This window comes from Nocardioides sp. GY 10127 (assembly GCF_004919085.1).
Classification (GTDB): Bacteria; Actinomycetota; Actinomycetes; order Propionibacteriales; family Nocardioidaceae; genus Nocardioides.
In genome coordinates, this window is the sequence record NZ_STGL01000009.1 from 112,399 (window position 1) to 227,741 (window position 115,343).

Consider the following 115,343-nt stretch of genomic DNA (forward strand, 5'->3'; position numbering starts at 1 on the left):
CGACGCCGGCGACCCGGTCCGAGGCGTCGGCGACCGCGAGCAGGTGGTCGGTCTCGTCCTCGCTGTCCTCGGCCTGCACCAGGACCACGGCGTCGATGCCGAGCGCGTCGAGGTCGGCCTCGACCTCCCCGACCACGTGGGTGCGGTGGAGCGGGCCGAGGTCGGGCGTCAGCCAGGGGTAGCCGTCGCGCGCCAGGTCCCACACGTGCAGGTGGGCGTCGACGACGGGGACGCCGGCGGCGGTGCTCACGGGAGGTGCAGGCCCAGCGCGCGCAGGTCGTCCCACAGGGCTTGCGGGACGGGGGTGTCGAGCCGGTCGAGGTTCTCGCTCACCTGCGCGCCGGTGGCGCCGGCGACGACCACGGCCGCCACCAGCGGCTCGGTGAGCGGGTAGTGCAGCGCGGCGGTGGGCAGTGGCACGCCGTGGCGCCGGCAGACCTCGCGCAGGGTCGCCACCCGCTCGCGCACGGCGGCGGGGGCAGGGGCGTAGTCGAAGAGCCCGTCGCCGTCCTCCCGCGCCAGGACGCCGGAGTTGAAGACCGAGGCCGCGAGCACCTGGGTGCCGTGGCGACGGCACTCGGCCAGGGTCTCGGGCACGACCGACTGGTCGAGCAGGGAGAAGCGGCCGGCGGCCATCATGAGGTCCAGGGCCCCGGTGCGCGCGCAGGCGAGCAGGGCCTCGGCGTCCATGGAGCCGACGCCCACGGCGCTCACCAGGCCCTCCTCGCGCAGGGCGACGAGGGCGGGGAGCGCCTCGCGGACGCCCTGCTCCAGGTCGTGCCGCTCGGGGTCGTGCAGGAGCGCGACGTCGATCCGGTCGAGCCCGAGGCGCTCGAGGGAGTCCTCGACGCTGCGGCGGATGCCGTCGGCGCTCAGGTCCCACACCCGGCGGTGGTCGGCGGGGACGTGGAAGTCGTTCGCGAGGTCGAGGCCCTCGCCCTCCGGGTCGGGCACGAGGAGCCGGCCCACCTTGGTGGAGACGGTGAAGGCCTCGCGGGGACGGTCGGCGAGGAACGCGCCGAGGCGCCGCTCGGACAGGCCGAGGCCGTAGTGGGGCGCGGTGTCGAAGGCGCGCACCCCGCCGTCCCAGGCGGCCTGGAGGAGACTGTGGGCGGTCGCGTCGTCCATCGGCGCCATCAGGTTGCCGAGGTTCGCGCAGCCGAGGGCCACCCGGCCGGGGAACAGGGAATCCGTGGCTGTGAGCGAACGGACGAGGGACTCCTCAGGCACCTTATTGCTCCGATGTTTGTTCGTGTCGTGACTCACATAACGCTAGCATCACCCCCGGTGGCTCCGAAATGGGCCGCCTGGCAGGCTTGAAGTAATCGGATGTTTGGGAGGAATCATGAAGTTCGCTCGCATCGGCGCCCTCGGTGCCGAGGTGCCTGCGGTGCAGGTCGCGGAGGCCCAGGGCTGGCTCGACCTGCGCCCGCTGACCGCCGACGTCGACGGCGCCTTCCTCGGCTCGGATCCGGTCGCCCGGGTGCAGGCCGCGGTGGCTGCCGGTGACCTGCCGCCGCTCGAGGTGGCCCAGGACGGCGAGCGCTTCGGTGCGCCGGTCACCAAGCCGGGCGCGATCGTGTGCATCGGGATGAACTACGCCGCGCACGCCCGCGAGTCGGGCGCGGAGCCGCCGGAGCGTCCCGTCATCTTCCTCAAGCACGCCAACACCCTCGCAGGCCCGTTCGACGACGTCGTGGTCCCGCCCACCTCGCGGAAGCTCGACTGGGAGGTCGAGCTCGCCGTGGTCATCGGCACCCGCGCGTCCTACCTCGCCGACCCCTCCGAGTCGCTGTCCCACGTGGCCGGCTTCGCCGTGGCCAACGACCTCTCCGAGCGCGAGTGGCAGCTGGAGCTCTCCGGCGGCCAGTGGTGCAAGGGCAAGAGCGTCCCCGGCTCCACCCCGCTGGGCCCATGGCTGGTCACCCCCGACGAGGTCGACCACGCCGCGCTCGGCCTGCGCACGAAGGTCAACGGCGTGACCTGCCAGGACTCCTCCACCTCCGACCTGATCTTCTCCGTCGAGCAGATCGTGTGGCAGCTCAGCCAGTACATGGTGCTCGACCCCGGCGACGTCGTCCTCACGGGCACGCCGGAGGGCGTCGCCCTCTCGGGCCGGTTCCCGTACCTGGTCCCCGGGGACCGGATGGAGCTCGAGGTCGACGGCCTCGGCAGCCAGGCGCAGGTGTGCGTCGCCCACGGCGCGGGTCAGGGGGCCTGACATGGGTGACCTGGTGAGCAACGAGCTGGACGGCGTCCGCGCCGTCGTCACCGGTGGCGCCTCGGGCATCGGCGCGGCGGTCATCGCCTCGCTGCAGGCGCGGGGCGCGCGGGCGGTCGCCCTCGACGTCAACGAGCCGACGGCCGAGGGCGTGACCGGGTTCCGCTGCGACGTCACCGACGACGCGAGCGTCGTCGCGGCGGTGGCCGACGCCGTCGCCCTGCTCGGTGGGCTGGACGTCGTCGTCAACAACGCCGGCATCGGTGCCCAGGGCACCGTCGCCGACAACGAGGACGCCGAGTGGGCCCGGGTCCTCGACCTCAACGTGACCGGCATGGCCCGCGTGAGCCGGGCGTGCCTGCCGCACCTGCGGGCGTCCGACCGGGCGGCCATCGTCAACGTCTCCTCCATCGCGGCGACGGCCGGCCTGCCCCAGCGGGCGCTGTACAGCGCCAGCAAGGGGGCCGTCCTCTCGCTCACGCTCGCCATGGCGGCCGACCACGTCCGCGAAGGCATCCGGGTCAACGCGGTCGCCCCGGGCACCGTCGGCACCCCCTGGGTGCAGCGGCTGCTGTCGTCGGCGCCGGACCCCGCGGCCGAGCTGGCCGCGCTGGAGGCCCGCCAGCCGCACGGCCGCCTCGTGGCCCCCGAGGAGATCGGGGACGCCGTGGCGTTCCTCGTCGGCCCCAGCAGCGGCTCCACCGCCGGCACCGTCCTGCACGTGGACGGCGGCATGCAGGGCCTGCGGCTGCGGCCCGCCTGACGCCCGCGTCGGGACACCTCACCTGCCGGGCCCGACCCGCCCCGCCCCGGCCCGGCCCGGCCCGCCCTCAGGCGGCGCCGGAGCCGGGCACGTCCGGGAGCCCCAGGGAGTCGGCTCCGAACGCGTCGTCCAGCCGGGAGCGCAGGCGGCCCAGCACCTGGTTGAGCCGGCGGGAGACCTGGACCTGGGACACGCCCAGCGCCACGCCGATCTGGGCCTGCGTCCGCTCCTCGACGAAGCGCATCACGAGCAGGTCCTGGTCGTCGGTGCCCAGCCGGCCGACCTCTGTCTCCAGCGCGAGGCGGTCGACGAGGTCGGCCGTCTCGTCGCGGGTGCCCGCCAGGTCGCGGCCGGTGCCCTCGGCGGGTCCGTCCTCGGCCGCCCCCCGCGGCGCCGGGGCGTCGAGCGAGTCGGCGTGGAACGCGCTGCCGGCCGTCATCGCGTCGGTGACGGTGCCCTCGCTCACGTCGAGCGCGTGCGCGGCGTCCTCGACCTCGAGGCTCGTCACGCGGTCGAACGAGAGGCCGCTGCGCATCAGCCGCCACCGGGCGTCCTGCACCGCGCGCGGCGGCCGGATCGTCCAGCTGTTGTCGCGGAAGTGCCGGCGCAGCTCGCCGCGGATCGTGGGCACGGCGAACGCCACGAAGGGCACGCCGGTGCGGACGTCGAAGCGGTCGACGGAGTGGACCAAGGCGAGGTAGGCGACCTGCTCGAGGTCGTCGGTCGCGACGCCGCGGCCGCCGTAGTGGCGGGCCAGGCTGCGCGCGAGGGGCATGTGCAGGTGCACGACCTCGGCGCGGGTCTCCCGCCCGTCGGGCGTGTCGTGGTCGTCGGTGAGGCCGTGCCACTCGGCGAGGAGCAGCGCGGTGCGCTCCGCCCGGTCGGGCGGTGCCCCGCCGGGGGCAGGGCCGCAGGAGTCGTCCATGAGGTGCTCGCATCCTTGCGGGGGGGGGAAAAGAAGAGGTGCTCGGGAGCCGGTCGCGGCCCGTGTGTGGTCGGGTGTGGTCCCTGGGGAGCGCGCACCTGCCACTCTGCCCCGCACGGCCCCGAAGCACACGCACCTCACCCCTGTGGTGCCTGATCCGGCCTGACGCGGGCCGGGAGCCTCAGGAGTGGTGGACGGCGGACGTGAGCTGCGAGAGCGGGAGGCCGGTGCCGCCCCAGCGACGGGCGACGATCTCGGCCGCGATGCTGATCGCCGTCTCCTCGGGCGTGCGGCCGCCGAGGTCCAGGCCGACGGGCCCGGACAGGGCGGCGAGCTCGGTGTCGGTGAGTCCGCGCTCGCGCAGCCGCTCGCGGCGGTCGGTGTCGGTGCGCCGCGACCCCATCGCCCCCACGTACGCCGGCGGCACCGGCAGCCGCAGCGCGACCTCGAGGAGCGGCACGTCGAACTTCGGGTCGTGGGTGAGCAGCACCAGCACGGTGCGCCCGTCGAGCCGTCCGGCGTCCCGCTCGGCGGCGAGGTAGCGGAACGGCTGGTCCACGACGACCTCGTCGGCGTGCGGGAAGCGTGCGGCGGTGGCGAAGAGCGGCCGCGCGTCGCAGACGGTGACGCGGTAGCCCAGGAAGGCCCCCGCCCGGCTCATCGCGGCGGCGAAGTCGATCGCCCCGAAGACGATCATCCGCGGCGGCGGGGCGAACGAGTGCACGAACACCTCGCAGCCCTCCCCGCGGCGCTCGCCCTCCACCCCGTAGACCAGGACGCCGGTCGCGCCGGCCGCCAGCATGCCGGCCGCGTCGTCGGCGACCGCCGCGTCGAGCCGTGCGCTGCCGAGCGAGCCGCCGCTCACCTCGCCCACGAGCAGCCGCCGCCCCACCCGGTCGGGGTCGGGGTGCGCGACCACGGTGGCCGTGGCCACGGGGCGCTCGGCTGCGACGGCCTCGACGAGCGCGCCGAGCTCGGGGAACGTGTGCCGCGAGACCGGCTCGACCGCGACGTCCAGCACGCCGCCGCAGGTGAGGCCGACCGCGAAGGCGTCGTCGTCGCTCACGCCGTAGCGCTCGACCCGCCCGCGACCGGTGGCGACGACCTCGCGCGCGGCCTCGTAGACCGCGCCCTCCACGCACCCGCCGGAGACGGACCCGACGACGCTGCCGTCGGGGCCGACCAGCATCGAGGCGCCGGGCGGTCGGGGCGCGGAGCGGAAGGTGTGGACGACGGTGGCGAGGCCGACGGTCGCGCCCTCGTCCCACCACGCCCGCAGCGCGGGCAGCACCTCTCTCACGCGCCTACCTTCACACGCCCGGCCTCACACGCCCGGCCTGGACCGCCTGGCCCCACCCGGGCGCTCCCGCCCGCGTGGCTCAGGCCTGCGCGGCGGGCACCAGGGACCGCAGGGCCGGGGCGACCTCGCTGCCGAACTCGGTGAGGAACGTGCGCTGGTCGCCGCCGGGGGCGTGGAACACGAGGTGGTTGAACCCGGCGTCCGTGTACTGCTTCACCTGCTCCACGACCTCCTCGGGCGTCGTCGCCACGATCCAGCGCTTGGCGACCTGCTCGATCGGCAGCTCGTCGGCGACGCGGGCCATCTCGACGGGGTTGGTGATGGAGTGCTTCTGCTCCGGGGTGAGCGAGAGCGGGCCCCAGAAGCGGCAGTTCTCCAGCGCGGCCTCGCGGGTGTGGGCGTAGCTGAGCTTGATCTCGATGGTGAGGTCCTGCTCCTGGCCGGCGTAGGGGCCGAGCGCGCGGCCCTCGGTGCGGGCGGGCAGGAGCTGCTCGGTGTAGAGGTCCATGCCCTTGCCCGACGTGCAGATGAACCCGTCCCCCATCCGCCCGGCGTACTTGGCGACAGTGGGGCCGCCCGCGGCCACGTAGACCGGTACCTCGACCTCGGGGTGGTCGTACACGGTGGCGTCGACGGTGGAGTAGTACTCGCCCTCGAACGTCACCCGCTCCTCGCGCCACAGCGTGCGGATGAGGCGGACGGCCTCCCGCAGCCGACCGAAGCGCTCCTTGAACTCGGGCCACTCGAAGTCGCCGAGCACCGCCTTCTCGTTGAGCGCCTCGCCGGTGCCCACGCCGAGGATCACGCGGCCCGGGTAGAGGCAGCCGAGCGTGCCGAACGCCTGCGCGATGAGCGCCGGGGGGTAGCGGAAGGTGGGGGTGAGGACGCTGGTGCCGAGCTGGACCCGCTCGGTGCGCTCGCCCACGGCCGCCAGCCAGGACAGCGAGAACGGCGCGTGCCCGTCGACGTGGCGCCACGGCTGGTAGTGGTCGGAGACCCACACGGAGTCGAGCCCGACCTCCTCGGCGGTGACGCCGAGCTCCACGAGCTCGCGCGGGGCGAACTGCTCTGCGGAGGCCTTGTAGCCGAGCTTCAGGTCCACGGGTGCACTCCTTCTCGCGGGCCGCTGCGTCGGGGCCGCGCTGTGGTCGACGTCGTCAACCTAGCGGGCGCGTCACACCGCGGGGGTGACGCAGCCCACGCGTGGGGTGCTGGACGCCGGGTCGCCGCCCTCCGGCGGGGCGGCACCGAGCCGGGTGAAGGCGGAGGGGTCGAAGTGCCCGTTGCGCCGGCGGAACTCCTCGGCGCGCTCGGGCCAGACCAGCGTGAGGCGTCCGGACCGTTCGTCGAGGTACCAGGAGCGACAACCGCCCTGGGTCCACACGGTCCGGGCGGCCAGGGTGTCGATGAGGTCGGTGTAGGCGGCCTCGGCCTCGGCCCGCACCTCCAGCGGCCCGCGGCCGTCGCGCAGCTGCTCGAGCGCGCCGACGACGAGCCCGGCCTGCGCCTCGACCACCTCGAAGGCCGAGTGGTGCCCCAGCGTCCCGTTGGGGCCGTTGAGCACGAAGAGGTTGGGGAAGCCGTGCACCACGGTGGAGGCGTGGCTGGTCATCCCATCGGCCCAGTGCTCGTCCAGGCTCACGCCGCCGCGCCCGCGCACCAGCGGCGCGTACGGCTGCCGGGTGGTGGCGTAGCCCGTCGCGAGCACGAGGACGTCGAGCGGGTGCCGCGCGCCCGAGGCGGCGACAGCCACGGAGCCGGTGCCCGGCCCGTCGTCCACGCCGTCCCCCGTGGGCTCCACCCGGGCCAGCGCGGAGGTCTCGACCGTGACGTCCGGGCGCTGGAGGGCCGGGTACCAGGAGTCGGAGAAGAGGGCGCGCTTGCAGCCGATCTCGTAGTCGGGCGTGAGCGCGTCGCGCAGGGGGCCCGGCGGCACCTGGGCCTCGAGGTGGTCCAGCGCCAGGCGGCGCAGCGCGGCCGCCGCGTCCGAGCCGGCGAGCCGGGCCTCGAAGAGCCGGTCGGCCGTGGCCGAGAGCGCGGCGCGGCTGGCGTCCGCCGGGGCCGCCACGGCCGGGTCGGGCTGGGGCAGCACCCACGGCGGTGTCCGCTGGAAGAGCACGGTGCTCGCCGCCTCGCGGGCGACGTGCGGGAGGAGCTGCACGGCGCTGGCCCCGGAGCCGACGACGCCGACGCGCAGCCCGGCCAGCGGTCGCGGGTCCCAGGAGGAGGAGTGGAAGACCCGGCCGGCGAACGAGGCGAGGCCGGGCACGTCCGGCAGGCGCGGCTGGGTGAGGCGTCCCGCTGCGAGCACGAGGACGTCGGCCAGCAGCTCCTCGGGGCCGTCGGGGCCGACCAGCGAGAGCCGCCAGCCCCCGTCAGCCCAGCCCCCGTCAGCCCGGTCCCCGTCAGCCCGGGCCGCGTCCGTCCAGTCCGCGTCCGTCCAGTCCGCGTCCGTCCAGTCCGCGCCGACCAGCGCGGTGGCGGTGCGCAGGTGCGGGCGCAGGCCCTCCTCGTCCGCGGTGCGCACGAGGTAGTCCTGGATGCTCGCGCCCGGCGCGAAGGCCTCGTCCCAGCGGTCGGGGCGGAAGGAGTAGGAGTAGAGCCGGGCGGGGATGTCGCAGGCGACGCCCGGGTAGACGTGGTCGCGCCAGACGCCGCCGACCTCGTCGGCCCGCTCGAGGAGGACGAGGTCGGACGCGTCGCGGGCGAGCCCGGCGCGACGCAGCCGGGCGGCCAGGCCCAGCCCGGCGATCCCGGCGCCGACGACGGCCACGCGGGTCCTGCGGGCCCGGGCGGTCACGCGGCCGGTCACCCGGGCACCGGGTCGTAGAGCGTCGTGCGCTGCACCGGGGTGCGGCCGAGGCGCTCGGCGATCCGGCGCAGGTCGCGGGGGAGCAGCTGGCGACCGGCCTCGGCCCCGACACCGGGGTCCAGGACGCCGTCCAGCAGCGCCCCGCCGAGGTCGTCCGCGCCGCCGGCGAGCACCCGCTCCGCGCCGCGGACCCCGAGCTTCGGCCAGGCGGCCTGCACGTGGTCGATGCGGCCGTCGAGCAGCAGCCGGGCGACGGCGTGCACCGCGCGCGTCTCCCGCAGGCTCGGCCCGGGGCGCGCGCCCGGGCGGGAGGTGTCGACCGGGAACGGGTGCTCGGCGGGCACGAACGGCATGGCGATGAGCTCGGTGAAGCCGCCGGTCCGGTCCTGCACGCCCGCCAGCGTGCGCAGGTGCGCGACCTGCTGGGCGGGCGTCTCGAGGTGGCCGTAGACGATCGTCGCGGTCGAGCGCAGCCCGGCCGCGTGGGCCGTCTCGATCGAGTCCAGCCAGGCGGCCACCGCGACGTCGGTGCCCGCGGTGAGCGCGGCGCGCACCTCGTCGTCCAGGATGCGGGCAGCGGTGCCCGGCACGGTGCCCAGGCCGGCCGCGCGCAGCTCGCGCAGCCACGCCGGCACGGTGAGGCCGGCGCGGGCGGCGCCGTCGATCACCTCGGCGGGGCGGAAGGCGTGCAGGTGCAGCGGGCCGCCGTGCGGGCCGGTGACGGACGTGACTGCCCGGACGATCGCCAGGTACCCCTCGGCGCCCGAGCCCGCCGGGGCCGGCCCCTGGACGCAGACCTCGGTGGCGCCCAGGTCGGCCGCCTCCCGGGCCAGGGCGCGCAGCCGCTCGGGGTCGAGGCCGGGGTCGAGGTTGCGGTTGACGACGTAGGTGGCGACGTCGCCGAGGCGGTCGCGGCGCACCTCGTCGGCCAGCGCCGCGAGCCGCTCGAGGTCCGCGCCGTCGGCGGCCAGGAGGCGGGCGTAGGCGGCGTCGTCGAGCCCGGACGGCTCGGCCTCCGCGGCGCGGAGCAGGCCCGCGACCTCGGAGGTGAGGACGGCGGGCGCGGCGGTGCGCGGCGGCCCGGACGGCCCCGCGGGCGACCGGCCGGCCACCGCGTCGTCCAGGGCCAGGCCGTCGGCGTCCGCGAGGGCCAGGACGTGGGGCAGCAGCCGGTCGTCCACCCAGTCCGCCCCCGCGCGGCCGGAGCCGTCCGCGGCCTCGCGGGCCGCGCGCAGGTAGGAGGGGTGGGTGGTGAGCCGCTCGCGCAGCGCGAAGCCGAGGTCGGCGCAGCGGGCGGCCAGCGACTCGACCTCGGGCCAGGGCCGCTCGGGGTTGACGTGGTCGGGGGTGAGGGGGCTGATGCCGCCCCAGTCGTCGATCCCGGCGCGCACGAGCAGGGCGAGCTCGTCGGGGTCGGCCAGGTTCGGCGGCGCCTGCACCCGCATGCCCGGGCCCAGCACGAGCCGGGTGACCGCCACGGCCGCCGCGTGCTCCTGGGCGTCCAGGTCGTCGCGGTGACGCATCGCCGTGCTCGTCTTCGCCCGGAAGTTCTGCACGATCACCTCCTGGAGGTGACCGTGCCGGTCGTGGACGTCGCGCAGCGCCAGCATCGCCTCGACCCGCTCGGCCGGCGTCTCGCCGAGCCCGAGCAGGACGCCGGTGGTGAACGGGACGCGGGCCAGGCCGGCGTCCTCGAGCACCCGCAGCCGGACCGCGGGCTCCTTGTCCGGGGACAGGTGGTGCGGCTGCCCGGGCTCCGCCCACAGGCGCGTCGACGTGGTCTCGAGCATCATCCCCATCGAGGGGGCCGCGTCCTTGAGCATCTGGAGCTCGCCCCACGTCATCACCCCCGGGTTGAGGTGGGGGAGGAGGCCGGTCTCGCGCCGCACCAGCCGCGCCATGTCGCCGACGTAGTCGAGCGTCGAGGCGTACCCGTGCTCGTCGAGCCAGGCGCGGGCCTCGGGCCAGCGGTCCTCGGGGCGGTCGCCGAGCGTCAGCAGCGCCTCCTTGCAGCCCAGGGCCGCGCCGCCGCGCGCCACCTCGAGCACGTCCTCGGCGCTCATGTAGGGCGCGAGGCCCTGGGCGCGCAGCCGGGCCGGCGACTGCACGAACACGCAGTAGTGGCAGCGGTCGCGGCACAGGTGGGTGAGCGGGAGGAAGACCTTGCGGGAGTAGGTGAGGACGCCGGGGCGCCCCGCGGCCTCCAGGCCGGCGTCGCGCACGGAGCCGGCCAGCGCCAGCAGCCGGTCCAGGTCGTCGCCGCGGGCGCCGAGCAGGGACTCGGCCGCCGCGGGGTCGTCCAGCCGGTCGGCCGCGGCCCAGGACTCCTCCGCGGCCGCGAGCGCCCGCCCGACGTCCGGCAGCGAGGGGTCGAGGACGACGGGGAGGGAGGCGGGCACGGGCCCAGCATGCCCCGCCGCCCCCGGGCGGGGCGAACACCCCTCCCGCGCGCGGCCCGGCGGGCGCGGCGGGCCCGGCGGGCCGCCGCCCGGTCAGGCCGCCGGCCCGCTCCGGTGCTCGAGGGCGTCGGTCCTCGCCGCCGGCCCGTCCTGAGACTGGGCGGCCGGGAGGTCCAGGACGAACCGGGAGCCGGGCCCGCCGGTGCCGCCCACCGACCGTGCGGCCCGGCAGCTGATGCTGCCGCCGTGCCGCTCGACGATGGTGCGGCACAGGGAGAGCCCCAGCCCGGTGCCGGTGTAGTGCGGGTCGTCGGCGTGCGCGCGGGTGAAGCGGGTGAAGATCGCCTCCCGGTAGGCCTCGGGGACGCCGATGCCGTTGTCCTCCAGCTCGAGGACGACGCGGTCGCCGATCCGGCGTCCGGAGATCCGGATCACCGGCATGACGCCCGGGGAGACGTACTTGATCGCGTTGCCGACGAGGTTGCGCAGGAGCTGGGAGAGCAGCGCGGCGTCCGCCTCGACGTCGGGGACGCGACCCACGTGGATCTCCGCCTGCAGCGAGACCTCGTCGAGCAGGTCGGCCAGCGGCCCCTCCTCGTCGGAGACCGGCACGACGACGGGCTGGAGGGAGCCGGACTCGGCGACCGCCTGCTGGAGCAGGTCCGTGACGAGGTCGCCCATGCGGTCCAGGCCCGAGCGGGTCTGCGCGGTGGCCTCCTCGACGAGCCGGATGGCCTCGTCGATCGCCTCGTCGCGGCCCCCGGCACGGGCGGCGACCAGGGCGAGGTCGCCCGAGGCCAGCTCGGTCCAGCCGCGGGCGGTGGCCAGCGGGGAGCGCAGGTCGTGGGCGGCCACCGAGGCGAACTCCGCGAGCCGGCGGCTGCGGTCGCGGTCGTCGGTCACGTCCGACATCACCAGCAGGGCGCGGTCGCTGCCGCCCCAGGTGCGCGCGACGTCCAGGCGGGTGCTGGTCACCGACACGACGCGCTCGCGCCCCGCCGCGTCGTGGACGAGCAGGTCGTGGGCCGGGACGGAGCCGTGGAGGAGGGCCCGGACCGACGGGCGCTCGTGGTCCTCGAGGAGCGTGCCGTCGGGGTGTCGCAGGCGCACCCCCGAGAAGTCGGAGTCCAGGACCGTGCGGCCGGGGCCCAGGAACGTGCGGGCGGCGGCGTTGGCCAGGACGACGCGCCGCTCGGCGTCCAGGACGAGCACGGGCTCGCCCATGGACTCGGTGAGCTGGCCGAGCAGCTCCAGGCGCTCGGCGCGCTCGCGGTCACGGCGGACGAGGGCGTCGAGGAGGCGACGGCGGTCCTCGGTGATGGCGCTGGTCACCAGCGTCACCGTGAGCATGGTGAGGAGGAAGAGCTGGAGGTCGACCACCAGGTCGACGGCGGTGTCGGCGTCGGTGAAGGCCGTCTGCCCCAGCGCCGTCATCACCGTGACGAAGCCCGCGTAGACCAGGGCGTTGAGGAGGGCCAGGACCGCCGAGAACCGCGCGGCGGTCCACAGCACGGGCAACAGGGCCAGGAAGAGCAGCGCGTGCCGTCCGCCGACCGTGAGCAGGTACGCGCCCGCGGTGAGCGCGCTGACCACGGCCAGCTCGCCCGCGGCGCGGGTCCGCAGGTCGTGGAGCTCGCCGCGGACCGTGCGGCCGTGGGTGCGCTGCACCCGCAGCAGCAGCACCAGACCGGCGACCACGAGGAGTCCGGTGACCTGCCGGGCCCACCCCGTCACCGTCGCCACGAGCGCGGTGTCCGGGGCGGTGAGGAGGTAGCCCGCGCCGGCGACGAGGGCGCCGGCGAGGCTCGCGACGAGCAGCGCCGCGCCGACGCGGAGCACGACGCGCAGCGAGGACGAGGGGGTGTCCGGCTGTGCCGCGCGGGCCTCGCCGCGCACCAGCCGCAGGGCCTCGGAGCGGTCGAGCAGCGCGGTGGCGACGAGCGTCTGCACGAGGCCGGCGACGAGGGTGACCGCCGCCGTGCGCCAGGAGATCGCGGCGTGGCCCGTGACCGCACCGAGGGCGAGCAGCGTCGCGACCGAGGCGAGGATGCCGAGGACGACGGCCGCCCGACCACGCGGGGTGCGCTGGCCGAGCATCCACAGGACCGCGGCGCCGGCCGCCGGCCAGATCGCGGAGAGCTCCGCGCCGTCCGGGACCGTGAGTCGGCCGAGCACGAAGAGCGTGACGTAGAGGAGCCCGTGGGCCGCGAAGTCGCGGCGCTGGGCGCGCACGCCCAGCGCCGCCGGGGCGGCGTCGGGGTCGTTCTCCCGGGCGTCCGCGGGACGGCCTGACGACGGGTCCGCCGGGGGTGCGGGGTCGTGGGCGGGGGACGGGGCCTGGTGCGGGTCAAGGACGCGCTGGGTGGGCACGCCGGCGAGGGTGCGTGCGGCGGTGGACTCCGCCAGGAGGTCGGAGAGCGGTCGCCGCGGGGCGAGGAGCCGGGTGGTCGCGGGGTCCGGGGGCAGCGACGCGGGTGAGAGGGGGGTGGGAGGGAACGGGGTCTGCGTCGTGCCGGGGGCGGACGGCGAGGTGCGGGAGCGGGGGGTCTGCTCCGTCTTCGCGGCCGACCCGAACAGGATGCTCGGGCGCTGCAACACGTCCATGGTCCTTTCGAGGGGGCGTCAGGACCTGTTCCAGGGGGAGGACCGGGCAGGGTGCGGGGGGAGCGGTGACACTGCGCGGTGGGGTTCCGGCGCTGGGGTTGCCGGGGACCAGGGTCCAACGTCCCGATCTTCGTCAGGTCCTCGTGAAGCCGGGGTGAGGGCGAGCCCGACGGGGATGGGGATCTTGTGAAGGTACGCCGAACGGAGCGGCGTGGCTACGGGTCGGGGATCGTTAACCGTTTACGTCGTCACGGATCGTGATCGGCCCTAGGGTGCGAGGCGTGCAGGAGACGGGGGACCCCGCGGGGTGGGTGGGTTGGGTGGTCGCGATCTGGGCCGTGCTGTGGCTCGGGATCGAGACGGGGCTGCGGGTGTGGGCGGTCGGGACCGTCCCCCGGGACCGGCGGCCGGGCTCGGCGACCGCGTGGCTGATGCTCATCTTCTGGCTGCCCCTGGTCGGGCTGCCGCTCTTCTGGATCATCGGCAGTCCGTGGGTGCGCGGGAAGCGTGAGACCGAGCAGCAGGCGGCCACGGCCGTCCTGGCCGAGAAGACGGTCGCCTTCCCCGTGCTGCCCGAGGGTGCGGTGGTCGACGAGCACCTGACCTCGGTCGTCCGGATGAACCGGGCCCTGACCGGGCTGCCGTGCGTCACGGGCAGCGTGGTCGACGTCCACCCGGACACCGAGCAGGCATTCGCCGCCATGGCCGCGGCCGTCGACTCCGCCCGGCACTTCGTGCACGTCGAGTTCTACATCGCGGCCTGGGACGCCACCACCGCCCCGGTGTTCGAGGCGCTGTGCCGCGCGGCCCGGCGCGGCGTCGAGGTCCGGTTCCTCATGGACCACCTGGGCTCGCGGGCCTACCCGGGCTTCGCCGAGCTCGGCCCGCGGCTGGCCGAGGCCGGGATCGAGTGGCACCTGATGATGCCGATCAGCCTGCGCCGTCGGCAGTGGCGCCGCCCCGACCTGCGCAACCACCGCAAGCTGCTCGTCGTGGACGGCGAGCGCGGCTTCGTCGGCTCCCACAACCTCATCGAGCCCGCCTACGGCAGCGAGAAGAACCGGCGCTCGGGCCGGGCCTGGCTCGACCTGACCGTCGAGGTCTCCGGCGACGTCGTGACGGAGGTGGCGGCCGTGTTCGCCACCGACTGGTACCTCGAGACCGGCACGGTGCTCCACCCGGAGACGTACTTCCCCGACCAGCCCGACCTGGTGCCCGGCGGCGACGCCCACGCGTTCCAGCTGGTGCCGTCGGGGCCGGGCTTCCGCACCGAGCCCAACCTGCGGATGTTCACGACGCTCATCCACCAGGCCACGCAGTCGGTGACCGTCACCAGCCCCTACTTCGTCCCGGACGAGGCGCTCCTGTCGGCCATGACGTCGGCGGTGCACCGCGGCGTCCGCGTGGAGCTCTTCGTCGGCGAGGAGGCGGACCAGTTCCTCGTCGGGCACGCGCAGCGCTCGTACTACGGCCAGCTGCTCGAGGCGGGCGTGCAGATCCACCTCTATCCGCCGCCGACGGTGCTGCACAGCAAGTACCTCACCGTCGACGGACGGATCGGGGTGCTCGGCTCGTCCAACATGGACTTCCGCAGCTACGCGCTGAACAGCGAGATCATGCTGCTGGCCTTCGGCGGCGACCTCGTGGCCAGGCTCGGGGAGGTGGACGAGTCCTACCGGTCCGTCTCGCGGGTGCTCACGGCCGAGGAGTGGGCGCGCCAGCCGCGCCGCAAGCGCTGGCTGGACAACGCCTGCCGGCTCACCGCCGCGCTGATGTGACGCGCCGGTTCTCGGTCCGGTGCTGGGTCCGGGGCTCGGTCCGGGCTCCGGGCCGCGGACCCGACCGGTTCAGACCAGCGCCTCGAGGAGCTCGTCCATCCGGGCCACGTAGGCCTCGGGGCTGAGCGAGCCCGCGGTGAGCCCGCGGCGGGCGGCGAGCAGCTGGAGGTGGACCGGGGCGGTGACCTCGGGCCGGGTGCGCTCGGCGGCGGCGAGCTCGCGCGTGAGTCGGCGGGTGAGACGGGCGCCCTCGGCGAGGACGGTCTCGTTGCCGGCGTCCTGCGCGGGCGTGGCGGGGGACGGGGAGTCGGGTGAGGTCAGGGGCACGTCACGGCGGTGCCCCGGGTCGAGGGTGTTCATGCGCTCTTCCGGGTGGTGCGAACGAAGGCCGGCGGCCGAGGGAGAACCTCGGCGGCCGGCCTTCGGGGACGCGCTGGGGTGCGTCAGGCGAGGACCTCGTCGAGGGAGACAGCATCGTACCCGGTGGCCTCGGCCACGGGCGCGTTCGTGATCTTCCCGGCGAAGGTGTTCAGGCCCTTGGCGAGGCCGGCGTTGCCGCGCATGGCGTCCTTCCAGCCCTTGTTCGCGAGCGCCACGGCGTAGGGCAGCGTCGCGTTGGTGAGGGCGTAGGTGGACGTGACCGGGACGGCGCCCGGCATGTTCGCCACGCAGTAGAACGTGGAGTTGTGGACCTCGAAGGTGGGGTCGTCGTGCGTGGTGGCACGGGTGTCCTCGAAGCAGCCGCCCTGGTCGACCGCGATGTCGACGAGCACGGAGCCCGGCTTCATGTTCGCGACGAGCTCGTTGGTGACCAGCTTGGGGGCCGCGGCGCCCGGGATGAGGACGGCACCGATGACCAGGTCGGCGGTGGTGACGTGCTGCTCGATGGCGAGCTTCGAGGAGGCCAGGCCGTGGACCCGGTTGTCGTAGCGCCAGAACGACATGCGCAGCTTGTCGAGGTCGGTGTCGAGCAGGGTGACGTCCGCGCCCATGCCGAGGGCGATGTTGGCGGCGTTCTGGCCGGAGACACCGGCGCCGATGACGACGACCTTGGCGTTGGCGACGCCGCCGATGCCGCCGAGCAGGACGCCGCGTCCGCCCTGGGCCTTCATCAGCGAGTGCGCGCCGACCTGCGGGGCCAGGCAGCCCGCGACCTCGGACATCGGGTAGAGCAGCGGCAGCGCGCCGGAGGCGAGCTGGACGGTCTCGTAGGCGACGCCGGTGGTGCCGCGCTTGACGAGCTCGTCGGTGAGGCCCTGGTCGGCCGCGAGGTGGAGGTAGGTGAAGAGGGTCAGGTCGTCGCGGAGGCGGTGGTACTCCTCGGCGACGGGCTCCTTGACCTTCATGACCATCTCGGCGTCGCCCCACGTGGTGTCGGCGTCGGGGGTGATGGTCGCGCCGGCGGCGACGTAGTCGGCGTCGGAGATCTGCGAGCCCAGGCCGGCGCCGGCCTGGACGAGCACCTCGTGGCCGTGGGCGGTGAGCTCGGCGACGCCGAGCGGGGTGATGCCCACGCGGTACTCGCGGTTCTTGACCTCGGTGGGGACGCCGATCTTCACTTTCGACTCCATTCGTGGGAGGGGTTCGGTGGGAGGCGTGCCGCGGCCGTGGACCAGCGCCGCACGGGTCGCCTCGTGCAGCCCCACTGTGGTCCTCTTCGGCGGCCGAGCGCCAGTGGCCGCGTGGGTGATTCGGTCAGGGCGTCGATCTTCCGACTATTCTTCGATCCGAGCCACCGGGGCCGCCTGGTCGGCTGAAGATCCTTCGAGGAGGCCGCACGAATGGACGCCCAGCCCACCACCGTGACCGCCCCGTCCGCCCCGTCCGCCCCGTCCGCCCCGCCCGTCCTGGACGACGTCGACGCCGCGATCCTCGAGGTCCTCGCGGTCGACGGGCGGATCGCCAACAACGCGCTCGCCGAGCGGGTGGGCGTCGCGCCGTCCACGTGCCTGGCGCGGGTGCGGGCGCTGCGCGAGCGCGGGGTGATCCGGGGGTTCGCCGCCGACATCGACCCCGCCGCCCTCGGCCACCCCATCCAGGCGATCATCGCCGTCGAGATGGCCTCCCACGCCCGGGACCGGCTCATGGCCTTCATGGACGAGGCACGGACCATGCGCGAGGTGCTCAACGTCTACCTGCTCGGTGGCGAGGCCGACTTCTTCCTCCATGTCGCCGCCCGCTCCGTCGAGGAGCTGCACGAGGTCGTCATCGGCCGGCTCTCCGGCAACCCCGACGTCGCCTCCACCCGCACGAGCCTGGTGTTCAAGTACGCGCGCTCCGGCCGCGTGCCGCTGTCGTCCGGTCGCTGACCGCCGTGGTGGCGCCCTGGTCTGGAAGTGAGCCATGAGGTGTCCACAGGGCTGGCGTGATGGGGTTGTTTCCACAGTTCAGCGGGGGTTGTCCACCGGTTCCGTCCCGGGAAGACGGGTGTGGTGGGACCGGTCCCGTTCCCGGGGCTTGTCAGGGTCTGACTGTCGGTGCCGGGTGGTTGCGTGGTGGTCGTGAAGCGACGCGGGGACGACGAGTGCGGTGGGCCCGGTGGGTGGGCGGTGCCGGGGGAGCCGGTGCCGCATCCGTTGCTGCGCGCGTTGGCTGAGGTGGACGTGACGGTGGGGCGTGCGTTGGGGGTGTCGTCGGCGGGTCTGGGTGAGGTCGAGGCGGGGGAGGCGCTGTTGGGGGTGACCGCGTTGGAGGCGCGGGTGGCTGCGTTGCGGTCGGTGGTGACGGCGCGGGCCGAGGCGGTGGGGGTGGGGTCGGCGTCGGGTGCGCCGAGTGCGGCGGCGTGGTTGGCGAACCGGTCTGGTGTCTCGGGTGCGCAGGCGCGGCGGCGGTCGCGGTTGGCGCGGGCGGTGGAGGGGTTCTCGCGGCTGGCGGGGGTCTTCGCGCGGGGTCTGGTCACCGAGGCGCAGGTCGAGGTGGTGGTGGTGGCCTTGGCTGATCTGCCGGCGGGGTTGGAGGGGTGGGTGTACGCGGCGGCGGAGGAGCTGATGGTGGAGGCCGCGGTGGACACCAGTGCGTTGCGGGGTGGGCAGATGGCGTTGGACCCGGTGCGGTTGAAGCGGCTGGGGAGCGAGCTGCTGACCCGGGTGGCCCCGGAGGTCGGGGAGGCGCGTGAGGCGAAGGTGCTGGCTGATCAGGAGCGGGTGGCGTGGGAGAACGCGGACCTGCGGTTGCGGCACGACGGGCAGGGGTTCACGTGGGGCACGTTCCGGATCCCGGTGGCGCAGGGGGAGCAGCTGGAGCGGGTGCTGCAGGCCTTGGCGTCCCCGGAGCACCACCGCACCACCGGCCGGGCCGGGGGGATCGAGCCTGGCGCGGGCGAGGGGTCTGGCGAGGGTGGCGGTGAGGCGTCTGGTGAGGCCGGGCGGGGGCGGGGCTGGTGGGTGCGGCCGTACCGGTTGCGCCTGGGGCAGGCGTTCGCGGAGTGGATCGATCGGTTCCCGGCGGAGCGGTTGCCGTCCTCGGGTGGGGTGGCGGCGCGGGTGGTGGTGACGATGACGCTGGCGGACCTGGTGGGCACGGCGCGGTCGGTCACGTTGGACACCGGGACGCGGGTCAGTGCGGGTCAGGCGCGGCGGTGGGTGTGTGAGGCGGGTCTGGTGCCGGCGGTGCTGGGCGGCAAGGGCGAGGTGCTGGACCTGGGCAGGGCGCAGCGGTTCCACACCCCCGCGCAGCGGTTGGCGTTGGGGCTGCGGGACCGGGGGTGCACGGTCGAGGGGTGCGGGGCGCCGCCGGCGTACTGCCACGCCCATCACGAGACACCGTGGTCGCAGGGCGGGGCCACGAGCGTGGAGGGTGCGCGGCTGTTGTGTCCGCACCACCATCGGCGGGTCCATGACCCCGGCTACCGGGTCGAGCCCGCGTCCGCGGGACGTATCCGCCTGCACCGGCGGACGTGAGCGGCGCCCGCGCTCCCGCGACCCCCCCGCACCATCACGACCTCCGGCCCGCCGGCACGGAGGCCACCGGCGCGCACCCAGAGCGCAGAGGCCCGGGAGCCCTGGCCGAGGCCCCGCACTCCGGAACACCGCGCCCGGCCAAGGCGTTGCAGGCGGCATGGAGAGGCGCGGGTACCACGACCGATACACCTGGGCGCAGTCGCTCTTCGGCATGAAGGACTTCCGGGGTGCCGTGAAGGAGCTGGAGTCGCTGCTGGCGGAGCTGGCGGTCGACGAGGACGCCGGCCGGGCCGGCGTGACCGACGCCCGGCTGCTGCTGGCGCGCGCCTACTACCACTCGGCCAGCCTCGGGCGGGCGGAGGAGACGGCCCGTGCCGTCCTCGCGGAGGACCCCACCGACGCCTACGCCTGCCTGCTGCTCAGCCGGACCCTGGAGCGCCAGTCCCGACCCGAGGAGGCGCAGATGCTGCTGCGTCGCGCGGCCGTCCTGGGCGCGCCCGGCACCAGCCTCGACGACCTGGACGGCTGAGCCGCCGCCAGCCTCAGGAGTCGAAGCCCAGCCCGACGGAGTCGAGCGCCCGGAGGAAGACGTTGCGCTCGCCGCGGCGGTGGTCGGCGCGGTCCAGGGACCACCGGGTCAGGTTGATGCCGGTGCTGGCGAAGGGCTCCGGCGGGAACGGCAGCGGCCGCTTGCGCACCATCGCGAGCTCGGTGCGCTCGGTCCGCTCCCCGGCGAGCCGGTCCAGCATCACCTCGGCGGCGAACCGCGTGGCGCCGACGCCGAGGCCGGTGAACCCGGCCGAGTAGGCGACGCGTCCACCCCGGGCGAGGCCGTGGAAGGCCGCGAACTGCGTGCAGGTGTCGATCGCGCCGGCCCAGCGGTGGCTGAACCGCACGTCCTCGAGCTGCGGGAACGTGGCGAGGAAGTGCGAGGCCAGCTTGGCGAAGGTCTCGGGGCGCTCCTCGTGGGCGACGTCCACGGACCCGCCGAGCGGGTAGATGGCGTCGTAGCCGCCCCAGAGGATGCGGCCGTCGGCGGTCGGGCGGGAGTAGTGGAACTGGTTGGCCATGTCGGCCAGGCCCTGCCGGTGCGACCACCCGATCGCGGCCTGCTGCTCGCTGGTCAGCGGCTCGGTCATGAGCACGTAGTCGTAGACCGGCACCGTCATGAGGCGGTTCCGCTTGAGCAGCGAGGGGAAGACGTTGGTGGCGAGCGCGACGCGGGTGGCGGTGACGGTCGCCCGCGCGGTGCGGACGCCGACCGGGCCGCTGCCCGAGGAGTCGAGCCCGACCACCGGGGAGCCCTCGTGGATCTCGACGCCGAGCTCCTCGGCGACGCGGGCCAGCTCCCGGGCCAGCCGGGCGGGGTGCACGAGCGCGGTGTCGTCCCGGCTCCACTGACCACCGAGGAAGAGCGGCGAGTCGATCTCGGCCCGCACGCCCTCGGCGTCCAGCACCCCCTCGCCCTCGAGCCACTCGAGCTGGTGCTCCTCGACGGCCACGGTCAGGTTGCCGGTGCGCTCGAGCTGGCAGTCGAGGCCGAGCTCGACCACGTCGGCGGCGAAGGCGTCCAGGTTGGCCTGGCCCAGCTTCTCCAGGGTGTCGTACTCGTCGGGCCAGCGGCTGCGGCCGTTCTCCTCGCCGTGGGTGAGGCTGGCCTCGCAGAAGCCGCCGTTGCGCCCGGAGGCGGCCCACCCGATGCTCTGCGCCTCCAGCAGGACGACGCGGGCGGCCGGGTCGCGGCGCTTGGCGAGCACCGCGGTCCACAGGCCGCAGTAGCCGCCGCCGACGACCACGAGGTCCGCGGTCGTCGAGGCGGTCAGCGGCGGCCGGACCGGTGCCTCGCCGGCGTCCTCCAGCCAGAACACGCTCGCGCGGCTCCCCTCCAGGGAGCGCTCGACGAGCTTGCGGGACGGGGCGTGCCGCTCGTACGCGGTCGGCTGGGCAGTCGCCATGCCCCCATCCTGCCTCGCGCGTGGGCGCCCGCGGGGCGGCGGAGTGTCTCGTCCGCGTGGCCTCACCCGACAGTCTGTCGGGTGCTGGTCGGAGCTCGGGGGAGGGGCGGGGGACGCCTACGAGCCGCTGTCGCGGACCTGCTCGGCCAGCAGCGCGACGTGCAGGGAGACCCGCACCTCGGGGTCGTCGAGCCGCGCGCCGAGCACCCGCTCGGCCCGCTCCAGCCGCGCGTAGAACGCCGCCCGGGAGAGGTGCAGCGCCGCGGCCGCGTCCGACTTGCTCGTCGGGTGCTCCAGCAGCGCCCGCACCGCGGCCACCAGGTCGGTGCCGTGCTCAGCGTCGTGCCGGCGCAGCGGCGTGAGCTCGCGCTCGGCGAAGAGGCGCAGCCGGTCGTCGTCGCCCAGCAGCGCCAGGAGGCCGCGCAGGTGGACGTCCTCCAGCCGGTGCACCGTCCGGGACCGGCCGGCGCCGGCCGAGGAGACCGCGTCGGCCACCTGGCCGGCCTCGCGCAGCGTCCGGTCGACGTCCTCGAGGAGGCCGACCGCGCGCCCGGCCGCGACGAGCAGGCGGGTGCGGCCCGGGGTGCCGGCCCAGCGCTCGCGGACGCGCGCCGCGAGCCGGTCCTCGGCGGGGTGCGCCCCGGGCGTGCCGGCCGCGGGCGTCGGCAGCGACAGGAGCACGACGACCTCGCGGGACTCCTCCACGACCAGGGCGGGCAGCCCGCTGGAGTCGGCGGCGTGCAGCACGGTGGTGAGCAGCTCGGGGGCGGTCCGGTCGCGCCCGGGCACCCGGACGGAGAGCCCGACGAAGACGCGGCGGCGGGTGGGGAAGCCCGCGAGGTCGAGGCGGCGCCGGACGTCGGTGCTGCCGGGCTCGCGCAGCAGCGCCGCGAGCAGGTCGGCGTGGGTGCGTCGCAGCAGGTGGCCGCGGTCGCGGTCGTGCAGCCGGTGCATCGCCAGGGCGGCGGCGGCCCGCTCGGCGACGGCGACGAGCCGGGCGGTCGGGGGAGCGTCCGCGCCGATGACCAGGCGCCCCCAGTCCTGGTCGCGCCGCCCGAGACGGGTCACCAGCCAGCCGTTGCGCTCGTCCCACCCGGTCCGCGCGCCCGGCCGCACCCGCGTCGACCGCGTCGACCAGTCCCGCAGGAACTCGCCGGGGTCCCCGCCCCCGACGCGGTAGTCGAGCACCCGGTGGTCGCCGTCCTCCAGCACCACCGGGCTGCCCGCGAGGCGCTGCACCGCCTCCAGCACCTCCTCGGGCCCGGCGCCGTTGAAGCCGAGCTCGGTGAAGGTGTCGTGCACCCGCTCGCTCTCGCGCAGCTCCGCCAGCTGGGCGTCCACGATCCGCTCCCCGACGGCCTGCGTGAGCGCGGCGAACCGCAGCTCGTGGTGGAGCGCGACGAGCGGCAGGTCGGTGGCGGCGCACGCCTGCACGAGCGCCGCGGGAAGGGCGTCGCGCCAGCGGCGGCCGAGCTCGACGACGAGGCCGGCGCACTCGGACTCGGCGAGGCTCGCGGCGAAGGCGGCCAGCGCGACGGGGTCGTCGGCCCCCTCCAGGCCCACGCCGGTGGTGAGCAGCAGGTCGCCGGGGCGCAGCAGCGGCGCGATGTCGCTCAGCTCGGTGGCGTGCACCCAGCGGATCGGCCGGTCCAGGGCGGACGCCCCGGCCACCACCTCCGGGTCCGCCTCGCGGACCAGCGGCATCGCCAGGACGTCGGCCAGCGTCACGTGCGCGTCCACCGACCGCCTCCTCGTCCTCCGGCACTGGTCCACCGGTCCTGGGCCCTCCGGCGTCGCCTGCGGACGCCCCCCGACGATCTGTCGGCCCGGCGTCCCGGATCCTACGGTCTGTCAGGTCGCCGGTGCGTGCCCGCCCGCGAGGATGGCCGCATGACGAACGAGATCGTGCACTGGGTCGGCGAGGAGCTGCGGGGCTCCTCCGACCGCTGGGCGGACGTGACCAACCCCGCCTCCGGGAAGGTGACCGGCAAGGTCGCCCTGGCCGACGAGGCCGACGCGCAGACCGTGATCGCGGCGGCCGCCGCGGCCGCCCCCGGCTGGGCCGGCACCTCGCTGGCGCGCCGCACGCAGGTCGTCTTCGCGTTCCGCGAGCTGCTCGCGGCCCGCAAGGACGAGCTCGCCGCCCTCATCACCGCCGAGCACGGCAAGGTGCACTCCGACGCGCTCGGCGAGATCGCCCGCGGCCTCGAGGTCGTGGAGTTCGCCTGCGGCATGTCGCACCTGCTCAAGGGCGGCTACACCGAGGGCGCCTCGACCGGCGTCGACGTCCACTCCAAGCGGGTGCCGCTCGGCGTCGTGGGCATCATCAGCCCCTTCAACTTCCCCGCGATGGTCCCGATGTGGTTCTTCCCCGTCGCCATCGCCGCCGGCAACGCGGTCGTGCTCAAGCCGTCCGAGAAGGACCCCTCCTCCGCCCTCTGGATGGCGCGCCTGTGGAAGGAGGCCGGTCTGCCCGACGGCGTCTTCACCGTGCTGCAGGGCGACAAGACGGCCGTGGACGCGGTGCTCACCAGCCCCGAGGTCGCCTCGATCAGCTTCGTCGGCTCCACCCCGATCGCCCAGTACGTCTACGAGACGGCCAGCAAGCACGGCAAGCGCGTGCAGGCCCTCGGCGGCGCCAAGAACCACATGCTCGTCCTGCCGGACGCGGACCTCGACCTGGTCGCCGACTCGGCCGTCAACGCGGGCTTCGGCAGCGCCGGCGAGCGCTGCATGGCCATCAGCGTCGTCGTCGCCGTCGACCCGGTGGGCGACGACCTGGTCGCCCGGATCGCCGAGCGTGCCCGCACCATCCGCGTCGGTGACGGCGCCCGGGGCGCCCACGACACCGAGGTCGACATGGGCCCGCTGGTCACCCGCGCGCACCGCGACAAGGTCGCCTCGTTCGTCGAGTCCGGCGAGAAGGCCGGCGCCAAGGTCGTCCTGGACGGCCGCGACGTCGCCGCCGAGGGCGGTCAGGACGGGTTCTGGCTCGGCCCGACCCTCTTCGACCACGTCACCCCGGACATGGAGGTCTACACCGAGGAGATCTTCGGCCCGGTCCTCTCCGTCGTCCGCGTGGCCTCCTACGAGGAGGGCCTCGCCCTCATCAACGCCAACCGCTACGGCAACGGCACCGCGATCTTCACCAACGACGGCGGCGCCGCCCGCCGGTTCGAGGCGGACGTCGAGGTCGGCATGATCGGCGTCAACGTGCCGATCCCGGTGCCGGTGGCCTACTACTCCTTCGGCGGGTGGAAGCAGTCGCTCTTCGGCGACAGCCACGCCCACGGCACCGAGGGCGTGCACTTCTTCACCCGCGGGAAGGTCGTCACCTCCCGCTGGATCGACCCGGCCAACCGCCCCGCGGGTGGCCTCGAGCTGGGGTTCCCGCGCAATGACTGACACCACCGCCCGCACCGGCCAGGGCAGCGACCTGGCCGACACCCACGACGCCCAGCGCGCCTACGAGCTCGACCGCGCGCACGTCTTCCACTCCTGGTCCGCCCAGGCCGAGCTCAGCCCGACGGTGCTGACCAAGGCCGAGGGCAGCCACGTGTGGGACGGCGACGGCAAGCGCTTCCTCGACCTCACCTCGCAGCTGGTCTTCACCAACCTCGGGCACCAGCACCCGCGCGTGGTGGCGGCGATCCAGGAGCAGGCGGCGACGCTGTGCACCGTGGCGCCGGCCTTCGCCAACGGCACCCGCTCGGAGGCCGCCCGGCTGATCGCCTCGCACACGCCCGGCGACCTCGACCACGTCTTCTTCACCAACGGTGGCGCGGACGCCAACGAGCACGCCGTCCGGATGGCGCGGCTGCACACCGGGCGCACCAAGGTGCTCTCGACCTACCGCAGCTACCACGGCGGCACCGACCTGGCGATCAACGTCACCGGCGACCCCCGCCGCTGGCCGAACGACCGCGGCGCGGCCGGGACCGTCCACTTCTTCGGGCCGTTCCTCTACCGCAGCCCCTTCCACTCCACCACGGAGGAGGAGGAGTGCGAGCGGGCGCTGGCCCACCTCGAGCAGGTCGTCGCCCTCGAGGGCCCGTCGACCATCGCCGCGGTCATCCTGGAGGCCATTCCCGGCACCGCCGGGATCATGATGCCGCCGGAGGGCTACATGGCCGGCGTCCGCGAGCTCTGCGACCGGCACGGGATCATGATGATCGCCGACGAGGTCATGACGGGCTTCGGCCGTACCGGCCGCTGGTTCGCGATCGAGCACGCCTCGCACGCCGACGGCAGCCCCGTCGTCCCCGACCTGCTCACCTTCGCCAAGGGCGTGAACTCGGGCTACGTGCCCCTGGGCGGCGTGGCGATCTCCGAGGCCATCCACCAGACCTTCGCGCACCGGGCCTACCCCGGCGGGCTCACGTACTCGGGGCACCCGCTGGCGTGCGCCGCCGCCGTCGCCACCATCCGCGCGATGGAGGACGAGGACGTCGTGGCGCGGGCCGAGCGGCTCGGCACCGAGCTCCTCGGGCCCGGCCTGCGGGCCCTGGCCGCCAAGCACCCCGTCATCGGCGAGGTGCGCGGCACGGGTGCGTTCTGGGCGCTCGAGCTCGTCGCGGACCCCGCGACCCGCGAGCCCCTGGCGCCCTACGGCGGCAGCAGCCCCGCGATGAACGCGGTCGTGGCGGCCTGCAAGGAGGGCGGCATCCTGCCGTTCGTGAACTTCAACCGCATCCACGTCGTCCCGCCGCTGGTCATCAGCGACGACGAGGTGGCCGAGGGCCTGGCCGTCCTCGACGCGGCGCTCGAGACGGTCCGCGACCAGGTCGGCTGACGCCGGCCGCCGGCCGCGAGGCTCCCGCCTCACGCAGCACAGCACGGCGCCCCGTGACCCGAGGAGGGTCACGGGGCGCCGTGCTGCGGTGTCGGTGCTGCGGTGTCGGTGCGGCACCCGGCTGGTCGCCGGGGCGGGTGGAGCGCGTCGGAGGCGGGGAGCGTCGTGGCGCGGGATGGTCGGAACGGTCGTCCTGGTGGTGGGGTGCGGGTAGTGCGTGGGTGCTGCGCGGGTGCTGCTGCTCAGCCGGCCTCGCGCTGCCGCGCGTCGCGGTCGGCCAGCAGCCGGGCGAGCACGGAGAACACGAGCACCAGCGCGAGGGTGCGCTGGGTGAACGTCTGCCGCAGGACGGGCGCGAGGATCTCCGCCCACTCCTCGTCCTTCGAGGCGACCTCGGACAGCAGCTGCTGCGCGAGCGCGTCGCCCGAGCCGCCGGCCAGCATGAACGTGACGTCCAGGTGCGTGGCCCGCGGGTGGACCCCGACGCGCAGGAGGTCGTCGTCGGTCACCGCGACGGCCGCGGCCGCCAGGGTGGCCATCAGCCGTTCCTCGCCAGGACGCGCCGGCGGCGTCGGCCACAGCGCGAACGCGTTGCGGGCGAACTGCCGGCCCAGCCTCAGGCACTCGTCGGGCTGCGGCTCCCAGACCTCGATCTCCGGGTCGTGGGCGCCGTCGGCGCCGGTCACGCCGTCCCAGGGCCCCGGTGGGGGGTCGGGCACGGCGTGCAGGGGGGTGAAGATGGGCGGGGTCGCCTCGTCGGCGTCCCTCTTCCAGGGCTTCTTCGGTCGTGGGCCGGGTGGCCCCGTGGGTCGGTCCCACTCGTCCGACGGCGGGTGCAGGGGGCCGCGGGGGCGCTCCTGGCCGAGTGCCTTCCGTGGCACTCTCCGCCGACGTCCGAGGGCCCACCACGGGCGCCCGGCATCGTCGCGACGGGTCATCTGATCACGCCTCCGTGCGTGCTGTCGGAATCCTTCCGAGGCTCCCATCGGCACCGCTGTGCGCGGCCTGAGGGGCGCCCGACCCGGAGTCGTCAGGCGCCGGTGGACGACCCCCGGTGGAACGTGAGGACCACGTCGGCCACGTCCGCCTCGCCGCGCAGGAGCGCGCCGGCGAGGACGTCGCCCAGGGCCGCGCCGACGGACTCGGCGTCCGGCACCGGCAGGCTGAGGCCGAGGTGCGGCAGCTCGACGGCCCAGCCGTCCTCGGTGCGGCGCACGCGAGTGACGAGGGCCTCCGGGACGCCCGGCCCGTCGGCCTCGACGTCGGCGTGTGCGTCGGCCGGGACCGGGGCAGGCGTGGCGGCCGCCGGGGCCGCCGGAGGAGCCGCCGGGGGGACGGGCTTCTTCGCGGCGCGGGGCCGGCGCAGGTGCGAGGTGCCGATCATGAGGGACCTTCCGAGACTCTCGTCAGGATTTCCCGACGAGGCACGAGGATCGCACGGAGCGGGCCGGCATGGGAGCGTTCGCCCGTCCTGCCCGCATCTCGGTCACGACCCTCGCCCCGGCGGGTGGCTCCCGGCCCGGTCCGGTTCCCGTCCGGACCTGCCGGTGCCCGTCCGGGCGGTTCAGGCAGTCGGGTCAGGCAGTCGGTTCAGGCAGGCGGGTCAGGCCGGTGAGCCCAGGTCGAGGTGCACCTCGACGACGTCCCCGAGGGCGATGCCCTCGGCCCGGCGCACGGCCACCTTGAGCGGCACCAGCCAGGTGCCCTCGCGCGGCATCAGCGAGGTGGTGAAGGACGTGTCCCCGACCCGGCCCGTGACCGGGATGCAGCCCCACCCGTAGGTGAGGCCGGCGGCGACCTCGCGGAGGAGGTCGGCGTCGTCCTCGTCGAGGGGGACGAAGTGGTGCGGTGCGGGCCCCCGCCACTCGATCACCGGGCCCTGGATGGTCAGCTCCACGGGGCTCGCCTCCTCCGGCTACCCGGACGCGGTGGGTCCGCATCGGCGCCCGCCCACCCTAGTCAGCGGGCCCGCCCGGAGGTGCCCGGGAGAGCGCTAGCCCAGCGGTTTCCCACCCGATGAGGCGGTGGATCGATCCAATCGGGGAAACGTGACCGAGGACACGTCCGTGGGCGTGAATCTGCTGGTGGACTGCTCCCGCCGGGCCGGTCCAGCGGGCTACGGTTCGTGACCACCCGGCGGCCCCGAGCCGCCCGGGTGGGGCCCGACGTCCGACCCCGGACGGGGCTCGGCCAGAGCTGGGACGGGCCCGGGGCGACACCCACGGACCGACGGCGAACGAGCGGCACGACGAGCAGGAGGGTGCGCGTGGTCATCCAGCATCCCGGCGAGGTCGGACGCTCCGGCACGAGCGCGAGCACGGGCAGCACCGGCTGCGCCGTCCTGGACGTCGTGCGCCGTGCCGTGGCCGAGGAGAGCACCCCGGTCCTCTTCCTCTCGGACTCCACGGGCATCAGCGCGGAGACGATGGGCAACGCCCTGCTCATCCAGTTCCCCGACGTGCACTTCGAGCGCGCCACCATCCCGTTCATCGACTCGCCCGCCGCGGCCCTCGAGGTCGTCGCCGAGCTGGACGCCGCGATGGACGAGGGCGTCACGCCCCTGGTGTTCTGCACCGCCGCGGACACCGGCGTGCGCACCGCGCTGCTGACGTCCAAGGCCCCGGTCATCGACCTGTTCGACCAGCACATGCAGAAGGTCGAGAGCATCCTCGGCCGCACCGGCGAGCGGGAGGCCATGCGCCTGCACGGCGTCGGCGACATCAAGCGCTACAACGCCCGGATGGCGGCGGTGGAGTTCACCATCGAGCACGACGACGGCCAGAGCCTGCGGGCCCTCGACAAGGCGGACGTCATCCTGCTCGCCCCCTCGCGCTGCGGGAAGACGCCCACGTCGATGTACCTGGCCCTCCAGCACGGGTTCTTCGTGGCGAACTACCCCCTGGTCGACGAGGACCTGGAGCTGGACAAGCTGCCGCGGCCGGTGCAGGAGCACCAGGAGCGCTGCTTCGGTCTCACGACCACCGTGGAGCGGCTCAGCCGGGTCCGCAGCGAGCGGCGCCGGGGCTCGCGCTACGCCTCCACCGAGCAGTGCCGCTGGGAGCTGCGCCGCGCGGCCACGATCTACGAGCGCCACCGCATCCCGGTCATCGACTCCTCCGAGAAGTCGGTGGAGGAGATGGCGACCCTCATCCTCCAGCAACGCGTCGCGCAGGTGCGCGCGCAGGGCCGCGACCCCCGCTGAGCACGCCGCCGCCGCGAGCCGCGGCGCCGCCCCACGCCGGAGCACCCCAGCCGCCGGCCCCGACCTCTCCCCGTCCACGTCAGTACGACCCACGGTGCACCACGACGAGAAGGAGCCATCCATGAGCGAGCCCACCCACCCCGGCAACGTCCGGTGGTTCTCCGAGCTGGGGCTCGGCGACCTCGAGCAGGTGGGAGGCAAGAACGCCTCCCTGGGCGAGATGGTCAGCCACCTCACCGACCTCGGCGTCCGCGTGCCCAACGGCTTCGCCACGACGGCGGACGCGTTCCACCGGTTCATCGGCGACACCGGCCTGGCCGAGCGCATCTCCGGCATCCTGGCCGGCCTCGACATCGAGGACACCCGCGCGCTGGCCGCCGCGGGCAAGGAGATCCGCGACACCGTGGTGGCCCAGCCGTTCCCGGCCGACCTGGAGGCCGACGTCCGCGCCGCCTACGAGCAGCTCGTGGCGGAGTCCGGCGGCGAGCCGTCCTTCGCGGTGCGCTCCTCGGCCACGGCCGAGGACCTCCCCGACGCCTCCTTCGCCGGCCAGCAGGAGACCTTCCTCAACGTCCGCGGGATCGACGCGATCCTCACCGCGATCCGCGAGGTCTACGCCTCGCTCTACAACGACCGCGCGATCGCCTACCGGGTGCACCACTCGTTCGCCCACGACGCCGTCGGCATCTCCGCGGGCGTGCAGAAGATGGTCCGCTCCGACATCGGCTCCTCCGGCGTCATGTTCACGATGGACACCGAGTCGGGCTTCACCGACGCGGTCTTCGTGACCTCGGCCTACGGCCTGGGCGAGGGCGTCGTGCAGGGCGCGGTGAACCCCGACGAGTTCTACGTCTACAAGCCGGCCCTGCGCGCCGGTCGCCCCGCCGTCCTCAAGCGCGGCGTCGGCGCCAAGGCCACCAAGATGGTCTACACGGACGACGCGACCGTCGGCCGCACGACGGAGTTCGTGGAGGTCGACCCCGCCGTCTCCCGCACGCTCTCCCTCACGGACGCCGAGGTGACCGAGCTGGCCGCGCACGCGCTCGTCATCGAGGAGCACTACGGCCGCCCCATGGACATCGAGTGGGGCAAGGACGGCGTGGACGGGAAGCTCTACATCCTCCAGGCCCGTCCGGAGACGGTGCAGTCGCGCAAGTCCGGCGCCCTCGAGCGCTTCGCGATCGACAAGGCGGCGACGAAGGTCGCGGACGTGCTCGTCGAGGGTCGCGCGATCGGCCAGAAGATCGGCGCCGGCTCGGTCCGGGTCCTCTCCTCGCTGGAGGACATGCACTCCTTCAACGCCGGCGAGGTGCTCGTCGCCGACATGACCGACCCCGACTGGGAGCCGATCATGAAGCGCGCGTCCGCCATCGTCACCAACCGCGGCGGCCGCACCTGCCACGCGGCGATCATCGCCCGCGAGCTCGGCATCCCGGCCGTCGTCGGCACGGGGGACGCCACGAAGACCCTCTCCGACGGCACCGCCGTCACCGTCTCCTGCGCGGAGGGCGACACGGGCCTCGTCTACGCCGGCGCGATCGACTTCTCCGTCGAGCGCACCGAGCTCGACACGATGCCCGACGTACCGGTGAAGATCATGATGAACGTGGGCACCCCCGAGCAGGCGTTCGCCTTCTCGCGGCTCCCGCACTCGGGCGTCGGCCTGGCCCGCCTGGAGTTCATCATCAACCGCCAGATCGGCATCCACCCCAAGGCGCTGCTCGACCTCGAGGCGGACGCCGAGGCGCTGCCGGTCGACCTGCGCACCGAGATCAACGAGATCATCGCCGCCTACGACAGCCCGCGCGACTTCTTCGTCAAGCGCGTGGCCGAGGGCGTGGCCACCATCGGCGCCGCGTTCGCGCCGGAGAAGGTCATCGTCCGGATGAGCGACTTCAAGTCCAACGAGTACGCCAACCTCGTCGGCGGCGAGCTGTACGAGCCGCACGAGGAGAACCCGATGATCGGCTACCGCGGCGCGTCGCGGTACCTGTCGAAGGACTTCGCGGAGTGCTTCGCGATGGAGTGCGAGGCGCTGCGCTACGTGCGTGACGAGATGGGCCTCACCAACGTCCGGATCATGATCCCGTTCGTCCGCACCCTCGCGGAGGCCAAGGGCGTCATCGACCTGCTCGCCGAGCACGGCCTGCGCCGCGGCGAGAACGGCCTGGAGGTCGTGATGATGTGCGAGGTGCCCTCGAACGCGGTGATCGCGCCGCAGTTCCTGGAGTACTTCGACGGCTTCTCGATCGGCTCCAACGACATGACCCAGCTGACCCTGGGCCTGGACCGCGACTCCGGCCTCGTGGCCGAGTCCTTCGACGAGCGCGACCCGGCGGTCAAGCACATGCTCAGCCTGGCCATCCAGGCCTGCAAGGACGCCGGCAAGTACGTCGGCATCTGCGGCCAGGGCCCCTCCGACCACGCGGACCTCGCGGAGTGGCTGCTCGAGCAGGGCATCGAGTCGATGTCGCTCAACCCGGACACGGTCGTCGACACCTGGCTGCGCCTGGCGGGCCAGAAGGCCTGACGCCCCACCCGTGCTGCGGGGCCCGCGAGGGCCCGAGAACGCCGAACGGCCCCGAGGCAGTGCCTCGGGGCCGTTCGGCGCAGAGAGGGTGGCCGCGGTGCGGCCGGCGGGTCACACCGCGACGGCGGCGTCCTCGTCGACGAGGCCGTTCGCCATGCCCCAGGCGACGGCCTGGGTGCGACGCTCGACGTCGATCTTGCGGTAGGCCTGGCGGATGTAGGTCTTGATCGAGTTGATCGAGAGGCCCAGCTGCTCGCCGATCTCGCCGTTGGTGAGGCCGGCGGTGATGAGCGTGAGGATCTCCAGCTCGCGGGGGGTCAGGCGGCTGCCCGCGGGGCCGGACGGCTGCGTCGGGGTGCGCAGCTGGGCGGGCTCGGGGGCGGGCGCCTCGACCGGCGCGGGGGTGTGCTGCGGCGGCGCGGGGACGCCGCGGCCGGAGACGATGTCCTCCATGGCGACCACGAGCTGGGCCGCGGTCATCGCCTTGGACAGGTACGGGGTGGCGGCGGTGGTGGGAAGCTGGTCGCCGGGCGCCCAGCTGAACACGACGGCCTGGGCCTCGGCGGCGGCCTGCAGGTTGCGCAGCATGGAGGCGCTGAAGGCCGACTGGCCCATCGGCTCGTACAGGACGACGTCCACCTCGTCGGGGTGGGCCAGCGCGGTGCGGACGTCGACCAGCCGCACGCGGGAGTCGTAGTTCTTCAGCAGGCACTCGAGGCCGGCGACGGCCAGGTCGTGGTCGTCCACCAGGGTCACGGTCACGGGGGAGTTGCTCATCGGGTTCACCTCTGCGTCTCGAAGTCGGGGGCGTCACCGCCCACACACCCTCTGTATCCGCTTCGGAGACGGTTCAATCACCCTCACCCCTTCGGATGTTCCGGTGGGGTGGATCACACCCGGGAGGGTGAGGGGCGCTCAGGCCCCGGGTGCCTCGTCCTCGGCGACGGGTCCACCCCGGCGCACCAGCAGCTGGGCCGCGGAGATGGGGTCGCCGGACAGCAGCTCCCCGCCCCAGGACGCGGCCAGGTCGTCGTCCGCGCCGGCTCCCGCGAGGAGCAGCCGGGCGGAGCCGGCGATGCGGCGGACGATCTCGACGGCGTGGTCGGGGAGCTCGAACACGGCGCGCGCGGTGCCGGCCAGGACCACGACGTCCGGGTTCACCACCTCGACCGCGACCTCCACGCTCGCGAGCGGGGTGTGCGGACCGAGGTAGCGGGTGCGCCAACCCGCGCGCTGGAGGACGACCTCGAACGCCTTGAGGGCGATGTCGTGGGACTCCTTGGGCGGGCAGGCGAGCAGGACGAGGGGGCCGGTGCGCGAGCCGGGACCCGCCGCCAGGGCGGCCAGGCGGCCGCGCACCACGTCGGAGGCGAAGTGCTCGTCGGCCACGTCGAAGTCGCCCATCTGCCAGCCCGCGCCCACGGAGACCAGGAACGGCAGCAGGACCTCGCGGATGGTGGTCTCGACGGAGAGAGCGGCGAACGCGCGGTCGATCGTGTCGTGCATGGAGCCCGTGTCGAAGGCGGTCATGGCCGTCTCGAGCTCGGCGCGGAGGCGGGCGACCTCCTCCGACGAGGTGGGCGGGCGGGGCCCCGGGCCCGTGGGGGCCTGCGCCCGGTCGTCGGCCAGGATGCGGGCGGCGGCGTCGGCCGCCGGCACGCCCTCGGCGCGGGCCTCAGCCATGGCGCGGGCCCGGCGCTCGTCCTCGGGGCCGTACATCCGGTACCCGCCCGTGGTGCGGACCGGGGTGAGGAGGCCGTAACGCAGCTCCCAGGCGCGCAGCAGCGTCTCGGACACGCCGACGCGCTTGGCGAGCGCGCCGATGCGGAAGCGTCCTGGCGGCGTCGTGACCACCGGGCGACTCCTTTCCTGCGGCCCTCGGGGGCCTCCCTCGCGGCCCGTGGCGCTCGGGGCCCGCCGAAGGTGCAACTCTAGACGAACCTTCTACGTCTCACCTCGCCCGCGCGGGCTTCGCCCACCCTCTCCGGAGGGTCGGGAACGGGGACGCTCGAGCCGGGGATCATTTCACGAGCGGTCCTCGCACGCGTGCGCGGCACGCGGGACCTGCGGCAGGCTTCACCCGGGCGGACCTTAGACGAACCTTCGACCGTGTGCTTTGATGACTGAGTACGACCGGCAGCGACCGGCCTGAGTCCGCGACAACGCCGCACGAGAGGTATGTGCCATGTCCGAGCGACAGCCGCTGGGGCGGCTGGTCGACTCCCTGGGGGTCGAGCACCGACCGCAGGACGGGGAGCTCGTGCTGGGCGCCGTCGTCCTGCTCAAGGTCATGGAGCCGGACGGCGAGGTCTCGATGCGGGCCGCCTGGTCCCCCGGGTTGAGCTGGATGGAGCGGGTCGGCATGCACCAAGCCGCCGCGGCCGCCGACATGCCCGAGCGTCCGGCGGACGTGTGGGGCGCCGACGAGGTGGTCGAGCGCGACGTCGACGAGGACGACGAGCTGCGCTGACCTCGCGCGCCGCCCGTCGGCACGGCGCGGCGGCCGCTCCGCGTCATGCCGCAGCCACGTCGCCGATGGCGCTGCGCAGCTGGAGGAGCACCCGCTGCAGGGTTCGGGAGACCTGGACCTGGGTCATGCCGAGGCGGTCGGCGATGGCCTGCTGCGAGAGCTGCTGGCCGAAGCGGAGGTCGAGGACCCGGCGCTCGGTCAGCGAGACCTGGCGCAGCACCCGGTCGAGCAGCGCGCGGGTCTCGGCCCGCTCGAGACCGTCGTCGTCGGACGCCGGCTCTCGCACCTGCTCGCCGACGACCCGGTCGAGCGACGGTGGCGTGAACAGGTGCCGCGCGGTCAGGGCCTCGCGCACGGTGTCCACCTCGGCGTCCACCTGGGCGGCGAGGGTGGCGAGACCGGCGTCGTCGAGCCGGTCGCGCTCGCCGCCGGCGCGCACCAGGCGGGTGCAGGTCTCCTGGACGCGGCGGGGCGGGCGGATGGTCCAGCTGTGGTCCCGGAAGTGGCGCCGGATCTCACCGGTCATGCTCGGGACGGCGAACGACAGGAGGTCGACCTCGCGGGAGGGCTCGAAGGTCCGCACGGCGCGGACCAGGGCGAGGTAGGCGACCTGTCGCAGGTCCTCGAGCGCCACCCCGCGGTTGCTGTAGCGCCGGGCGACCGCCTCGGCGACCCGCATGTTGACCTCGACGACGGCGTCGAGGCAAGCGCGGCGCTCCGTCTCGTCCCCCGTCGCGGCGGCGCGCAGCAGCAGCGTCCTCGTGATCTGTGCACGCTCGTCGTCCGAGAGTCGGGAGGCGCCGACGACCCGGGGGGCGTCCTGAGGGCTGTCCTGCAGCACGCGGTGCTCGGGCCCCCGCCCCTGCCGCTCGCTGCGCTGGTGCGTGGGCGCGTCGCCGCGGCGGCCCGGACGGGCCTGCCGCCGGTGGTCGTCGCGTCGGGCCTCGTCGGCCGGTCCAGCGCTCATGCGTGCTCCTTCGTCCCGCTCCGGGTGCCACCTCTGCCCGGGGGTGCCGAGGTGGCGCATGCACAGAGTAGTCAGCCATCCACAAACCTTCTACAGACTCACCCCTTAGGACCCATGCCGTGAAGGAAGCGTGAAGGCCGGCGCGTCCAGCGCGGCGTCGATCCGCGCCTCCGTGCGCGAGTGGGCGACCTCGAGGTGGGGCGGGGTCCGCGGGCTCGACCGGGCGGGCCCGACCGCGCGGTCGCGGCGGGTCGGGGCCGGTCGCGGTGGAGGCCGACGCCAGGGCGGGCAGGGGATGTGAGTCGAGCTGTGGGAGGGCAGAGTCGGGGCCCTCAGGGTTCGGGTCAAGACTCCTCCCGAGCCGCTCGCGTGGGGGCGACGACAGCCCCGCCTGACGGTGTCGAGAATTCACCTCGCGGTGGCACAGGATTTGGACAGGTGGCGCCCAAGGTTTCTGCTGCACCGCGCTGACCTGCGGTTTAACACACCATCTGGGGTATCTGCCCCGCGGATCCGCCTGTCGGGCGCGGCCCCGCTGGACGCTGCTGGCACGACGTCAGGGGCCCGATCGGGAGCCCCGGCGACGTCTGCCCTCGGAGGCGAACCGGACCATCGCACCCACGCAGATAGGCGCAACCCCATGCCCCACCCCCACGACCCGGCGGCGGCCCCCGCGCCGGAGGCCCAGTCCCACCACGGCGGACGTCCCGCCCCGCTCGAACCGTCGTCCGACCTCGCGTCGGACCGGCGCTCCGGCCGTCCGCTCGACCTCCTGCACGAGGTCGCCCAGGCGTCCCGTCCTGCGGCTGCGGCCGAGGCCGGCGCGCCGACCTCGGCCGTCACCCTTCCGGGTGGGCACCTCCCGGTGTCCGCGCACCCGGGCGGAGTCCACGGCGGCCACGTCGCCCACGCCCGGCAGACGGGGCCGCTGACCCTCCACCAGGCCGCCCATCGGGAGGCGCACGTGGCGGCGGCCGAGCGGGAGGCACCCGTCGTGCGGTCGACGCCGGCTCGCGCCACCGTCACCGTCGTGGTGCCGGCGCGCAACGAGGAGCGCAACATCGCCCACGTCCTGGGCCGGCTGCCCGACGGGATCGACCAGGTCGTGCTCGTCGACGGCAGCTCCACGGACGACACCGTGAGGGTGGCGCTGGAGACGCGCCCCGACGTCGAGGTGGTGCACCAGGCGCGCCGCGGCAAGGGCAACGCCCTGGCGGCGGGCTTCGAGGCCGCGCGCGGTGACTACATCGTGATGATCGACGCGGACGGGTCGATGGACCCCGCCGAGATCAGGCGCTTCCTGGCGGCGCTCGACGAGGGCGCCGACTACGCCAAGGGAACCCGCTTCACCGACGGCGGCGGCAGCGACGACATCACGTGGGTGCGCCGGACCGGCAACCGTGCGCTCAACCTCGCGGCGAACGGGCTGTTCGGCACCCGCTACTCCGACCTCTGCTACGGCTACAACGCCTTCCGCCGCGAGTGCCTGGCCGCGTTCGACCTGCCCGACGGCCACGATATCGCCGCGGAGAAGCGGTGGGGGGACGGCTTCGAGATCGAGACCCTCCTCAACGTCCGCGTGGCGAAGGCCGGGCTGCGCATCAGCGAGGTCGGGTCGTTCGAGTCCGAGCGGCTGACCGGGGACAGCAACCTGAGGACCTTCCGGGACGGCACGCGCGTGCTCGCCACCATCCTGCGCGAGCGGGCGCACGGGCGCCCCGTCCCGCGGGCGGCGCGCCAGGCCGGGGCGTCGGCGGGCAGGACCGTCCCGGTGGCCGGGCCGCTCGCGGCGCCCGTCGCCGCCGTGGGGAGCCCGACGTGAACCCGCACGACCCGTCCGTGGCCGTCGTGGTCTGCACCTACACCGAGGACCGCACCGACGACGCCGTCGCCGCGGTCTCCTCGCTGCTCGACCAGGACCAGCCACCCGACGAGGTGGTCGTCGTGGTGGACCACCACCGCGGGCTGCGAGACCGGCTCAGCTGCCTGCTGCCCGCCGAGGTCCGGGTCGTCGAGAGCGATGGGCCGAGGGGCCTCTCCGGCGCCCGCAACACGGGGATCGCCACCACGACCGCCGACGTCGTCCTCTTCCTCGACGACGACGCCGTCGCCCGGCCCGACTGGGTCCGCGCCATGAGCGCACCGTTCGGGGACCCGCGGGTGGTGGGCGTGGCCGGCTGGGTCGAGCCCGCCTGGGCGGAGCCGGGGCGGCCGCGCTGGTTCCCGTCCGCCTTCCTCTGGGTCGTCGGCTGCAGCTACGACGGGCTGCCCGCCGACGGGGCCCGCGTGCGCAACCCCATCGGTGCCGCGATGGGGTTCCGTCGCGACGCCCTGGCCGTCGTCGGTGGCTTCGCCGGGGCGGTGGGACGGGTGGGGGACCTGCCCGTGGGCTGCGAGGAGACCGAGCTCGCGATACGCGTGGCCGAGCGCCTGCCCGAGGGTCGCGTCCTGCTCGCCCGGGACGCGCGGGTGCGCCACCGGGTCGGCTCCGCCCGCCTCGAGCCCCGCTACTTCGTCCGGCGGTGCTACTGGGAGGGGGTCTCCAAGGCGGTCGTGTCCGGTCGGGTCGGTGCCGGCGCGGCCCTGGAGACCGAGCGCTCCTACGTGGTCCGGACGCTGCCCGCGGCGGTCGGGGCCGGTCTGGGCGAGGCCGCCCGTGGCGACCTGACCGGGCTGGGACGCTCCGGCGCCGTGGCCGTCGGCCTCCTGGCCACCGGCGCGGGCTACCTGCGGGGCCGCCTGGCCCGTCGGACCGCGGTCGCGCCGACGTCCGCCGCGTGGGCTCCCACCACCCGGGAGGCGGCATGAGCGCCGTCACCTGGTGCACGGAGCTCGAGCTGGCGGGCCGGCAACGCCCGCTGTCCCCGCCCGCCGACCCGCCGGCCGACCGGGCGCGCGTCCTCCTGCGGCTGCACGGCCGCGTGCTCGGCATGGTGGACGTCCCGGCCCACCCCTCGCGGCTCGCCCCCGAGGTGCTCCTGGCCGGACTCGGCCCGCTCGGGTCGGCCCGGCTGGCCGACGAGCTCGTGGCCTGCGTGCAGGAGGGCTGCGTCGACGAGGTGACCGTGCCGCTGCACGAGCACCCCCGGCGCCGCACCGTCCCGCTCGAGGGCGCGCCCGTCGAGGACGTCCCGCTCGTCAGCGTCGTCGTCTGCACCCGCGAGCGGCCGCACCACCTCGTGGGCTGCCTGGCCGCCCTGAGTCGCCAGGACCACCCCGCCCTCGAGGTGGTCGTCGTCGACAACGCGCCCTCGAGCGACGCCACCCGCGCGGCCTTCGCGGCCACGGTGGGTGACGACCCCCGCTTCCGCTACGTCCGTGAGGACGTCCCGGGCGTCTCGGCGGCGCGCAACCGCGGGCTCGCCGAGGCGCGGGGCGACCTCGTGGCGTACACCGACGACGACGTCCTCGCCGATCCCGCGTGGGTGTCGGCGACCGTGCGCGCCTTCGACGAGCACCCGGACGCCGCGTGCGTCACCTCGCTGGTCTGCGCCCGCTCCCTGAGCACCCCCGCGGAGCGGTTCTTCGACGCCCGGGTCTCGTGGTCGCGTGCCTGCCAGCCGCGCACCTTCCGTCCGCGGGAGGACGACCAGCCGCTCCACCCGTTCGCGGCCGGGGCGTTCGGCACCGGTGCGGGGATGGCGTTCCGGGCGAGCGTGCTGCGCGGCCTCGGGGGCTTCGACGAGGTGCTGGGCGCCGGGACGCGGACCCGTGGCGGAGAGGACCTGGACGTCTTCGCGCGCGTGCTGCTCGCCGGGCACGCGCTCCACTACGAGCCCTCGGCGGTGCTCTGGCACTCCCACCGCTCGGACCTCCCCGCGCTGCGCCGCCAGATGGTGGGCTACGGCTCCGGCCTGTCCGCCTACCTGACCAAGCACCTCCTCGACGGCCGGTCGCGCCGCCTCATGCTGGCCCGGCTGCCCCAGGGCCTCGCGCACTACGCGCGCGGCGCGCGGCGGACCGTCGGGGCGGACCCCGTGGCCGAACAGCCCCTGACGCCCCCGAGCGAGCCCGTGGGCGCCGCACTCCCCACCGGGGGCCTGCTGGCCCGCGAGCTGGCCGGGCTCGCGGCCGGGCCCCTCTGGTACCTCGGCGCCGCGCGGCGGCACCGGGTCGCTCCGTCCCCGGCGGCACCGCGGCCGTCCACCCGACCGAGCACGCACCCCACCCCGGAGGTGGCCTGATGCACGTCCTCGTCAACGTCAACGCCCTGGGCCCCGTGGGCGGGGTCGAGCTCAGCACCCTCCAGGTGTCCCGCGGCCTCGTGGAGCGCGGCCACCGCGTGAGCGTCCTCTACCGCCGTGGGGGCGAGCACACGGAGGAGTGGCGCGAGGTCGCCACGCACCTCCAGCAGGTCCCCTCGTTCGACTGCGCCGGGCTGAGCGCCCCGCTCGACGTGTGGCGCCTCGCCCCGGCGGTCCGGGCCGCCGCGCGCTGGCGCCCGGACGTCGTCTGGCTCAACCGCGCCGAGCAGCTCGTCTGGGGGCTCGGGGCCTCGCGCGCCGCGGGCTGCCCGCTCGTCGTCCACGTGCGCACCCACCTCCCGGTACCGGGCCTGCGCTTCGTGGCGCGGCGGCCGCAGCACTACCTGGCCGTGTCGGACTTCGTCCGCGAGCGCTGGGTCGACGCGGGCGTGCCCGCCGGGCGGATCACGACCCTGCACAACGGCATCGACCCGGCGGCCTACCCGTGGGGCGGGCTGCCGGAGCGGGCGGCGGCCCGTCAGGTCCTGGGCCTGCCGGAGCAGGGGAGGGTCGTGCTCTCCTACGGCCGCGTCGACCCCGCCAAGGGCGTCGACCTGCTGGTGGAGGCCTGGCGGACGCTGCCCGGCCGGCGTCCCGAGGACCGCCTGGTCCTGGTCGGCGACGCCGGACCGCGGCACGCCGACTACGTCCGGGCACTGCGCGTCAGCGCCCCGGACGGCGTCCTGTGGCTGCCCGGGCGGGCCGACGTGGTCGGCCTCCTCCACGCGGCCGACGTCGTCGCGCTCCCGGCGCGGTGGCAGGAGGCGTTCGGACGCGTCGTGGTCGAGGCCATGGCGTCGGGGCGACCCGTGGTCGCGGCCGCGGTCGGCGGCATCCCGGAGATCCTCACCGGCGAGCACGCCGCGGGGCTGTGCCTGCCGGGGGACCGGGCCTCCCTCGCCGCCACCCTGGCGCGGACCTGGGACTGGCGCACCGTCGACCCGGGGCGGGGCGCCCGCGCCCGGGCGCACGTGGAGGGGCACTTCACCCTCGACCGGGTGGTCGACGGGCTCGAGGCGACCCTCGAGCAGGCCTGCACGGAGTCGAGCCTGAGGGCGGTGTCGGCGTGAGCGCGGGCCTGCCGGGCCCGGCCGACTCGCTGGCGCGCTGGGTGCTGCGGGACTGGGCCGCCAACGCCGGCTACCCGGACTCACGGGCCTGCCTGCTGGTCTTCCGGTTCTCGCAGTGGGCCACGGCCCGGTGGGGCCGGCCAGGACGCCTGGTGGCGCTCGTGTGCCAGACGCTCAACTCGCTCGCGCTCGGGGTCGAGCTGCCGGCCGTCTGCCCGGTGGGGCCGAGGCTGCGCCTGTTCCACCCGCACACCGTCGTGGTCAACCCCGGGGTCGTCATCGGGGCCGACTGCGTGCTGCGGCACGGCACCACCCTCGGCAACGTCGTGGAGGCCGACGGTCGCGAGCGCGGCAACCCGGTCATCGGCGACCGGGTGGAGCTGGGCGCTACCTGCGCCGTCCTCGGACCCGTGCACGTCGGGGACGACGCCCGGGTGGGTGCCCTCGCCGTCGTCACCCGGGACGTGGCACCGGGACAGGTGGTGGTGGGCGCGCCCGCCCGGCCGGTCGCGCGACCGGCCGCCGTCGAGGAAGCGGGCCGTGGGCCGGGCGACGACGACGTCGCCCCGGCCGCGTCCCTCCTGCAGGTTCCCAGAGAGGTCTGAGCCATGAGCACCGACGAGTCCATCCGCCTGCTCACCGCGGGCCCCGGTGACGAGGGTCCCGGCACCGGCGCCCCGCTGCCCTTCGCGCTCCCCGACCGTGGGGTCGCCTCGCGGCCGCTGCTGCTGCTCACGGCGGTCCTGGCGGTCCTGGTCCCCGTCCTCACGGTGACCGACCCGCCGCTGCCCCTGCGGCCCCTGCTGGTGCTGGCCTTCGTGCTGCTGGTGCCCGGGCTTCCCGTCGTCGGCCTCCTGCGGCTGCGGGACCCCTGGGCACGAGCGGTGACCGTCGGGCTGGTCAGCGTGGGGGCGCAGACCGTCCTCTCGACCGCGCTGGTGGTCGCCGGCGTCCTGTCGGCCGCCGCGGTCACGACGGTCGTCGGGGCCTGCGGCCTGGTGCTGGTGGGGCTGGCCTGGCGCTCGACCGACCCGCCGCGCCGGGCCCGGCCCTCGGCGGGTGGGGACGCGGGTCGCGCCGTGCCCGTGCTGCTGCCCGTCCTGCTTCCCGTGCTCCTCCCGCTCGCCGTCGTGCTCGGGGTCTGGGGTCTCGGGGTCGCCGCCGCGGTCGACGCGGGGATGGACGGCTACGGCCTGGCGTCCGCCCTGAGCCCGGCCATCTGGCTGGCGGTCGCCGGCCTCGCCGCGCTGTGCGCCCTCGAGCTGCGCCGCCCCTCGCCCCGCCCGGTCGCCGCCGGGGCGCTGGTGGTGGCCGTGGTCCTCGTCCTCCAGGGCACCCCGATCCTGGTCGAGGGCGTGGGCGGGGTCCCCGTGGGGTGGCTGCACCTGGCGTTCGCCGACTCCATGACCGACTCCGGCGGCCTGCTGGCCGCGACCGACGCCCGGTTCAGCTGGCCCGGCTTCTTCGCACTCCTCGGCGTCGCGGTCTCCGCCTCCGGGCTGACCGAGGGCATCGCCCTGCTTCGGTGGGCGCCACTGGTCAACGGCCTGGTCGTGCTCCCCGTCCTCGTCCTCCTGGCCCGCTCCGTCTCCCGCTCGCCGCGGGTCGTGGTGCTGGTGCCGCTGCTCTACGCCGGCTTCAACTGGTACCTCCAGGACTACCTGGCGCCCCAGGCCATGGCGCTCACGCTCCTGGTGGGCGTGCTGGCGCTGCTCCTGCACCTGGGGCGGGGCTCCGCGCACGAGCCGTGGGCCTCCCAGCCCGGCGTGCTCGTCACGCTGCTCCTGCCCCTGCTGGCGATCGCCGTGAGCCACCAGCTGACCCCGGTCGTGGCCGTCGGCACCCTCCTGGTGCTGGCCCTCGCCCGCCGGGTCCCCTTCCGTGGCCTCTGGCTGGTCATGCTGCTGGCCACGGTCCTGTGGGACGCGTTCGGCGCGACCGACTTCTGGGTCGGCCACCTCGACCAGATCTTCGGCACCATGGGGCAGCTCGGCGGCAACATGGCCGCCGGCGTGGCCGACCGCGTCGTGGGGTCCGACGACCACGTCAGGATGCTCGCGCTGCGGATGGCGCTCTCGGCGGTGCTGCTGGTGCTGGCCGCGCTGGGTTGGTTCCGCCTGTGGCGGGCCCGCGAGGGCTCGGCGCTGCTGCTCGCCTGCCTCGGGCTGCTGCCCTTCGGCCTGGTCGCCCTCCAGAGCTACGGGGGCGAGGTCGTCATCCGCTCCTTCGTCTTCGCGCTGCCCTTCCTCAGCGTCCTCGCGGCCACGGCGCTGGCCTGGCCGCTGGACGCCGCGGCGCGGGTGGAGGCCGGACGCCGGCACGACCGGCCCAGCGCCGTCGTCGCCCCGCTCGTCGTGGGCCTGGCCCTCGCGGGCCTCTTCTCCGCCCAGCTGGCCGCCCGCAACGCCAACGCGCCGTTCGAGGAGACCAGCACCAGCCAGCTCGAGGCCACCCGGCTCCTGTTGTCCCTGCGCCAGGACGACGACGTGGTGCTCAGCTTCGGGTGGCAGAACCCGCTCGGGCTGCTGAACCCCTCGCAGCCCCGCAACGAGGAGGTCTCCGCGGAGAGCTGCGGCTCCCTCGGCCTGACCACCGCGTGCGTCGACCACTGGAACGGCGACTTCGTCTACGCCTCCACCACCGACGACGCCTTCTGGGAGCTCACCACGGGCACGCCCGGCGGGGGCATGGCCCTGGCCGAGGAACTCGCGGCCGAGGGCGGGTGGACGGTCCTCTACCGGGCGGACGACGTGGTCCTGCTCGCCGCCGAGGACGGGAGCTGAGACGTGGGGTGGATCGTGGCAGCCGTCGGGCTCGTGCTCGGCGTCGCCGCGCTGGTCGCCGCCGTGGGGTGGCAGGTCGGCGCTGTGGCACCGGAGGAGACCAGGGACGGGCGGGCGCTCCGGCTCGCCGCCCGGTGCTGGCTGCCGCTCACCCTGGCGTTCGCCTGCGCCATGGCCCTGCGCCTGGTGGTCCGGTGACGGCGCGGTCGGGAGGGCCGGCTCGGTCAGGAGGAGCGGGGCGGCCCGGAGGAGCGGCGTGGTCCGGGTGGTCCGGGAGGTCGGCGTCCGTCCTGGGCCCCGCGACCTCCCTCATGGCCGCCACCGCCGTCACCTCCGTGCTCGGCCTCGTCTTCTGGGCCGTCGCTGCCCGGTCCTACGACACCGCGGAGGTGGGACGCTCCTCGGCGGTGATCTCGGCGGCCACCCTGCTGGCGACGCTGGCCCAGCTCAACCTGGGCAACGTCTTCGGCCGGTTCCTCCCCGCCGCGCTCGACCGCCAGCGGCGGATGGTCGCCACCGGCACCGGGGCGGTGCTGCTGATGGCGGTCCTCCTGGGCTCCGGCTACGCGCTCATGCCGGCCTCGGCGCCGCTCCTGGAGGGACGGGCCGAGCGCCTGGCCCTGCCGCTGGTGGTGGCGGTGCTGGCGGTGTTCGCGCTCCAGGACCTCGTGCTCGTGGCGGTCGGCCGCGCGGTCTGGGTGCCGGTCGAGGGCCTGCTCTTCGCGACGGCCAAGCTCGGGCTGCTCCTCGCGGTGGCCCCGCTGTGGCCGCGGGGCGGCATCCTCGTCGCCTGGGTGCTCCCGGCGACCGTCGCGGTCGGGGTGGTCTCGGCGCTGCTCCTGCCGCTGAGGGTGCTCGGCCGGCCCGGAGACGGCCCGCCGCGGGGTCGTCTGCCCGGTCGCAGGACGCTGCGCGAGTCGGTCGCGGCGGAGTACGCGACGGGGCTCGTCTCCACCGCCGTCCCGTTCGTGCTGCCGCTGCTCGTGGTGCACCGGCTCGGGCTGGAGGCCAACGCCTGGTTCTCCCTGCCGTGGATGGCGGCGACCGCCCTCAACCTGCTGCTGTGGAACATCGCCTCCGCGATGCTGGTCCGGGGTGCGTCGCGGCCCGGGGAGCCGGCGTCGACGTCGCCGGCGCGGTCCTCGCTCACCCTCGCCCTGGCCGTCGGGACCGCCGGGGCGGTGACGCTCTGGCTCGGTGGGGACCTGCTCCTCTCGCTGGTGGGGGCGGAGTACGCCGAGCAGAGCCGCTGGATGCTGCGGCTGGCCGCGAGCGCCGCGCCCGCGACGGCCGTCGTGGTGGTGTGGACGACGCTGGCGCGCCTGGGCCACCGCCTCGTTCCGCTCGTGGTCGCCCAGACCCTGCTGGGCGTGGGGACGATCGCCGGTGCGGCGTGGCTGCTCGGCCCGCTGGGCATCACCGGCGTCGGCCTGGCCTACCTGGTGACGCAGGTGGTCGGCGGGGCGTGCATGCTGCCCGGCGTCCTGCGGGCGTGCCGGGAGACCCCCGCGGCGGGGGAGCCGGACGCCGAGCCCGCACGGGCCGGGAGCGCCGCATGAGCGCCGCGCCCACCCCGCCGTTCCTGCCCGGCGCGCCGGCGCGGGAGGCGGCCTCAGCCGGTCCAGCGGTAGACCGACACCCAGTCGATCCGGACCCGCCCGTCGCTCGTGGACGGCGGCGTGCCGCCGTCGCTCTCGGTCTGGAGCACCCAGTGCAGGTCGGTCGTCGGCACGGCGTCCGTGGTGCGCAGCCGGCGCCGTCCGTCCAGGTAGAGGTCCACGTGGGCCGGGGTCCACTCGATGGTCGCCACGTGCCAGCGCGTGTAGCGCCGGGAGGTGTGCGCCCACCCGCAGTTCTGCGTGGGGTCGCCCAGGCAGTGGACGTAGCCGGAGAGCGTGCCGTCCAGGGGGCCCTCCGGCCAGTCGATCTCGCCCTCGTTCCAGTCGTTGCTGTCCGGCCACAGCAGCCAGGCGGTCTTCCACCCGTCGAGCGGGTCGCTGCGGAACCGGACGCTCCAGCGCCCGTGGGTCTGGCCCGACCAGGCGCGTCCTCCGATCACCGGCGCCGGCGCGGACGCACGCGCCACGCCGTCCTTCGTGCCCAGGTGGAGGCGCAGCGCGCCGCCCCGCACCGAGAGCCGCGAGGCGTCGTACCGGGCGCCGCCGGAGGTGTCGGTGAAGCCGTCGTAGGCGCTCCAGCGGTCGTAGCGCCGCAGGAAGCTCCCCTCGTGGGCGGTCCGGCGGAAGTCGTCGGTGAAGACCTGACGCCAGTGCCGCAGGTCGCCGACGGGGGCCGCGTTGCCGTGGTCGCGTGCCGCGCGTCCGCCCACCGCACCGACGGTGAGGGCGACCCGCTCGCCCACGCGGCGCAGCCGCCCGCCGCGTCCCACGCAGGCCCACGCGGTGTACCGCCCGTCCGCGAGCGCCCGCGAGGCTCGCACGCGCACCCCCTGGGGATCGGGCCGGCGCAGGGCCGTGGGCAGGTCGACCCGGCCGCCGCCGACGCGGCGGGCGCAGACGCCCACCCGGCGCAGCGAGAGACGCTCCGAGGCCCGCACCCGCACGGTGGCGTGCACCCGCCCCCCGCGCTCGACCAGCCGCAGGACGGGCGCCGAGAGCCGGGCGGACGCGGCGGACGCCGGGGCCGTGGTCGCCCCCGACAGCAGGCCCACGAGCAGGGCGAGGGCGAGGGCGGGCAGCAGGCCCAGGACCGGCCTCGGGAACGGCCCCGGGAGGGGGCCCGGCGACGCGTCGGCGGGCCTCACCGGGCAGGGGCGCGCACAGGTGCTCACGAGGTCTCCTCGAACGGGGATCGACGACGGGGCCCGACGGCAGGAACCGGACCAGGCCCGTCCACGGGCCCGACGACCGGCTCGACCACCAGGTGTGACGACGCGGTGCGACGCGTCGTCGTGAGGAAGGAACGTACATGAGGCTCACAGGTTGGGCGAGGGTCGTCACCGTCCTCGCCGCATCGCTGGGAACGGCGCTCGTCGCCGCCTCCGGCACCGTGCTCACGTCGGCACCGGCGGCCCCGGCGAGCTCGCCGCTGCTGGTCGACTTCGCCGCCGCGTCGGCCACCGTGCCGTCCGGCAACGTCCTCGACCACGGTGAGGCCTACGGGGTGAGGACGGGCGCGCAGCAGGGCACCGGGCTCACCTACGGCTGGGTGACCGAGGCCGGCAGCACGCCGCTGAACCTCGACGGCCGGGGGCGCATCCGCACCGGCACGGGGCTCACCGACGTCCGCAAGACCACGTTCATGCACATGGCGGCCGCCGACGGCACGCGCGGCGCGTGGGAGGTGGAGGTCGCGGACGGCTGGTACTCGGTGACCGTCGGGCTGGGCGACGCGGCAGCCAACTACGACAGCGTCCACACCGTGGCCGCCGAGGGCCGCACCGTCGTGACCGCGTGGACGCCGACGTCCGCCGACCGGCTCCGCCAGGCGACCCTCGAGGTGCCGGTCGACGACGGCCGGCTGACGCTGGACGGGATCGGCGGCACCAACGTGAAGATCGACTACGTGGAGATCACCCAGGTCGCCACCTCGCTGGACACGGCGGACCTTCCCTTCTCGGTGGACTTCGGGACGGCGGGCAGCGACCCGGCCGCGGGCAGCGTCCGCGACTTCGGCGAGGCGTACGGGCAGCACGCCGCGGGGGTCTACGGCTGGCTGGTGCAGGGCACGTCCACGCCGCTGAGCCTGGTGGGCAACGGCCGCCTGCGCACGGCGACGTCGCTGGCGGACCCGAGGCAGGCGAGCTTCCTGCACATGCAGGCCGGCGCCGGCAGCGGGGTCACGACCCCGGGCGACTTCGGCATCGCCGTGCCGGACGGCACCTACCGGGTGACCGTGGGCACCGGCGACGCCGGCAACAACTACGACTCCAGCCACCGGGTGGTGGTGGAGGGCAGCGTCGCGATCGCGGCCTACACGCCGACCTGGTCCACCAAGTTCCGCACCGGCGTCGTGGACGTCGAGGTCACCGACGGCGTCCTGACGATCTCCGCCACCGGCGGCACCAACACCAAGCTCGACTTCGTCGACGTGGTGGCCTGGGACGACCCGGAGGAGGCCGCGCTGCCGCTGGCCGTCGACTTCGGCGCGACGTCCAGCACCGCCCCCTCGGGGTACGTGCTCGACAGCGGGTCCGCATTCGGGGCCCGGACCGGGGGGTACTCCTACGGCTGGGTGGCGGAGGGGACGGACACGCCCCTCGACGTCACGCTCAACGGGCGGCAGCGCTCGAGCACCGCGACCACGGACCCGCGCCTGCTCAGCCTGATCCACATGGACTTCAGCGGCTCCGCGTCCAACGGGGTCGCCCAGCCGGCCGCCTGGGAGCTCGCCGTGCCCAACGGGACGTACCGGGTGGAGGTGGCGGTGGGTGACGCGGCCGCGGTCTACGACAGCGTCCACGCCCTCGACGTGGAGGGCGTCACGGCGGTCGGCGGGTTCACACCGACGAGCGCGAACCGCTTCGCCGTCCGGACGGTCACCGTGGCGGTGACCGACGGCCGCCTCACCATCGACGCCTCGCAGGGCACGAACACGAAGATCGACTACGCGATCATCGACTGGATCGACCCGTCCCGCCCGCGCGTGGCCAGCGTGACGCCCACCTCCGGGGCCACCGACGTCTACCGGGACACCTCGGTCACCACCGAGCTCACGCTGCCCGGCGGGGCCATCGACTACAACACCGTCACCGCGAGCACGGTGCAGCTCCTCGAGGTCGACACGGGCGCCGTGGTCCCGTCCTCGGCGAACACCAGCGGTGGCGGCGACGTCCTGGTGCTGACGCCGACGCAGCACCTCGCGGCGAGCACGGAGTACGAGTTCGTGGTCACCGACGGGGTGAAGGACATCGTCGGCAACGACTTCCTGCCGTTCAGCTCGACGTTCACCACGGGCACCCTGCTCTCGGGCACCGGCATCGACGGCGTCGCCTTCGACCAGGAGACGGTGGGCGGGAGCCACCTGTTCACGTCCGTCACCTTCGGTCCGGACGGCCGGCTCTACGCGGCCACGCTCAACGGCTTCATCTTCCGCTACGACGTGGCGGCGGACGGCACCCTGAGCAACGAGTACCAGATCAACACCGTCTACGACCTCAACGACGGCGAGTACCGCACGATCGTCGGGCTCACGTTCGACCCGGACTCCACGGCGGCCGCCCCGATCCTGTGGGTGACCGACAACTACATGTACATCGGCACCGACGACGTGCCCGACTGGTCGAGCAAGGTCGACCGGCTCACCGGGGCGAACCTGCAGAACGGGGAGACGGTCATCGTCGACCTGCCCCGCTCGGCGCACGACCACGAGGCGAACTCGCTGGCGTTCGGGCCCGACGGCGCGATGTACCTCGCCATGGGGTCGAACACCGGCATGGGCTACCCGGACGCCGCGTGGGCCAACCGGGCCGAGGTGGAGCTGTCGGGGGCGATCCTGCGGATCGACACCGACGCGCTGCCGTCCTCGCTGCCGCTGGACGTGAAGACGGTGGACGGCGGTGGCACCTACGACCCGTACGCGCCGGGTGCGCCGGTGACGCTGTACGCGACCGGCGTCCGCAACGCCTTCGACCTGGTGTGGACCGACGACGGTCAGCTGTACGCGCCGACCAACGGCTCCGCGGCCGGGGCGAACATCCCGTCGGTGCCGACCACGCTCCCGGCGAGCTGCTCCTCGCGCATCGACTCCGGCACGGCCGGGGCCTGGACCTACTCCGGGCCCACGTTCGCGACCATCCTGGGCAACCCGACGGCGCAGACGGACTTCATCCACCACATCGTGGAGGGCGGCTACTACGGGCACCCGAACCCGTCCCGGTGCGAGTTCATCTCCTACGGGGGCAACCCGACCTCCGGCACCGACGCCTGGGAGGAGACGCAGTACCCGGTGGGCGTCGAGGCCGACCGGAACTTCCGCTCCGAGGACGTCTTCGACGCGAGCATGCACGCCTCCGCCGACGGCGCGATCCAGTACTCCAGCGACGTCTTCGGAGACAAGCTCCAGGGCAAGCTGCTCGTGGTCCGCTACAGCGCGGGCAAGGACGTGATGGTGGTGTCGCGCAACGCCGCGGGCGACGTCACGGGCCTCACCACGGGGGTCACCGGCTTCACCGGGTTCTCGGAGCCCCTGGACCTCACCGAGGACCCGGACGGGTCGGGCATCCTCTACGTCACCGAGCTGGGCGCCAGCAGGATCACCCTCCTGCGTCCGGTCGTCGACTGAGGCCCCGAGGAAGGCTGCACAGCACGCCGCCGCCCCCGGCCGAGAGGTCCGGGGGCGGCGGTGCGTGCTGGTGCCTGCTGGTGCGTGGCGGTGACTGGTGGCGCCGAGGCGTGGTGACGGGGTCAGCCCGCGAGGTCGTCGCGGCGGTGGCGTCCGGCGTAGCGACGGCCGGTGGGGACGACCGCGGGCACGCCCCAGCTGCGGCCGGCGCGGCGGCGGGCGGGCCGGGCGCGGCGGACGGCGTCGATCTGGGCCAGGCGCTCGGCGTCCGTGGCCCGGTCCCCGGAGTCGAGCATGAGGTCGAGGGCCAGCAGGCCGGTCTCGTCCGCGCGCTGGGCCAGGTCGTCGACGTCGACGACGGGGGCGCTCAGCAGGGAGACCGGCGAGGCCACCTGGCGCAGCCCGGAGGAGGCCAGGTCGCGCAGGATCGCGGCGGCCTCGGCGGCGCTGGGCCGCTGGGTGGGCTCGCGGCGGGTCATCCGGTGCAGCAGCGCGGACCAGCCGGCGGGCAGCGAGGTCGGGATGAGGGGGCTGCGGTCGAGGCGCGCGTAGGCGGCGTCGTCGTCCTTGCCGGGGTAGGCGCGGCGGCCCGTGAGGGCCTCGAGCAGGACGAGGCCGAGGGCGTAGACGTCCGCGCGGTCGGTGACCTCCTCCTGGCTCACCTGCTCCGGGGCGAGGAACGCGACGGTGCCGACGGTGTGCCCGGGGAGGTCGCGGGTGCGGCGACCGGACCACTGGGCGATGCCGAAGTCGGCCAGGTGGACGCGGTCGGCGCCGACGAGCAGGTTGCCGGGCTTCACGTCACGGTGGACGACGCCGAGGGCGTGGACGGAGGACAGCGCGGTCGCGACGTCCGCGCCGATCTGCGCGACCCGGTGCGGGGTGAGCGGGCCGGTGGCCAGCACGCGGGCCAGGTCGGGGCCGTCGACGAGCTCCATGACGAGGTGGGAGGGGCGGTCGCCGGCGTCCAGGAGACGCGGGACGCCGGGGATGCTGACGTGGGCCAGGAGCCGGGCCTCGTCGGCGAGCCGCTCGCGGTTGATCTCGGTGTCCGCGTCGCTGCGCAGCACCTTGAGGGCGACCTCGCGGCCCAGGTGGACGTCGAGGGCCCGGTGGACGACGGCGGTGCCGCCCGTGCCGAGGGCGCCGAGGACGCGGTAGCGGCCGGCCACGAGAGGCATGTGGACGGGCTGCTCGACGCTGAGCCGGCTGGGCTTCGTGCCCTCCGGTCGTGCCGCGGGCAGCAAGTCGATGACGCTCATGATGTGGTCCCTGATCCTCCCCGGGGCGCCTGTGCGCCGCCTGGGAGTTGTTTCCCGAATGGCTGGGAGCCCAATCTCCCCCTCAAGGGTGGGCACGCTCACTTCCAGGCGACCCCGCCCGTTCCGGGTGAGTACACCTGTGCGGCCCGTGCCGGGCCGAGGGCGGGCTCAGAACCGTTCCCGGGTCTCCAGCAGGGACGGCCCGTACCAGGTCAGGAGCCTGCCGGGCACGAGCTCGACCGGCGTCCGGGAGAAGGCCTCGGGCCCGTCGTCGGGGGTGAAGAGGTAGGGCTCGTCCGGCAGGACGGCGACGTCGGCACCGGACTGGTCCATCCACGAACTCTCGACACGGGGGTAGCGCGCCGGGTCCTGCGGTGCGACGACCTCCCACCCCAGCCGGCGGCACAGGTCGGCGGTGAAGGTGCGCGGGCCGACGACCATCCACGGGTCCCGCCAGATCGGCACCACGACCCGCCTGGTGACGGACGGGAGGGCGGTCGGCCAGGCGTCCGCCACCTCGCGGAGCCACCGGGGCTCGCCCCAGCCGAGCTCGTCGACCAGGAGCCGGCGCAGCTCGGAGACGGCCTGCGGGACGCTCTCGATGTCGGTGACGACGACCCGCACCCCGGCCTCGCGCAGGCGGCGGACGTCGAGCTCGCGGTTCTCCTCGCGGTTGGCGACGACGACGTCCGGGTCCAGCGCCTGCACCGCCGCCAGGTCGGGGTTCTTCGTGCCGCGCACGCGGGTCACGTCGAGCGCCGCCGGGTGGGTGCACCAGTCGGTCGCGCCCACGAGCGCCTCCGGACGGGTGGCGGCCAGGGACTCGGTGAGGGAGGGCACGAGGCTGACGACGCGCCGGGCCGCGGGCGGGGTGCTCACCGGGCCACCGTAGGCGCAGCGTCCGAGGGCCTTTCGTCACCCGTGCGTGCTGATCCCGTGAAGCCGGCCGCGTCGGGCTCGATGCGGCGTCCCAGCGGCCGATCAGGCACCCTGGCCGCGCCGCCCCCGCCCTCGGAGACCGCACACGATGACCACCCGCACGAGCCGGTCCACGAGCCCGTCCACGACCCCGTTCACGACCCCGCTGTCTGCCGTGACCGGCCGCCTCGACTGGGTCGACGTCGCGAAGGGCGCCTGCATCCTCCTCGTGGTGCTCCACCACGCCTCCACGAAGAACCTGCTCGTCCAGCTCCCGGCCGACCTGGCCTGGGTGGCCGACGGCTGGTTCGAGCTGTCGACGGCGCTCAAGCCGATCCGGATGCCGCTGTTCTTCGTGCTCAGCGGGCTGGTCGCCGCGCCCGCCGTGCACCGGCCCTGGCGCGTCGCGCGGCGCCGCGTCCTGGGCCCCGCGTGGCTGCACCTGGTGTGGCTGCCGGTCCTGGTGCTCGTCCTCGCCGTGGAGCCGACGCTCCCGGCCAACCGCCTCACCGGGCCCGGAGCGGTGGCGCTCGACCTGCTCTGGGCCTCGACCAGCCTCTGGTTCCTCTACGCCCTGGCCGCCTACTTCGTGCTGGTCAAGCTGGTCGCCGGGCTCCCGCGGGTGCCGGTGCTGCTGGTCCTGACCGCGGTCGCGGCCACCGCGTCCTACGTGCCCACCGAGCACTGGAACCGCTTCTCGGTGGTCTTCCACGTCGTCTTCTTCGCCGTCGGCGCCCTCGCGCCGGACCTCGTCCACGCCCTCGTCCGGTGGGTGTCGCGCGTGCCGCTGCCGGTGGCGGTCGGTGCCTACGTCCTCACCTGGTGGGCGCTGGACGCCGTCCTCCCGGCCGAGCCGGTGAGCGTGCTGCTCCTGCTGGCCGCCGTGGTCGGGGTCCCGATGGGCCTGCGGGCGGCGCTGGCCGTCCGCGGCCGGCCGGCGCGGGGGCTGGCCTGGCTGGGCCGACGCACCCTGCCCGTCTACGTCCTGCACCTCCCGCTGCTCGCGGTGGCGGTGCACCTGCCGCTGGCCGCGGCCCTGGCCGCCGTGGCCGACGCGCCCGACCTCGGCGGGCCGCTGGTCGCCGCCGTGGCCGCCTGGCTGGCCCCCGTCGTCCTCGCGGCGGCGGTGGTGCCGCTGACGCTGCTCGCGCACCGGGCGCTGCTCCGCGCCGGGGCGACCTGGCTGTTCGCCGCCCCGGCGTGGCTGGAGCCGGCCCTGGACCGGCTCGCGGGCCTGGTCACGGGCCTGCCGGCGTCCCTCGCTCAGACCGAGCGCCGGTACGCGCCCCCGACCTCGAAGAACGCGTCCGTCACCTGACCCAGGCTGCACACCTGGACCGCGTCCATGAGGGCGGCGAAGACGTTGCCGTCGCCGGCCGCGACCTCCTTGAGGCGGGCGAGCGCGGCCGGGGCCTCCTCGGCGTGCCGGGCGTGGAAGGCGCGGAGGCCGTCGAGCTGTCCCCGCTTCTCGGCCTCGGTGGCCCGGGCGAGCTCGACCGTCTGCGGCGTCCCGCCCCCGTCGTCGGCGCGCCGGAACGTGTTGACCCCGACGATCGGCAGCGAGCCGTCGTGCTTGCGCTGCTCGTAGAGCATCGACTCGTCCTGGATGCGGCCGCGCTGGTAGCCGGTCTCCATCGCGCCGAGCACGCCGCCGCGCTCGGTGAGCCGCTCGAACTCCGCGAGCACGGCCTCCTCCACGAGGTCGGTGAGCTCGTCCACCACGAAGGCGCCCTGGAGCGGGTTCTCCGTCATCGCCGGGCCCCACTCGCGGTTGATGATGAGCTGGATCGCCAGGGCGCGGCGCACCGACTCCTCGCTCGGGGTCGTGACGGCCTCGTCGTAGGCGTTGGTGTGCAGGCTGCTGGCGTTGTCGTAGATGGCGGCCAGCGCCTGGAGCGTGGTGCGGATGTCGTTGAAGTCCATCTCCTGCGCGTGCAGGGAGCGGCCCGAGGTCTGCACGTGGTACTTCAGCTTCTGGCTGCGCTCGTTCGCGCCGTAGCGGTCCCGCATCGCCACGGCCCAGATCCGCCGGGCCACCCGGCCGAGCACCGTGTACTCCGGGTCCATCCCGTGGGAGAAGAAGAAGGACAGGTTCGGGGCGAAGTCGTCGATCGCCATCCCGCGCGCGAGGTAGGCCTCCACGTAGGTGAACCCGTTGGCGAGCGTGAACGCGAGCTGGCTCAGGGGGTTCGCCCCGGCCTCCGCGATGTGGTAGCCGGAGATGCTGACCGAGTAGAAGTTGCGCACCCCCTTCTCGATGAACCACTCCTGCACGTCCGCCATGCAGCGCAGGCTGAACTCGGTGGAGAACAGACAGGTGTTCTGCCCCTGGTCCTCCTTGAGGATGTCGGCCTGGACCGTGCCGCGGACCGTCGCCAGCGCCGTGGCCTCGTCGATCCCGCGGTCGCGGGCCTGCTCCAGCACGGTGGAGAGGAAGAGGGCGAGGACGGTCGGGGCCGGGCCGTTGATCGTCATCGACACGCTCGTGGTGGGGCTGAGCAGGTCGAAGCCGTCGTAGAGCCGGCGCATGTCCTCCAGCGTCGCCACGCTCACGCCGGACGTCCCGACCTTGCCGTACACGTCGGGGCGCTCGTCGGGGTCGCGGCCGTAGAGGGTCACCGAGTCGAAGGCCGTCGAGAGCCGCGTGGCCGGCTGGCCCTGCGAGAGCACCTTGAAGCGGCGGTTGGTGCGGGCGGGGTCGCCCTCGCCGGCGAACATGCGGGCCGGGTCCTCGTTGTCGCGCTTGAAGGGGAAGACCCCGGCGGTGAAGGGGAAGGAGCCCGGGAGGTTCTCCCGCCGCCAGAACGAGACGAGGTCCCCGGCGTCGGTGGTGCGCGGCAGCGCCACTCTCGGCACGCGGGTGCCCGAGAGCGACTCGCGGCTCAGCCGGGTGACGATCTCGCGTCCGCGCACCGTCACGACCTGCTCGTCGCCGGCGTAGGAGGCGACCACGTCGTCCCAGCCCTCGAGGGCGGCGAGGACGTCGCCGGGCAGCGCGGCCCGGGTCTCCTCGACGAGCGCGGGGACCCCGCCGGGCTCCGCGCCCGAGGCGGCGAGCGCGGCGGCGACCTCGGTGGCCGACTGCCACCGGCGGGCGGCGGCGGCGAGGCGGCGGGTCTCGGCGTGGTAGTCGCGGACGACGGTCGCGATGTCGGCCAGGTAGCGGCCCCGCTCGGGCGGGACGATCGCCCCGAACCGGGTGGAGTGGCGGACGCCGACCGGGGCCAGCGAGCCCTCCCCGACGGCCAGCCCGTGCTCGGCCAGCAGCCCGCGCAGGTGCTGGTAGAGGGCGGTGACGCCGTCGTCCCCGAACGTGGCGGCCGAGGTGCCGAAGACCGGCATGTCCTCGGGTCGGGCGCCGAACGCCTCCCGGTTGCGGACGAGCTGGCGGGCCACGTCGCGCAGCGCGTCCGCGGCGCCCCGACGCTCGAACTTGTTGATCGCGACGACGTCGGCGAAGTCGAGCATGTCGATCTTCTCCAGCTGGCTGGCCGCGCCGAACTCGGGCGTCATGACGTAGAGCGAGACGTCGACGAACGGCACGATCGCGGCGTCCCCCTGCCCGATGCCCGGCGTCTCGACGACCACGAGGTCGAAGCCGCCGGCCCGCAGGACGGTGAGGACGTCGTCCAGGTGCTCGGGGACCTCGCGGGCGCCGCGGGTGGCGAGGCTGCGGAAGTAGACGCGGTCGCGGTCCATCCCGGCGAGGTCGAGGCTGTTCATGCGGATGCGGTCGCCCAGCAGCGCGCCGCCGCCGCGCCGGCGCGTGGGGTCGACGGCCAGGACGGCCACGCGCAGCTTGTCCTCCTGGTCGACGCGCAGGCGGCGCAGCAGCTCGTCGGTGAGGGAGGACTTGCCGGAGCCGCCGGTGCCGGTGAGGCCCAGCACGGGGACGGCGCGGGCGGCCGCGGCCTGACGCAGCCGCGCGAGCGTCGACCCGTCCAGGCGTCCCGTCTCCGCGCCGGTGACCGCCCGGGCGACCGCGGCGCGCTCCCCGCTGAGCACGGCGTCGACGTCGAGGGCGGCCTGCTGGGTGGGCTGGTCGGCCGGCTGGTCGGTGGCGTCGGCGGCGTCGGCGCGGCGGGTCCACGGGTCGACGTCGCACGCGCGGACGACCTGGTTGACCATGCCCGCCAGGCCCAGCCGCTGGCCGTCCTCGGGGGAGAAGATGACGACGCCGCTGCGACGCAGCCGCTCGATCTCGTCCGCGACGATGACGCCGCCCCCGCCGCCCACGACCTTGACGTGCCCCGCGCCCCGCTCGGCGAGGAGCTGCACGAGGTACTCGAAGTACTCCACGTGGCCGCCCTGGTAGCTGGAGACGGCGACGCCCTGGACGTCCTCCTCGATCGCGGCCTCGACGATCTCCGCGACCGAGCGGTTGTGCCCGAGGTGGATGACCTCGCAGCCCTGAGACTGGAAGATCCGCCGCATGATGTTGATCGAGGCGTCGTGACCGTCGAAGAGGCTCGACGCCGTCACCAGCCGGACCGGGTGCTGCGGCCGGTGCAGCGTCGGGGGCTGGGTCGGCTGGGCGGGCTGGGCGGGCTGGGCGGTCGGCTGGACGGTGGGCTGGGCGGGCGCGCTCATGGTGCTGTCTCCCTCACGCAGGACCCCGCGGTGGCGGGGCGGAACGTAGATACTTGGACGTCCAAGTAATGCGAGGGTACGGCCTCGGGACGCGTCAGTCCACGGCGTCCCCGGAGCCCCGGCGCAGCCGGGTGAGCAGGGTGGTGAGGTCGGCGACGTCCTCGGGGGCGACGCCGGGGGAGCGGAAGACCTCGTTCAGGTCGGCGGTGGCCGCGGAGGCGGCCGCCCGGCCGGCGTCCCGCAGGACGGCGAGCACCACGCGGCGGTCCTCGGCCCCGCGCTCGCGCTCGACGAGTCCCTGGCGCTCGAGCCGGTCGACGGCGTTGGTGACCGACGCGGGGTGCACCTGGAGCAGGGAGCCGAGCCGGGTCATCGGCATGCGCCCGGCGCTGGAGAACGAGAGCACCTGGAGCACCTCGTAGCGGGCGAAGGTGAGGTCGTGCGGGCGCAGCGCCGCGTCGATCCGCTCCATCAGCAGCTGCTGGGCGCGGACCAGGCTCGTGACCATAGCCATGCCGTCCGCGGCGTCCGCCCAGCCGTGCGCCACCCACTGGCGGCGGGCCTCGGCGATCGGGTCGCCCTCCGACGCGGCGACCGGGACGCCCGCCGGGGCGTGGGTGTCACCGGTGTCGTCGGTGTCGGACGGGGTGTCGGGAGCCACCTGCTCATCCTGTCCCACCGGGCGGGGCGAGTGTGGCCGGCGGCCCCGTCGCGGACGCGGCCATCCCCCACGGATGCCCCGTCCACCCCCCTTCGTGCTCGGGGCCGCCGACCGGAGGGAACTCTGCCCCACCCGGAATGGGTGAAACCGGCGAACGGTGAATAGTTGACTTGTGCACGGGTGTGTTCTGGACCGCTCTTGACGTGAACGGGCGCGTGGTGTCTACCCGCCGGCTCCCGCGGGTCGGGTGCCGAGGACGGCGCAGCCGCCCGGCCCGGCGTCCTCGTCCTCCCAGGCTGCCTCGCCCTGCTGCCTCTTCTCCGACACGACGCGTGCCTGGAGGCCCGCCGCGCGCAGGAGCGCCGCCGAGACGGGGGCCTGCTCCACGCTGGCCTCGAGGAGGACGAGTCCGCCGGGGCGGAGCCAGTCCGCGGCCTCGGCGGCGACCCTTCGGTGCAGGTCGAGGCCGTCGGGGCCGCCGTCGAGCGCGAACAGCGGCTCGTGGTCGCGCGCCTCCGGGGGCATCGAGGCGACGGCGTCGGAGGGGACGTAGGGGGCGTTCACGAGCAGCACGTCCACCCTGCCCCGCAGGGTCGGCGGCAGGGGCTCGAACAGGTCGCCGGTGTGCACCGAGGCGTCGGGGAGGTTCTGCGCGGCGCAGGCGGTGGCGGCGGGGTCGAGGTCGGCGGCGTGCACCTCCACCCGCGCCGCACCTCCCTGGGCGGCGAGCAGTGAGAGCGTCACCAGTCCCAGCGCGCCCGTGCCGCAGCAGAGGTCGATGAGCACCGGGTGGGCTGCGTCAGCGGGCTGGGTGTCGCGGGGGAGCGGAGTCGACAGCCCGGCCAGGTGCTCGGCGGCGAGACGGGCGAGGAGCATCGAGCGCTGACGCGGCACGAACACCCCGGCCGCCGTCCTGACCCGGACCCCGCCCAGCTCCGCGTGCCCCAGGACGACCTCCAGCGGCTCGCCGCGCTCCCGGCGGACCACCAGCCGCTCCAGCTGTTCGGCGTCCAGCCCCACCTCGGCCGCCTCGCCGAGGAGTGCCGCGGCCTCCTGCTCGGCGAACACGCAGCCGGCCGCCCGCAGCCGTGCCACCAAGCGGTCGGCCCCCTCCTGCTCCACCCGGTCATTCTGCGCCGCGCTCTGCCGCGTCCCTCTGCGCCCCGCTGCTCACCCCCGGGCCTGCTGCGACCGTTCGGTCCTCGTGGCCACGAGGACCGAACGGCCGCAGAGTCGCCGCCCCTCGCGTGTTGCTGCAGGTCAGCGTGGTGTGCCGCGGCCGGCCGATGCGTTGGGTCCTCGTGGCCACGAGGACCCAACTGCTCAGCCGCCCCGCAGCCGGCGGCTGGTGGCCGGGGAGCAGTTGTCGACGGGGCGAATGTCCGCGAATCGTCCGCCAGGAGGACCGAACGGCGCCCGCGTCCGGCTGGCTCCAACAATTCCGCAGGTCAGGGCGATGTACGGCGCGCGGTCGGTGCGTTCGGTCCTCGTGGCTACGAGGACCGAACGCCTCACGGCTGCCCGGTGCCGCCACCGCCCCCGGGGCAGCACCAGCCGGCCGCAGCCGAGCTGTTCAGGGCGCACTCCGCCGCGGGGCGTTCGCCAGCAGGACCGAACCGCCCCGGCGTCCGACTGTCGCCAGCATCTCCGCAGGTCAGAGCGGTGTGGGGCTGGCTGCTGCCGGGTTCGGTCCTCGTGTGCACGAGGACCGAACGCCCACAGCCGCCCGGCAGCAGCAGCCGGAGACACATCAGCCCCAGACGCATCAGCCGCAGCAGCAGCCGGAGACACATCAGCCCCAGACGCATCAGCCGGAGCAGCGACAGCAGCCGCAGCCGCAGCAAGCCCGCGACTCAGGCCAGCGTGAACCGCACGGAGTCGGAGGAGCCAGAGCTGGTGCGCACGGCGTCCCCACGAGCGACGAGCAGCTCGAGGTGCGCCTTGGTCTCCATGGCGGCCAGGCCGGCGGAGAACGGGTCGAGGTCGGAGTAGGCGGTCTCGCGGCGGGTCCAGCCGAGGGTGCCGGCGACGTCGTGGCCGGTGAGTCCCGCGGAGCCGGCCGGGCCCAGCGCGGCGAGGCAGCGGGCGAGGCGGTCCTCGTGGTGGGCGAGGAGCTCGGCGCAGCGGGCGTGGCTCGACATGCCGACGGGTCCGTGCGCGGGGAGCACGGCCAGGTCCGGCAGCGCCCGCACCCGCGTCAGCGAGGCCATGAAGTGGCCCAGCGGCTGGTCGTCGGGGGGCACGGTGAACCCGATGGACGGGGTGATGGTCGGCAGCACGTGGTCGCCGGCGAGCAGCAGCCCGGCGGCCTCGTCGGCGAAGACGTAGTGCCCGGGCGTGTGGCCGGGGGTGTGGACGGCGTCGAGCCTCCGGCCCCCGACGCTCAGCGACACGTCGCCCTCGAGCCACGTGTCGGGCATCGCCCAGAAGTGCTCCTCGCCGGGCTTCTCGTCCCGCTCGATCATCGCCCAGAGGTCGGCGAGGTCGTGTGCCCCGGCGCTGCGGAGCAGCGCCGCCAGCACCGGCTCGGCCCCCTCGAGGCGGTCCGCCGGCGGCTCGTCGCCGTGCAGCGCGGCCAGGTAGTCGAGCGCGGGCCGCTCGCCGCTGCCCAGCGTCACGTCGACCCCGAGCTCCGTCCCCAGCACCCGCGCCAGCGTGTAGTGGTCGCGGTGCACGTGCGTCACGAGGAACCGCCGCACGTCCCCGAACCCCGACCCGATCGAGCGCAGCGCCGAGTCGAGCAGGTCGCGCGCCTCGGGGATCGCCCACCCGCCGTCCACCAGCGTCAGCCCGTCGTCGGACTCGAGGGCGTACACGTTGACCGCCTTGAGCCCGTCCTCCGGCAGCGGCAGGGGGATGCGGTGGACGCCGGGGGCGGCCGGCCAGGCGCCGGGGTCGGCCCAGTGCCGGCCGGAGTCGGGGCTCACCGCGTGGGCGGTGTCGGTGGGGACGGTCGGGGGAGCCGAGGCGGGGGTGTCCTGCGTCACGCAGGCGAGGCTACTGCGCCGGCTACCGATCGGTAACCCGTGATCGGGCGCGGGTCAGCGGCGCAGGCGCATCGGCAGGTGGGGGATGTGGCCGTCCAGGAACTCCTCGCCCTCGACCACTAACCCGAACCCGCCGTAGAACCCCGCGAGCGGCGACTGCGCCGCCAGCACCACGTCCAGCGCCGTGCCCGCCTCCGCGTCCAGCTCCGCGCACGCCCGCAGCGCGCCCTCCATCAGCGGCGCGGACAGCCCGCGCCCGCGCGCCTCCCGCGCCAGGACGACCCGGCCGATGCGCCGCACGTCCCCGTCGTCGAGCACCCGGGCCACGCCGAGCACCCGGCCGCCGTCACCCTCCGGTCCGGAGCCGGCGCCCAGCAGCACCACGTGCCGCGTCCCCGGCTCGGCGTCCCGCCCGTCGAGGTCGTCGTAGGGGTCGCCCTGCTCGACGACGAAGACGTCCTGACGCAGCCGCCACATCTCGTAGGACGTGCGGACGTCGAGGTCGTCGAAGGCCAGGACGCGGGTCTCGAAGGTGGGGGACGTGTCGCTCACCGTCCCATTGTCACGTGCTGGGTCGGGGGGTGGGCGGCGGCCGGGCTAGAGTCGCGCTCGTCCAGACAGGGGAGCACCCGGGCGGCCACGGCCGGGGGGTGCTGAGAGTGCGGTGCGGCCGCAGACCCTACGAACCTGATCCGGTTAGCACCGGCGAAGGGAGTGCTGATGAGCTCACGCGCGCATCGCCCCACCACGTCCATCCCCTCGACGACCAGCCCGTCGAAGGCCCGCCCCTCGACGCCCCGCACCCTGCGCGGCCTCGCCCTCGCCTCCACGCTGGCGCTGCTCGCCTCGGGCTGCTCGCTGCTCGGCTCGAGCGACGACTCGGAGTCCGACTCCGCCTCGGCCGACCCCGGAGCCGGCTCCGGGGGCACCGTCACCCTCGTCACCCACGACAGCTTCTACCTGCCCAAGAAGCTCATCAAGCAGTTCGAGACCGAGACCGGCTACACGCTCAAGGTCCGCTCGGTCGGCGACGGCGGCACCCTGACCAGCCAGCTCGTGCTGAGCCAGGACGACCCGATCGGCGACGTCGCGTTCGGCGTCGACAACACCTTCGGCTCCCGCGCGCTCGACGCCGACGTCTTCGCGCCGAACGACCTCGACCTCCCGGACGGCGTGGCCGACCACGCCCTGGACGGCGACGACGACGCGACGATGGACGCGGTCGACACCGCCAGCGTCTGCGTCAACGTCGACGACGACTGGTTCGCCCAGCACGACATCGACCCGCCGACGTCCCTCGACGACCTCACCGACCCGACGTACAAGAACCTGTTCGTCACCTCCGGTGCCACGACGTCCTCGCCCGGCTTCGCCTTCCTGCTCACGACCATCGCGGCGTACGGGGACGACTGGAAGTCCTACTGGCAGGACCTGCTCGACAACGGCATGAAGGTCGACCGGGGCTGGGAGGACGCCTACGAGGTCGACTTCACCGCGGGCGGCGGCAACGGCAGCCGGCCGATCGTGCTGAGCTACGACTCCTCGCCGGCCTTCACCACGGACGGCAACGGCGGCACGACGACCTCGGCGCTGCTCGACACCTGCTTCCAGCAGACCGAGTACGCCGGCGTCCTCACGAACGCGGACAACCCCGAGGGCGGCACGGCCGTGGTGCAGTGGCTGCTGAGCGACGAGGTCCAGGCCGCGCTGCCGGAGTCGATGTACGTCTTCCCGACGGTCGACGGCACCGCGCTGCCCAAGGCCTGGGCGAAGTTCGCCGTCCAGCCCACCGACCCGTGGACGGTCTCCCCGGCCGAGATCGCGAAGAACCGCAACACCTGGCTGACCGACTGGCAGGACCTGGTCAGCGGATGACCCCGCTCCGGCGGGTGGCGGCGCTGGTCGTCCTCGCGGCCCTGCCGACCGCCGTCCTGGTGGTCTTCTTCGTCGTGCCCGTGGCCGGGATGCTCGGCCGCGGTCTCGTCGTCGACGGCCACCTGGACGTCGGCGGGGTCCTCGAGGTGCTGGCCCGCGACCGCACCCGCCGGGTGCTGTGGTTCACCGTCTGGTCCTCGACCGTCGGCACCGCCCTCTCCGTCCTGCTCGGCCTGCCCGCCGCGTACACGCTGCACCGCCTGCGCGTGCCCGGCGTGCGGGTGGTGCGGGCGGCGGTGATGGTGCCGTTCGTGCTGCCCACGGTGGTGGTGGGCGTGGCCTTCCTGGAGCTGCTGGGGGAGTCCGGGCCGGTGGTCCGCTGGACGGGCCTGGAGCTGGAGGGGACGTCGGTGGCGATCCTCCTCGGCATGGTCTTCTTCAACGTCGCGGTGGTCGTCCGCGTCGTCGGCGCCGCGTGGGAGTCGCTGGACCCGCGCCCGGCGGAGGCCGCGGCCACCCTGGGCGCCTCGCCTGCCCGCGTGCTGCTCACCGTGACGTGGCCGCAGCTGCGCCCGGCGGTCGTCTCGGCCGCCTCCGTCGTCTTCCTCTTCTGCGCGACGGCCTTCGGCGTCGTCCTCACCCTCGGCGGGCTGCGCTACTCCTCGGTGGAGACCGAGATCTACCTGCTCACCACCGACCTGCTCGACCTCCAGGGCGCCGCCGCGCTCTCGATCGTCCAGCTCCTGGCCGTGGCCGCGCTCATGGTGCTGGCCGGCCGCCTGCGCCCCCGCGAGGACGTGCGGGTCGCGCGCGTCCGGGCCCGCCCGCGGCGTCCTCGCCGGGGCGACCTCCCGGCCCTGGCCGCCACCACCCTCGTCCTCCTCTTCCTCGCCGCGCCCATGGCCGCGCTGGTGCTCGGCTCGCTGCGGGTCGACGGCGGCTGGTCGCTGGCGCACTACCGGGCGGTGGCCTCGGCGCACGAGGACACCTACACGGGCAGCTCGGCCGGCCAGGCGCTGCTGGTCTCCCTGCGCACGAGCGTGGACGCCACCTGGATGTCCCTGCTGCTCGGCGGGCTCGTGGCGATCGTCGGCTCGCGCCGCTCCCGCAGCCGGGCCGAGCGGCGCGTGCGGCGGGTGCTGGACGGCTTCTTCATGCTGCCCCTCGGCGTCTCGGCCGTCACCCTCGGCTTCGGGATGCTCCTCACCCTCGACTCCGACTTCCTCGACCTGCGCGACTCGCCCCTGCTCGTCCCGCTCGCCCAGGCGCTCGTGGCGCTGCCGCTGGTGGTGCGGACGCTGCTGCCGGTGCTCGGCGGCATCGACGACCGCCAGCGCCAGGCCGCGGCCTCGTTGGGCGCGGGCCCGTGGCGCACGTTCCTCACCGTGGACGTCCCGGTCGCCTGGCGGCCGCTGCTGGCCTGCGCCGGGTTCGCGTTCGCGGTCTCCCTCGGCGAGTTCGGCGCGACGTCCTTCCTGGCCCGCCCGGACGACCCGACGCTCCCCGTCGTCATCTACCGGCTGCTCTCCCGCCCGGGCACGGCCACCTACGGCACCGCCCTGGCGGCCTCGGTCGTGCTGGCCGCGGTGACCGCCGCCGTCATGCTGGCGGTGGAGCGCCTCCGGGTGCGGACGTGGGGTGCCTGGTGAGCAGCCGTCCGACCCGACCCCGCGACCGACGCCGAGACCCCCAGGAGCAGCCGTGCTGAGCATCGAGGGCGTGAGCGTGGCCTACGACGGCCACGACGTGGTCTCCGGGGTGGACCTCCGGGTCGAGGACGGCGAGGTGCTCGCCGTCCTCGGACCCTCGGGCTGCGGCAAGTCGACGCTGCTGCGTGCGGTGGCGGGGCTGGAGCCGTGCCGCGGTCGCCTCGGCTGGGACGGCCGCGACCTGGCCCGCGTCCCCACCCACCGGCGCGGGTTCGCGCTGATGTTCCAGGACGGGCAGCTGTTCGACCACCTCACCGTCGCCCGCAACGTGGCCTACGGGCTGCGGGTCCAGCGGGTCCGCGGCCGCGAGGCGGCCGCCCGGACCGAGGAGCTGCTCGAGCTCGTCGGCCTGGCCGGGTACGGCGACCGGATGCCCGCCACCCTCTCCGGCGGCGAGCGCCAGCGCGTGGCCCTGGCCCGCTCGCTCGCCCCCCGCCCGCGGCTGCTCCTGCTCGACGAGCCGCTCTCGGCGCTCGACGCCGGGCTGCGCGAGCGGCTGGCCGGCGACCTCCGCGACATCCTGCGCGGCGCCGGCACGACCGCCCTCCTCGTCACCCACGACCACGAGGAGGCCTTCACGGTGGCCGACCGGATGGCGGTCATGCGCGAGGGCCGGGTGGTCCAGGCGGGGGCGCTCTCGGACGTGTGGCGGGAGCCGGCGGACGCCTGGACGGCGCTCTTCCTCGGCTACGCCCGGGTCCTCGAGGGCCCGGCCGCGGCCGCGCTGGCTGCGGCGGGCGGGCTGGCGGACCCGGGCGGTCGCGCGGTCGCCGTCCGGCGTTCGGCGCTCGTGGTGGACGAGGCCGGGCGGCTGTCCGGGCGGGTGCGCTCCGTGCGCGCGACGCCGGTGCAGACGCGCCTGGTGGTGGACGCCTCGACCGGCCACGACGGGCTCCCCGGCGTGGGCGAGGTGGACGCCGTGGCGCCGCTGGAGGCCCGCGTGCGGCCCGGTGACGAGGTCCGCCTGCGCGTCGAGCCGGGCCGCGTCGCGGTGCTCGGCTGAGACGCCGTCGGCGGCTCCCCCGAGCGGGGGAGGAGGACGCCTCGTCTGGGAGCGTCCTGGGAGGTGTCCCTAGAATCCGAGCCGTGTACCGCCGCGCCTACGTCCTGATGATCGGCATCGCGGCCGCGATGGGGGTGTGGGCGCTGACCGAGGCGCTCGTGCTCGGCCGGCCGCTCGTCGACCCCGAGGGAAGCTTCCTCGGCCCGTCCTGGCTGCGACTTCCGCTGCTGCTCGGCGGCGCCGTGCTGATCGACCTGGTCCCGAGGACGCTGTGGAAGTCCCGCATGCGCCCGTCCGAGATGAAGCCGGTCCTGCGCGATCGACTGCGCACCCACTGGACGCGCGAGCGGCTCGTCCTGGTGTTCCTGGGCATCGCGTGCTTCTACGTGACCTACGTCTGCTACCGGAACCTGAAGTCGTACCTGCCGTTCATGAACGACACGCTCTACGACCGCGAGCTCCACCTGCTCGACCGGGCGCTGCTCTTCGGCCACGACCCGGCGATCCTGCTGCACAACCTGCTGGGCACCACCGTGGCCGCGTGGGGGCTCTCGTACGTCTACCTCTGGTTCCTGCCGCTGGTGCCGATCGCGGTGACGATCTGGGTGGTCTGGTCGCGCAACCTCTCCTACGGCTACTGGTTCGTGACCGCCCAGTGCATCGCCTGGACGCTGGGCACGGTGTCCTACTACGCCCTGCCGACCCTCGGCCCGGGCCTGGAGTACGTCTCGGTCTACGCCGACCTCACGCCGACGCCGACGAGCTCGCTCATGGAGTCGTTGGTGAACTCGCGGCAGGGCGTGCTGCTGGGCGGGATCACCGGCCAGGTCCAGTCCGTCGCCGGGTTCGCCTCCCTGCACTGCGGCATCACGCTGCTGGTGGCGCTGATGGTGCAGTACACGGTCAACAGCCGCCCGCTGCGCATCTTCTTCTGGTGCAACTTCGCCGTGACCGTCGTGGCGACCCTCTACTTCGGCTGGCACTACATCGCCGACGACGTCGCGGGCATGACGCTCGCGCTCGTCTCCTTCTACGTCGCCGGCCTCGCGACCGGCCAGCGCTTCGACCACGGCGGGCTCACCTCCCACCCGACGACCACCACGTCGAAGATCCCCGTCGACCACGACTGACTCCCGGCGCTCGACGTCAGGTGCCCCCGGCGTGTCCGGGGGCTTCCTGTGTTTTCCGTGAGAATTACAACGTTGTAGTCGTCAAGGCGACACGCCGGGGTTTCGCAAAAAATCTGTGCCAGATGTTCCTTGTGTGACAAAAGTTCTCTACCGTGACGGTCGTGATCGAGACGGAGAGCCGCCCTGTACGCCTCGGACGACGCCCCCAGCCGCGTCCGAGCGGCGTCTCGCGCGCCCTGTCCTCCCACGCCCGCAGCACCCGGGCCGTCGCGGGGAGCCTCGCCCTGGCCGCCGTGCTCGGCGTGGGCATGGCCGCGCCGGCCGACGCGCGCGACGGCGGGGAATACCCCTCCAAGTCGGACGTGAAGAAGGCTCGCGAGGCGGTCACGCAGGGAGAGGCGGACGTCGCCTCGGTGCGCGCCGAGCTCGCTCTCGCCGCCCAGCGGCTCGAGGCGGCGCAGATCGAGGCCGCCAAGGCGGCCGAGAAGTACAACGGTGCCCTCTACCGCGCCCAGCAGGCCCGCAAGGACGCCAAGGCGGCCCAGAAGGCGGCCGACGACGCCGCCGACGAGCTCGAGGCCCGCCGCGCGAGCTACGTCGACGTGGTCACCGCCAGCTACCAGATGGCCCCCGAGCTCTCCACGCTCGGCGCGCTGGCCGACGCGGGCCAGTCGTCCGCCGACACGAGCAGCACGGACGACGCCACCAGCACCGGCATCGACGACTCCTCGCTGCTCACCGGCTCCAGCACCGGCGACAGCGGCCTCGACACGCTGCTGAGCACGATGGCCACCGTCCAGAGCACCCGCGAGGCGATGGACCGCAAGGTCCAGGAGATCACCGCGACCTCGACGGTCGCCAAGGTGACGGCCCGCCAGGCCACTCGGGCCGCCGAGCGGGCCGCCCGGCTCGCCGCGAAGGCCCGCACCGCCCGCGACGCCGCGCAGGCCGCGCAGGACTCGGCGGCCGCGGAGGCGAGCTCGGTGGCGCAGCGCCGCGACGCGCTCATCGCCCGCCTCGCCGTCCTGCAGAAGACCAGCGTTCGCGTGGCTCGCGAGCGGCAGGAGGCCCTCGAGGCCGAGGCCCGCCGCGAGGCCCGCCAGGCCGCTCGTCAGGCCGCCCGGGAGGCCGCGCGCAAGGCGGCCCGCCAGGCCGCACGGCAGAAGGCGGCCGCGCAGGCCGCGGCCCAGGCCGCCCAGTCGTCGAGCTCGTCGTCCTCGTCGAGCGGCTCGTCGAGCTCCAGCAGCTCCTCGAGCGGCTCCAGCAGCAGCTCCTCCAGCTCCAGCGGCAGCTCCTCGAGCTCCTCGTCCGGCGGCTCCTCGACGTCCGCCTCGGGCGTGGCGGCCGTGCTCGCGTTCGCCCGCGCCCAGATCGGCGAGCCGTACGTCTGGGCCGCCGCCGGCCCGGACTCGTGGGACTGCTCGGGCCTGACGATGATGGCCTGGGCCCAGGCGGGGGTCTCGCTGGCCCACTACACGGTGGCCCAGTACGAGGAGACCACCCACATCTCGATGAGCCAGCTGCAGCCGGGCGACCTGCTGTTCTGGGGCACGAGCTCGGACCCGTCCTCGATCTACCACGTGGCGATCTACGCCGGGAACGGGATGATGATCCACGCGCCGCACACCGGTGACGTGGTCAAGGAGGTCTCCATGTACGAGTGGACGCTCCCGAACTTCTTCGGCCGCCCCTGAGCGTCCCCCCTGAGCGTCCCCCCCTGGTCCTCGCAGAGCCCTCGCCGGGCCTCGCGGACGTGCCGAACCAGGCGTCCTGGATGTGGGTGGACGCCCGTGCACAGGGTGGTGACAGGTCTTGCTACTCGGGAGTAGCCTCACTGGATGGCGACCCACGTGGAGACCCCCGGCCCGACCGGGGTGACGGACGACGACGCCCGCCGCCCCGCAGAACCCGCTGACGCCGCGCGCTTCGACGTGGCCGCGATGACCGACGTCCTGGACGGCCGCTGGGCCGAGGTGCGGCGGCACGTGCGCGAGCAGCTGCCCCTCGAGGCCGGCCTGCTCGAGGCCGCGGACGACCTGCCGCGCGCGGAGTACCGCGACCGCGTGCGGGACGTCCTGGTCGAGCTCGCCGGGACGGGTCAGACCGGCCTCGGCTTCCCCACCGACCACGGCGGCGGGGGAGACGTGGGCGCGTCCATCGCCGCCTTCGAGACCCTCGGCATGGGCGACCTCTCGCTCATGGTCAAGGCCGGCGTGCAGTTCGGCCTCTTCGGCGGGGCCGTCCTCCAGCTCGGCACCCGGGCCCACCACGAGGCCTACCTGCGCGACATCGTCGCCGGCCGCCTGCTCGGCTGCTTCGCCATGACCGAGACCGGCCACGGCTCCAACGTCCAGCAGATCGGCACGACCGCCACCTACGACCCGGCCACCGACGAGCTCGTCGTGCACACCCCGGAGCCGTCGGCCACGAAGGACTACATCGGCAACGCCGCCGCCCACGGGACGATGGCGGCCGTCTTCGCCCAGCTCGTCGTCGACGGCGAGGAGCACGGCGTGCACGCCGTCCTGGTCCCGATCCGCGTGGACGGCCACCCGGCACCGGGCGTCACGATCACCGACGACGGCCCCAAGCTCGGGCTCAACGGGGTCGACAACGGCCGCCTGGCCTTCGACCACGTCCGGGTGCCGCGTGCGAACCTGCTCGACCGCTTCGCCCAGATCACCGAGGACGGCCGCTACACCAGCGCCCTGGCCAACCCGAACCGCCGGTTCTTCACCATGCTCGGCACGCTCGTCCAGGGCCGCGTGAGCGTGGGCGGGGCGGGCCTGAGCGCCGCCAAGGTCGCGCTCACCGTCGCCGTCCGCTACGGCGACCGCCGGCGCCAGTTCTCCACGGGCGGGAAGGACGGGGACGCCGAGCAGGTGCTGCTCGACTACGGCATGCACCAGCGGCGGCTGCTGCCGCGGCTGGCCCGCACGTATGCGCTGACCTGTGCCCAGGGCGTGCTGGTCGAGCGGCTGCACGAGGTCGCGTCCGTGCGGGCGGAGGCTGGGGAGGTCGACGACCACGCCCAGCGCGAGCTGGAGTCGCGGGCCGCCGGCACCAAGGCGCTCGCGACCTGGCTGGCCACCGACGTCATCCAGGAGTGCCGCGAGGCGTGCGGCGGGGCCGGCTACCTCGCCGAGAACCGGTTCGCGGCGCTCAAGGCCGACACCGACGTCTTCACCACGTTCGAGGGCGACAACCACGTCCTCCTCCAGCTCGTGGCCAAGGGCCTGCTCACGGACTACGCCAGCTCCTTCGAGGACCTCGACCAGCTCGGCCTCGTGCGCATGGTCGCCGGGATGGCCGTGGAGACGGTCGTGGAGAAGACCGGCGCCCACGCGCTGCTCGAGCGGGTGCGCGACCTGCTCCCCGGCGGGGACGACTGGTCGAGCGAGGCGCGCATCGGCGACCCCGAGTACCACCTCGCCATGTACCGGTTCCGCGAGGAGCACACCGTCAGCAGCGTGGCGCGCCGGCTCAAGCGGGGGATCGACCGTGGCGAGAAGGCCGGCGACGTCTTCTCCCGCGTGCAGGCCCACGTCATCGCCGCCGCGCGGGCGCACATGGAGCGGCTCGTGCTCGAGGCGTTCGTGGACACGGTGCGGGCGCAGCCCCGCGGGCCCGTTCGCGACGCCCTGGCCCTGCTCTGCGACCTGCACGCGCTCTCCGGGATCGAGGCCGACCGGGCCTGGTTCCTCGAGCACGGACGCCTCACCGTCGCCCGGTCCAAGGCGGTCACCCGCGAGGTGGACGCGCTGTGCGCCCGCGTCCGGCCGCTGGCCGTCGACCTCGTCGACGCCTTCGCCGTCCCGGAGGAGATGCTCCGCGCCCGCGCGCTGCTCGGCTGAGCCGGGGAGCCCTCGATCCCGGCTACCCAGCCCCACCCCGCCCGCCCTGTCACGCACGACGGCCCCGGACCTCTGTGAGGTCCGGGGCCGTCGTGGCGTGGCGGCGGGGCCGCCGGGAGGTCAGTGACCCTCGGTCTTGAACCGGTCGAAGGAGGCGTGGATCTCAGCCTCGGCGGCGGCACGGTCGACCCAGTCGGCGCCCTCGACGGACTTGCCGGGCTCGAGGTCCTTGTAGACCTCGAAGAAGTGCTGGATCTCGAGGCGGTCGAAGTCGGAGACGTCGCCGATGTCCTGCAGGTGGGCCAGGCGGGGGTCGGACGCCGGCACGCACAGCACCTTGTCGTCGCCGCCGGCCTCGTCGGTCATGCGGAACATGCCGATGGCGCGGCACTTGATGAGGCAGCCGGGGAAGGTCGGCTGCTGGAGGATGACGAGGGCGTCCAGCGGGTCGCCGTCCTGGCCCAGGGTGTCCTCGATGTAGCCGTAGTCGGCCGGGTACTGGGTCGAGGTGAACAGGGTGCGGTCCAGCCGCAGGCGCCCGCTCTCGTGGTCGACCTCGTACTTGTTCCGCTCCCCCTTGGGGATCTCCACCAGGACGTCGAACTCCAGCACGGCGATACCTCTCCGTCGTGCCCGGCCACTGTGCACGGGCTGCGATGCGAACGATGTGACGTGCCCCGTGGGCACGACGATTCTCGGGGCCCCGGGAACGGGACCCGGGAACAGTGTCACGCAGAATGGCCGCCCGATGCGAGAGAGAGGGGTGACCGGTGCCTCCGAGTGACGCACGCCACTCGCCCGGCGGAGGGCGTCGAGCCGCTCGTCGAGCCGACCGCGCCGCCCGACGTGCCGCCGCGCAGTCCGACTCCGGGCGCCGCCGTCGCTGGCCGCGCCGCGTCGCGCTGGGCGCCCTGGCGCTCGTGCTCGTCGGCACGGGGGTCGTCGTCAGCGGCGTGGCCGACCCGGTCCTCGCCCCCGTCGCCGACCCGCTCACGCAGGCGGCCCAGGACGCCCTCGACGGCCTCTCGGACGCCACGTCGTCCACCTCCGGCACCACCCGCGAGACCGACCCCGCGCTCGTCGAGGCCCCCTCGGGGCTCGACCTGGCCACGCCCACCCCGGCGGCGGCCGCCGCCGAGGCCGCGACCAGCTCCGCGCTCAGCCGCTCGGCCGTCCGCGCCGTCCTGCGCAAGGCCCTGAAGGCGAACGCGCTGGGCGGGCACGTCTCGGCCGCCGTGGCCGACCTCGACGGCGACCTCGTCCTCGACACCGGCGGCGCCGCGATCCCGGCCTCGACCACCAAGCTCCTCACCTCGGCGGCAGCGCTGGAGACGGTGGGCGCCGGTACGACGTTCGCCACCACCACGGTCCGGCAGGGGCGCACCGTGGTCCTCGTCGGCGGCGGCGACCCGTTCCTCGCCTCCAGCCCCACCTCCGACGACACCTGGCCCGCGCGGGCGGACGTCACGACGCTGGCCCGCCGGACCGCCGCCGCGCTCGTCGAGCAGCTCGCCGACGCGCCGGCGAAGCAGCGGCGGCTGCGCGTGGCCTACGACGACTCGCTCTTCTCCGGGCCGGCCTTCAACACCAGCTGGCCGGCGAGCTACCGCGGCGAGGTCGCGCCGCCGACGTCCGCCCTGTGGGTGGACGAGGGCACCGACCTCGACGGCAGCGGCGACTACTCCAGCACCCCCGCCGCCGACGCCGCGAGCGTCTTCGACTCCGCGCTGGCCGCCGCGCTCGCGCAGCAGGCGAAGCGGACCGGGGTGACGGTGACGCTGGTCGGGACCACGTCGCGGACGACGGCCTCGGCCTCGGCCACCGACCTGGCGGCCGTGCACAGCGCCACGGTGGCGCAGATCGTCCAGCAGCTCCTCCAGGTCAGCGACAACAACGCCGCCGAGGTGCTGCTGCGCCAGGTCGGGCTCGCCACCTCGGGCACCGGCTCGACCGCGGCCGGCCTGACCGGCGTCCGCCACCTCCTGCGCTCGCTGGACGTCGAGCTGCCGGTGCGCCAGCTGGACGGCTCGGGCCTCTCCCGCCGCAACCGGATCGACCCCGCCACGCTCGTGGGGCTCCTGGCGGCAGCGGCCGACAGCGACGACGACTCCCCGCTGCGCGGGCTGTTCCCGGGCCTGCCCGCGGCCGGCTCCACCGGGTCGCTGGCCTACCGCTTCACGGACGCCCCGGCCGCGGCCGTGGGCCACGTCCGCGCCAAGACCGGCACCCTCACGAACGTCACCTCGCTGGCGGGCATCGCGCTGGACCGCAACGGGGTCCCGATGGTCTTCGCGCTCATGGCCGACGACGTCGCGGACGCCGACGCCCTCACCGGGCGCGAGGCGCTGGACGACGCCGCGGCCGCGCTCGCGGCCTGCGCCTGCGGGGTGGGGGCGTCTGACTAGGCTCGCGCCATGACGTCCGCCCCGCCCGAGATGATCGACTGGGACCTCGCGGTCACCCTGGGCAGCCGGCTCGCCGGCGACGGCCCGGCGGTCACCGCGGCCCAGGCCCGCCGCGCCGTCGGCGACCTGCGCGGAGGGGCCGAGCGCGCCACCGACCTGGTCCGCGCCTTCACGGGCCTGGACGGCGGGCGCGACACCGCCCCGGTGCTGGTCGTGGACCGCGCCGGCTGGGTGCAGGCGAACGCCGACGCCTTCCGCCAGGTCCTCGGGCCCATCGCCGACCGGCTGGCCGAGCGCAAGCCGCCGGGCCGCGTCACCGCCGCCGTCGGCTCGAAGATCACCGGCACCGAGGTCGGTGGCCTGCTGGGCTTCCTCTCCACCAAGGTCCTCGGCCAGTTCGACCCCTTCCACGAGCCGCACGGCCGCCTTCTCCTGGTCGCCCCGAACGTGGTGCAGACCGAGCGCGAGCTCGACGTGGCCCCGCGCGACTTCCGCCTGTGGGTGTGCCTGCACGAGGAGACGCACCGGGTGCAGTTCACCGCCGTGCCGTGGATGCGCGGGCACCTCTTCGGCCTGGTCGAGAAGCTCGCGGGCAGCCTGGAGGACACCTCGGGCCTCGAGGACAACCTGCGCCGGGCCGTCTCCGTGCTGCGGCAGCGCCGGGGCGGTGCGGCCGGCGCAGCGGGGAGCCTCACGGACGGCCCCGCCCCCGACGGCAGCCTGCTCACCCTCGTGGCGAGCGAGGAGCAGCGCGCGGTCATGGACGAGGTCACCGCCGTCATGTCCCTGCTCGAGGGGCACGCGGACGTCGTGATGGACGGCGTCGGGCCCGAGGTCGTCCCCACGGTCGGCGCCATCCGGCAGCGCTTCAACGAGCGACGCAAGGGCGTGGGCGTCCTCGACCGGACGCTGCGCCGACTCCTCGGGCTGGAGGCCAAGATGGCCCAGTACCGCGACGGGGCCGTGTTCGTGCGCGCCGCCGTCGACGCGGTCGGGATGGAGGGCTTCAACGCCGTCTGGGCCGGGCCCGAGAACCTGCCCACGCGCGCCGAGATCGCCGACCCCGCCGCCTGGGTCGCGCGCGTCCACGGCTGACGCGGCGCCGCGCGGAGAGCACCTCATGGGCCTGCACCCCAGCGTCGCGGCCGTGCGCCGGGCGGTGCGCGAGTCGCTGGCCGACCTCCCCGACGACGCCGTCGTGGTCGTGGCCTGCTCCGGCGGCCCCGACTCGCTCGCGCTGGCCGCCGCGACGGTCGCCGAGGCGCGGGGGCGCCGCGTCGTGGGTGCGACGGTCGACCACGGCCTCCAGGAGGGCTCGGCCGCGCAGGCCGCGCGGGTCGTCGAGCAGCTGGCCGCGCTCGGTGCCGACGAGACGCTCACCGCCCGCGTGCAGGTGGAGGCCGGCGGGCTGGGCCCGGAGGCCGCGGCCCGTCGCGCCCGGTACGCCGTGCTCGAGCAGGTGGCCACGCACACCGGGGCGTCCGCCGTCCTGCTGGGGCACACGCGGGACGACCAGGCCGAGACCGTCCTGCTGGGCCTCGCCCGGGGCTCCGGCGGGCGCTCGCTGGCCGGCATGCGCCGGGCCTTCGACGTCTACCGCCGCCCGTTCCTCGACCTGCCGCGTGCCGACACGGTGACCGCCTGCCAGGTGTGGGGCCTGGACGCGTGGGAGGACCCGCACAACGCCGACCCCGGCTACGCGCGGGTGCGGGTGCGGCGACGGGTCCTGCCCGTGCTCGAGGAGGAGATCGGGCCCGGCATCGCCGCGGCGCTGGCCCGGACGGCCGAGCAGCTGCGCACGGACGCCGACCTGCTCGACGACCTGGCCGACGCCGCGTGGGCCGAGCTCGCGTCCCCGGCGCCGGGTTCGACGCTGGCCCCGACGCTGGGCGCCGAGGCGCTGGCCGCGCTCCACCCCGCGCTGCGCCGCCGGCTGCTGCGGCGCCTGGCCCTCGAGGCCGGCTCGCCCGCGGCGGAGCTGTTCCACGAGCACGTCCTGGCCATGGAGCGGCTCGTCACGCACTGGCACGGGCAGCGGTGGATCGACCTCCCCGGGCCGCTGCGGGCGGTCCGACGCGACGGGATCGTCCGGGTCGAGCGCCCGGCCTAGGGAGGGCTCCCAGGGCCGGGTCAGGTGAGGCACCCGGAGGGCGGGTAGTCCGATCGGGCCATACCCCCGGGGGTTGTCCGGACCAGTTGCGTCCGTTCCGGGGTCAGGACGGGGCTCCGGCTGCCGATACTCGGGTCAGCACCCCGGCGTCCCCGGCCGGCCAGCCCCCAGGAGAACCCGTGCCCCTGCCCCGCGCCCTCGTCACCTCCAGCACCGCCGGCGCCCTCACGCTGGGCGGTCTCGCCGGCGGCCTCGTGCTCGCCCCGGCCACCCAGGCCGCCGACACCGTCTACTACTCGATCTCCGGGGTCGTGGTGACGCCGAAGGGCAAGGCCGTGGAGCAGTCCAAGCCCTTCGACGTGCAGGCGCTGGACTCCTCGGGCGAGGTCGTCGCCTCCGCGCAGACGTACGCGAAGACCAACGGCTCGAAGGACTCGGTGAAGTCCGGCTACTTCTACCTCGAGGTCCCCTCGACCGGGCGCTACACCGTGACCATCACCCGCACGGACTACCCGACGCGGACCCTGAAGAACGTGAAGGTCACCAAGGCCCAGCCGGCCAAGGACCTGCACAAGGTGCTGCTCGTGAACTTCGGCACGAAGCTCACCGCGAAGGCGCCCAAGACCGTCAAGGCGGGCAAGGGGTTCACGGTCAAGGTCGACGTCGGCACGGGCAAGGCGAAGTCCTTCAAGGGCGGCAAGGTCACCGCGACCGGCACGGTGAAGCTCAAGGCCGGCGGCAAGGTCGTCGACTCGGCGTCCGTGAAGAAGGGCAAGGCCGTCCTCAAGGCGAAGAAGGTCCGGAGCGGACGCACCACCTACTCGGTCGTCTACGGCGGCCAGGCCGCGCAGCACCTCGCCGGCTCGCAGCGCTCGTTCACCGTCAAGGGCGTCTCCGCGGGCCACCGCAGCAGCCGCGCCCACCGCAGCGCCGTGGCGTTCCGCATGCGCCCCAACGCCGTCCTCTGACCCACTCCCGCGGGGCCGCCGGCCTCGCGGGCCCGTGATGGCCCGTTCGGGCCATCTGTGCCCCTGGGCAGGCGGTCAGGCACGAAATCGCCTCATGCCACCCGCTTCCCGACCGATGCTCGACCCGACACCCCCGCGCGCGCCGTCCGCCCCCACCCGGCACGCGACCACGACACCTGAGGACACCCCCACATGACCCGTCTCCGTCGCGCCCTCGCGGCCACCACCGCCGTCACCCTCGGTGTCGGTGGCTTCCTGCTCACCGGCCACGCCACGGCCACCGCCGGCTCGGGGGCCTCCGCGGCCCAGAGCTCGGTGGCCGCGGCCACCACCCGCATCCGCGGCTACGTCACCGACGCCGCGACCGGGGACTACCTCGACGACGCGTTCATCGTGGCCTGGCAGGGCGGGCGCCGGGTCGCCACCGCGCTCAGCTACGGCGACTCCGGCTACGAGCTGTGGGTGCCGCCGGGCAGGACGATCGTGACCGTGATGGACGAGGGCTACGTCCACCAGGACCGCACGGTCGACACCCGCACGGGCAACAAGTTCGGCGTCGACTTCGACCTCGCCCGCGCCCGCTACCTCTCCGGCTACGTGCTGGACGAGACCGGCGACCCGGTGCTCGACGCGGAGGTCTCCGCCTGGTCCGGCGGCGAGGCGGTGGCCGGCCAGCTCACCTACACCGACGACGACGACAACGACGGCTACTTCAACCTCGAGGTCCCCAAGGGCACCTACAAGGTCGTCGTCGACGCCGGCACCAAGTACTACACGCTCACCCGCACCGGCGTGAGCGTCACCGCCGGCAACAGCGGCGTGGCCACCGACTACGTGGTGCGCCACAAGGCGACCGTCTCCGGCGTCGTCAAGGACTCCGAGGGCAAGGTCAAGGGCGCCCGGGTCACGTTCGCCGCGGTCGACGCCGACTCCCCGACGTCCGAGAAGACCGCCGTCACCGAGCGCGACGGCAGCTACGCGACGGCCCTGGCCGCCGGCCGCTACCGCGTGACCGTCCGCTCCGCCGACCACGCCGTGTGGCACACCGGTCTCACCGTCGACAAGGGCTCCAACACCCTCGGGGCCACGCTCGAGCGCACCACCTTCGGCACCGAGGTCACCGTCAAGGCCGGCGACTACGACCCGTCCAAGGTCTCCTCGCGCAAGCCCTACAAGGTGGTCGTGAAGGTCCTCTCCGAGGGTCGCGGCACGCCCGCCGGCCGCGTGACGCTCACGTCCTTCGAGGGTCGCGAGAGCGAGCGCCTGGACGACGGCGTGGCGGTCTTCCGCTTCAGCTCGCTGCCGCGTCGCGGCCGCACCCTCACCTTCTCCGCCTCCTACGGCGGCGGTGAGCGGGGCGACTACACCTTCGAGTCCTCCACCGGCTCGCGGACGGTCCACAAGGACTGACCCGCGACCGGGCACCACGACCGACCCGGCACCCGGCCCCGTCCGCCCGCGCGGACGGGGCCGGACCGCTCCTCGGGGCGTCCGTCGTGGGCTGCCCGTTCCGTCCCTGCCGGGGGCGCCCCGTAGGCTCCGGGCCATGGACGCTTCCCACGTGGAGAACGACCTCGTCAACGTGCTCTTCACCGAGGCCCAGATCCAGCAGAGGCTGGGCGAGCTGGCCGACGAGATCGAGCGGGACTACGAGGGCAAGGACCTGCTCATCGTCGGCATCCTGCGCGGTGCCGTCATGGTGATGGCCGACCTCGCCCGGTCCTTCGACCGGCACGTCGAGATGGACTGGATGGCCGTCTCCTCCTACGGCTCGGGCAGCAAGTCCAGTGGCGTGGTGCGCATCCTCAAGGACCTCGACTCCGACATCTCCGGGCGGCACGTGGTCATCGTCGACGAGATCATCGACACCGGCCTCACGCTCTCCTGGCTCACCTCCAACCTGTCCAGCCGCCAGCCGGCGTCCGTGGAGATCTGCACCCTGCTCCGCAAGCCCGAGGCTCTCGCGATGCCCGTCGACGTGAAGTACGTCGGGTGGGACATCCCCAACGAGTTCGTCGTCGGCTACGGCCTGGACTACGCCGAGAAGTACCGCAACCTGCGCGACATCGGCACCCTCGCGCCGCACGTCTACTCCTGAGCCGGACGCGCCCCCACCGTCCCGGCCGCGGTCCCGCGACCCCGGCCGGGACGGGAACGGGCCGCGATCTCGCCCGGAGGGGGCACTGCTCGTCACCAGGTTCCTGAGAGGATGAGCATGGCGGCGCCGTGTACCGTCGTCGCTCCGGACCTGAACACAACGAGAGAAGCACGTGAAGCGCATATTCAAGGGCCCCTGGCTGTGGATCCTCGTCGCTGTCGTCGGTGTCGTGCTGGCGCTGCAGTTCCTCGCTCCCAGCAGCGGGGGGGACGAGGTCTCCGCCTCGCAGATGACCTCGTACATCACGGACGGGGACGTCTCCACGATCACGTTCGTCGGCGGTGACCAGGAGATCCGGGCCACGCTGGACGACGGGGTGCGCTCCGAGGGCTCCGACGTGATGACGTACTGGATCTCCGGGACCCAGTCGCAGATCTACCAGCTCGCGATCAAGCAGTACCAGGCCGGCACGATCGACAAGGTCGTCACGGAGAACTCCGAGCCGGGCCTGCTCACCTCGCTGCTGGTCTCGTTCCTCCCGTTCGTGATCCTGCTGCTCGTCTTCCTCTGGCTGCTCAACAACATGCAGGGCGGCGGTGGCCGCGGCGTCATGCAGTTCGCCAAGTCCAAGGCCAAGCTGATCTCCAAGGACATGCCGAAGACGACGTTCGCGGACGTCGCCGGCTGCGAGGAGGCCATCGAGGAGCTCGGCGAGATCAAGGAGTTCCTCCAGGAGCCCGCCAAGTTCCAGGCCGTCGGCGCGAAGATCCCCAAGGGCGTCCTGCTCTACGGGCCGCCCGGCACCGGCAAGACGCTGCTCGCGCGGGCCGTGGCCGGCGAGGCCGGCGTCCCGTTCTACTCGATCTCGGGCTCGGACTTCGTCGAGATGTTCGTCGGCGTCGGCGCCTCCCGCGTCCGCGACCTGTTCGAGCAGGCCAAGGAGAACGCCCCCGCGATCGTCTTCATCGACGAGATCGACGCCGTTGGTCGCCACCGCGGCGCCGGCATGGGCGGCGGTCACGACGAGCGCGAGCAGACCCTCAACCAGCTCCTCGTCGAGATGGACGGCTTCGACGTCCGCGGCGGCGTCATCCTCATCGCCGCGACGAACCGCCCCGACGTCCTCGACCCCGCGCTGCTGCGCCCGGGCCGCTTCGACCGCCAGGTCCAGGTCGACGCCCCGGACCTCGCCGGTCGGCACCAGATCCTGAAGGTCCACTCCCGCGGCAAGCCGGTCTCCGACGACGTCGACCTCATGGCGATCGCCCGGCGCACCCCCGGCTTCACCGGTGCCGACCTGGCCAACGTGCTCAACGAGGCCGCGCTGCTCACCGCGCGCAGCAACGCCAAGCTCATCACCAACGAGTCCCTCGACGAGGCGATCGACCGCGTCATCGCCGGTCCGCAGCGCCGGACCCGGCTGATGAACGACAAGGAGAAGCTGATCACCGCCTACCACGAGGGCGGCCACGCCCTCGTCGCGGCGGCGTTGCCGGGCAACGACCCGGTCCACAAGATCACGATCCTGCCCCGCGGCCGCGCCCTCGGCTACACGATGGTGCTGCCCGACCAGGACAAGTACTCCCAGCCGCGCAGCCAGATGCTCGACCAGCTCGCCTACATGCTCGGCGGCCGGGCCGCGGAAGAGCTGATCTTCCACGACCCGACGACCGGCGCCGGCAACGACATCGAGAAGGCCACCAACGTGGCCCGCGCGATGGTCACGCAGTACGGCATGACCGAGCGCCTGGGCGCGATCAAGCTCGGCGACTCGAACTCCGAGCCGTTCCTGGGCCGCGACCTCGGGCACTCCCGCAACTACTCCGAGGAGGTGGCCGCCGCCGTCGACGCGGAGACCACCAAGCTCCTCGCCTCCGCGCACCAGGAGGCCTTCGACATCCTCGAGGAGAACCGGGACGTCCTCGACGCCCTCGTCCTCGAGCTGCTCGACAAGGAGACCCTCGACAAGGAGCAGGTCGCCCGCGTCTTCGAGCCGCTGCGCCGCCGGCCCCCGCGCCCGGCGTGGACCGGGTCGGCGACCCGACGTCCCTCCGAGATCGCCCCCGTGGAGATCCCGCAGGCCATCCGCGACCGCGCCGCCGCCAACGGGCACGTCAAGGAGACCGCGGGTGCCGTCGTCACGCCTCCGGGCGCCGGCGGCGACGTCCACGGCGGCCCGGCCCTGCCGGGCGGCGACGGGCCGGTCCCGCCCGCTCCGGGCGCCGGCTCCGAGGGCACGGCCGGCTGACCGGCCGGACCACGAGACGACGATGACGGACCCCGTCACGCTCCCCGAGCGACCCGCCGGGGACGTCCCCGCTTTCGACCACGCCCGCGCCGAGGCCGCCGTCCGCGAGCTCCTCGCCGCCATGGGGGAGGACCCCGAGCGCGAGGGGCTGCGCGAGACCCCGGCCCGCGTGGCCCGGGCCTACGCGGAGCTCACCCAGGGCCTGCGGCAGGAGCCGGAGGAGGTGCTCACCACCACCTTCGACCTCGGCCACGACGAGATGGTGCTGGTGCGCGACATCGAGCTGTGGTCGATGTGCGAGCACCACCTCGTCCCCTTCACCGGGGTGGCGCACGTCGGGTACATCCCGGCCGCCTCCGGCAAGATCACGGGCCTCTCGAAGCTGGCCCGGCTCGTGGACGTGTACGCCAAGCGTCCGCAGGTCCAGGAGCGGCTCACCACGCAGGTCGCCGACGCCCTCATGGACATCCTCGAGGCCCGCGGCGCCATCGTCGTGATCGAGGCCGAGCACCTCTGCATGACCATGCGCGGCGTGCGCAAGGCCGGCGCCCGCACGATCACCTCGGCGGTGCGCGGGATCATGCACAACGCCGCCACCCGCTCCGAGGCCATGGCGCTGATCCGAGGCGGCACCCGGTGAGCGACGGCCGGGCGGCCGCCCTCCTGGCGCCGCTCGGGCGCCCCCGCGTCATGGGGGTCGTCAACGTCACCCCCGACTCCTTCTCCGACGGCGGGCGCTACCTCGACACGGGCGCGGCGGTGGAGCACGGGCTCGCGCTGCTGGCGGACGGCGCCGACGTCCTCGACATCGGCGGGGAGTCGACCCGTCCCGGCGCCACCCGACCGCTCGTCGCCGACGAGCTCGGGCGCGTCGTCCCGGTGATCGAGCGGCTCGCCGCGCAGGGGGCGACCGTCTCGGTCGACACCATGCGCGCGGAGGTCGCCCGCGCGGCGGTGGACGCCGGCGCCGCGATCGTCAACGACGTCTCCGGCGGCCTCGCCGACCCGGGGATGGCGGCCGCCGTGGCCGCCACCGACGCGCTCTTCGTCGCGATGCACTGGCGCAGCCACTCCACCCGGATGTACGACCTGGCCGTCTACGACGGGCCCGGCGGCGTCGTGGGGGCGGTCGTGGACGAGCTCGCGGACCGGCTCGAGGCGCTGGCCGCCGCCGGGCTCGCCCCGGAGCGCGTCGTCCTGGACCCCGGCCTGGGCTTCGCCAAGCGCGGGGAGCAGAACTGGGAGCTCCTGCGCGGCCTGGACGCCCTCGACGCGCTGGGTCGCCCCGTGCTCGTCGGCGCCAGCCGCAAGTCCTTCCTCGGCGCGCTGCTGGCGGGCCCGGACGGCGAGCCCCGCGGCGTCGAGGGACGCGAGCACGCCCACCAGGCGGTGATCGCCGACTGCGCGCGGCGGGGGACGTGGGGCGTGCGGGTGCACGACGTCCGCGCCACCCGGGACACGCTGGCGGCCGTGGCCGCGCTGGCCGGCCCGTCGTCCGCTCCTTCCTCTTCTTCTCCCTCTTCCTCGGCGTCCTCACAGCCCCTGGCGACCGACGCCGCTGCCGGATGTGGGACGGTGTCGTCGTGATCCCCCCGATCCAGCCACTGGACGAGATCGCCGTCGTCGGGCTCGAGTGCTTCGCCCACCACGGCGTGTTCGAGCACGAGCGCAGGACCGGGCAGATCTTCGTCATCGACCTCGTGCTGGGCGTGGACACGCGCCCGGCGGCGGCGGACGACGACCTGCTCAAGACGGTGCACTACGGCGAGCTGGCGGACGACGTCAAGGCCGCCGTGGAGCGCGACCCCGTCGACCTGATCGAGACCCTGGCCGCACGCATCGCCCGCGAGTGCCTCTTGCGGGACGGTGTTGAATGGGCCCGGGTCACGGTCCACAAACCGAACGCACCCATCGAAGCGACGTTCACCGACGTCACGCTCACGATCACCCGGACACGCAAGGACCTCACGTGACTGAGACCCCGAACCCGCACATCATCGACGCCGACACCCTGACCGGGGAGATGCGCCCGATCCGTCGCGCGGTGCTGTCCCTGGGCTCGAACCTGGGCGACCGGATGGCGATCCTGCAGGGCGCCGTCAACGTCATCGCCGACACCCCGGACGTCTGGGTCACCAGCGTCTCGCCGGTGTACGAGACGGACCCGGTGAACTGCCCGCCCGGCTCGGAGGACTTCCTCAACATCGTCGTCCTGTGCGACACCACGCTGGCGGCGCACCGCCTGCTCGAGCGCTGCGCCACGGTCGAGGACGCCTTCGACCGCGAGCGCGGGGTGGCCAACGCGCCGCGGACGCTCGACGTCGACGTCATCGTCGTGGGCGACCGTCGCAGCTCCGACCCGGCGCTGCAGCTCCCGCACCCGCGGGCCGCGGAGCGCGCGTTCGTCCTCAAGCCCTGGTACGACCTGGAGCCGGACGCCGTCCTGCCCGACCACGGCCCCATCGCCGACCTGCTGGCCGGCCTCGGGACCGCGGGCGTGCGGCTGCGCGAGGACCTGGTCCTCGAGACGGCCTGACGCACCCGCGTGGCGCCGAGGGACGACCCGCGGCCGCCCGAGCCCGACGGCCCGGGCGGGCCGCAGGGACCTGATGAGGACCAGGGGAGCATCCGACCGGTCTCGCCGGGGCTGATGACGGCGCTGGCCGCCGTCGGGCTGCTCGGCGGGTGGGTCTGGAACCCGCTCTCGGTCTCGCTCTTCGGCACCGCGCCACTGGTGAGCTGGGCCCCGCCGTCCGCGCTGGGCCTCGTGGCGCTCACCCTGCTCGTGACCGCGCGGGCGACCCACCAGCAGGTGCACGTGCGCCGCGAGCGGCTCGAGCCGCACCGCGCCGTCAACCGGCTCGCCTTCGGCCGCGCGGCCGCCTACGTGGGGGCCCTGGTGGCCGGCGGGTACGGCGGCTACGCGATCAGCTGGCTGGGCGTGCCCTCCGACTCCGCGACCCAGCGGCTCGTCTACTCGGGCCTGGCGACCCTGGCCGGCGTGGTGGTCGTCATCGGAGGGATCCTGCTGGAACGCGCGTGTCGCGTCCCCGCGGACGACAAGGACTCCTAACCTTCGTCCATGAGCACCACAGGGACCACTTCCGCCTCAGACGTCACACCTGACCTGGCGGGCGGCCCCTCGAGTCCTCGCGGCGCGGGTTCCCGGCGCGTCCAGCGCTCCACCCGGCTCACCGTCGCCACCCTGCTCGTGGTGGCCTCCGCGCTCGTCGTGGTCGCCGCCGTCGCCACCGGCTCCTGGCTGGTCCTCGTCGCCGCCGCGGCGCTCTCCGTCGTCCTCGGTCTCGCGGCCGTGCGCATCACGTGGGCCGAGGTCCGCGCCACCCGCCGCGAGCACCAGCGCGACCGCGCCGAGCAGGCCCAGGCCTACCGGCGCCTCGCCGAGGAGCGCGCCGCCGAGCACGGCCGCCGCGTCACCGTCCTCCAGGAGCAGATCGCCGAGCGCGAGAAGGCCCTCGCCGAGCTGGGCGAGGAGCTGGGCGGCACGCAGGCGAAGGTCGCCCAGGGCGTCCGCACCCTCGGCGTGGAGAAGCGCCGCTACGAGGAGCTCCAGCGCGTGCACCGCGGCGTCGAGCGCGACCTCGAGGCCTCCGAGCGCCTGCGCGTCCTCGCCGAGACCGGCCGGGACGATGCCGAGGGTCGCGCCGCCGAGGCCATCGTCCGGCTGGCCGAGATCGAGGGCGAGGTCGACACCCTGCGTGCCGAGCTCGTCACCGTCACCGCCGCCTGGCGCGCCGCCGAGGCGGCCGGTCGCCGGCACGCCTGACCCTGATCCCTCACCAGGGCCGCCCGACTCGTCGGGCGGCCCTGGTGCCTTTTGTGCTGCTGCTGGCCTGGGGTGGCTGGTGGGCGGTGTGTGGGCAACCGATGGGTGGCTGCGGGACGTTGCTGGGGCACCGCCGGTCGGCGCGGCCGCAGGTGGGCGGTGTACCAGTAACCGATGGCTGGGCGGCGCACGTTGCTGCGGCACCGCTGGTGGGCGGGGTGGCTGGTGGGCGGTGTGTGGGCAACCGATGGGTGGCTGCCGGACGTTGCTGGGCCACCGCCGGTCGGCGCGGCCGCAGGTGGGCGGTGTACCAGTAACCGATGGCTGGGCGGCGCACGTTGCTGCGGCACCGCTGGTGGGCGGGGTGGCTGGTGGGCGGTGTGTGGGCAACCGATGGGTGGCTGCCGGACGTTGCTGGGCCACCGCCGGTCGGCGCGGCCGCAGGTGGGCGGTGTGCCAGCAACCGATGAGTGGCTGCCACACGTTGCTCCGACACCGCCAGTCCGCGGGGCAACCAGCCGCCGCAACGCCCGCCCCGACCGGGTGAGCGCCGGTACGGCATGATGCATGGGCGTGAGTGACCCCGAGAGCCGGTTCGAGAACGACCCCTCCGAGCTCGTCGAGCGGGCAGTGCTGCCCGCCGGCTGGCACGTCGAGGCCCCCGACGCCACCGACCGCTTCCAGGTCGCCCGCCTGACGCGCTTGCTGCGCGCGCACGAGCGGCACGGCCGCGGCTGGGCCGGCGCGGGGGTGGACGACGTGCTGGTCGAGGTGTCCGAGCACGGGCTCCAGACCCGGGAGAACGTGGTGGTGCGCGACCCGTCCGGCACGATCCAGGCGTGGGGCAGCGTCCACGACCGGGCCGGCGGGCGCATGCTCTTCGTGCACATCGTCTCCCGCGAGCTCGAGGGCGACGTGGCGGACGCGTGCTCCGACGCGCTCTTCGAGTGGGCCCGCGGCCAGGCCCGGTCGGTCGGGGCGGCCCGCGGCCTGGAGACCCAGCAGATCGACACCGGCGCGTTCGAGGACGACGACCGCCAGGCCCGCTGGCTGCGCGGCGCGGGCTTCCGCCACGTCCGCACGTGGTGGCAGATGGCCCGGCCCGGCGAGGACGGCGACGCCGACCTCGTCCCGGACCCCGCCGAGTGGGAGCGGAAGGGCGTGCGCTTCCGGCTGGTCGACCGCGAGGGGGGCACCCTGCCGGACGAGGCCGACCTGCGCGCCGTCCACGACGTGCTCGAGCAGGCGTTCGCCGACCACTTCAACTCCTTCGAGGAGACCTTCGCGGAGTTCCTGCACCGGCTGCGGGAGGACCCGGGCCACCGCTGGAACCACTGGTGGCTGGCCGAGGTCGTGGACGGCGAGGGCGACCCGGAGCCGGTCGGCGCGCTGGTCGGCACCGTCTCGGAGAGCGCCAACGGCCCCGACTCCAGCTACGTCTCCTACATCGGCGTGCTCGAGGCCGCCCGCGGCCGCGGCGTGGCCACCGGCCTGCTGCGCACGATCATCGCGGACGCCGCGCGTCGCGGCCGTGCCTCCGTGGGCCTCGAGGTCGACGCCGACTCCTCCACCGGCGCGCAGCGGCTGTACTCGAACCTCGGCTGGCGGACCAAGTACGTCACCCAGTCCTGGCACTTCGACGTCCCCGTCGCCGACTGACCCAGCCGCCACCGCCGCCAGCCAGCAACCCCGAGCAGCGATAGTCCCTGACCAACGGACCCTTCACCGGGCCCCGAGACGGTCCGTTCGTCAGGGACTAATCCGCCACTAGATGAAGCGTCAACAAGTACGGGCTAGGCTGGGGACGTGGACCGACCGCTGCGCCGCCTGGGCTTCCTCACCATCGGGCTGTTCGACCCGGCCTCCCCGCGAGAGGGGCACGAGGCGACCCTGAGGCTCATCGAGACCGGCGAACGGCTGGGCCTCGACAGCGCGTGGCTGCGGCACCGCCACCTCCAGCACGGCATCTCCTCGCCGGTCGCGGTGCTCGCGGCGGCCACCCAGCGCACCCGGCGGATCGCCCTCGGGACGGCGGTCACCCCGCTCGGCTGGGAGAACCCGCTGCGGCTGGCGGAGGACTGGGCGACCGTCGACGTCCTCTCCGGCGGCCGGCTCAACCCGGGTGTCTCCGTCGGCCCGCCGATGCGCTGGGACGACGTCAAGGACGCGCTCTACCCCGACACCGCCGACGCCGAGGACCTCACCTACACCCGCGTCGAGCGGTTGCTGGCGCACCTGCGGGGTGAGCCCGCCAGCGCCTTCGAGGGGACGGCGGGCATCGAGACGTTCTCGCGGCAGGTCCAGCCGCAGTCGGCCGGCCTGGCGGACCGGGTCTGGTACGGCGCCGGCTCCATGCGCTCGGCGACCTGGGCGGCCTCGCAGGGCCTCAACCTGCTCACGTCCAGCGTGCTCACCGGCGTCCGCGCCGCCGAGGGGGAGACCCCGGACTTCGCCGCCCTCCAGGCCGAGCAGGTCCGCGCGTTCCGCGCCGCCCACCCCGACGGCGAGGCGGCCCGCGTCTCCCAGGGGCTCGTCGTCATCCCCACCGACTCCGCCGCCCCCGAGCAGCGCCGGCGCTACGCCGAGTACGCCGCGAGCCGGCTCGAGCGCACCCGGGCGCCGCAGGGTCCGGGTGGGCTGCTGTTCGCCCCCGACCTCGTCGGCCCCTCCGAGGAGCTCGCCGAGCGGCTCCTCGCCCACGCGGCCTTCGCCGAGGTCGAGGAGGTGGCGTTCGCGCTGCCGTTCACGTTCGGCGAGGACGACTACACGCAGATCCTCACCGACTACGCGACGCGCCTCGGCCCGCTGCTCGGCTGGTCGCCGGCGTCCTGAACAACCCCGACCCCTCGTGAGCCCGTGAGCGGCCGCGAGCGGGCGCCCCTCAGACGGCCGCCAGCGACGTCCGCAGCGCCCGGTGCAGCCCGCCCGGGGTGAGGACGCCGGCCAGGGCGGCCCCGTCGCGCACCACGAGCCGCGGCTGGTCGTGCAGGAGCATCGTGGCCAGCGCGTCCTCGAGGGTGCACCCGAGCTCCACGGAGGCCTGGACGTCGCCGCCGGTGAGCCCGTCGAGCGGCTCGAGCAGGTCGGCGGTCAGCGGCACGACCGAGAGGCGCCGCAGGCCCTTCTCCGCCCCGACGAAGTCGGCGACGAAGTCGTCCGCCGGGCGGGCGAGCACCTCCAGCGGGGTGCCGTGCTGGGCGAGCCGGCCGCCCTCGGCGAACACGGCGATCCGGTCGCCCATGGCGATGGCCTCGTCGATGTCGTGGGTGACGAGCACGACCGTCTTGCCGAGGTCGCGCTGGAGCCGGCCGAACTCCTCCTGGAGCCGCACCCGGACGACCGGGTCGACGGCGCCGAACGGCTCGTCCATGAGGAGCACCGGCGGGTCGGCGGCCAGGGCCCGGGCGACGCCGACGCGCTGCCGCTGCCCGCCGGAGAGCTGGTGGGGGAAGCGGCGGCCGTAGCGGGCGGGGTCGAGGCCGACGAGGTCGAGGAGGTGCTCGGCGCGCTCGCGGGCGGCCCGCTTGGACTCCCCGAGCAGCAGCGGCACCGTCATCACGTTCTCGGTGATCCGCTGGTGCGGGAACAGGCCGACGGCCTGGATGACGTAGCCGATCCCGCGGCGCAGCTGCGTGGCGTCGAGGTCGGTGACGTCGCGGCCGTCCACCTCGATCCGGCCGTGCGTGGGCTCGATGAGCCGATTGATCATCTTCAGCGTCGTGGACTTGCCGCAGCCCGAGGGGCCCACGAGCACGGTGAGCGAGCCGCGGGGCACGTCGAGGTCGAGGTCGTGCACGGCCACGGTCCCGTCGTCGTAGCGCTTGCCCAGCCCGCGCAGCCTGATCATCGGGGTGCTCGTCGGGGTGGTCGAGGAGGCGGTGCCGTCACCGGTAGCGTCCATGCGGTGACCCTACTGGCGACGGCGGACGCCGGGACCACCTGTTACTCGCGGCTGACGAACGACTGGCTGTGCTGGCAGTACGTCTCCGACTACCGCACCGAGATCACCGACGCGACCCTCCAGCACCTGGCCATCACGCTCGTCTCGGTGCTGGCCGCGCTCGCGCTGTCGTTCCCGCTGGCGCTGCTGGCCCGCCGCGTCCCGCGCCTGGAGACGGCGATCCTCGGCGTCGCCACCGGCCTCTACACGATCCCGTCGGTGGCGCTGCTGCCGCTGCTGGTGCCGTTCACGGGGCTCTCCCCGGTCACGGTGGTGATCGGCCTGGCGCTCTACGCCCTCACGGTGCTGGTGCGGGCGTTCCTGGACGGGCTGCGCTCGGTGCCCGCGGACGTCACCGAGTCGGCCACCGGCCTGGGCTACGGCCGCGGCCGGCTCCTGCTCGCGGTCGAGCTGCCGCTCGCCGTCCCCGTGGTGATGGCCGGCCTGCGCGTCGCGACCGTCTCCACCGTCGCGCTCACCACCGTCGGCTCGCTCGTCGCCTACGGCGGCCTCGGCAACCTCATCGCCGACGGCGTGACCAGCGACTTCCGCGCCGAGCTCCTGACGGCGTCCGTGCTCTGCGTGGTGATCGCGGTGCTCCTGGACGTCGTGCTGGTGCTGCTCCAGCGCCTCCTCACCCCCTGGACCCGGACGGCGGCCGCCTGATGACCGTGCTCGACGACGCGCTCGCGTTCCTCACCGACCCCGCGAGCTGGACCGGCTCCGGCGGGATGCTCCAGCTGCTCGGCCAGCAGCTGCTGCTCACCGTCCTGGCGCTGCTGCTCGCCCTCGTCCTCGGCCTCCCCCTGGCGCTGTGGCTGGGCCACCTCGGGCGCGGCGGCTTCCTGGCGATCAACGTCGCCGGCGTCGGCCGCGCGGTGCCCACCTTCGCGCTGCTGGCCCTCTTCGTGGCCGCGGACCCGTGGGACGTCACGGGCGGGCTGTTCCCCGGCACCGCCACCGCCGGGCCGCTGGGGCGCGCGGGCGTCTCGACGCTCGTGGCGCTCGCGCTCTTCGCCCTGCCGCCGATCATCACGAACGCCTACACGGCGGTTCGCGAGGTCCCGGCGGAGGTGCGCGAGTCGGCCACCGGGCTGGGGATGAGCGGCGCCCAGCTGTTCTGGCGCTGCGAGCTGCCCCTGGCGCTGCCCCTCGTCGCGGGCGGGGTGCGCCTGGCGCTGGTGCAGATCTGGGCGACCGCCACGATCGCGGCCCTGGTCGCCGGCCCGGGGCTCGGCCGCGTCATCACCGACGGCTTCTACCGGACCCTCTACGGGCAGGGCATCGCGGGCGCGGCCGTCGTCGCCGTGGTCGCGCTCGTGCTCGAGCTGCTCGCCGCGCTGGGTCAGCGGCTCGTCAGCCCGGCACACCTGCGCGCCTGAGGCCCCGGCCCGTCCCGCCAACGACCCCGACCGGGCACCGGGCCGGCCGCCTCACCCGGGTGAGCCGGGAATGTCGGCGCGCGCGCCTAGGCTCTTGAACCGCTCCGGCCGCCGATCTCGACGGCTGCCGCGGGCGAGGCGACGGGGGCTTCCCGTCGGCCGGACACGCGCGGCCCCCGACCACCGGGGACGCCGCGGGACACAGAAGGTGGGACTCCTCCCCATGACCCGACCGACCACCCGCCCCACGCAGCGGACCCTGCGTCACGGCGTCGCCGCCCTCGCGGCGCTCACGCTCTCCGCGGGGTTCCTCACCGGCTGCGCCGGCGACGACCTCGCCTCCGACAGCTCCTCCGACGACAGCAGCGCCGCCGCGTCCGGCGGTGGGAAGCTCACCATCGCCAGCCAGAGCTTCGGCGAGGCCGAGCTCGTCGCGGACATGTACGAGCAGCTGCTCGAGAACGCCGGCTACGACGTCACCGTCAAGCTGGTCGGCTCCCGCGACGCCTACATGGCCGACTTCCCCGGGGACGTCGACGTGGTGCCCGAGTACGTCGGCGGCATCGTGAACTACCTCAACACCGCCGCCAACGGCGCGAAGGCGACGGCCTTCACCCAGGGTGACGGCCAGGAGATGGCGGACGCCGGGAAGTCGCTGCTCGACGACGCGGGGATCACCCTCCTCGACCTCTCCAGCGCCACCGACACCAACGCCTTCTTCGTCACGCAGGAGTACGCCGACGCGAACTCCCTCACGACGCTGTCGGACCTGAAGGGCACCTCCGTCGTGCTCGCCGCCGCCCCCGACTGCGAGGGACGCGCCGACTGCGAGGCCGGCCTGGTCGACGACTACGGCATCGACGTCACCAAGCTGCTCCCGCTCGGCTACGCCTCCGACCAGACCTACAAGTCGGTGCTCGACGGCGAGTCCCAGCTCGGCGAGACCAGCACCACCGACGGCGCGCTCGCCTCCCAGGGTCTCGTCGTCCTGGACGACGACCAGAAGATCCAGCCGGCGCAGAACCTCGTCCCGGCCGTCTCCAGCGACTTCCTGGACGCCCACCCGGACGTGGCCGACGTGCTGAACCCGCTGATGGCGGCGCTGGACACCGACACGCTCACCGAGCTCAACGGCGAGGTCAGCGTCGACCGGCAGAAGCCCGAGGACGTCGCGAAGCAGTTCCTCACCGACGCCGGGCTGCTCTGACGCCACCCCGCCCGGGGCGCACGCCCCTCGCCTCGCCCTGCGCGCCGGCTACCGCTCGTCGGCGTGCAGGGCGATCGCGCTGCGGGCCACGCTCGTGGCGTCCAGCACCGGGATCGCCAGCACCCGACCGTGCGGGGTCTCGCGCAGCGGCAGCGGGCCGGGGTGCTCCGCGGCCCAGGTGAGCACGGCGGAGGCGTCCTCGCGCCGGTCCTGCTCGACGAGCCAGCCCACCAGCCGGTCCAGCGGCGCCAGCCCCGAGCCGGTGAGCGAGCCGTGCATGCCCCACAGCTCCACGACGCCGAGGCGCAGCGCCGCCCACCACGCGTCGTCGCACCCCGGCACGTCGGCCAGGACGTCGGGCAGGTCGGCGACCAGCACGCGGTGCCGGAACACCTCGGTGACCTTGGGGGCGCCGTACTCCTCGACGGTCGACAGCGCCAGCCGCTTGGCCCGCCAGCGGTCCTGGAGGTCGGCGACGGTGGACCGGTCGCGCTGCGCGGCCGGCCGCTCGCGGCGGTGCTGCACGACGTCCGGCACGACCCCGATGCGCCGCGCGACGATGTAGGCGCGCGACGTGGTCGGCCCGTCCTCCACCGACCCGTCGTGGCCCAGGCCGGTCGCCCACACGAGGTCGGCGCCCTCCCAGAACTCCCGCCTGAAGAGCTTCGTGCCGGCGAACGTGTCGGCGAGGATCTCGGGGTGCTGGTCGACCACGCACGCCTGCCGGGTGTGGGTGCGCCGCATCCACGCGGGCTCGATGAGCTTCCCGCCCCGCTGCCGGGCCATCGAGCCGGTGACCAGGTCGGCCCCCGTCCGGCGCATCTGCCGGTGCAGCGCCGTGTAGGAGCCCGGGGGCACGACGCTGTCGACCTCGGCGAACGCCAGCAGGCTGCCCCGGGCGGCCTCGACGCCGGCGTTCCGGGCCGCGCCCAGGCCCGCGGCGGGCCGGCGCAGCACGCGCACCCGCTCGGGGTGGGCGGCGGCGCAGGCCTCGGCCACGGCGACGGAGGAGTCGCTCGACCCGTCGTCCACGACCACCACCTCGAGGGGGGCGTAGTCCTGCGCCAGGACGCTGTCCAGGCACGCGGCGAGGTGCTCGGCCCCGTCGTGGACGGCCACGACCACGCTGAGCAGGGGGCGTTCCCGCCCCAGGAGGCGCCCCAGGCGGGGTGACGGCGACATGGGCGCCACGGTAGCCACTGCCCCTCCGCCGCACCCGGACGACCCCGGTGGCGCACCCGCGTACCCCAGGCAGGGGGCCTGTGACGTGCAACACAAGGGTGAGATGTTCGCGCGCACGCGGTGCGGACGTACCGTGGTCGCCGGTACAGACGACGTCCGGTACCCGGAGCCGGCCCGACCGCCGCCGCAGGCAGCACCACTCAGCACCACGCAGCCTGCGGCACGGAGAGGGTGGACGGCCGGGACGGGAACGGAGAGGTCCTGCTGATGCACCCTGCCCACACCGCCGTGGCGCACGCCGAGCCCAGCCTCGGCGCGCCCGAGCACGCCCACCACCGGATCGGCCTGCATCGGATCGGTCTGATCGGCGCCGGCCGCGTCGGGGCCGTCGTGGCCGCCCGCCTGCGCGCCGCGGGCCACGAGGTGGTCGCAGCGAGCGGCGAGTCCGACGCCAGTCGTGCCCGGCTGGCCGCGCTGCTGCCCGGCGTCCGGCACGCCAAGCCCACCGACGTGGCACGCGGCTGCGACCTGCTGCTGCTCACGGTCCCGGACGACATGCTCGGCAACGTCGCCACGACGCTGGCCGACGCCGGCGCGCTGCGCCCCGGGCAGCTCGTGCTGCACACGTCCGGCCGCCACGGCCTGGCGGTGCTCGCGCCCGCCGCCGGGGTCGGTGCCCGCATCGGCGCGCTGCACCCCGCGCTCACCTTCACCGGCACCGAGGTCGACCTCGACCGCCTCGCCGGCTGCGTCGTCGGGCTCACCGCCGCGCCCGCGGAGCGGGAGGTCCTCGAAGGCCTCGTCGCCGACCTGGGCGGCCGCCCGACCTGGGTGCCCGAGGAGCGGCGCACGCTCTACCACGCCGGGCTCGCCCACGGCGCGAACCACCTCGTCACCCTCGTCGCCGAGGCCCGCGAGATCCTCGCCGCGGCCGGGGTCGACGACGCGTCCGGCACCCTGCGCCCACTGCTGGAGGCGGCGCTGGCCAACGCCCTCGAGCAGGGGGACGCCGCGCTGACCGGCCCGATCGTGCGCGGCGACGTCGGCACGGTCCACGCCCACGTCACCGACCTCCTCGCGGCCGCGCCGCACACGCTGCCCTCCTACCTGGCGCTCGCCCAGGCCACCGTCTCCCGGGCCGTCCTCGACGGCCGGCTCACCGCGCTGCGCGCCGCCGCGGTGCGCGGGGTCCTCGCGGACGCCGAGCAGGCGCTGCTCGAGCGCGGCGCTGCCGCCCGCCCCGGCGAGGTGCGCCGATGAGCGCCCGGCAGGCACCCCGCCCCGTCCTCGTCCGCACCCGCGCCGAGCTGGCCGAGGCCATCGCCCAGGCCGGGCCCGGTCGCGTCGGCTTCGTGCCGACCATGGGCGCCCTCCACGACGGCCACGCCAGCCTCATGGCCGTGGCCCGCGAGCGCGTCGGCACCGGCCCGGTCGTGGTCTCGATCTTCGTCAACCCGCTCCAGTTCGGCGCGGGGGAGGACCTCGACCGCTACCCGCGCACGCTCGAGTCCGACCTCGAGGTCTGCGCGGGCGCCGGGGTCGACGTGGTCTTCGCCCCCACCGTCGCCGAGATGTACCCGACCTGGCCGGCGCAGCCGCAGGTCACCGTCGAGGCCGGCCCGCTCGGCGAGGTCCTCGAGGGCGCCACCCGTCCCGGGCACTACCGCGGGGTCCTCACCGTCGTGGCGAAGCTCTTCGGCCTCGTCCGGCCCGACGTGGCCGTGTTCGGGGAGAAGGACTACCAGCAGCTCGTCCTCATCCGGCAGATGGTCGCCGACCTCTGCCTGCCCGTGGACGTCGTGGGCGGACCGACCCGCCGCGAGGGCGACGGGCTCGCCCTCTCCAGCCGCAACCGCTACCTGGACGCCGACCAGCGCCGGGTCTCGCTCGCGCTGAGCCGGGCGCTGCGCGCGGGTCAGGCCGCCGCGCCAGACGGCCCGGCCGTGGTGCTCGCCGCCGCGCGCGCCGTCCTGGCCGCGGAGCCCGGCGTGGAGCTCGACTACCTCGTCCTCACCGACCCCGCGCTGGGAGACCTGCCCGCCGGCCCGGGCGACCAGGAGCCCACCGAGGCCCGGCTGCTGGTGGCGGCCCGGGTCGGCAGCACCCGGCTGATCGACAACGTGGCGGTCGCGCTCGGGGCCCACACCGCCGTCCGCCTGCCCTCCCTGGCGGACGCCTGAGCGGGCACGCCCGCCCCGGCGGCTAGCCTTTCCGCGATGTCCCCCACCGCTTCCGAGGCGCTGCGCGCCCGCACCGTTCCCGGGCGCCTGTCCGCGCCGGAGCCCGGCTGGACCGAGCGCGCCGACGTCGTGGTCGTCGGCTCCGGTGTCGCCGGGCTCACCGCCGCGCTCCGCCTGGTCGACGCGCTCGGGCCCGACGCCGACGTCGTCGTGGTCACCAAGGACCGCATCTCCGTCGGCTCGACCCGCTGGGCGCAGGGCGGGGTCGCCGCAGCCCTGGGGCCCGGCGACACCCCGCGCGAGCACGAGGTCGACACGCTCGTGGCGGGCGCCGGCGCGTGCGACGCGGAGGCCGTGCGCGTCCTCGTCGAGGAGGGCCCGGACGCCGTCCGCGAGCTCATCGGCCTGGGCGCCCAGTTCGACCTCGACCCCGAGGGCGAGCTCTCCCTGACCCGCGAGGGCGGCCACCACCGCGACCGGATCGTGCACGCCGGCGGCGACGCGACCGGCGCCGAGATCCAGCGCGCCCTCGTGGCCGCGGTCGGCCGCGACCCGCAGATCCGGGTCGTCAAGCGCGCCCACGTCCTCGACCTCGTCCTCGCCGAGGACGGCGGGGTGGCGGGCCTGACGCTGCACGAGATGGGCCAGGGCCAGCACGACGGCGTCGGCCTGGTCCGCGCCCGGGCCGTGGTGCTCGCCTCCGGCGGCCTCGGGCAGGTCTTCTCCCAGACGACGAACCCGTCGGTCTCGACCGGCGACGGCATGGCCATCGCCCTGCGCGCGGGCGCGGCGCTGCGCGACCTGGAGTTCGTGCAGTTCCACCCGACCGTCATGTACCTCGGCCCGCTCTCGACCGGCCAGCAGCCGCTCATCTCCGAGGCGGTGCGCGGCGAGGGCGCCTTCCTGGTCGACGCCCCGCTCGAGGACGGCGGGACGCGGTTCATGACCGGCGTCCACGAGCTCGCCGACCTGGCCCCGCGCGACGTCGTCGCCAAGGCGATCCGCCGCCGGATGATCGAGACGGGCATGCCGCACATGTGGCTCGACGCCCGCCACCTCGGCACCGACCGCGGCGAGGACCCGGAGGCCTTCTGGCAGCGCCGGTTCCCGACGATCCTCGCCACCTGCCGCAGCCACGGCGTCGACCCGGTCACCGACCTCATCCCCGTGGCGCCCGCCTGCCACTACGCCTCCGGCGGCGTCGCCACCGACACGTGGGGACGCACCGGCGTGCCCGGCCTCTACGCCACCGGCGAGGTCGCCTGCTCCGGGGTGCACGGCGCCAACCGGCTGGCCTCCAACTCGCTGCTCGAGGGCCTGGTGTTCTCCCGCCGCATCGCGCAGGTGCTGCCGGGCGAGCTGCGCGGCTGGCACGAGCCGGCCGCCGACGTCCGGGAGCCCGGGCTCGTGGACGCCGACGCCCGCCGCGGCCTCCAGGAGACGATGAGCGACCGGGTCGGCGTGCTCCGCTCCGCCGCCGGGCTGGCCGAGGCCGACGCCGTGCTGGCGGACCTCGTCGCCGAGGGCGGCGACGAGCCCTACCTGGACTCGTGGGAGGTGACGAACCTCGTGACGCTCTCGACCGCGCTCACGGGGGCCGCCGCGCTGCGCGAGGAGACCCGCGGCTCGCACTGGCGCGAGGACCACCCCGAGCGCGACGACGCCCGGTGGGCCGGGCACGTCGACATCCGCCTCGAGGACGGCTCCCTCACCTGGGCCTTCGCCCCCGCCGCGCCGACCGACACCGACCTGGGGGCGCTGGCGGCGCCCGCCGACCTCACCGTCGACCTCACTGCTGCAGAAGGGGAGGGCGTCGCGTGATCGCCCGGACCAGCTGGGCCGCGCTCGACCGCGCCCTCGTCGAGGAGCTCGCGGCCGCCGGCCTCGACCCGCTCGCCGTCTACACCCACGTCGTGGCCGCCTTCGAGGAGGACCTCCCCGACGGCGCCGCCGACGTCACCTCCGCGGCCATGCCCGAGATGGGCACCGCGGTGGCCGACATCGTCTCCCGACAGGACGGCGTGGTGGCCGGCCTGGCCGTGGCCGAGCTGGCCTTCCGGTACGCGCTCGGCGGCGCCGTCGAGGTGACCGCGCGGGTCCCCGACGGCACCCGGGTCGCCCCGGGGCAGACCGTGATGACCGTGACCGGTCCGGTGGCCGGCGTCCTCACCGCGGAGCGCACGGCCCTCAACTTCGCCTCCCACCTCTCCGGCGTGGCCACCGCGACCGCCCGGTGGGTCGACGCCCTCGAGGGGACCGGCTGCCGGGTGCTCGACACCCGCAAGACGCTGCCCGGGTGGCGCGCGCTGCAGAAGTACGCCGTGCGCTGCGGCGGCGGCACCAACCACCGCTTCTCCCTCGTCGACCGCGCGATGGTGAAGGACAACCACGTCGTCGCCGCCGGCGGGGTGGTGGAGGCCTACCGCCGCGTGGTCGCGGCGAGCCCCGACGTGCGCGTCGAGGTGGAGGTGCAGGACCTCGAGGAGCTCCGCGCCGTCCTGGACGCCGGGTGCACCGAGGTGCTGCTCGACAACATGGGCCCGGACCTGCTGCGCGAGGCGGTCGCGATCAACGCCGAGCTCACCGGCGGCCGGGCCACGCTGGAGGCCTCCGGCGGGCTGACCCTGGCCAACGCGCGGGCCGTGGGGGAGACCGGGGTCGACTTCGTCTCCTCGGGCGCGCTGACCCACTCCGTCACGGTGCTCGACCTCGGCCTCGACTTCCGGGAGGCGTGAGCCGGCCGTGGGCGCAGCGGGCGTGAGCGGGGGTCTGCTGACCGTCGTCCTCGGCAACGCGACGACGACGCTGGGGATCGTGCGGGAGGGCCACGTCGACGCGCACTGGTCGGTCTCCTCCGACCCCGCCCGCACCGCCGACGAGTGGGCCGTCCTCGTGCGGGGCCTCGTGGGCGACGACCTGGCGGACGCCGAGGGCGTGGCCGTCGCCGCGACCGTCCCCGGCATCCTCACCCGCTGGCGCGAGATGATGGCGCGCCACCTGCCGGACCTGCCGCTCGTCGTCGTGGGCGCCGGCGTCCGCACCGGCATCCCGGTCCTCACCGACAACCCGCGCGAGGTGGGCGCGGACCGGGTGGCCAACGCGCTCGCGGCCGTCACCCTCCACGGCGGCCCCGTGGTCGTCGTGGACGTCGGGGGCACCGCCACCACGCTGGACGTCGTGAACCCGGCCGGCCAGTACGTCGGCGGGGCGATCGCCCCCGGCGTCCAGGTGGCGCTGGAGGCCCTGGGACGCCGGGCCGCGCAGCTGCGCGAGGTCGAGCTCGCCCGCCCCCGCGCGGTGATCGCCCGCAACACCGTGGAGGCCGTGCAGTCGGGCCTGGTGTTCGGCACCGCGGCGATGGTCGAGGGGCTCGTGGCCCGCGCGGCCGAGGAGCTCGGCTCGCCCGACGGGCTGCGCGTCGTCGCCACCGGGCCGTACGCCGAGCTGGTGGCCCCCGAGGTCGCGTGCTTCACCGACCTCGAGCCGCACCTCACGCTGCTCGGTCTCGAGCAGCTTTTCGTGCGCAATTCCCGCACTCGCTGATCATTTCTCCCCGCGCGGATCGTGGGTGATCCACCACGTAGTGCCAGTGCGATGGCGAGTCCGGCCCGCCAAGCGGTTCCTGTCTATTCCGGTTCGGTGCTGCGAAACTTTTCCGGTGCGCGAATAGGTGTGGGCGGGGCCCGATTTCCCGACGCAATGCCGCCAATGATTCTTGACGTATTCGACGCGCCGGGCAGGAATGGTGCGAAGAAAAGGAAAATGCGGCACGATGCGTTACGTCCCGGCGCGCCGACCCCATGCACGGCGCGCGCATCGCGAACGCGAGGAAAGAAAATGGCTCAGAAGGTCCAGATCATTCTCGAGGACGACCTCGACGGCTCGGAGGCCACCGAGACCGTCCAATTCGGTCTCGACGGTGTCTCCTACGAGATCGACCTCAACGACTCCCACGCGGCCGAGCTGCGCGACGCGCTCGCCCTCTACGTCGGCAACAGCCGCAAGGTCGCCGGCCGCCGCTCGACCGGGACCGCCAAGAAGGCCCCGGCCGCCACCGGCTCCGGCCCCTCCGCCAAGGAGATCCGCGACTGGGCCCGCGAGAACGGCCACGACGTGCCCGACCGCGGCCGCGTCTCCGCCGAGGTCCGCGAGGCCTACGACGCCGCTCACTGAGCGACCCCGCACCACCCGTCGGCGCCCTCCCCGTTCGCGGGGCGGGCGCCGTTCGTGTCACCGCCGGCCCCGGGCCCTGGTTTCTTGCTCCTGTTCCCGCTCCGTGTTCGCTGAGAGCGGATGGAGGAGGTGCGTCTCCCGGGAACGCGTAGGGTGGCCGAAGGGTTGGACACACCAGAGCCCCGCCATCCCTGACGGCGGGTCCCCCAGTACGAGGAGCGATGCCCATGTTCGAGCGGTTCACGGACCGTGCCCGCCGGGTGGTCGTGCTGGCCCAGGAAGAGGCCCGCATGCTCTCCCACAACTACATCGGCACCGAGCACATCCTGCTCGGTCTCATCCACGAGGGCGAGGGTGTCGCCGCCAAGGCTCTGGAGTCCCTCGACATCTCCCTCGAGGCCGTGCGCGCGCAGGTCGAGGAGATCATCGGTCAGGGCCAGCAGGCTCCGAGCGGACACATCCCCTTCACCCCGCGCGCCAAGAAGGTGCTCGAGCTGTCCCTGCGCGAGGCGCTGCAGCTCGGTCACTCCTACATCGGCACCGAGCACATCCTGCTCGGCCTGATCCGCGAGGGCGAGGGCGTCGCCGCCCAGGTCCTGCAGAAGCTGGGCGCGGACCTCAACCGCGTCCGCCAGCAGGTCATCCAGCTGCTCTCCGGCTTCCAGGGCAAGGAGTCGAGCCAGTCGGCGCAGGCCGCGACGTCCGGCGGCGGCGAGTCGCCCTCGTCGTCCCTGGTGCTGGACCAGTTCGGCCGCAACCTCACCCAGGACGCGCGCGACGGCAAGCTCGACCCGATCATCGGCCGCGCCGTGCAGATCGAGCGCGTCATGCAGGTCCTCTCCCGACGCACCAAGAACAACCCGGTGCTGATCGGCGAGCCCGGCGTCGGCAAGACCTCGATCGTCGAGGGCCTGGCGCAGGACATCGTCAAGGGCAACGTGCCCGAGACGCTGAAGGACAAGCAGATCTACACGCTCGACCTCGGCGCGCTGGTCGCGGGCTCCCGCTACCGCGGTGACTTCGAGGAGCGGCTGAAGAAGGTCCTCAAGGAGATCCGCACCCGCGGCGACATCGTCCTGTTCATCGACGAGATCCACACCCTCGTCGGTGCGGGCGCCGCCGAGGGCGCGATCGACGCCGCCAGCATCCTCAAGCCCATGCTGGCCCGCGGCGAGCTCCAGACCATCGGTGCGACCACCCTCGACGAGTACCGCAAGTACCTCGAGAAGGACGCCGCGCTGGAGCGCCGCTTCCAGCCGATCCAGGTCCCCGAGCCCTCCATCGCCGACACGATCGAGATGCTCAAGGGCATCCGCGACCGGTACGAGGCGCACCACCGCGTCACCATCACCGACGAGGCCCTGGTCTCGGCGGCGACGCTGGCCGACCGCTACATCTCCGACCGCTTCCTCCCGGACAAGGCCATCGACCTCATCGACGAGGCGGGCTCGCGCCTGCGCATCCGTCGCATGACGGCCCCGTCCGACCTGCGCGAGTTCGACGACAAGATCGCCGACGTCCGCCAGCGCAAGGAGGCGGCCATCGACGGGCAGGACTTCGAGGCCGCCGCGCGCCTGCGCGACGAGGAGAAGCAGCTCATCATGACCAAGTCCGAGCGCGAGAAGCAGTGGCGCTCCGGTGACATGGACGAGGTCGCCGAGGTCGACGAGGAGCTGATCGCCGAGGTGCTGGCCGTGGCGACCGGCATCCCGATCGTCAAGCTCTCCGAGGAGGAGTCCACGCGGCTGCTCAAGATGGAGGACGAGCTCCACAAGCGCGTCATCGGCCAGGACGAGGCCGTCAAGGCCCTCTCCCGCGCCATCCGCCGCACCCGTGCCGGCCTGAAGGACCCGAAGCGCCCCGGCGGTTCGTTCATCTTCGCCGGCCCGTCCGGTGTCGGTAAGACGTGGCTGTCCAAGACGCTCGCGGAGTTCCTCTTCGGCGACGAGGACGCGCTCATCCAGCTCGACATGTCGGAGTTCGGCGAGAAGCACACCGTCTCGCGCCTCTTCGGCTCGCCCCCGGGCTACGTCGGTTACGAGGAGGGCGGCCAGCTCACCGAGAAGGTGCGCCGCAAGCCGTTCTCCGTCGTCCTCTTCGACGAGGTCGAGAAGGCCCACCCGGACATCTTCAACAGCCTGCTGCAGATCCTGGAGGAAGGTCGCCTGACCGACTCCCAGGGCCGCGTCGTGGACTTCAAGAACACCGTCATCATCATGACGACGAACCTGGGCACCCGGGACATCGCGAAGTCCGTCCACCTCGGCTTCAACCAGGGTGGGGACGCCGCGGGCTCGTACGAGCGGATGAAGAACAAGGTCTCGGAGGAGCTGAAGATCCACTTCCGCCCCGAGTTCCTCAACCGCGTCGACGAGATCATCGTGTTCCCGCCGCTGAGCCAGGAGCAGATCATCTCGATGGTCGACAACATGATCACGTCCGTGGAGGTCCGCCTCCGCGACCGCGACATGGGCATCGAGCTCACCCAGCCGGCCAAGGACCTGCTGGCCGAGCGCGGCTTCGACCCGGTCCTCGGTGCGCGTCCGCTGCGCCGCACGGTGCAGCGCGAGATCGAGGACGTCCTGGCCGAGAAGATGCTCTACGGCGAGGTCGGCCCCGGCCAGATCGTGCTCGTGGACGTCGAGGGCGAGGGCGCCAACCGCGCCTTCACCTTCAAGGGCCAGAAGGTCTCCCAGCTGCCCGACCTGCCGCCGCTGGAGACCGCCAGCGCCAGCGAGGCCGGCGGCGGGGCGCCCGACGTCCCGAAGTCGACCGGCTCCTCCTCCGGTGAGGGCGGCGCGACCGCGTCGAGCTGACCCTCCCCACCGCTCCACCCCACGAGGGCCCCGGGACCGTCACGGCCCCGGGGCCCTCGTGCGTGCTGGCCGGTCGGCTCCCAGGTAGGCCCCGGTCGATTCAGGGCAGGGCGAACACGTCGTCGGCGACCTGCACGAGCAGGCCGTCGGCGAGGAGACCGGCCAGGCAGCGCAGCCGCTGAGGCTCGGGCGCCCAGGCGGCGTCGAGGGCGGAGCGGTGCACGGGGCCGTCGGCGTCGCGCAGCACGGACAGGAGCCGGCCGCGGCACTGCCGGTCGGTGCCGTCCCACGCCTGGACGCGGCGGGCCGGGCCGTCGTAGGCCGGGTACCCGGCGGCGCGCCAGGCGCACAGGTCGGCGACCGGGCAGTCCCCGCAGCGCGGCCCCGACGCCGTGCACACCAGCGCGCCGAGCTCCATGACGGCCACCGCCCACGTGGCCGCGGTCGGGGCGTCGTCCGGCACGACCGCGGTGGCGCGCTCGCGCTCGGCCCGGGTGAGCGAGGGGCGAGGGTGCTCCACGCCGTCCAGGGAGCGCCCGAGCACCCGCCGCACGTTGGTGTCGAGGACGACGTGCCGCTGCCCGTACGCGAAGGAGGCGACCGCGGCGGCCGTGTACTCCCCGACGCCGGGCAGGGCGAGGAGGGCCGCGTGGTCGTCGGGGACGACGCCACCGTGCCGCTCGGTGATCGCCACCGCGGCCGCGTGCAGCCGCAGCGCCCGGCGGGGGTAGCCGAGGCGTCCCCAGGCCCGGACCGCCTCGCCGGCCGGCTCGGCGGCGAGGTCGGCGGGCTCGGGCCACCGCTCGAGCCACGCGGCGTGCACCGGCAGCACCCGGTTCACGGGCGTCTGCTGGAGCATCAGCTCCGAGACGAGCACCGACCAGGGCGAGGCCTCGGGGCGGCGCCAGGGCAGGTCACGGGCGTGCTCGTCGTACCAGTCCAGGATCGGCTCGTGGAGCGGGGAGGCGGGCACGGCGGGCATTCTGCCCGGTGCGGTGCGCCTCCGCGCACCCCGGTGGGGGCGCCGCTAGCGTGCGGTCAGGCATGACGTCGGGAGCGACAGGGCGCGACCGACGGACCGCACGCGACACCACGGGGGTGGCCGGCCCTCGGGAGGAGGCGCCATGACCCGCGGACCCCACTCGCCCGCCGTCTACTGGCGCCGTCGGCTCGTGCTGCTGGCGATCGTGGCCGGGCTGGTCATCGGGTGCGCCCGGCTCTTCGGCGGCGGCGACGCCCCCGACCAGGCGCAGCAGGTGTCGGCGCAGCAGTCGCCCGACGCGTCCGCCGGCGCCACCTCTCCCTCGGCCGACGCGGCCGGGGCCACGGTCACCGTCGCGGCGCAGGCCGACGGTACGACCACGACGGTCGCCGAGGAGGGCACCGGCAGCGCGACGTCCGGCACGACCTCCGCGTCCCGCGCCGGGAAGAAGGCGCGCACCGCGACCCCCACGCCCACCCCCACCCCCGTGCAGCCCGCCGGCCGGTGCGAGCCGGCGGACGTGCTCGCGACCCCGGTCGTCGGCACCGCCGTCGCGGGCACCGACGTCACGTTCACCGTGGAGCTGCGCACGGTCGAGAACCCGGGCTGCTGGTTCACCGTGAAGCCGGGCAGCCTCGCCCTGAAGGTGAGCACCGAGTCCGGCGGCGACGTGTGGACCACGAGCCAGTGCCGCGCCGCGGTGCCCCACCAGGAGGTCGCGGTCCGCAGCGCGGAGGCCGCCGACGTCCAGGTCACCTGGGGCGGCCGCTACTCCGACGCCTCCTGCTCGGTCAGCACCGAGTGGGCGGCGCCCGGCGCCTACACGGTGGAGGCGGCCGCGCTCGGCGGCGAGGTGCGCAGCGCTACGTTCAGCCTGAGCACCCCCTGACCCCCAGCACCCCAGCCCCCTGAACCCTGAACCCCAGCGCCCCCGCGGCGAGGAGCACCCATGACGTCCGACGAGCTGGTCCACTACGAGCTGCGCGACCGCTGCGCGCGGATCACCCTCACCGCCCCGCAGCAGGGCAACGCGCTGCACGAGGGCTCCGGCGGGGCGCTGCTCGAGGCCGTCCGGCGTGCGGGCGCCGAGCAGGCGCGGGTGATCCTCCTGGCCTCGGAGGGGCGCTTCTTCAGCGTCGGCGGGGACCTCTCGGCGTTCTCCCGGGCCGAGGACGTCGCGGGCTACATCGACGACCTCGCCGAGACCCTGCACCGGATCGTCTCCGAGCTCGTCCGCAGCCCCGCGGTCGTCGTCTCCGCGGTCCAGGGGCCGGCCGCGGGCGCCGGGTTCCCGCTGGCCGCGGCGGCGGACGTCGTCCTGGCCGCGGAGTCCGCCACCTTCTCCCTCGGCTACGGCCGCGTCGGGCTCTCCCCGGACGGCGGGTCGACCTTCCTCACCCAGACGCTCGGCCTGCACACCGTGCTGCGGCTGGCGCTCCTGGGGGACCGGCTCACGGCGGCCGAGGCGCAGGCTGCGGGTCTCGTCGCCCGCGTCGTCCCGGACGCCGACCTGCCGGCCGCGGCCGACGCGGTGGTCGCGTCCCTGCTGGCCGGCTCGCCGGCGGCGCTCGCGGCGGCCAAGCGCCTGGTGCGCGGCGGGGTCGGCGTCGAGCCCGAGGCGCTCATGCGCCGGGAGACGCTGTCCATCCGCGAGCTCGCGGCCGGCCCCGACGGGGTCGAGGGCGTGCGCGCGTTCCTCGCCAAGGAGCGCCCCCGGTTCGAGCGCTGACGCGCTCGAACCGCCCGGGGTGCGCCAGGAGCACGTCCAGGCGGAGGCCTCAGGCGGACGCCTTGGCGGCGGCCAGCACCGCGCCCGCGTAGGGCGCCACGATCGAGGCCAGCTCGTCGTCGCCGCCGTGCGGCGCGCTGCCGCGACGCAGCACGAGCAGCATGAGGGAGCCGCCGACGAGGTCGGCGAGCAGCGGCGTGGGCGGCGTCCCGGAGACCTCGCCCCGCTCCTCGGCCCGCTTCCAGACGACGAGCAGCGCGTCGGTGGGCGCCGGGTCCATCGTCGGGCGGGCGTCGGGCACGGCGTGCAGGCCGACGTCCTCGAAGGTGGCCTGGGAGCCGGGCAGCGCGTCGAGCGCCATCCGGTGCCGCACCAGGGTGGCCGGGTGGTCCCAGGAGCGCAGGACGCTCACCATGAGCGCCCGGAGGTCGCCCTCGAGGGAGCCGGTGTCGACCGGGTCGAGCTCCTCGGCGGAGGCGGCGACGGCGTCCTCGAGGAGCCGCTCCTTGTCCTGCCAGCGGAGGTAGATGCTGGACTTGCCGACGCCCGCACGGCGGGCGACGCCGTTGAGGGAGAAACCGGCCTTGCCGTAGGTCGCGTACTCGGCGACGGCGGCGCGCATGATGCGTTCATCAGCGCCGGCCTCCCGCGGCCGGCCGACGGACCTGGCGTGACTCATGCCGGGAGCATGGCACCAAGTAAAGAAACCTGTGCGTTTTGTTTCAAAGCCACCCATGTCCGGATAGAGGGCGGACGCGGCACCCCCGGAGCCGCTACCGGGGTGGCGCGGAGCGTGCCCGGGCGCGGGACAGCGGTCCCGGCCGGCCGGCCGGACGGGTCGGAGGGACCGCCCGGAGGGGCCGTGTGGCCCCGCCCCGACGGGTGAGTCACGTGACGAGGTGGCCGCCGCGGGCGCACCATGACGAGGCGGACGTCACGGAACCGCATTCGACAAAGATTCCACGACATAATCTTCACGGCCCAGGGTTCACCTCCGCGGGTGAAACCTTGCTCCGCGCCTGTGATCCGACCCCGTGGCGGGGCTACGTTCGTGTGGTGAGTGCATCGAGACCTGTTCGCGTGGCGCTCATCGACAACTTCGAGGTTTCGTCGGTGGGTCTGCGCTCCATGCTGACCTCCTACGCGTCACGGGTGATCCTGCTGGACCCCCGTGCCGCCCTCGAGCGACCGGCCACCGTCGACGTGGTCCTCTACGAGCCCGCCCGCCAGACGCCGAGCTCGCAGGGCATGCTCCGCGACCTCGTCCGGGGCTCCGGCGCCGTGGCCGCGATCTACTCGTGGCGCGACCCCGACGGCGACTCGACCCGCGGCAGCTTCGCCGTGCACCTGTCGAAGGCCCTGCCCGTGGCCGATCTGGTCAACGCCGTGGAGGCACTGCACGACGGCGGCGAGGTGGCGTCGCTGAGGCGCATCCCCGCCGACCCCGGTCCGCTGGCGGTCATCGACCGCTCGGTCCAGGGCGCCCACGAGCTCACTCCCCGGGAGGCGGAGATCCTCGCGCTCGTGACGCAGGGCCTCACCAACTCCGAGATCGGCGCGCAGCTGTACCTGAGCATCAACTCGGTCAAGACCTACATCCGTGCGGCCTACCGCAAGATCGAGGTCACCCGTCGCGCGCAGGCCGTCGCGTGGGGGATGGAGCACGGGCTCGCGCCGCTCGCGGAGATGCGCCAGGGCGCGTCGTCGGGCCGGGACGAGGACGACGAGCGCCCGCTCGTCGGGCAGGCCCCGGCCGGCTTCTGAGAACCGCCACCCCGGATGCCCGCAGCAGCCTCATCCGAAGTGGTGAGAATGCCTGAGAACCCGTCCGGGTGAGTTCCGAACGGTGGCCGCCGTGGCTATCGTGAACGCACGGTCGAGCACTCCACCGGCCACGGGTGAGGAATCACCGGTCACGGGTGGGGCGGCCAGCGCGGCTCGCCGCGCACCGGCGGTGGGTCCCGAACCGTACTCGGGACCCACCGACCGAAGTTCGGGCCGGTAGGGGGATACCCCCTCCGGCCCGACTTCATTCACTGGTCCGGACATTCTTTTCCGTGCGCGTCAGACCCGGTCGCGGAGCCGGCCTCCCAGCGCGTGCGCCTCGCGCAGGAGCAGGCGGCCGAGCTCTGGCCTGCGCTCGTCGGCGAACCGGTGCTCGACCCCCGTGATCGAGAGGGCGGCCACCGGGCGGTCGTGGGCGTCGAAGACGGCCGCCGCCATGCCCCAGCTGCCCTGGACGACCAGCCCGGGGTTGGTCGCCCAGCCGTCCTGTCGCGTCCGGGCGACGTGCGCCCGGACCAGGTCGGGGGCGTGCTGCGGGCCGTGCGCGGCGGCGAGGTCGCTGCGCTCCAGGTACGCCTCGACCTCCTCGTCCGGGAGGTGGGCGAGCACGGCCATCCCGGCGGAGACCACGCCCAGCGGGAACCGGGCGCCCTCGTGCAGCACGTGGCTGCGCAGCGGGAAGCTACCGTCCTCGCGCACCAGGCAGACGGTCTCGTCGCCCCGGCGCACGGAGAAGAACGCGCTCTCGCCGGTGAGGTCCGCCAGCCGCCGCACCGACGGCTGCGCGGTGGCGGTCATGTCGTAGCGCCGGGACGCGGCGGTGCCGAGCACGTAGAGCTCGGGGCCGACGTGCCAGGCGCCGGTGGCGCGGTCGCGGTCCGCCAGGCCGACGCCGGCCAGTGAGGTCAGGAGGCGGTGGGTGGTGGCCCGGGGGAGCCCGGCCGCCCGGGCCAGCGCCGAGGTGCTGCCTCCACCGGGCTCCGCGTCGGCCAGCGCCCGCAGCAGCGCCGCGGTACGGGCGACGCCGTCACCTGCTCCCATGCCGGTCGTGCGCTCGGCGTCCTGTCTCCCCGGGGTGTCCACTCAGCGGACGATACCCCCGGATCGTGACCACTCACGGGGCAATTCGCGTCGGCTCACCGGACGGGCGTTGACGTGTCAGCGGTCACACGGGGAGCCTGGGGGCATGGACAAGGTGGTCTCCTCCGCGGCCGAGGCCGTGGCCGACGTGGCGTCCGGCTCGACCCTCGCGGTCGGCGGGTTCGGCCTGTGCGGCATCCCCTCGGTGCTCATCCGCGCCCTGCTCGACCTCGGCGTCGACGACCTCGAGGTCGTCTCCAACAACGCCGGCGTCGACGACTGGGGCCTCGGCCTGCTGCTCGGCGCCGGGCGCCTGCGCCGCGTCGTCGCCTCCTACGTGGGCGAGAACAAGGAGTTCGCCCGGCAGTACCTGGCCGGAGAGCTCGAGGTCGAGCTCACCCCGCAGGGCACGCTGGCCGAGCGCATGCGCGCCGGCGGCACCGGCATCCCCGCGTTCTACACCGCCACGGGCGTCGGCACGCAGGTCGCCGAGGGCGGTCTGCCCTGGCGCTACGACAGCGAGGGTGCGGTCGCCGTGGCGAGCCCCGCCAAGCCCACCGCACGCTTCGACACCGTCGACGGCGAGAAGGAGTTCGTGCTCGAGCGCGCGATCGTCGCGGACGTCGGCCTCGTCCGCGCCTGGAAGGGCGACCGGCACGGCAACCTCGTCTTCCGCTCCGCCGCACGCAACTTCAACCCACTGGCCGCGATGTGCGGCCGCGTGACCGTCGCCGAGGTCGAGCACCTCGTGGAGCCCGGCGAGCTGGACCCGAACGAGGTCCACCTCCCCGGCGTCTTCGTCCACCGCGTGCTCGAGCTCGCGCCCGACGAGCGCGACGACAAGCGCATCGAGAAGCGCACCGTCCGCCCCGCCGCGGACGCCGCCCGGACCGAAGGAGCCTGACATGGCCTGGAACCGCGACCAGATGGCCGCCCGCGCCGCCGCCGAGCTCTCCGACGGCATGTACGTCAACCTCGGCATCGGCCTGCCCACGCTCGTCCCGAACTTCGTGGACGACGACGTCGAGCTCGTCCTCCAGTCCGAGAACGGCATCCTCGGCGTGGGCGCCTACCCCGTCGAGGGCGCGGAGGACCCGGACCTGGTCAACGCCGGCAAGGAGACCGTCACCGTGCGGCCGGGCGCCTCGTTCTTCGACTCCGCCCTCTCCTTCGGGATGATCCGCGGCGGCAAGATCGACGCCGCCATCCTCGGCGCCATGCAGGTCTCGGCGACCGGCGACCTGGCGAACTGGATGATCCCCGGGAAGATGGTCAAGGGGATGGGCGGCGCCATGGACCTCGTCCACGGCGCGAAGAAGGTCATCGTGCTCATGGAGCACGTCGCCCGCGACGGCAGCCACAAGATCGTCGCCGAGTGCTCGCTGCCCTACACGGGCCGCGGCGTGGTGCAGCGGATCATCACCGACCTCGCGGTCATCGACGTGACGCCCGACGGGCTGGTGCTGGTCGAGCTCGCGCCCGACGTCACCGAGGAGCAGGTCCGGGACGCCACGGGCGCCCCGCTCCGCACGGCGCTGACCGTCTGAGCGGCCGGGCTCAGCCCATCCGCCAGCGCCGCCACGGCGAGGCGGCGGTGCCGCCGTCGCCGACCGCCACGACGCGGACGCGGTGCTGCCCGCCGTCCAGGTTCCGCACGACCACGCGCCGGACGTCGGCGGCGACCGTGCGTCGCACCTGGGTGCCCCGCACCCGGTAGGCGCTCACGTCGCCCTGGGCCGCGGCCCAGGTGAGGACGACCGAGCCGTCGCCGCGGACCCGCACGCGCGGGCGTCCCGGGGCGTCGGGGGCGCCCGTCGAGGTGTCGGTGGTCTCGTTCGAGGTCCCGGTGGTGGCACCGGACCCGGCGCACCCGGTGGCGGTGACCACGTACTGGCCGAGGCTGCCGTAGTCGTCGTAGCCGCCGCTGCTCCAGCTGCCCTGCCCGACGCCGTCGACGAGGACGACCCAGTCCGACTCGTCGGCCGGGACGGTGAGCCCGGCGTCCATGCCGGCGGCGGTGCGGCTGTTGACGGTCGTGGTGGTGGGGGCCGCGACGGCCAGCGGGCTGCCGACGTCCCCGGCGCGGACGAGCCGGGCGCGGACGTCGAGGTCGGTGCCGAGGTCGGGGGCCGTGACCGTGACCGAGCCGCCCGCGGCGCACGTGCCCAGCGTCCAGGCGTCGACGTCGTCGGCGGAGCCGATGACCCCGGTGCCGCCGAGGGCGCCGGCGCCCGTGGCGGTGAGCGCTGCGGCGGTGGCCGCGGTGGCGCCGGCCTCGTCGGCGCGGGAGCCGAGGCGTCCGCGCAGGATCGCGACGTCGTCCTGGGTGTTGGTGGCGCCCGCGTAGGAGCCCTGGCTCCACTGGGTGACGGGGCGGTAGTAACCGACGCCCATGATCGGGGCCCAGGAGCCCTGCCCGCCGGAGTAGGAGGAGGACGCGTCGCCGTCGTGGGTGAGGCCCAGGTTGTGGCCGGCCTCGTGCGCGGCCGCCTCGGCGACGGACTTGGCGCTGTTGCCGGTGCCCTGCGGGAAGACCCAGGCGGGGGAGTAGCGGCCGCCGGTGGCGGCGAAGATGCCGACGTAGGCCAGGCCGCCGCAGCCGTTCGGGCACAGGTCGGCGTAGGCGACGCTGCTGGGGGTGATGAGGACGCGGGTGCCGTAGCGGGTGTCGGAGGAGTCGGTGCGCACGAGCGCGGCCTGCCCCGGGTCCTGCGTCGTCACGTCCACGTCGAAGGGCGCGTAGTCCTCGGCGACGCGGGACCAGACCTCCTGGACGAGGGTCTTCTCCGCGGCCGAGAAGGCCGGGCCGTCGCCGGCCGGGTCCCACGCGGGGTGGGTGCCCTGGACGTCGCTGTCCCAGGCCGAGCCGATGTCGGAGCCGCCGTCGACGTCGAGGAAGATCACCAGGTCGGCGCCCGGGTTGCTGTGCAGGGAGAAGGTCTCCGCGAGGGGCGCGAGGCGCTGCGAGCCCGCGTCCGACCCGCTGGTCGCGGCCGCGGCCTCCGCGTCCGAGCGCTCCTGGACGCCGGCCGGGGCGGCCGGCTCGCGGAAGAGCAGCTCGCCCGCGTCGAGCTCGGCGGTGGCGTCGTCGGCGAGCACCTCGCGGACGCCGGACTCGGTGAGGCCGGTGCGCGAGGCCAGGCGGGTGAGCGTGTCGCCGTCGGCCTGGGCGGTGGCGGCCAGTCCTGTGGTGGCCAGCCCCGTGACGGCGAGCGTCGGCGCGGCGACCGCGAGGGTCAGCAGGGCGCGCACCCGACGGGCCGGGTTCGGCGAGCGGGACGAGCGGGACACGGTGACCACCTCCGCCCTTCCCGATCGGGCTGGTGGAGCCCGCGGGGAGGGGGTGAACCGTGTAGATGGCAACGTTTGCGTAAGCGTCCTGTGAAGGCCCCTGCAGGACCCTCCGGACGCGCCTCGTCCCGTGCGTGAGTCATCACGACCGCCCCCCAGCGAACGTGGCCGGGCCACCTCCGGGCCGTTGCCCGGGGCAACCACCCGGCGAGTGCGGCGACCCTCGCACGATCCCCGCCCCCGGTTACTCGGAGGAGGCACGTTTGTTCACCGAAATGGGTGGGTCTTCACCTCGGACCGAGCTGGGCGCCCAGTGGTCTGGACCGCCCGCCCGTCCGTGGTGAGGGGCGGTGACGGGGTGGATCGGTAGGCCCTGTCGGTCTCGAACCGACGACCAGCGGATTAAAAGTCCGATGCTCTACCAACTGAGCTAAGGGCCCGCAACGCAGCCGTGCTCAACGTGCTGTCCGGGGGGACGACGCTGGGAGGCCCGCTGCAGTCGAGAGCCTAGTTCGGCGCTGCTCCAGGCTCCGAACCGGCCCGTGGCCACGCTCCTCGCCTGCCGGCGTGTGCGCGACGTGAGGTGAGCCCACGATGCCGCGACGCCGAGACACGGCTAGAGGTCCCTCAACCTACGGGTTCTCTCCGCGGGTCTAGAACGGAGGCTTCCGAGGCGGACGCGATAGCCGAGGTCGGTGAGCACCCTGATGGCCTCCTCGGGTGCATCACGCACCACAGCGCCCACCTGTGAGCGCCTCCATCGCTCCCGACCGCTTCTGAGCGCCTCCAGTCCTTCCGGTGTCGCGTCCACCCCGAGCTCGAGGGCCAGCATCTCCAGGACGTCCTCGAGGCACGGACGGAATCGATGCCCCCCGACGGGGAAGTGGAGCTCCTCGAGGCGTGGCACTGCGTTCGAGCCAGCCCGCCGCTTACCGCGCGCGGACGCGCGTCCGGCGCGGTTCATGACATGGCTGAAGGCATCGCGATGGGCGTGGAGCTGGATATGGGCCGCAGGCATGTCGGCCACCGCGTCGCGGTCGTACTCGTAGCGGAAGAGCGGCTGCCTGTCGCCCTGAGCGTGCACCTTGATCTTGGCGTCGTCGACCGCCAGGTACCGACCGGCGCCGTCCAGGCTGCGCTGGAACGAGACGCTGAGCTGGAGCAGCGGCTCGCCGTTGACTCGCAGCACGATGCCGTCCACCGGATGCTGTCGCACGGTGAACTTCCTGGTGCCGTCGTTCTTGGTCATCAGCAGAGCAGTGAACGGGTCGCAGTCCACGGCGACCGCCCGGACCGTCCGGGTCAGATCCTCTGCGAATTGCGTGGCCTGCGCGCTCAGCACGTCCTGCGGCTGTTGCCCCCGGCCGATTCGCCGGCGCCGAAGGAGGCTCACCGAGCCAGGAGGTAGTCCAGGTCGTCCAGCTGGTCGCACAGGGATTGCTCCCGCGCGTCCAGGAGGTGGGCCTCCGCGCGCGCCCGAAACGCTTCGACGTCACCGATCGCCTGGAGGATCTCGGCGCGCCGAGCACGAGCCTGGTCCTCGGTGATGCGGGCGATGCTCACAGTGCTCATGCTGGCCTCCTGTGCCACAGGGTAGGGCAGTTTCGTCGACGTGGCCTTCCGGCCTGAGGCGCCCACGCTAGGGCTGGCCACCGACAGTCGCCCCGAGCCCGGCCCGACGGGTGGTGCCCGCCGGCCGCGTCCGCGGCATCCTGACCCCCATGAGCACCGCGGACGCCTCGGAGACCGACGAGCCCGGCGCGATCGCGGAGGCCGCCGACGCGGCGATGGACGCAGCCGTCGACGCCGCCCGCGAGGCCGGCGACTCGCCGGTGGTCGAGTGGGGCGCGCGACTGGGCTACGCCGCGAACGGCGTCGTCCACCTGATGCTCGCGTGGCTCACGGCCCGCATCGCGGTCGGGGTGTCCCACCAGCAGGCCAGCCAGTCGGGCGCGCTCGCGCAGGTCGCCCACCTGCCGCTCGGCCAGGCGGCCCTCTGGGTGGTCACCGCCGGCTACGCGCTCCTCTCGGTCTGGCAGCTCACCGAGGCCGTCGCCCGGCACCGCCTAGCCGACCGGGGCAAGGCCCTCGCCAAGCTCGTCGGCTACGCCGCCGTGGGGTGGACGGCGGGGGTGTTCGCCGCGGGCGGCCACAGCGACAGCAACGAGGACACCGCCGAGCTCACCCACGCCGTCATGAACGTCCCGGCCGGCCAGGTGCTGGTCGGCGCGATCGGCGTCGTCGTCCTCGCCATCGGCGTCTACCACGTGCACAAGGGGTGGACGTCGGGCTTCCTCCGCGACCTGCGCGAGCACCCGGGCCTGGCCGCGGTGGTCGCGGGGCGCGTCGGCTACGTCGGCAAGGGCCTGGCGCTGCTCGCCGTGGGCGTGCTCTTCCTCGTGGCCGCCGCCAAGCACCAGGCCGGCCGCGCGACCGGGCTGGACGGCGCCCTGCGCTCGCTCCAGCAGCTGCCCGGCGGCCAGGTGGTCCTCGGGCTCATCGCGCTCGGCCTGCTGGCCTACGCGGTGTACTCCTTCTTCCGGGCGCGGTTCGCCCGGGTCTGACCGTCCCGGGTCCGCGTCCCGGCCTCGACCCGCAGCCAGTGCCAGGCCAGCCAGACGGCCACCATGCCGTTGAGGATGGCCGCGACCACGTCGCTCACGTGGTGCATGCCGCGGTAGACCCGGGCGAGCGCCACGAGCACGGGCATCGCCAGGCACACGCCAAGCGCCACCCGGCGCAGCACCTCCAGCAGGTGGTGCCGGGCCGGGCCCAGCGCCAGCAGGACCAGGAAGAGCGCCAGGTAGAGCCCGGTCGTGGCTCCGGTGTGCCCGCTGGGGAAGCTCGAGGTCGGCGGGGAGTCGTCGAGCTTGACGACGTCCGGCCGGTCGCGCGCCAGCAGCAGCGTGACGAGGAAGAACACCAGCGCCTGCGTCGAGATCGCCAGCAGCGGCACGATCGCGAACCACCAGTGGCGGGTGCGCCACCACAGCAGCGCGACCACGACCACGCACACGGACACGATCGACACCGTCGCGCCCGCCCACGAGAAGACGAGGGTGATGGCGTTGAAGGTGGACGTCCGGTGGTGCGCGAACCACGTGTTCACGCCCTCCTCGGCGCGGCCCAGGCCCGCCAGCGGTCCGTCGACCAGGCACCACCCGGCGCCCAGCAGGATCAGGAACCAGAGGGCTAGGGGCGCCGCGACGCGCAGCCCGAGGTCGCGAGCGGTCTCCTTCGCGGACGGCGGGGTGTCGACCCCGTCCCAGCGGTGCAGGTCGAGGCGCGGTGCGCTCATCGGGCGGACTCCTCTGCTCGGTCGTGGACGGGTGACCGGAGGTGGGTGTCGGTCGCGGTGTCGGTGGATGCGTCCGCGTCCCGCTCGGGCATCGACGGGGTCCAGCCCCGGTACCCGGCGTGCGAGGCCAGGACGACGCCGGTGCCCAGCACCACGCCGGCGGCGACGTCGGAGGGGAAGTGGGCGCCGAGGAGGATGCGGTCGGCGCAGGTGACGGCGGTCCAGGCGACCGCCAGGGCCACGGCGACGATGCGTCCACGCCGCGCCAGCAGCGGCCACAGCAGCAGCACGCACGTCGTCCCCAGGACGGCGGCGTTGAGCGCGTGCCCGCTCGGGAAGCTGTAGGACCCGAACTGGGAGACGGGGTCGTCCAGGACGGGACGGGCCCGCCGGACGACCTCCTTGAGGCTCACGCCCAGCACCCAGCCGACCGTCATCGTCGCGGCGGCCCACCAGGCCCGGCTGCGCCGCGCCGGCCGGCGACCGACGGCCACGCACAGCGGTAGCCCGACGACCGCGTAGGCCACGAGTGGCTGGCTGATCGTCTGCCAGACCAGCAGCGTGTGGCGCAGCCACGGGTGCGCGAGCGTCACGGTCGTCGCCGCGACCTCGACGCGCTGGTCGGCGTCCACGAGCGGGGGGAAGGAGGTGTGCACGAGGTAGGCGAGCACGCCCACCGGCACGGCGACCACGAGCGCGTAGAGCGCTGACCAGGCGAGCCGGACGAGCCGGTGGCGGACCAGGGGGGACATGCCGGGTAGGTCTACTCCTCCGCGCGCGTGCGCGGCCCACCCCGGCGGTGGTGCCGCTGTGGCGAAAGAGCGGAGGAGCCCGGAGCCCTCCTCAGAGCAGCCAGAAGACCAGGAGCAGCAGCGCCACGACCCCGACCACCGCCAGGGTGGCGAGGTGGACGTTCCACCAGCGGTGCGGGCGGGGCTTGGCGAGGGGTATCCGGGGGGACATGGCTGGTCGGGCCTCTTCCTGGTCTGACCGGGCGGGAGCGGGCGCGGGTGCGCACGGGACACCCTGCCGCGGGAGAGGTGGCGCCCGGGTTGCGCCGCACGTCCTCGGACAACCTCGGACACGGGCTCTGAGCAGCGAGAATGCGCGGAGTGTCCGGGGTCAATCGCGCTGGCACGACACCCCGTCGGTCCCCGGGCGCCGCGTGCCGCTCCACCGGGGTGTGCCTGGGCGGGTGTGCCCGGGCGGGTGTGCCCGGGCGGGTGTGCCCGGGCGGGTGTGCTCGGCGGGGTGGCCTCCCGCGGCGCCCGGCTGCCTAGCGTCGAGGTGGAGGAACGGACGGAGCCACGTCCGCCCTTCCTCGTGCCGGACAGCCTGACCGACCGCCTGCACGACAGCCCGAGCGACCCGGGGTGAAGCCCCGCGAGAGGACCCGCAGTGACCCGCATCGGCTACACCCTCATGACCGAGCAGTCCGGCCCCCGCCAGCTCGTGGGCTACGCCCGCGACGCCGAGCGCGCGGGCTTCGACTTCGAGGTGTCCAGTGACCACCACAGCCCGTGGCTCACGGAGCAGGGCCACGCCCCGTACGCCTGGTCGGTGCTCGGCGCGGTGGCCCAGGTGACCGAGCGGGTGGAGCTCATGACCTACGTGACCTGCCCGACCCTGCGCTATCACCCGGCCGTGGTGGCGCAGAAGGCAGCGACGATGAGCCTGCTGTCCCAGGGCCGATTCACGCTCGGCCTTGGGTCCGGCGAGAACCTCAACGAGCACGTCGTGGGACGTGGCTGGCCCGCCGTGGAGACCCGCCAGGAGATGCTGGAGGAGGCCATCGCGATCATCCGCCGACTCACCGACGGCGAGCTGCTCACCTACCGCGGCGAGCACTTCGCCGTGGACGCCGCGCGGGTGTGGGACCTGCCCGAGGAGCCGCTCCGGATCGGCGTGGCCGCGGGCGGGCCGAAGGCGGTCGGACGCTTCGCACCGCTCGCCGACGACCTGATCGCCACCGAGCCGGACGCCGACCTCGTGGCGGCCTGGAACGACGTCGAGGGCGTCTCCCGGATCGGCGCCGGTGCCCGGGCGATCGGTCAGGTGCCGATCTCGTGGGACCCCGACGAGAAGCGCGCGATCGAGCGTGCCCACGAGCAGTTCCGCTGGTTCGCGGGCGGGTGGGCGGTCAACGCCGACCTCCCCACGACCCAGGGCTTCTCCGGGGCGACCCAGCTCGTCAGCCCCGACGACGTCGCCGACAACATCGCCTGCGGGCCGGACCTCGACCGCCTGGCCGAGTCCGTCGTCGCGTTCGCCGACGCCGGCTTCACCGACGTGGCGCTGGTGCAGGTCGGTGACGAGGCCCAGCAGCGGTTCCTGGACGAGGCGGCCGAGCCGCTCCTCGCACGCGTCCGCGAGGGGCTGCAGGGCTGAGCGGCAGAGCGCGCAGGGGTCGCTAGCGCAGGGACAGCAGGAACGCCCGCGCCACCGGGCTCGCGTGCTCGGGGTGGACGACGAGGCTGATCCGGTGGGTGGGGGCCGCGTCCGCGAGGGGCACGCCGACCACCGGCCGGGGCCCCGCGTTGTCGCCGATGTGGGCCACGGTGGACGCCGGCACGATGCCGACGCCGAGGCCGTGCGACACGCAGCGGACGACGTCCTCGAGCAGGGCCATCTCCAGGCCGGCGGCCGGCACGAGCCCGGCCGCGGCCAGCGCGGTGTCGACCTCGCGGCGCAGGTGCGAGGAGCCCCGGAACCGCACGAGCGGCCCGGCGGCGAGCAGGTCGGCCAGCGTGACGGACCGCTGCGCCGCCAGCGGGTGGTCGCGCGGGACGGCGGCCACCTGCTCCTCCTCGACGAGGAGCAGCGACTCCAGGGTGGGCGGCAGGTCCTGCGGGCCGCCGCCCACGACCGCCACGTCGAGGTCCCCGGCGAGGACGGCGGCCGCCATCACCGGGCTCGGCTCGGCGACCGTCACGATCTCCACCAGCGGGTGCCGCGCGTGGAAGCGGCCCAGGATGCCGAGGACGTCGGTGGTGCGGCTGGCCGTCTGCGCCAGCCCGACCCGCAGCCGCCCGCGGCGGGCGTCCCCGAGCTCGGCGAGCTCCTCCCGGGCGTCGTCGACCTGGTCGAGGATGCGCCGGGCCCGGCCGCGCAGCGCCTCGCCGGCCTCGGTGAGCCGGACCGTCCGGGAGGTGCGCAGCAGCAGCGCCGTGCCCACCTCGCGCTCGAGACGGGCGACCTGCGTGGACAGCGCGGACTGGGCCACGCCCAGCTCCTGGGCGGCCCCCGTGAACGAGAGCCGGTCCGCGACCGCGACGAAGTAGCGCAGCTGCCTCAGCTCCACGGGGCCTGCTCCGGCTGGGAGTGGGAGGCGCCCGACGGGGTGCTCATGGCTCGCAGGTGTAGCAGGTCCGGGCCCCCTGGGGCCGCTCCCACGCCGTCATTGATCGCGTGGAGCGAATGTCGGCTCGCCCCTGATCTCTCCCCGGGATGACAGAGCCTCGGTTGTGTACGCCGGTGGTCCCCGAGAACCCCCACGTCACAGGGCTGTTGCACACCTTTCACCGGGCGGACTCACGATCCTTTGCACGAGAAGGGGCGTTCGGGGCGTGCGGGCGGTAGTGTCTCTCTCAGCAACAGATGCAAGTTCCAGCAGGTCGACGCCCGCGGAGTTTGTGATCCAACGGCGTTTCTGCTTGCACGGATGTCCTGCCGGACGCAGCAAGTCGGAGCGGCGTGTCACCGCATGTGTTGCGGGGGCCGTCGAGGTGACGGTCTC

Annotated in this window: 97 protein-coding genes, 1 tRNA gene and 1 riboswitch (1 of these 99 running past the window's edge); of the genes, 59 read left to right on the forward strand and 39 right to left on the reverse strand. The window is 74.6% G+C overall.

Going from position 1 to position 115,343, the window contains the following annotated elements:
* Both E8D37_RS17230 and E8D37_RS17235 read right to left on the reverse strand, forming a co-directional pair.
* Window positions 1-250 carry the start of an amidohydrolase family protein gene (locus tag E8D37_RS17230; protein WP_136571064.1) on the reverse strand. 701 nt of this gene lie to the left of the window's left edge, so the window shows 250 of its 951 coding nt (coding positions 1-250); its start codon is at window positions 248-250; its stop codon lies beyond the left edge, outside the window.
* The gene (locus tag E8D37_RS17235) at window positions 247-1,230 is read right to left on the reverse strand and encodes an aldo/keto reductase (protein WP_206055827.1); all 984 of its coding nucleotides are present in this window, start codon (window positions 1,228-1,230) and stop codon (window positions 247-249) included. The genes E8D37_RS17230 and E8D37_RS17235 overlap by 4 nt, the downstream gene beginning before the upstream one ends.
* 115 nt (window positions 1,231-1,345) lie before the next feature.
* Between E8D37_RS17235 and E8D37_RS17240 the strand changes: the two genes are divergently transcribed.
* A complete protein-coding gene (locus tag E8D37_RS17240; RefSeq protein WP_136571065.1) occupies window positions 1,346-2,221 on the forward strand; it encodes a fumarylacetoacetate hydrolase family protein in 876 nt (291 codons plus the stop codon).
* A gap of 1 nt (window position 2,222) precedes the next feature.
* Window positions 2,223-2,984 carry an SDR family oxidoreductase gene (locus tag E8D37_RS17245; protein WP_136571066.1) on the forward strand — a complete coding sequence of 254 codons (762 nt, stop codon included), beginning with the start codon at window positions 2,223-2,225 and terminating at the stop codon, window positions 2,982-2,984.
* Window positions 2,985-3,051: 67 nt separating this feature from the next.
* Here E8D37_RS17245 and E8D37_RS17250 read toward each other — a convergent pair whose 3' ends face one another.
* The 6 genes from E8D37_RS17250 to E8D37_RS17275 form a co-directional block, all read right to left on the reverse strand.
* Window positions 3,052-3,909 (reverse strand): sigma-70 family RNA polymerase sigma factor, encoded by an 858-nt coding sequence (locus E8D37_RS17250; RefSeq protein ID WP_136571067.1) that lies wholly within the window; start codon window positions 3,907-3,909, stop codon window positions 3,052-3,054.
* A 181-nt stretch (window positions 3,910-4,090) separates the two neighbouring features.
* A complete protein-coding gene (locus E8D37_RS17255) occupies window positions 4,091-5,209 on the reverse strand; it encodes an XdhC/CoxI family protein (protein WP_136571068.1) in 1,119 nt (372 codons plus the stop codon).
* A 79-nt stretch (window positions 5,210-5,288) separates the two neighbouring features.
* Window positions 5,289-6,311 carry a glucose-6-phosphate dehydrogenase (coenzyme-F420) gene (fgd, locus tag E8D37_RS17260; RefSeq protein WP_136571069.1) on the reverse strand — a complete coding sequence of 341 codons (1,023 nt, stop codon included), beginning with the start codon at window positions 6,309-6,311 and terminating at the stop codon, window positions 5,289-5,291.
* A 72-nt stretch (window positions 6,312-6,383) separates the two neighbouring features.
* Window positions 6,384-8,021, reverse strand: a complete 1,638-nt coding sequence (locus tag E8D37_RS17265; RefSeq protein WP_206055828.1) for an NAD(P)/FAD-dependent oxidoreductase — start codon at window positions 8,019-8,021, stop codon at window positions 6,384-6,386.
* The gene (gene cofG / locus E8D37_RS17270; RefSeq protein WP_136571070.1) at window positions 8,018-10,420 is read right to left on the reverse strand and encodes a 7,8-didemethyl-8-hydroxy-5-deazariboflavin synthase CofG; all 2,403 of its coding nucleotides are present in this window, start codon (window positions 10,418-10,420) and stop codon (window positions 8,018-8,020) included. The genes E8D37_RS17265 and cofG overlap by 4 nt, the downstream gene beginning before the upstream one ends.
* Window positions 10,421-10,513: 93 nt before the next feature.
* Window positions 10,514-13,018 (reverse strand): ATP-binding protein, encoded by a 2,505-nt coding sequence (locus E8D37_RS17275; RefSeq protein WP_136571071.1) that lies wholly within the window; start codon window positions 13,016-13,018, stop codon window positions 10,514-10,516.
* A 287-nt stretch (window positions 13,019-13,305) separates the two neighbouring features.
* Between E8D37_RS17275 and E8D37_RS17280 the strand changes: the two genes are divergently transcribed.
* The gene (locus E8D37_RS17280) at window positions 13,306-14,802 is read left to right on the forward strand and encodes a phospholipase D-like domain-containing protein (RefSeq protein ID WP_206055829.1); all 1,497 of its coding nucleotides are present in this window, start codon (window positions 13,306-13,308) and stop codon (window positions 14,800-14,802) included.
* A 69-nt stretch (window positions 14,803-14,871) separates the two neighbouring features.
* Here the strand turns inward: E8D37_RS17280 and E8D37_RS17285 are convergent, their stop codons facing one another.
* A complete protein-coding gene (locus E8D37_RS17285; protein ID WP_136571072.1) occupies window positions 14,872-15,162 on the reverse strand; it encodes a hypothetical protein in 291 nt (96 codons plus the stop codon).
* An 83-nt stretch (window positions 15,163-15,245) separates the two neighbouring features.
* Complete coding sequence (ald, locus tag E8D37_RS17290; RefSeq protein ID WP_136571073.1) at window positions 15,246-16,361, reverse strand: alanine dehydrogenase; 1,116 nt, start codon at window positions 16,359-16,361, stop codon at window positions 15,246-15,248.
* Window positions 16,362-16,583: 222 nt separating this feature from the next.
* Here ald and E8D37_RS17295 point away from each other — a divergent pair, with 222 nt between their 5' ends.
* The 3 genes from E8D37_RS17295 to E8D37_RS17305 all read left to right on the forward strand — a co-directional run bounded on the left by E8D37_RS17295 (window position 16,584) and on the right by E8D37_RS17305 (window position 19,230).
* A complete protein-coding gene (locus E8D37_RS17295) occupies window positions 16,584-17,111 on the forward strand; it encodes an Lrp/AsnC family transcriptional regulator (RefSeq protein WP_136571074.1) in 528 nt (175 codons plus the stop codon).
* Window positions 17,112-17,303: 192 nt separating this feature from the next.
* The gene (locus tag E8D37_RS17300) at window positions 17,304-18,701 is read left to right on the forward strand and encodes an HNH endonuclease signature motif containing protein (protein WP_168929802.1); all 1,398 of its coding nucleotides are present in this window, start codon (window positions 17,304-17,306) and stop codon (window positions 18,699-18,701) included.
* Between the two features lie 157 nt (window positions 18,702-18,858).
* The gene (locus E8D37_RS17305) at window positions 18,859-19,230 is read left to right on the forward strand and encodes a tetratricopeptide repeat protein (RefSeq protein WP_136571076.1); all 372 of its coding nucleotides are present in this window, start codon (window positions 18,859-18,861) and stop codon (window positions 19,228-19,230) included.
* 13 nt (window positions 19,231-19,243) lie between these two features.
* Here the strand turns inward: E8D37_RS17305 and E8D37_RS17310 are convergent, their stop codons facing one another.
* Window positions 19,244-20,656: an FAD-binding oxidoreductase gene (locus tag E8D37_RS17310; RefSeq protein WP_136571077.1), complete on the reverse strand. Its 1,413-nt coding sequence runs from the start codon at window positions 20,654-20,656 to the stop codon at window positions 19,244-19,246.
* Between the two features lie 117 nt (window positions 20,657-20,773).
* Window positions 20,774-22,396 carry a PucR family transcriptional regulator gene (locus E8D37_RS17315; RefSeq protein ID WP_240770523.1) on the reverse strand — a complete coding sequence of 541 codons (1,623 nt, stop codon included), beginning with the start codon at window positions 22,394-22,396 and terminating at the stop codon, window positions 20,774-20,776.
* Between the two features lie 150 nt (window positions 22,397-22,546).
* Here E8D37_RS17315 and E8D37_RS17320 point away from each other — a divergent pair, with 150 nt between their 5' ends.
* Window positions 22,547-24,061: a CoA-acylating methylmalonate-semialdehyde dehydrogenase gene (locus tag E8D37_RS17320; protein ID WP_136571078.1), complete on the forward strand. Its 1,515-nt coding sequence runs from the start codon at window positions 22,547-22,549 to the stop codon at window positions 24,059-24,061.
* On the forward strand, window positions 24,054-25,448 hold the full coding sequence (locus E8D37_RS17325) for an aspartate aminotransferase family protein (protein WP_136571079.1): 1,395 nt from the start codon (window positions 24,054-24,056) through the stop codon (window positions 25,446-25,448). The genes E8D37_RS17320 and E8D37_RS17325 overlap by 8 nt, the downstream gene beginning before the upstream one ends.
* Before the next feature lie 242 nt (window positions 25,449-25,690).
* Here the strand turns inward: E8D37_RS17325 and E8D37_RS17330 are convergent, their stop codons facing one another.
* The 3 genes from E8D37_RS17330 to E8D37_RS17340 form a co-directional block, all read right to left on the reverse strand.
* On the reverse strand, window positions 25,691-26,167 hold the full coding sequence (locus tag E8D37_RS17330; protein WP_136571080.1) for a hypothetical protein: 477 nt from the start codon (window positions 26,165-26,167) through the stop codon (window positions 25,691-25,693).
* Between the two features lie 311 nt (window positions 26,168-26,478).
* Window positions 26,479-26,832, reverse strand: a complete 354-nt coding sequence (locus E8D37_RS17335; protein ID WP_136571081.1) for a hypothetical protein — start codon at window positions 26,830-26,832, stop codon at window positions 26,479-26,481.
* A gap of 219 nt (window positions 26,833-27,051) precedes the next feature.
* Window positions 27,052-27,345: a DUF1905 domain-containing protein gene (locus tag E8D37_RS17340; RefSeq protein WP_136571082.1), complete on the reverse strand. Its 294-nt coding sequence runs from the start codon at window positions 27,343-27,345 to the stop codon at window positions 27,052-27,054.
* Between the two features lie 369 nt (window positions 27,346-27,714).
* On the opposite strand from E8D37_RS17340, the gene E8D37_RS17345 reads away from it, so the two are divergent.
* On the forward strand, window positions 27,715-28,650 hold the full coding sequence (locus E8D37_RS17345) for a pyruvate, water dikinase regulatory protein (RefSeq protein WP_240770524.1): 936 nt from the start codon (window positions 27,715-27,717) through the stop codon (window positions 28,648-28,650).
* A gap of 121 nt (window positions 28,651-28,771) precedes the next feature.
* On the forward strand, window positions 28,772-31,180 hold the full coding sequence (gene ppsA / locus E8D37_RS17350; RefSeq protein WP_136571083.1) for a phosphoenolpyruvate synthase: 2,409 nt from the start codon (window positions 28,772-28,774) through the stop codon (window positions 31,178-31,180).
* A gap of 111 nt (window positions 31,181-31,291) precedes the next feature.
* Here the strand turns inward: ppsA and E8D37_RS17355 are convergent, their stop codons facing one another.
* Window positions 31,292-31,957, reverse strand: a complete 666-nt coding sequence (locus E8D37_RS17355; protein WP_136571084.1) for a response regulator transcription factor — start codon at window positions 31,955-31,957, stop codon at window positions 31,292-31,294.
* Window positions 31,958-32,095: 138 nt separating this feature from the next.
* Window positions 32,096-33,034 (reverse strand): B12-binding domain-containing protein, encoded by a 939-nt coding sequence (locus E8D37_RS17360; RefSeq protein ID WP_168929803.1) that lies wholly within the window; start codon window positions 33,032-33,034, stop codon window positions 32,096-32,098.
* Window positions 33,035-33,365: 331 nt separating this feature from the next.
* Here E8D37_RS17360 and E8D37_RS17365 point away from each other — a divergent pair, with 331 nt between their 5' ends.
* Entirely contained in the window at window positions 33,366-33,650 is a 285-nt protein-coding gene (locus E8D37_RS17365) for a hypothetical protein (protein ID WP_136571086.1), read from the forward strand.
* A 43-nt stretch (window positions 33,651-33,693) separates the two neighbouring features.
* Here the strand turns inward: E8D37_RS17365 and E8D37_RS17370 are convergent, their stop codons facing one another.
* Complete coding sequence (locus tag E8D37_RS17370) at window positions 33,694-34,617, reverse strand: sigma-70 family RNA polymerase sigma factor (RefSeq protein WP_168929804.1); 924 nt, start codon at window positions 34,615-34,617, stop codon at window positions 33,694-33,696.
* A 640-nt stretch (window positions 34,618-35,257) separates the two neighbouring features.
* On the opposite strand from E8D37_RS17370, the gene E8D37_RS17375 reads away from it, so the two are divergent.
* From E8D37_RS17375 to E8D37_RS17410, 8 genes are all read left to right on the forward strand, one after another.
* On the forward strand, window positions 35,258-36,439 hold the full coding sequence (locus E8D37_RS17375; protein ID WP_206055830.1) for a glycosyltransferase family 2 protein: 1,182 nt from the start codon (window positions 35,258-35,260) through the stop codon (window positions 36,437-36,439).
* Window positions 36,436-37,425 carry a glycosyltransferase family 2 protein gene (locus E8D37_RS17380; RefSeq protein WP_136571088.1) on the forward strand — a complete coding sequence of 330 codons (990 nt, stop codon included), beginning with the start codon at window positions 36,436-36,438 and terminating at the stop codon, window positions 37,423-37,425. Before E8D37_RS17375 ends, E8D37_RS17380 begins: the two co-directional genes overlap by 4 nt.
* Window positions 37,422-38,801 (forward strand): glycosyltransferase, encoded by a 1,380-nt coding sequence (locus E8D37_RS17385; protein WP_136571089.1) that lies wholly within the window; start codon window positions 37,422-37,424, stop codon window positions 38,799-38,801. The genes E8D37_RS17380 and E8D37_RS17385 overlap by 4 nt, the downstream gene beginning before the upstream one ends.
* Window positions 38,801-39,931, forward strand: coding sequence for a glycosyltransferase family 4 protein (locus E8D37_RS17390; RefSeq protein ID WP_136571090.1), 1,131 nt, complete (start codon window positions 38,801-38,803; stop codon window positions 39,929-39,931). The genes E8D37_RS17385 and E8D37_RS17390 overlap by 1 nt, the downstream gene beginning before the upstream one ends.
* Window positions 39,928-40,536 (forward strand): serine acetyltransferase, encoded by a 609-nt coding sequence (locus E8D37_RS17395; protein WP_168929805.1) that lies wholly within the window; start codon window positions 39,928-39,930, stop codon window positions 40,534-40,536. The genes E8D37_RS17390 and E8D37_RS17395 overlap by 4 nt, the downstream gene beginning before the upstream one ends.
* Before the next feature lie 3 nt (window positions 40,537-40,539).
* Window positions 40,540-42,714 carry a hypothetical protein gene (locus E8D37_RS17400; protein ID WP_136571092.1) on the forward strand — a complete coding sequence of 725 codons (2,175 nt, stop codon included), beginning with the start codon at window positions 40,540-40,542 and terminating at the stop codon, window positions 42,712-42,714.
* A 15-nt stretch (window positions 42,715-42,729) separates the two neighbouring features.
* The gene (locus E8D37_RS17405) at window positions 42,730-42,912 is read left to right on the forward strand and encodes a hypothetical protein (RefSeq protein ID WP_136571093.1); all 183 of its coding nucleotides are present in this window, start codon (window positions 42,730-42,732) and stop codon (window positions 42,910-42,912) included.
* 113 nt (window positions 42,913-43,025) lie between these two features.
* Window positions 43,026-44,273, forward strand: coding sequence for a hypothetical protein (locus E8D37_RS17410; RefSeq protein WP_136571094.1), 1,248 nt, complete (start codon window positions 43,026-43,028; stop codon window positions 44,271-44,273).
* Window positions 44,274-44,326: 53 nt separating this feature from the next.
* On the opposite strand, the gene E8D37_RS17415 is transcribed toward E8D37_RS17410, so the two are convergent.
* Entirely contained in the window at window positions 44,327-45,505 is a 1,179-nt protein-coding gene (locus E8D37_RS17415; protein ID WP_168929806.1) for a glycoside hydrolase family 16 protein, read from the reverse strand.
* Between the two features lie 137 nt (window positions 45,506-45,642).
* Between E8D37_RS17415 and E8D37_RS17420 the strand changes: the two genes are divergently transcribed.
* Entirely contained in the window at window positions 45,643-48,957 is a 3,315-nt protein-coding gene (locus tag E8D37_RS17420) for an Ig-like domain-containing protein (RefSeq protein WP_206055831.1), read from the forward strand.
* Between the two features lie 122 nt (window positions 48,958-49,079).
* Here E8D37_RS17420 and E8D37_RS17425 read toward each other — a convergent pair whose 3' ends face one another.
* Window positions 49,080-50,219 carry a serine/threonine-protein kinase gene (locus E8D37_RS17425; RefSeq protein ID WP_136571096.1) on the reverse strand — a complete coding sequence of 380 codons (1,140 nt, stop codon included), beginning with the start codon at window positions 50,217-50,219 and terminating at the stop codon, window positions 49,080-49,082.
* 168 nt (window positions 50,220-50,387) lie between these two features.
* Window positions 50,388-51,098: a helical backbone metal receptor gene (locus E8D37_RS17430; RefSeq protein WP_136571097.1), complete on the reverse strand. Its 711-nt coding sequence runs from the start codon at window positions 51,096-51,098 to the stop codon at window positions 50,388-50,390.
* 148 nt (window positions 51,099-51,246) lie between these two features.
* Between E8D37_RS17430 and E8D37_RS17435 the strand changes: the two genes are divergently transcribed.
* Complete coding sequence (locus tag E8D37_RS17435) at window positions 51,247-52,455, forward strand: acyltransferase (RefSeq protein ID WP_136571098.1); 1,209 nt, start codon at window positions 51,247-51,249, stop codon at window positions 52,453-52,455.
* Here E8D37_RS17435 and icmF read toward each other — a convergent pair.
* The 5 genes from icmF to E8D37_RS17460 form a co-directional block, all read right to left on the reverse strand.
* A complete protein-coding gene (gene icmF / locus E8D37_RS17440) occupies window positions 52,401-55,727 on the reverse strand; it encodes a fused isobutyryl-CoA mutase/GTPase IcmF (protein ID WP_136571099.1) in 3,327 nt (1,108 codons plus the stop codon). The two genes, E8D37_RS17435 and icmF, sit on opposite strands and share 55 nt — an antisense overlap.
* A 94-nt stretch (window positions 55,728-55,821) precedes the next feature.
* A complete protein-coding gene (locus E8D37_RS17445; protein ID WP_240770525.1) occupies window positions 55,822-56,388 on the reverse strand; it encodes a MarR family transcriptional regulator in 567 nt (188 codons plus the stop codon).
* Between the two features lie 222 nt (window positions 56,389-56,610).
* Window positions 56,611-57,510, reverse strand: a complete 900-nt coding sequence (locus E8D37_RS17450; RefSeq protein ID WP_136571100.1) for a putative protein N(5)-glutamine methyltransferase — start codon at window positions 57,508-57,510, stop codon at window positions 56,611-56,613.
* A gap of 731 nt (window positions 57,511-58,241) precedes the next feature.
* Window positions 58,242-59,375: an MBL fold metallo-hydrolase gene (locus tag E8D37_RS17455; protein ID WP_136571101.1), complete on the reverse strand. Its 1,134-nt coding sequence runs from the start codon at window positions 59,373-59,375 to the stop codon at window positions 58,242-58,244.
* 54 nt (window positions 59,376-59,429) lie between these two features.
* On the reverse strand, window positions 59,430-59,927 hold the full coding sequence (locus E8D37_RS17460; RefSeq protein WP_240770526.1) for a GNAT family N-acetyltransferase: 498 nt from the start codon (window positions 59,925-59,927) through the stop codon (window positions 59,430-59,432).
* A 57-nt stretch (window positions 59,928-59,984) separates the two neighbouring features.
* Window positions 59,985-60,107: riboswitch (TPP riboswitch) on the forward strand.
* Here E8D37_RS17460 and E8D37_RS17465 point away from each other — a divergent pair.
* The 6 genes from E8D37_RS17465 to E8D37_RS17490 all read left to right on the forward strand — a co-directional run bounded on the left by E8D37_RS17465 (window position 60,096) and on the right by E8D37_RS17490 (window position 68,946).
* Window positions 60,096-61,250, forward strand: coding sequence for a thiamine ABC transporter substrate-binding protein (locus tag E8D37_RS17465; RefSeq protein ID WP_136571102.1), 1,155 nt, complete (start codon window positions 60,096-60,098; stop codon window positions 61,248-61,250). (Overlaps the previous riboswitch by 12 nt.)
* Entirely contained in the window at window positions 61,247-62,899 is a 1,653-nt protein-coding gene (locus tag E8D37_RS17470) for an iron ABC transporter permease (protein ID WP_136571103.1), read from the forward strand. Before E8D37_RS17465 ends, E8D37_RS17470 begins: the two co-directional genes overlap by 4 nt.
* Before the next feature lie 52 nt (window positions 62,900-62,951).
* Window positions 62,952-63,962 (forward strand): ABC transporter ATP-binding protein, encoded by a 1,011-nt coding sequence (locus tag E8D37_RS17475; RefSeq protein ID WP_136571104.1) that lies wholly within the window; start codon window positions 62,952-62,954, stop codon window positions 63,960-63,962.
* Between the two features lie 83 nt (window positions 63,963-64,045).
* Complete coding sequence (locus E8D37_RS17480; protein WP_168929807.1) at window positions 64,046-65,092, forward strand: phosphatase PAP2 family protein; 1,047 nt, start codon at window positions 64,046-64,048, stop codon at window positions 65,090-65,092.
* Window positions 65,093-65,253: 161 nt separating this feature from the next.
* Window positions 65,254-66,786, forward strand: a complete 1,533-nt coding sequence (locus E8D37_RS20455) for a C40 family peptidase (protein ID WP_136571105.1) — start codon at window positions 65,254-65,256, stop codon at window positions 66,784-66,786.
* Between the two features lie 144 nt (window positions 66,787-66,930).
* Window positions 66,931-68,946, forward strand: a complete 2,016-nt coding sequence (locus E8D37_RS17490) for an acyl-CoA dehydrogenase (protein ID WP_136571106.1) — start codon at window positions 66,931-66,933, stop codon at window positions 68,944-68,946.
* 120 nt (window positions 68,947-69,066) lie between these two features.
* Here E8D37_RS17490 and E8D37_RS17495 read toward each other — a convergent pair whose 3' ends face one another.
* Window positions 69,067-69,555 carry an inorganic diphosphatase gene (locus E8D37_RS17495; RefSeq protein WP_136571225.1) on the reverse strand — a complete coding sequence of 163 codons (489 nt, stop codon included), beginning with the start codon at window positions 69,553-69,555 and terminating at the stop codon, window positions 69,067-69,069.
* 161 nt (window positions 69,556-69,716) lie between these two features.
* Between E8D37_RS17495 and dacB the strand changes: the two genes are divergently transcribed.
* The 15 genes from dacB to E8D37_RS17570 all read left to right on the forward strand — a co-directional run bounded on the left by dacB (window position 69,717) and on the right by E8D37_RS17570 (window position 85,394).
* On the forward strand, window positions 69,717-71,351 hold the full coding sequence (dacB, locus tag E8D37_RS17500; protein ID WP_136571107.1) for a D-alanyl-D-alanine carboxypeptidase/D-alanyl-D-alanine-endopeptidase: 1,635 nt from the start codon (window positions 69,717-69,719) through the stop codon (window positions 71,349-71,351).
* 9 nt (window positions 71,352-71,360) lie between these two features.
* Entirely contained in the window at window positions 71,361-72,446 is a 1,086-nt protein-coding gene (locus E8D37_RS17505) for a zinc-dependent metalloprotease (protein WP_240770527.1), read from the forward strand.
* Window positions 72,447-72,471: 25 nt separating this feature from the next.
* Window positions 72,472-73,461, forward strand: coding sequence for a tRNA lysidine(34) synthetase TilS (gene tilS / locus E8D37_RS17510; protein WP_136571108.1), 990 nt, complete (start codon window positions 72,472-72,474; stop codon window positions 73,459-73,461).
* Window positions 73,462-73,640: 179 nt separating this feature from the next.
* Entirely contained in the window at window positions 73,641-74,429 is a 789-nt protein-coding gene (locus tag E8D37_RS17515; RefSeq protein WP_136571109.1) for a carboxypeptidase-like regulatory domain-containing protein, read from the forward strand.
* A 192-nt stretch (window positions 74,430-74,621) separates the two neighbouring features.
* A complete protein-coding gene (locus E8D37_RS17520) occupies window positions 74,622-75,839 on the forward strand; it encodes a carboxypeptidase-like regulatory domain-containing protein (protein WP_136571110.1) in 1,218 nt (405 codons plus the stop codon).
* Window positions 75,840-75,975: 136 nt separating this feature from the next.
* A complete protein-coding gene (hpt, locus tag E8D37_RS17525; RefSeq protein WP_136571111.1) occupies window positions 75,976-76,527 on the forward strand; it encodes a hypoxanthine phosphoribosyltransferase in 552 nt (183 codons plus the stop codon).
* Between the two features lie 172 nt (window positions 76,528-76,699).
* Window positions 76,700-78,775 carry an ATP-dependent zinc metalloprotease FtsH gene (gene ftsH / locus E8D37_RS17530; RefSeq protein WP_136571112.1) on the forward strand — a complete coding sequence of 692 codons (2,076 nt, stop codon included), beginning with the start codon at window positions 76,700-76,702 and terminating at the stop codon, window positions 78,773-78,775.
* 22 nt (window positions 78,776-78,797) lie between these two features.
* Window positions 78,798-79,415 (forward strand): GTP cyclohydrolase I FolE, encoded by a 618-nt coding sequence (gene folE, locus E8D37_RS17535; protein WP_136571113.1) that lies wholly within the window; start codon window positions 78,798-78,800, stop codon window positions 79,413-79,415.
* Window positions 79,416-79,465: 50 nt separating this feature from the next.
* A complete protein-coding gene (gene folP, locus E8D37_RS17540) occupies window positions 79,466-80,362 on the forward strand; it encodes a dihydropteroate synthase (RefSeq protein ID WP_136571227.1) in 897 nt (298 codons plus the stop codon).
* Window positions 80,362-80,748, forward strand: coding sequence for a dihydroneopterin aldolase (folB, locus tag E8D37_RS17545; RefSeq protein WP_240770541.1), 387 nt, complete (start codon window positions 80,362-80,364; stop codon window positions 80,746-80,748). Before folP ends, folB begins: the two co-directional genes overlap by 1 nt.
* Entirely contained in the window at window positions 80,745-81,311 is a 567-nt protein-coding gene (gene folK / locus E8D37_RS17550) for a 2-amino-4-hydroxy-6-hydroxymethyldihydropteridine diphosphokinase (protein WP_136571114.1), read from the forward strand. Before folB ends, folK begins: the two co-directional genes overlap by 4 nt.
* 114 nt (window positions 81,312-81,425) lie before the next feature.
* Complete coding sequence (locus E8D37_RS17555) at window positions 81,426-81,848, forward strand: DUF3180 domain-containing protein (protein ID WP_136571115.1); 423 nt, start codon at window positions 81,426-81,428, stop codon at window positions 81,846-81,848.
* A gap of 9 nt (window positions 81,849-81,857) precedes the next feature.
* Complete coding sequence (locus tag E8D37_RS17560) at window positions 81,858-82,562, forward strand: hypothetical protein (RefSeq protein WP_136571116.1); 705 nt, start codon at window positions 81,858-81,860, stop codon at window positions 82,560-82,562.
* A 573-nt stretch (window positions 82,563-83,135) separates the two neighbouring features.
* Entirely contained in the window at window positions 83,136-84,221 is a 1,086-nt protein-coding gene (locus E8D37_RS17565; RefSeq protein ID WP_206055832.1) for a GNAT family N-acetyltransferase, read from the forward strand.
* Window positions 84,222-84,368: 147 nt separating this feature from the next.
* Window positions 84,369-85,394, forward strand: a complete 1,026-nt coding sequence (locus tag E8D37_RS17570; RefSeq protein ID WP_136571118.1) for an LLM class flavin-dependent oxidoreductase — start codon at window positions 84,369-84,371, stop codon at window positions 85,392-85,394.
* A 49-nt stretch (window positions 85,395-85,443) separates the two neighbouring features.
* Here E8D37_RS17570 and E8D37_RS17575 read toward each other — a convergent pair whose 3' ends face one another.
* Entirely contained in the window at window positions 85,444-86,463 is a 1,020-nt protein-coding gene (locus E8D37_RS17575; protein WP_136571119.1) for an ATP-binding cassette domain-containing protein, read from the reverse strand.
* Window positions 86,464-86,466: 3 nt separating this feature from the next.
* On the opposite strand from E8D37_RS17575, the gene E8D37_RS17580 reads away from it, so the two are divergent.
* The 3 genes from E8D37_RS17580 to E8D37_RS17590 all read left to right on the forward strand — a co-directional run bounded on the left by E8D37_RS17580 (window position 86,467) and on the right by E8D37_RS17590 (window position 89,091).
* Window positions 86,467-87,168, forward strand: a complete 702-nt coding sequence (locus E8D37_RS17580) for an ABC transporter permease (RefSeq protein ID WP_206055833.1) — start codon at window positions 86,467-86,469, stop codon at window positions 87,166-87,168.
* On the forward strand, window positions 87,168-87,884 hold the full coding sequence (locus E8D37_RS17585) for an ABC transporter permease subunit (RefSeq protein WP_136571120.1): 717 nt from the start codon (window positions 87,168-87,170) through the stop codon (window positions 87,882-87,884). The genes E8D37_RS17580 and E8D37_RS17585 overlap by 1 nt, the downstream gene beginning before the upstream one ends.
* A 223-nt stretch (window positions 87,885-88,107) precedes the next feature.
* Window positions 88,108-89,091, forward strand: coding sequence for an ABC transporter substrate-binding protein (locus E8D37_RS17590; RefSeq protein WP_168929808.1), 984 nt, complete (start codon window positions 88,108-88,110; stop codon window positions 89,089-89,091).
* A 48-nt stretch (window positions 89,092-89,139) separates the two neighbouring features.
* On the opposite strand, the gene E8D37_RS17595 is transcribed toward E8D37_RS17590, so the two are convergent.
* Complete coding sequence (locus E8D37_RS17595) at window positions 89,140-90,273, reverse strand: glycosyltransferase family 2 protein (protein ID WP_136571122.1); 1,134 nt, start codon at window positions 90,271-90,273, stop codon at window positions 89,140-89,142.
* 267 nt (window positions 90,274-90,540) lie between these two features.
* Between E8D37_RS17595 and E8D37_RS17600 the strand changes: the two genes are divergently transcribed.
* From E8D37_RS17600 to E8D37_RS17630, 7 genes are all read left to right on the forward strand, one after another.
* Complete coding sequence (locus E8D37_RS17600) at window positions 90,541-91,533, forward strand: DUF2520 domain-containing protein (RefSeq protein WP_136571123.1); 993 nt, start codon at window positions 90,541-90,543, stop codon at window positions 91,531-91,533.
* A complete protein-coding gene (gene panC / locus E8D37_RS17605) occupies window positions 91,530-92,453 on the forward strand; it encodes a pantoate--beta-alanine ligase (protein ID WP_136571124.1) in 924 nt (307 codons plus the stop codon). The genes E8D37_RS17600 and panC overlap by 4 nt, the downstream gene beginning before the upstream one ends.
* 36 nt (window positions 92,454-92,489) lie before the next feature.
* The gene (locus E8D37_RS17610; RefSeq protein ID WP_136571125.1) at window positions 92,490-94,274 is read left to right on the forward strand and encodes an L-aspartate oxidase; all 1,785 of its coding nucleotides are present in this window, start codon (window positions 92,490-92,492) and stop codon (window positions 94,272-94,274) included.
* Window positions 94,271-95,188 (forward strand): carboxylating nicotinate-nucleotide diphosphorylase, encoded by a 918-nt coding sequence (gene nadC, locus E8D37_RS17615; RefSeq protein WP_240770528.1) that lies wholly within the window; start codon window positions 94,271-94,273, stop codon window positions 95,186-95,188. The genes E8D37_RS17610 and nadC overlap by 4 nt, the downstream gene beginning before the upstream one ends.
* A gap of 22 nt (window positions 95,189-95,210) precedes the next feature.
* Window positions 95,211-95,996: a type III pantothenate kinase gene (locus E8D37_RS17620; RefSeq protein ID WP_240770529.1), complete on the forward strand. Its 786-nt coding sequence runs from the start codon at window positions 95,211-95,213 to the stop codon at window positions 95,994-95,996.
* 294 nt (window positions 95,997-96,290) lie between these two features.
* Entirely contained in the window at window positions 96,291-96,626 is a 336-nt protein-coding gene (locus E8D37_RS17625) for an Lsr2 family protein (RefSeq protein WP_136571126.1), read from the forward strand.
* A 227-nt stretch (window positions 96,627-96,853) separates the two neighbouring features.
* Window positions 96,854-99,442, forward strand: coding sequence for an ATP-dependent Clp protease ATP-binding subunit (locus E8D37_RS17630; protein WP_136571127.1), 2,589 nt, complete (start codon window positions 96,854-96,856; stop codon window positions 99,440-99,442).
* A 100-nt stretch (window positions 99,443-99,542) separates the two neighbouring features.
* Here E8D37_RS17630 and E8D37_RS17635 read toward each other — a convergent pair whose 3' ends face one another.
* Window positions 99,543-100,415: an A/G-specific adenine glycosylase gene (locus E8D37_RS17635; protein WP_206055834.1), complete on the reverse strand. Its 873-nt coding sequence runs from the start codon at window positions 100,413-100,415 to the stop codon at window positions 99,543-99,545.
* Between the two features lie 151 nt (window positions 100,416-100,566).
* On the opposite strand from E8D37_RS17635, the gene E8D37_RS17640 reads away from it, so the two are divergent.
* Both E8D37_RS17640 and E8D37_RS17645 read left to right on the forward strand, forming a co-directional pair.
* The gene (locus tag E8D37_RS17640) at window positions 100,567-101,313 is read left to right on the forward strand and encodes a hypothetical protein (protein WP_136571129.1); all 747 of its coding nucleotides are present in this window, start codon (window positions 100,567-100,569) and stop codon (window positions 101,311-101,313) included.
* 60 nt (window positions 101,314-101,373) lie between these two features.
* On the forward strand, window positions 101,374-102,153 hold the full coding sequence (locus tag E8D37_RS17645; protein ID WP_136571130.1) for an enoyl-CoA hydratase/isomerase family protein: 780 nt from the start codon (window positions 101,374-101,376) through the stop codon (window positions 102,151-102,153).
* A gap of 49 nt (window positions 102,154-102,202) precedes the next feature.
* Here the strand turns inward: E8D37_RS17645 and E8D37_RS17650 are convergent, their stop codons facing one another.
* Window positions 102,203-102,832, reverse strand: coding sequence for a TetR/AcrR family transcriptional regulator (locus E8D37_RS17650; RefSeq protein ID WP_168929809.1), 630 nt, complete (start codon window positions 102,830-102,832; stop codon window positions 102,203-102,205).
* Between the two features lie 377 nt (window positions 102,833-103,209).
* Here E8D37_RS17650 and E8D37_RS17655 point away from each other — a divergent pair, with 377 nt between their 5' ends.
* The gene (locus tag E8D37_RS17655) at window positions 103,210-103,917 is read left to right on the forward strand and encodes a response regulator transcription factor (RefSeq protein ID WP_240770530.1); all 708 of its coding nucleotides are present in this window, start codon (window positions 103,210-103,212) and stop codon (window positions 103,915-103,917) included.
* 300 nt (window positions 103,918-104,217) lie between these two features.
* On the opposite strand, the gene E8D37_RS17660 is transcribed toward E8D37_RS17655, so the two are convergent.
* Window positions 104,218-105,021: an IclR family transcriptional regulator gene (locus E8D37_RS17660; protein ID WP_240770531.1), complete on the reverse strand. Its 804-nt coding sequence runs from the start codon at window positions 105,019-105,021 to the stop codon at window positions 104,218-104,220.
* A 103-nt stretch (window positions 105,022-105,124) separates the two neighbouring features.
* On the opposite strand from E8D37_RS17660, the gene E8D37_RS17665 reads away from it, so the two are divergent.
* Window positions 105,125-105,922 carry a CoA transferase subunit A gene (locus E8D37_RS17665; RefSeq protein ID WP_136571132.1) on the forward strand — a complete coding sequence of 266 codons (798 nt, stop codon included), beginning with the start codon at window positions 105,125-105,127 and terminating at the stop codon, window positions 105,920-105,922.
* 1 nt (window position 105,923) lies between these two features.
* Complete coding sequence (locus E8D37_RS17670) at window positions 105,924-106,565, forward strand: CoA transferase subunit B (protein ID WP_136571133.1); 642 nt, start codon at window positions 105,924-105,926, stop codon at window positions 106,563-106,565.
* Window positions 106,566-106,575: 10 nt separating this feature from the next.
* On the opposite strand, the gene E8D37_RS17675 is transcribed toward E8D37_RS17670, so the two are convergent.
* The 4 genes from E8D37_RS17675 to E8D37_RS17690 form a co-directional block, all read right to left on the reverse strand.
* Window positions 106,576-108,309, reverse strand: a complete 1,734-nt coding sequence (locus E8D37_RS17675) for a fibronectin type III domain-containing protein (protein WP_136571134.1) — start codon at window positions 108,307-108,309, stop codon at window positions 106,576-106,578.
* Between the two features lie 367 nt (window positions 108,310-108,676).
* A tRNA-Lys gene (locus E8D37_RS17680) sits at window positions 108,677-108,749 on the reverse strand.
* A 176-nt stretch (window positions 108,750-108,925) separates the two neighbouring features.
* The gene (locus E8D37_RS17685; protein WP_136571135.1) at window positions 108,926-109,651 is read right to left on the reverse strand and encodes a hypothetical protein; all 726 of its coding nucleotides are present in this window, start codon (window positions 109,649-109,651) and stop codon (window positions 108,926-108,928) included.
* 47 nt (window positions 109,652-109,698) lie between these two features.
* Window positions 109,699-109,881 carry a hypothetical protein gene (locus E8D37_RS17690; protein ID WP_136571136.1) on the reverse strand — a complete coding sequence of 61 codons (183 nt, stop codon included), beginning with the start codon at window positions 109,879-109,881 and terminating at the stop codon, window positions 109,699-109,701.
* Between the two features lie 149 nt (window positions 109,882-110,030).
* Here E8D37_RS17690 and E8D37_RS17700 point away from each other — a divergent pair, with 149 nt between their 5' ends.
* Entirely contained in the window at window positions 110,031-110,873 is an 843-nt protein-coding gene (locus E8D37_RS17700) for a DUF1206 domain-containing protein (protein WP_206055835.1), read from the forward strand.
* Here E8D37_RS17700 and E8D37_RS17705 read toward each other — a convergent pair.
* Window positions 110,828-111,607 carry a phosphatase PAP2 family protein gene (locus E8D37_RS17705; RefSeq protein ID WP_136571137.1) on the reverse strand — a complete coding sequence of 260 codons (780 nt, stop codon included), beginning with the start codon at window positions 111,605-111,607 and terminating at the stop codon, window positions 110,828-110,830. The genes E8D37_RS17700 and E8D37_RS17705 overlap by 46 nt on opposite strands.
* Window positions 111,604-112,359, reverse strand: a complete 756-nt coding sequence (locus E8D37_RS17710; RefSeq protein ID WP_136571138.1) for a phosphatase PAP2 family protein — start codon at window positions 112,357-112,359, stop codon at window positions 111,604-111,606. Before E8D37_RS17710 ends, E8D37_RS17705 begins: the two co-directional genes overlap by 4 nt.
* A gap of 646 nt (window positions 112,360-113,005) precedes the next feature.
* On the opposite strand from E8D37_RS17710, the gene E8D37_RS17715 reads away from it, so the two are divergent.
* Window positions 113,006-113,995 (forward strand): TIGR03557 family F420-dependent LLM class oxidoreductase, encoded by a 990-nt coding sequence (locus E8D37_RS17715; RefSeq protein ID WP_206055836.1) that lies wholly within the window; start codon window positions 113,006-113,008, stop codon window positions 113,993-113,995.
* A gap of 22 nt (window positions 113,996-114,017) precedes the next feature.
* On the opposite strand, the gene E8D37_RS17720 is transcribed toward E8D37_RS17715, so the two are convergent.
* Entirely contained in the window at window positions 114,018-114,908 is an 891-nt protein-coding gene (locus tag E8D37_RS17720) for a LysR family transcriptional regulator (RefSeq protein ID WP_136571139.1), read from the reverse strand.
* Window positions 114,909-115,343 lie beyond the last annotated feature (435 nt).

Coding starts and splice junctions, on each gene's coding strand:
- E8D37_RS17705 (WP_136571137.1), bottom strand. CDS start 111,607: ATGAGCGCACCGCGCCTCGACCTGCACCGCTGGGACGGGGTCGACACC.
- E8D37_RS17555 (WP_136571115.1), top strand. CDS start 81,426: ATGACGGCGCTGGCCGCCGTCGGGCTGCTCGGCGGGTGGGTCTGGAAC.
- E8D37_RS17700 (WP_206055835.1), top strand. CDS start 110,031: ATGAGCACCGCGGACGCCTCGGAGACCGACGAGCCCGGCGCGATCGCG.
- E8D37_RS17390 (WP_136571090.1), top strand. CDS start 38,801: ATGCACGTCCTCGTCAACGTCAACGCCCTGGGCCCCGTGGGCGGGGTC.
- E8D37_RS17355 (WP_136571084.1), bottom strand. CDS start 31,957: ATGAGCAACTCCCCCGTGACCGTGACCCTGGTGGACGACCACGACCTG.
- E8D37_RS17470 (WP_136571103.1), top strand. CDS start 61,247: ATGACCCCGCTCCGGCGGGTGGCGGCGCTGGTCGTCCTCGCGGCCCTG.
- E8D37_RS17600 (WP_136571123.1), top strand. CDS start 90,541: ATGCACCCTGCCCACACCGCCGTGGCGCACGCCGAGCCCAGCCTCGGC.
- E8D37_RS17625 (WP_136571126.1), top strand. CDS start 96,291: ATGGCTCAGAAGGTCCAGATCATTCTCGAGGACGACCTCGACGGCTCG.
- E8D37_RS17320 (WP_136571078.1), top strand. CDS start 22,547: ATGACGAACGAGATCGTGCACTGGGTCGGCGAGGAGCTGCGGGGCTCC.
- E8D37_RS17295 (WP_136571074.1), top strand. CDS start 16,584: ATGGACGCCCAGCCCACCACCGTGACCGCCCCGTCCGCCCCGTCCGCC.
- E8D37_RS17420 (WP_206055831.1), top strand. CDS start 45,643: ATGAGGCTCACAGGTTGGGCGAGGGTCGTCACCGTCCTCGCCGCATCG.
- E8D37_RS17575 (WP_136571119.1), bottom strand. CDS start 86,463: ATGGACGCTACCGGTGACGGCACCGCCTCCTCGACCACCCCGACGAGC.
- hpt (WP_136571111.1), top strand. CDS start 75,976: ATGGACGCTTCCCACGTGGAGAACGACCTCGTCAACGTGCTCTTCACC.
- E8D37_RS17710 (WP_136571138.1), bottom strand. CDS start 112,359: ATGTCCCCCCTGGTCCGCCACCGGCTCGTCCGGCTCGCCTGGTCAGCG.
- folP (WP_136571227.1), top strand. CDS start 79,466: ATGGGGGTCGTCAACGTCACCCCCGACTCCTTCTCCGACGGCGGGCGC.
- E8D37_RS17520 (WP_136571110.1), top strand. CDS start 74,622: ATGACCCGTCTCCGTCGCGCCCTCGCGGCCACCACCGCCGTCACCCTC.
- E8D37_RS17435 (WP_136571098.1), top strand. CDS start 51,247: ATGACCACCCGCACGAGCCGGTCCACGAGCCCGTCCACGACCCCGTTC.
- E8D37_RS17305 (WP_136571076.1), top strand. CDS start 18,859: ATGGAGAGGCGCGGGTACCACGACCGATACACCTGGGCGCAGTCGCTC.
- E8D37_RS17560 (WP_136571116.1), top strand. CDS start 81,858: ATGAGCACCACAGGGACCACTTCCGCCTCAGACGTCACACCTGACCTG.
- E8D37_RS17690 (WP_136571136.1), bottom strand. CDS start 109,881: ATGAGCACTGTGAGCATCGCCCGCATCACCGAGGACCAGGCTCGTGCT.
- E8D37_RS17640 (WP_136571129.1), top strand. CDS start 100,567: ATGACCCGCGGACCCCACTCGCCCGCCGTCTACTGGCGCCGTCGGCTC.
- ppsA (WP_136571083.1), top strand. CDS start 28,772: ATGAGCGAGCCCACCCACCCCGGCAACGTCCGGTGGTTCTCCGAGCTG.
- E8D37_RS17375 (WP_206055830.1), top strand. CDS start 35,258: ATGCCCCACCCCCACGACCCGGCGGCGGCCCCCGCGCCGGAGGCCCAG.
- folE (WP_136571113.1), top strand. CDS start 78,798: ATGACGGACCCCGTCACGCTCCCCGAGCGACCCGCCGGGGACGTCCCC.
- tilS (WP_136571108.1), top strand. CDS start 72,472: ATGGGCCTGCACCCCAGCGTCGCGGCCGTGCGCCGGGCGGTGCGCGAG.
- E8D37_RS17650 (WP_168929809.1), bottom strand. CDS start 102,832: ATGAGTCACGCCAGGTCCGTCGGCCGGCCGCGGGAGGCCGGCGCTGAT.
- E8D37_RS17670 (WP_136571133.1), top strand. CDS start 105,924: ATGGCCTGGAACCGCGACCAGATGGCCGCCCGCGCCGCCGCCGAGCTC.
- E8D37_RS17465 (WP_136571102.1), top strand. CDS start 60,096: ATGAGCTCACGCGCGCATCGCCCCACCACGTCCATCCCCTCGACGACC.
- E8D37_RS17325 (WP_136571079.1), top strand. CDS start 24,054: ATGACTGACACCACCGCCCGCACCGGCCAGGGCAGCGACCTGGCCGAC.
- E8D37_RS17505 (WP_240770527.1), top strand. CDS start 71,361: ATGACGTCCGCCCCGCCCGAGATGATCGACTGGGACCTCGCGGTCACC.
- E8D37_RS17410 (WP_136571094.1), top strand. CDS start 43,026: ATGGCCGCCACCGCCGTCACCTCCGTGCTCGGCCTCGTCTTCTGGGCC.
- icmF (WP_136571099.1), bottom strand. CDS start 55,727: ATGAGCGCGCCCGCCCAGCCCACCGTCCAGCCGACCGCCCAGCCCGCC.
- E8D37_RS17245 (WP_136571066.1), top strand. CDS start 2,223: ATGGGTGACCTGGTGAGCAACGAGCTGGACGGCGTCCGCGCCGTCGTC.
- E8D37_RS17285 (WP_136571072.1), bottom strand. CDS start 15,162: ATGAACACCCTCGACCCGGGGCACCGCCGTGACGTGCCCCTGACCTCA.
- E8D37_RS17365 (WP_136571086.1), top strand. CDS start 33,366: ATGTCCGAGCGACAGCCGCTGGGGCGGCTGGTCGACTCCCTGGGGGTC.
- E8D37_RS17370 (WP_168929804.1), bottom strand. CDS start 34,617: ATGAGCGCTGGACCGGCCGACGAGGCCCGACGCGACGACCACCGGCGG.
- E8D37_RS17385 (WP_136571089.1), top strand. CDS start 37,422: ATGAGCGCCGTCACCTGGTGCACGGAGCTCGAGCTGGCGGGCCGGCAA.
- E8D37_RS17630 (WP_136571127.1), top strand. CDS start 96,854: ATGTTCGAGCGGTTCACGGACCGTGCCCGCCGGGTGGTCGTGCTGGCC.
- E8D37_RS17240 (WP_136571065.1), top strand. CDS start 1,346: ATGAAGTTCGCTCGCATCGGCGCCCTCGGTGCCGAGGTGCCTGCGGTG.
- E8D37_RS17610 (WP_136571125.1), top strand. CDS start 92,490: ATGTCCCCCACCGCTTCCGAGGCGCTGCGCGCCCGCACCGTTCCCGGG.
- E8D37_RS17585 (WP_136571120.1), top strand. CDS start 87,168: ATGACCGTGCTCGACGACGCGCTCGCGTTCCTCACCGACCCCGCGAGC.
- E8D37_RS17400 (WP_136571092.1), top strand. CDS start 40,540: ATGAGCACCGACGAGTCCATCCGCCTGCTCACCGCGGGCCCCGGTGAC.
- panC (WP_136571124.1), top strand. CDS start 91,530: ATGAGCGCCCGGCAGGCACCCCGCCCCGTCCTCGTCCGCACCCGCGCC.
- E8D37_RS17645 (WP_136571130.1), top strand. CDS start 101,374: ATGACGTCCGACGAGCTGGTCCACTACGAGCTGCGCGACCGCTGCGCG.
- E8D37_RS17335 (WP_136571081.1), bottom strand. CDS start 26,832: ATGATCGGCACCTCGCACCTGCGCCGGCCCCGCGCCGCGAAGAAGCCC.
- E8D37_RS17590 (WP_168929808.1), top strand. CDS start 88,108: ATGACCCGACCGACCACCCGCCCCACGCAGCGGACCCTGCGTCACGGC.
- E8D37_RS17250 (WP_136571067.1), bottom strand. CDS start 3,909: ATGGACGACTCCTGCGGCCCTGCCCCCGGCGGGGCACCGCCCGACCGG.
- E8D37_RS17665 (WP_136571132.1), top strand. CDS start 105,125: ATGGACAAGGTGGTCTCCTCCGCGGCCGAGGCCGTGGCCGACGTGGCG.
- E8D37_RS17425 (WP_136571096.1), bottom strand. CDS start 50,219: ATGAGCGTCATCGACTTGCTGCCCGCGGCACGACCGGAGGGCACGAAG.
- E8D37_RS17595 (WP_136571122.1), bottom strand. CDS start 90,273: ATGTCGCCGTCACCCCGCCTGGGGCGCCTCCTGGGGCGGGAACGCCCC.
- E8D37_RS17490 (WP_136571106.1), top strand. CDS start 66,931: ATGGCGACCCACGTGGAGACCCCCGGCCCGACCGGGGTGACGGACGAC.
- E8D37_RS17310 (WP_136571077.1), bottom strand. CDS start 20,656: ATGGCGACTGCCCAGCCGACCGCGTACGAGCGGCACGCCCCGTCCCGC.